We start from the raw sequence: 115,343 nt of genomic DNA, 5'->3' as shown, positions 1-115,343 counted from the left end.
CCGGGCGGGCACCCGCGCCCGACTGGGTGGCGAAGCTTGCCGGCACGCTGGCGGCCGGACGGGGCGTCCGGGTGGGCGAGGCGGCCGTGGTCAGCCGGGGCCTGCACGTGGTGGAGATGCACGATCCGGGCCGGGTCGTGATCATGCAGGGGGTCGACTTCGGGCAGGCCGCCTACGGGCTGCAGGAACCGGGGCAGGTGGTGCACATCGACGTGTTCCACGCCGTCGCCGACGTGGATCACCGGGCCGTGGCTGCGGCGGTGCGGCGCGCCCTGGAGGGGCTCCCGGCCCCGCCGGGCGCCCGGCCCGGGGACGTGCTCGCGGACTACTTTGACCTGGGCACGGCGACGGGCGGGGGCCGGCTGACCAGCGCGATGGACCGCATGGTGAACCGCTCGGCCAAGGCCGCGCACAGGAACCACGTGCACCTGGCCGGGCTGCTGCCGGATCGGGACCTGGCCCTGATCTGGCGCATCGTCGCCGCCGTGGAGGTGGCCATCCTCGGTCAGGGGGTCGAGCTGCGCCGGGTGGAGCGGGTGGCCCACCGCCAGGGCGGCCTCCGGGCCGGTGAGGACTCGGACCTGAGCCGTTACTACGGGGACAACCTGGACTCCTACATCAACCGGGCGCGGGCGGGCGGAGAGCCGGGAAGGGCGCCGGGCGGACAGCCGGGCAGGTCGCCGGGAGGCCCGGCGCAGAGCCTGCGGGCGGGCTTCGGGACCGGCAGTCCGGGCCCCGGGGAGGGGCACCGGAGCCTGGCGGGTCCCGATCCGAGGCGCCCCCTGGAAGGCCGCGGCCGTCTTGGCGATCCCGGGTTGGGCGGGCCGGGAGCGGCGCCGGGGGCAGCACCGGGAGCGCCAGGGTCGGCGCCGGAGGCGGCGCCTGCAGCGCCGGGCGCATCACCGGGATCAGCGCCGGGCGCGGCACCCGGGATGCCGGGCGCGGAGGCAGGCGGCGCCTGGCCGGGCAGTGCCGGGAACGGCGAGGCGGCCCGCGCCCTGCAGGAAGCCAGGGAAGCCCAGCGGATGCTGCAGGTGCTGACGCTCGCCCGCAGGCTGGGCTCGCCGGACGACCTGGCGCGCGTCCTGGAAGACCTGAACCGGGAGCAGGGGTGGGCCGCGCTCTACCAGGGCGGGGGCAACCAGACGCCCTTCATCCTGCGGCAGCTGGAGGAAGCAGGCCTGGTGCGCAAGGAGATCCGGGGCATGCGGCTCACGCCCGAGGGAAAGGAGCTCCTGGCCTTCCTGCGCCGGCGGATGCGGGACGTGAAGCTGCGCTTCCGCAAGCTGATCCGCCGGATCCCCGGCCGCCGCGCCGGCGCGTTTCGCCGCCGGCGCCCGGGCCCGGGCGCCCCTTCGGCCGAGGTGCGGTACGGCGTGGTGCGCGGCGCGGCGCCGGCCGAGCCGGGGGCCTGGGTGGGCGACGTGGCGGTTCCCGAGACCGTCACCGCGGCCATCCGGCGCGCCTATCTGGAGCGGATGCGGCGCCGGTCTGCCGGCCTGCCGGCGGAAGGGCCTGTGCGCATTCTTCTGGAGCGCCGCGACATCCACGTCGTCCTCCGGTCGGCGGAGCAGCCGCTGCACATCTGCCTGCTCATCGACGCCAGCGCCTCCATGGCCGGCCGGCGCATCATGGCGGCGAAGCACCTGGCCCGCCACCTGCTGGTCTCGACGCGCGACCGCATCGCCGTCATCGCCTTCCAGGAGCGGGACGTGCGGGTGTACGTGCCCTTCACCCGCAGTTACACCGTGGTCGAGGAGGGGCTCGCGCGCATACAGCCGATGGGGCTCACGCCGCTGGCGCACGGCCTCACCCGCTCCATGGAGCTGATCCACGGCTCGCGGGTGCGCCGGCCCCTGCTGCTGCTGATCACCGACGGCATTCCCACCGTGCCCAAATGGTCGGTGGATCCCCTGGCCGACGCCCTCGAAGCCGCACGGCGGGTGAAGGCCGGCCGGATTCCGTTCAGCTGCATCGGACTGCAGCCGTCCCGCCGCTACCTGGAACAGCTCGCCCGGCAGGCCGGCGGCACCCTGCACGTGGTGGACGAACTGTCCGAGGAATCGCTGATCCGCATCGCCCACCACGAACGGCAGCGGCTGACGCCCCACGCGCCCTGACCTGGATCGCGGCCCTCGCTGCGGCACCCTGAGCAGGCCGCAGGGCGAGGCGGGCGGGGACGGAAATGGGCGATCGCGCGGCCCCGGTGCAGGGATCACCCGCGGTTTTCTCGAAAGGAGAAAGGTCCGACTCGGGAAAGCGCCCCCCGGCAGCCGCGCGCTGCGGGGGGCGGTACATGGTCTGCGGGGAGTGAGCACGGGTTGGCGCGACCCTATCGACCCAAACGATGGCGGCCTGAGCCGGCGGATCCGGCCGGCGCCCGCCTGCTCTCGCGACAGCTTTCGATCTCGCCCGTCACCGCGCAGGTGCTGATCAACCGCGGGCTCACCACGCCTGAGGCCGCGCACGCGTTCCTGACCCCGGGGCGCGGCCAGATCCACGATCCCTTCCGGCTGAAGGGCATGCGGGAAGCCGTCGACCTGATCCGCGCGCGCCTGCGTGCCGGCGGGCCGATCATGATCTACGGCGACTACGACGCCGACGGGGTGACCGCAACGGCCACGCTGGTACTGGCCCTGCGGGCCCTGGGGGCGGAGGTGGCGTACTACATCCCCGACCGCTTCAGCGAGGGCTACGGCCTGAACGCCGGCGCCCTGCGGGCCATCCGGGAGCGCGGGTACGACTTCGTGGTGACGGTGGACACCGGCGTGGCCGCGGTGGCCGAGGCGCAGCTGGCCCGGGAGCTGGGCATCACGCTGGTGGTCACCGACCACCACGAGCCCGGGCCGGTGCTGCCCGATGTGCCGGCGCTGGTCAATCCCAGGCAGCCGCACTGTCCCTATCCTTTCAAGGGGCTGGCCGGCGCGGGGGTGGCGTTTAAACTGGCGCTCGCCCTGGAGGCGCCCAACGTCTGGGACCTGCTGGACATCGTGACCCTGGGCACCGTGGCCGACCTGATGCCGCTGGTGGACGAAAACCGGTCCATCGTGCGGGAGGGGCTGGCCCTGCTGGGACGGACCCGGCGGCCGGGCCTGCACGCGCTGATGCAGGTGGCGGGCGTTCAGCCGCCGGTCACCGCGGGGCACGTGGGCTTTGCCCTGGGTCCCCGCATCAACGCGCTGGGCCGCATGAGCACGGCGGATGCGGGCGTCGAACTGCTGCTGACCGAAGACCCGGACCGGGCGATGGAACTGGCCCGCCGTCTGGATGCGGAGAACCGGGCCCGGCAGGAGATCGAGGCGGCGATCCTGGAGGAGGCGCTGGCGCAGGCGGCCGCGCTGCCCCCCGAGGAGCGGGAGTACGCCCTCGTCCTGGCCGGGGAGGGCTGGCACCACGGCGTGGTCGGCATCTGTGCCTCCCGCGTGCTGGAGGTCTATCACCGGCCCACCGTTCTGCTCTCCGTGGAGGGCGATGAGGTGCGGGGATCCGCCCGCTCGATTCCCGGGTTTCACATCCAGCGGGCGCTGCTGCAGATGGCCGACCTGTTCACCCGGTTTGGCGGGCACGCGGCGGCCGCCGGCCTCAGCCTGAGAGGGCGGGATCTGGTCCCGGAGCTGCGCCGGCGGCTGAACCGGCTGGCGGCCGAGTGGCTGCAGCCCGAGGACCTGGTGCCCGAGCAGCGGGTGGACGCGTTCGTCCCGCTGGACCAGATCGACGAGCGGCTGATCGCCGAGCTGGCCGATCTGGAGCCGTTCGGCCTGGGAAATCCGGCGCCGGTGCTGGCCACGGAAGGGCTCCGGGTGGTGGAGGGGCGCGCCATCGGCCGGGAGGGGCAGCACCTGAAGCTGTTCCTGCAGCCCGGCGACGGCGGCCTGCCGGCCCCCGTGGAGGCCGTCGGCTGGAACATGGCGCCTGCCATGCCCGAACCGGGGCAGCGGATCGCGGTGGCGTACCAGCCGGAGATCAACACGTACATGGGCCGCAGCCGCATCCAGCTGGTGCTGAAGGACATGAAGGCGGCCGCCGGCGGCAGTCCCCCCCTCCGCCCGCCCCGCCTGACCGAGGCGCACTGCCTCGCCTGGGACCCTGCGCCGTCTGCGCCGGACGGCCCGCTGGCCGCCGCGCCGGCGCAGGTCATCGACGCCCGCGGCAGCCGGCTCGCGGAACGGCTGGCGGCGATGGCCGCACCCGGCGCTGAAGTGGCGGCGGCCGCGGCGGACACGGGGGCGGACACGGAAGACGAGCTGGGCGGCCCCGGCGAGGACGAGGATCCCAAGCTGCTGTACCTCGCGTCCCTGTGCCGTCCGGACGGCGCCCGGGTGCTGGCTCTGGCGGGGAGTCCCTGGGCGGCGGCTGCGCTGGCTGAGCGGCTGGAGCGGCTGGGCCCGGAGATGCGGCAGGCGGTGGCGCTGTGGCTGCCGGGAGAACCGGAGCCGGAGGCCGGGCGGCTGGTGGTGGCCGCCCACGGCCAGGTGGGCCGGGGCGCATACAGCGACGTCGTCCTCTGGCACCCGCCCTACGCGGCGCAGCGCTACCCGGGAGAGCGGGTCCACCTGCTCTGGGACGACGAGGACTGGGCCCGCGCGGAGGAGGCCATCGGCTGGCCCTGCCCGGACCGGGACGTGCTCGTCCACCTCTACCGCCTCCTGCAGGCGGGGGAGGCGAGCGCTCCGGCCCTGGCCCGGCGCCTGGGCGAACTCCCGGGGCCCTGGAACCGGCTGCGGTACGAAAGCGGGATGGCGATCTTCAGGGAAATCGGTCTGGTGGACGGGGCCGGCCGGCTGTCCGCGGCGCCCGGCGTGCGGTTCGATCTGGAAGCGAGCCCCCGCTACCGGCGCGGGCAGGAGATCCGGGCTCAGCTTGCCGCCAGGCGCACGTTCCCGACTTCCGCCGGTGCCTGATTCGCGAATGTTGGCCCGCGGCGAAACAGGCAATATAATGAGATGTGAGGGGGCTAAGATTCATGGATTTCCAGTCCAAGATCCGCACGGTCGAAGATTTCCCCAAGCCCGGGATCTCCTTCAAGGACATCACGACCTTGCTGAAGGACGGCGAGGCCTTCCACGCGGCGATCGAGACCATGGCCGCGCACTTTGAGCCGATGGGGATCGACATGGTGACGGGCCCGGAGGCCCGCGGCTATATTTTCGCGTCGGCGCTGGCGTACCGGCTCCGCGCAGGATTCGTGCCCGTGCGCAAGCCGGGCAAGCTGCCCTGGAAGACCCGCAGCATCTCGTATCAACTGGAGTACGGCGAGGATACGCTGGAGGTACACGAGGACGCCTTCCAGCCGGGCCAGAAGGTGCTGGTGGTCGACGATCTGCTGGCCACGGGCGGCACGATCCGGGCCACCATCGACCTGGTGGAGTCGCTGGGCGCCAAGGTGGTCGGGGTGGCGTTCCTGATCGAGCTGACGGAGCTGGGCGGCAGGAAGCGCCTGGAAGGGCACGAGGTCATTTCGCTGGTGCAGTTCTGAGACCGGCGACAGGCGGGAAAGGGGGGGGTGACAGCCGTGATCGATATCCAACCGCTCATCGACAAGGTGCTCGCGTACAATCCGACCGCGGATGTCGCCCTGATTCAGAACGCCTTCGAATACGCGCGGCAGGCGCACGACGGGCAGTGCCGGCGCTCCGGTGAGCCCTACATCACCCACCCGGTGGCTGTCGCGGAAATCGTGGCCTCGCTGGAACTGGATGCCGAATCCATCGCCGCCGCCCTCCTGCACGACGTGCTCGAGGACTGCGGGGTGAAGTTTGAGGAACTGGAGCAGCGGTTCGGCAAGGAGGTCGCCTCGCTGGTGGACGGCGTCTCCAAACTGGACCGGCTCCAGTTCACATCCAGGGACGAGGCGCAGGTGGAGAACCTGCGCAAGATGTTTCTGGCGATGGCGAAGGACCTGCGGGTCATCCTCATCAAGCTGGCTGACCGTCTCCACAACATGCGCACGCTGAAGCACCAGCCTTCGGACGCGCAGGTGCGCATTGCGCAGGAGACAATGGACATCTATGCCCCGCTGGCCCACCGGCTGGGCCTCAGCGAGATCAAGTGGGAGCTGGAGGACCTGGCCTTCCGCATCCTGGAGCCTGACCGGTACCAGGAGATGGCCTACCTGGTGGCCCGCCGGCGGCAGGAGCGGATGGCGATCACCCAGGACCTGATGGACCAGCTGCGGGAGGTGCTGGAGAAAGAGGGCATTCACGCCGAGATCTCCGGCCGCCCGAAGCACTTCTACTCCATCTACAAGAAGATGTACCGGCAGGGCAAGGACATCTCGCAGATCTACGACCTCATCGCGATCCGCATCATCGTGGAAGAGGTCAAGGACTGCTATGCCGTGCTGGGCATCATCCACAGCCACTGGAAGCCCCTGCCGCTCCGGTTCAAGGACTATATCGCGACGCCGAAGCCCAACATGTACCAGTCGCTGCATACGACGGTCATCGGACCCCACGGCGAGCCCTTCGAGATCCAGATCCGCACCCGCGAGATGCACCGCACCGCCGAGTTCGGCGTGGCGGCCCACTGGTCTTACAAGGAGGGCAAGACCGACAAGGAGTTCGACCGGAAGCTGCAGTGGCTGCGGTCGCTCCTGGAGTGGCACCAGGAGATCCGCGACGCCCGGGAGTTCGTCGAGTCGGTCAAGGTCGACATCTTCTCCGACCAGGTTTTCGTCTTCTCCCCCAAGGGCCACGTGTTCAGCCTGCCTGCGGGCGGCACGCCCCTGGACTTCGCCTTCGCCGTGCACTCCGACATCGGCTACCGCTGCGTCGGGGCCAAGGTGAACGGCAAGATCGCGCCGCTGGACACGGCGCTGAAGAACGGCGACGTGGTGGAGATCCTCACCTCCAAACAGTCGCCGGGGCCCTCCATCGACTGGCTGAAGATCGTCAAGACCGCTTCGGCCAAGAACAAGATCCGCCAGTTCTTCAAGCGGGAGCGCCGGGAGGAGAACCTGGCCCGCGGCAAGGAGATGCTGAAGGGCGAGATTCAGAAGACCGGCATCGAGGCCCACGAGCTGATGCGGGACGAGTGGCTGGCCGAGGTCTGCCGGCGCGTCAGCGTCAAGGACGTCGACGACCTGTACGTGGCCATCGGCATCGGCTCGCTCAACGCCGGCTCCGTCGTCTCCCGGCTGCGGGAGATGTACGAGAAGGAGAAGCGGGCCCAGGAGCCGCCTGCCCCGGTCGAGATCGAGAAGAAGGACTGGTCCGGGTACGGCAAGGCCTCCAACGGCATCCGGGTCAAGGGCGTCTCCAACCTGGTGGTGCGGCTCTCCCGGTGCTGCACGCCGGTGCCCGGCGACCCGATCATCGGCTACGTCACCCGCGGCCGCGGGGTCACGGTGCACCGGCTGGACTGTCCGAACATGGAGGACCTGGCCAAGGACCCGGACCGGCTGATCGAGGTGGCGTGGGAGGAGAACTACCAGACCTCCAGCCCGGTCGCCGTGCAGGTCACGGCGCTGGACCGCTCCGGCCTGCTGGCCGACGTGGTGTCGATCATCGCCGACGCCCGCATCAACATGCTCTCCACCTCCAGCCGGGCCAACAAGTCGAAGATCGCCACGCTGGATCTGGTGCTGGAGATCAAGGACGCCCAGCAGCTGCAGTACGTGATGAACAAGATCGGCAAGGTCCGCGACGTGATGCACGTGGAGCGCGTGGTCCACGAGCGGCGCAGCAAGCGGGTCAAGCAGGCGTGATGGGTCTGCCCGGAGACCCGGCCACAGAGCAACACAACGCCGACGCAGAACGCGCCGGCGTCTTCTCATTGGCTGCCTCCGTCAAAGGACGATCAGGGCCGGACCTGGACTCCCCGGCTGACCGGTCCCTCTGGCCCTGGCCGTTTGCGGCGGAAGCGCCGGAGGCTCCGGCAGGCCCCGGCGGGTATCCGGTCGCTCTGGATGCGCGGGCGGACACCGCCAGGGTGGCGGTCTACTCACCGGCTGCCGGCCACCTGGAGGTGGCACGGGTGACCCTGGGAGGAGCACCGCCGGTTTCCGGCGACAAGATCCCCATCGCCGATCCGCGCAAGCCGGCCGCGGGCATGTCCTTTGTGGATACGCGGACGGGCTGGCTGGTCGTGAGCGACAGCCAGCACAGGCAGACGGCCATCCTCCGCAGCGGCGATGGCGGCAAGTCCTGGGCGGCGACCCTCGGCGACCTGAGGTAAGCGAACGCCGCCCGGGATGCGGGCATGCCGTGCAGCGCCGCAGCCCCGGATGGGCCGCGGCCTGCGGGAAGGGACCCTTCTGCCGCTGTCGAATACAGTTCTTGCCTGTGCACTTGGGAAAGGAAGGAGTAATGTGTCATGCGGCTCCGCCGAAACGAAGTGCCTGTGGAGCAGACCTGGAAGCTGGAAGACCTGTTCCCGTCGCCCGAGGCCTGGGAGGCCGAGCGGAAGGCGATCGAGGCCGACCTGCCGGCGGTGACCCAGTACAAGGGGCGCCTGGCCGAGGGCCCGGCCACGCTCGCCCTGGCGCTGAAGGCGTTCGAAGGGCTGATGGAGCGGGTCGATCGATGGGCGACCTACGCCCAGCTTCGGGTGAGCGAGGACGGCTCCGATCCGCAGTACCAGGGGATGGGGGCCATGGCCTACGCCCTGGCTGCCCAGTTCATGGCGGCGACGTCCTTCCTGAAGTCGGAGATCCTCGCCCTGCCGGAGGGACAGGTGGAGGCGTGGATGGCGGCCGATGCGGAACTCGCGGTCTACCGGCCGTGGCTGGAGAAGATCCTGATCGAGCGCCCGCACAAGCTGCATCCCGAGACCGAGGAGGCGCTGGCGGCGTTGGGCGAGGTTATGGAGGCGCCCTTCGTCACGTACGAGCGGGCCCGGTCGTCGGATATCACCTTCGAGCCGGTTACGGCCCCCGACGGACGCACCCTGCCCGTCTCCTTCTCCCTGTACGAGGATGAGCTGGAGCTCTCGGCCGACACGGCCGTGCGGCGGGCTGCGTTCGACTCCTTCACCCGGGGCCTGAAGGCCTATCAGAACACCCTGGCGGCCACCTTCGGGACCGAGGTCAAGAAGAACGTCGTCCTCGCCCGGCTCAGGGGATACGAGTCGGTCACCCACATGCTGCTGGCCTCGCACCAGATCGACCACGCGGTCTACTACAACCTGCTGGACGTGATCCAGGAGGAGCTGGCCCCGCACATGCGCCGCTACGCCCGGCTGCGCAAGCGGGTGCTCGGCCTCGATGAGATGCGGTACTGCGACATCGAGGCGCCGCTGGACCCCGAGTACAACCCGTCGATCACCTTCGACGAGACCCGCAAGCTGCTGCTGGAGGCCCTGAGCGTGCTCGGGCCGGAGTACCGGGCCATCATGGAGCGGGCCCTCACGGAGCGCTGGATCGACTGGGCCGACAACGTGGGCAAGCAGGCCGGCGCCTTCTGCACGTCGCCCTACGGTGCGCACTCGTACATCCTGCTCACGTTCACCGGCCATATGCGCTCCGCCTTCACCCTGGCGCACGAGCTGGGCCACGCCGGCCACTTCGAACTGGCCAACCGCCACCAGCGGCTCCTCAACGTGGAACCGGCCCTGTTCTTCGTGGAAGCGCCCTCCACGACCAACGAACTGCTGCTGGCGGACCACATCCTGAAGGGCACGGACGACCGGCGGATGCGCCGCTGGGTCATCATGCAGCTCCTGATGACCTACCACCACAACTTCGTCCGCCACCTGCTGGAGGCGGAGCTGCAGCGCCGCATCTACGAGCAGGCCGAGCAGGGCACGCCGGTCACGGCGAAGCTGCTCTCGGAGACGAAGGGCGCCATCCTGGAGCGGTTCTGGGGCGGCGAGGTGGTCATCGACGAGGGGGCCCGGCTCACCTGGATGCGCCAGCCCCACTACTACATGGGGCTCTACCCCTACACGTACTCCGCCGGGCTCACCTGCGGCACCGCCGTGGCGCAGCGCATCAAGGAAGAAGGGAAGCCGGCGGCGGAGCAGTGGGTGGAGGTCCTGAAGCTCGGCGGCAGCCTGCCCCCCATGGAGCTGATGGCCCGGGCGGGCGTCGACCTGACGAAGCCCGATCCCATCCGCAAGGCGGTCGCCTACGTGGGTTCGCTGATCGACGAGCTGGAGGCGTCGTTCTAGGGGCGAAGGGCGGCGGATCCCCGGTTGTGGGGGATCCGCCGCCTTGCGTGCATGCAGCGTGTTCGTGCGGGCTGTGGGTGCGCTTCAGCGGGCACGGCGCCCGAGCTCCGCCCGCGTTGGCGCTTAGGGACTACGGGAGAATGGCACTTTCGCACTACACAGCTTCACGCATGGAAGGGTTATACTACTATGTTGTAATCCATGCGATTGGAGGGTTTTCCTTGGCCAGGCACATCCGCATCCTGTCGGCGCCGCGGCTGCAGACCACGGTGCAGTTCGCGGGCTGTACCGACTGCGCTGTCTCCTGCCAGTCGGCCTGCAAGACCTCCTGCACCGTTGGGAACATCGTCTGCTCCGTCAGCAGTCTGACGAGCCCTGCGGCAGAGCAGGTTCGGATCCTCGAAGCCACCAGGCGGTAGCGTGAGGGGCCGGGCAGAGCGCCCGGCCCTTCTTCTGGGAGGGAGACGACGGTGCAGCACGGTGAGATCCATCGGTTTGAGATGCAGGGCACCAAGCTGGTGCTCGATATCCATAGCGGCAGCCTGCACCAGGTGGACGATCTGGTGTGGGATCTGCTGGCGTTCGGTGCGGAGGGCCCCCCTCAGGCGGAGCTGGACGCCCTGCGGGCGCGCTACGGCGCGGACGAGGTCGCCGAGGCGATGGCGGAGATCGCCGAACTCCGGGCGCAGGGGCTGCTGTTTGCCCCGCTGCCCGACTGGGAGCCGGTCATGCCGAAGCCCGGCGACCCCCTGCGGGCGATCTGCCTGAACGTCGCCCACGCCTGCAACCTGAAGTGCACCTACTGCTTCGCCGACGACGGCACCTACGGCGGCCGGGCACAGCTCATGCCGTTTGAGGTGGCCCGGCGGGCGGTGGACCTGCTGATCCGGCTGAGCGGCTCCCGGCCGGTGTGCGAGATCGACTTCTTCGGCGGCGAACCGCTGCTGAACTGGGGCGTGGTCCGGGAGACGATCGCCTACGCCCGGGAGGCCGGGCGCCGGGCCGGCAAGCGCTTCACCTTCACCCTGACCACCAACGCCACGCTGCTGACGCCCGAGATCCTGGACGAGCTGGACCGGGAGGAGGTCAGCCTGATCCTGAGCCTCGACGGCCGGCCCGAAGTGCACGATGCGAAGCGGTGCGGCTCCAGCCGGCGGGTGGAGGAGGCCATCCGCATGGTGCTGGACCGGCGCGCGCCGGGCGGCCGCCCGGCGTGGGAGTACGGCGCCGCCCAGGGGGCGACGGGCCGGGGGGCCTACGCGGTGCTGCGGGGCACCTACACGGCCGACAACCTCGACTTTGCAGAGGACGCCCTGTACATGGTGGACGAAATGGGCTCGCCCCACTTCTCCCTGGAGCCCGTCATCGCGACGCCCGACGCGCCGTACGCGCTCCGGGAGGAGCACCTGCCCAGGCTCCTGGCCGAGTACGAGCGGCTGGCGGCCGAGGTGGACCGGCGGCGCCGAGAAGGTCGTCCCATCACCTTCCACCACTTCGCGGTGGAGGCGGAGACGGGTCCGTGCCTGCCCCGGCGGGTGCAGGGCTGCGGCGCCGGCGTGCAGTACCTGGCGGTGACGCCCGAGGGGGACCTCTACCCGTGCCACCAGTTCGTCGGCCGGGAACAGTTCCGCATGGGCAACGTGCGCGAGGGCATCGTGGAGAAGGAACTGCAGGCGCGCCTGGCCGGCTGCCACATCTACACCAAGGCGTCCTGCCCGACCTGCTGGGCCCGGTACTACTGCAGCGGCGGCTGCCACGCCAATGCCGACCTGCTGAACGGCGACATCTTCCAACCCGAGTCCGTCGGGTGCGAGCTCACCAAGAAGCGGGTGGAGTGCGGCCTCTGGCTCAAGGCCCAGGCGCTGCTGGATGCAGATTCGCAGGGCGGCTAGGTCCCGTCCGGCGGGGCAACCTACCTACCGGTGATGTCTGATGGCATGGCGGGCATGGCACCGGCGGCATCCGTGGCTGTGCCTGGCGCTGGCGGGGTGGGTGGCGCTGGCGCCGGGCGCAGCGGCGGCTGCCCCGGGATGGCCCTCGGGCTGGCGGACACCGCCGGACGCCCCCGAGGTCGTGCGCAGGATCGAGCAGGTCACCCGGTGGGCCCCCGGGCGGGTCAGCGTCTGGTACTGCGACCTCACCACCCAGGAGTATTTCGGCGTGAACGCGGATGAGGTCCATACGGCGGCCAGCACGGTGAAGGTGCTGATCGCCAACTACCTCTATCACCTGGCCGCAGCGGGCGAACTCTCCCTGGACGAGCCCGTGGCGATCCGCCCGGTGGACTGGAAGGACGGGTCGGGGATCCTCAACGGCGTCCCGGACGGCACCCGGCTGACGCTGCGGGAGGTCGCCCGCCTGATGCTGGTGCACAGCGACAACACGGCGGCCAACGCCTTGCTGCGCCGGCTGGGCGTCCAGCGGATGGTCGCGTACTACCGCAGCCTGGGCATCCGATACGGCAGCCCTGAGATGCACACGCCGCAGCAGCTCTGGCAGCACAACCGCATCGCCCCTGAAGACCTCGGCGTCGTCCTGCGCAACATCTGGGAGGCGTCCCAGCGTTCGCCCGATCCGTGGGCGGAGCTGCTGGCGTTCATGCAGGCGTCGCGGTCCAAGGGCCGGATCCCGGCAGGCCTGCCGCCGGACGTGCCGGTGGCCAACAAGACGGGGTCGAAGGAGACGTCCTTCCACGACGCGGCCATCGTGCTGGACCGGCACCCGTACGTCCTTGTCGTGATGACGCAGGGGATGACGGCGCGGGAGGCCGGATACTACATCGCCAGCGTTTCCCGGGAGGTGTGGGGCTGGCACAGCCGGAGGGCGGCCCTCCGCCCGCCGCCGCACCGACCCAACCAGAAAGCCCGCCGGCGCGGCGGGCTTTCTGGATATCCGAGGGGCGGGTGAGGGCCGGGTCCGGATCTTGCAAGTTTGGGTGCAGTGTCTGCCGGATGTGTGCTGCGGCGTTTGCTGGGTGGGTGCAGTGTCTGCCGGATGTGTGCTGCGGCGTGTGCGGCGGGACTGCGTCGCTGGCCGGACTTGTGCGGTGAAGCGTGCGGAGACGTTTCTGCGTCCGTTCGGGGTGTGCTGCGTCAGGCTTTCTGCGCTGCTGCGTGGCCCTCACCGGGCAGGATGCGTGCAAGTGCCTTGCGGTATACAGGCCGGAAGTAGTAGTCGATGCCGAGGTAGCCGGCGTAGGCGCCGCCGAGGCTGACGAGGATGAACTGCAGGATCAGGTAGTTGGGGTTGCTGCTGATGGTGCCGCTGAGAAGGAAGGCGAAGTTCATGACCATGCCCATCGTTGCTGCGAAGATGGTGGCGAAGCCCAGGATGAGCGCCAGGCCGACGAGGAACTCGCCCCAGGGAATCAGGAAGTTGAACAGACCGACGTTGGGCAGGGCGAACCCTTCGAGGAAGGCTGCCCACCAGGACTGGACGACGGGCTTTGCACCTTCGGCCGCCGGGACCGACTTGGCGATGGCTCCCTTCAGGAAGCCCGTGGCGTCGAATCCGTCGACGATCTTATGCCATCCGGCGACCATCCACTGGTAACCGACGTACAGGCGAATGACGAGCCAAATCCAGCTGCTCTTCGGGCTCTGGAAGAAGTTCGTCATATGGCCATCCCTCCTGTCAGTTTTGGGGTGGCGTGGCGTCTGCGACGTCTGGGTCTCGTCGGCTGTTTCTGGCTTGATAGTACAACGAGAACGATTCTCAACCAATCCGGCGCACGCACCATTGGAGGAGTAGTCTGAACGGTCTACGAACCGGGCGTTTCCCCTGTGCCGGGGTAGGGTGCCGCGTGCGACGGAGGAGGAGTTCTTCGGGCAGGGGGCGTATCCCCCGGGACAGGACATCATCTGAGGAGGCAGTTGTCTTGCGCGCAGTTGTACAGCGGGTCAGCCGCGCTCGGGTCACCGTGGAAGGAGAGGTCGTGGGCCAGATCGGCCCGGGATACGTGGTGCTGCTCGGCGTGTCGCGGGAGGACGACGAGGCCGCGGCCGACTACCTGGCCGACAAGATCGCCGGCCTGCGGGTCTTTGAGGACGAGGCCGGAAAGATGAACCGGTCGATTCAGGAGGCCGGCGGGGCCATCCTGGCGGTCAGCCAGTTCACCCTCTACGGCGACGTGCGCCGCGGGCGCCGTCCGGGGTTCGACCGGGCGGCCCGGCCGGAGCAGGCCGAGCCCCTGTACCGGCGGTTCGTCCAGCGGCTGCGGGAGATGGGGCTGCAGGTGGAGACCGGCCGGTTTCAGGCGCACATGGAGGTGGAGCTGGTCAACGACGGGCCGGTCACGATCCTCATCGACTCGGAGAAGACGTTCTGACCCGGAAGACCAGGCGGACCCGGCACGATGAACCGGCCGCAGGCCCGCCTGGCCCGCCGGCTCACCAGGAGATAAAACGTTAGAGATCCATGGCCTGTCCGGTTCGCCTCCGGTACAATTGGGAAAAGGGTACAGCGGAGGTGAACCGTATGGCATCCTGGACCGACGAACTGTTGTCCCGTGTTCAGGCCCTGGCCGAGTTGACGGACGACCTCCACAACCGACTGACCCGCGTGGAGGCCGGCCTGGAGAGGCAGCGGGCGGAGAGCGCCCGCCTCTGGGCGGCCCATCGGGAGGAGATGGCGGAAATCCGCTCGCTGCTGCTGCCCCTGAAGTCCCGGATCGGCTTCGTGGAGGGGCGGCTGGACGGCAAGAAGGAGACGACCACCCTTCTGATGAGCGCCTTCCTTTCGGCCGTGGCCGTCCTGGTGTCTGCCATCCTGGGCATTCTCAACCTGCAGTGACCGGCACGCCACTGCCCGGCTGAGCCGTGCGGCAAATCGGGCACTCGACTTGCGCCGGGGGCCAATCTGCCTATACTGGGAAGTAGAGACGGCAACACTTGCCGGGACCTCGTCGTCCCGGCCTCTTTATGGAGGCAATCCCATGCGCATCTGGTACCGTGCCCTCGGCGACTTCATGGCCAACTGCTACATCGTCGCCTGCAGCGAAACCCGGCAGGCGCTGGTCATCGATCCCGGCGTCCCCGATCCCTGGATCCAGTCCTGCGTCACCGAGAACGACCTGACGGTCGCCGGAATCGTCCTGACGCACGGCCACCTCGACCACATCGGCGGGGTCGGCTGGGTGAAAGGGTGGACCGGCGCGCCGGTGGCGATCCACGAGGCCGATGCCGACTACCTGACGAGCCCATCCCTCAACGGCAGCCTGTACTTCGGCACGCAGGTGACGGCCCCCCCGGCCGACCGGCTGCTGCAGGACGGCGATGAGATCGAGGCCGGCCGCCTGCGGGTGCGGGTGATCCACACGCCCGGTCACAGCCCCGGCGGCATCTGCCTGTACACCCCGGGACACCTCTTCGCCGGCGACACGCTCTTCGCCGGCTCCATCGGCCGCACCGACCTGCCCGGCGGCGGTCTGCGCACGCTGATCCAGTCGATCAAGGCGCGGCTGCTCGCCCTGCCGCCCGAGACCGTTGTGTACCCGGGGCACGGTCCGAACACCACCATCGGCGATGAGAAGGCCTACAACCCGTTCCTGGCGTAGCGGCGCCGGGGCGGCTGCGGCCGGCACGGCGCGGGGCGCGTTCTTGACAGTCCTTTCCTGCTACCTGTATAATCTGGTCGAATTGAATGTTAACGTCGTAAAGTTCGGGCCCGGAGGTGTCTGAATGGAATCTGGCCGCATCGAAGCCTATCTCCCGAAACTGGAGGCCTCGTTCGACAACATGGTACGTGTGATGACCGCGGCGACCACGGCCTACCAGGAGGTAGCTCCGGGACCGAAGATGTCCATGAGCCAGATGATCGTCCTGAAGGCGCTGCGGAGCCGCGGGCCGCTGCAGGTGACCGAGGTGGCCAATGAGCTGACCGTCACCCTCAGCGCGGCGACCGGCCTGGTCGACCGGCTGGTGAAGGCGGGGCTGGCCGAGCGGGAGCGGGATCAGCGGGACCGGCGGGTGGTCTGGGTCAAAATCACCCCGGACGGCGAGCAGGCGCTGGAGGCGGCGATTCAGCGGCGCAGGGCAGCCTTCCGCGAGATGGTGAAGAACCTCTCGGAGGAAGATCTCGTCAAGCTCTGCGACATCCTCGACCGGATGGGGTAACGGCGGGGAGGACTTGAACAAAAGCAAGTAGTATATATAAGGATCATCGCCTGAACTGTGGGGGGTTCACCTATGATCCTGATTGCGGTGATCGGGGTCGCCCTGCTCGGCGTGGCCCTGATCGTTCCCAACGTGGTTGCCGTTCGGACGGCCTTTGCGGGCGCCGCAGAGCGGGAAGCCGCGCGCGCCCAGGCCCGGGCGCAGGCCCGCGCCGGGGGGCGCAAGGCCGGCGCACCGGCCGCCGCTCGGGTGCGGCGGCGCATCCCGGCGCCCCGCTTCGTGCGCCGGGCGTACCTGTGGAAGGCCCTGAGCCCGCTGCTCTTTGCCTTGTCCATCATGTTCGGCATCGCGATCGGCGGAACGACCGGTTATGTGCTCATGGGCCTGGGGCTGCTCAACCTGCTGCTCGGGCTGTGGGGCTGGGACGAATACGTCCCCGGCCATGCGGGTAAGCGTGAATAGCGGAAGCAAGTGCGAACGGGGGCCGGGCGAGAGCCGCGGCCCCCTTTGAGGTGGTGCGCCATGACAGGGATCCTGCTCCGGGGCAACAGCCCCGTGTTCGTTGATGACCTGACGCAGATGGGCCACGTCTTCTTCCCCGGGGAAGCCTTTGCGGTGTGGGTTCCGGGAAGCCCAGAACCGCCGGCGGATGATCTCCGCTGGCGCGTGGATGTGGCCGCGCTTCCCGAAGGGCGCGACGGGCCCGGCGCGATCGAACTCGGGCCCGCGTCCCGGCGCTGGCGGGTGGCCGTCACGGCCCACGGCCCCGGCGGCGCGCACCGGGCGGAGGGGGAACTGGCCCAGGAGCCCGACGAGAGCCCCCGCACCTTCGAGCACCGGCTGCGCCGGCTGGCCAAGGGGCTCCTGATCGACGCCCTGGCGCCGCTGGCGGGCTTCCGCCCCGCCTGGGGCATCCTCACCGGCGTGCGGCCCACCAAGCTGGTCCACCAGATGCTGGACCGGGGCGAGCCGGATCCCGTGGCCCGCCTGACCGGCGAGTACCGGCTCTCCCGGGAGAAGGCGGAGCTGGTCGCCGGCGTGGCCCGGCTGCAGCGGCCGTTCCTCGGGCGGGACCCCCGGGCGGTGTCGCTCTACATCGGCATCCCGTTCTGCCCGTCCATCTGCTCCTTCTGCTCCTTCTCCATCTACCCCATCCAGCAGCACCGGAGCCAGGTCGGGCCCTTCCTGGAGGCGCTGGGGCGGGAGATGGCGATCATCGGCCAGGCGATCCGTGAGCTGGGGCTCCGGGTGGAGTCGATCTACTTCGGCGGCGGCACGCCGACCAGCCCCCGGGACGAGGACTTCGCCTGGATGCTCCGCACGGCCGAGGAGACCCTGCTCCGGGGCCAGGCCCCCGCGGAGTACACGATGGAGGGCGGCCGGCCCGAGACCTTCAACCGGGCGAAGCTGGACGCCATGGCCGCCGCCGGGGTCAACCGGGTGAGCGTCAACCCCCAGACCACCGTGCAGGCGACGCTCATGCACCTGGGGCGCATCCACACGGTGGAGAAGTTCTACCGGGCCTACGACCTGGTGCGCTCGCACCCCGCGGGCTTCACGGTCAACACCGACATCATCATCGGGCTGCCGGGGGAAGGCCCCGACGAGGTGCACTACACCCTGGCCGACATGCAGCGGCTCAGGCCGGACAACCTCACCGTCCACACCCTGGCCGTCAAGCGGGGTTCCCGCATCCACGCCGAGGGCGCAGCCGGAGAGGTGCTCAGGGCGCTCACCCACGCCGAGGCCGAGGCCCTGGTGCAGGACGCGGCCGAGACCGCCCGGGCCATGGGCCAGCGGCCGTACTACCTGTACCGGCAGAAGTTCATGGTGGGGGCCCTGGAGAACGTGGGCTACGCCCTGCCGGGCAAGGAGTCGCTGTACAACATCCAGATGATGGAGGAGCGGCAGACCGTCATCGGGCTGGGCGGCGGCGCCACGTCCAAGTGGTTCAAGCCCCTGGGGGAGAACCGCGGATGGCTCCTGAAGGCGCCCGCCAACCCCAACGACCCGCTGGCCTACGTGGAGCGGGTGGAGGAGCTGGCCCGGCGCAAGGTCGCACACCTGCGGCTGCTCTACGGCGAGTAGGGGGTGTCGTGCGTGGAGTTCCGGCGCATCGCGGTCATCTACAACCCCGCCTCCGGCCGGCCCCGGGAGCGGATGAGCCTGCTGCAGCGGCTGGCCGCGCCGCTCCGGGCCGCCGGCCGCACGGTGGCCATCTGCCCCACGGAGCGGCCGGGCCACGCGGCCGAGATCGCCCGGGAGATGGCCGCGGAGGGGTACGACCTCATCCTCGCCCACGGCGGCGACGGCACCATGAACGAGGCCCTGCAGGGCGTGATGGGCACGGGCGCGACCTTAGGCTTCTGGCCCGGCGGCACCGCGAACGTCCTGGCCGCCGAGCTGCGGCTGCCCCACCGGCCCGAGGAGATGGCCCGGCGGGTCCTCGCGGGGCGGACGCAGGAGGTGACGGTGGGCCGGGCCAACGACCGCTACTTCCTGCTGATGGCCGGCGTGGGCCTGGATGCCGCCGTGGCCGGTTCGGTGGACCCCGAGCTGAAGCGCCGTTTCGGCAAGGCGGCCTTCTTCGTGGCGGCGATGCAGTTCATCTGGCGGTGGGACCTGTCGCCCTTCCTGGTGCACCTGGAAGGGGAACCGCCGGTGGAGGGCCGCTTCGTGGTGGCGGGCAACGCCCGCGCCTATGGCGGCGGGTTCCAGTTCACGCCCGACGCGTCGCTCACCGATCCGTGCCTGGACATCTGCATTTTCACCGCGGAGGCGGTGGGAGACTATCTGGCGTACGTGTCCGCCGCTTTGGTGGGGCTGCACCGCAACCTGCCCGGGGTGATCTACCGCAAGGCGCGCACCGCCCGGATCACCGCCGCCGGGGAGCACGGACCGCTGACGCAGGTGGACGGCGAGGTGATCGGCAGCCTGCCCGTCACCCTGACTGCAGTTCCCCGCGGACTCCGACTTTTGGTTTAGGGTATTGACACCTCGTGGAAACATCATTAGAATGCAGGATCAAAGGCGATGACGGGGAACGGGGTTCCGCAAAGGCCCCCTGCAGAGAGCCGGCCCTCAGGCTGAAAGGCCGGCGGGAAGGCGGCGGAACCGGACAGCCCCCGAGCTGCGCAGTCGAAGGCCGTGTGGGCGGCGCGGTGCCGTCCGGCGGCGGGACGCCGCCCGGCTGCGTAGGCTGTGCCGGAGACTCCCGCCGTTAGCAGAGGGAGGGGGCCCCACTGCCGTGCGGCCCTGCCGAGGGGATGCCTGCCCCGGGGTGGGCATCAACGTGGGTGGCAACGCGAGCCGCAGCGCTCGTCCCATGCGGGGACGGGCGCTGTTTTTTCACCGGTGAAGGAGGGCGCGAAGATGAAGCAGATTGTGGCGATGGGCGGCGGCGGCTTTTCCATGGAACCCGAGAACCCGCTCCTGGACCGGTACGTGCTGGGCCTCACCGGCAAGACCCGGCCCAAGGTCTGTTTCCTGCCCACCGCCAGCGGCGACGCAGAGGGCTACATCGTCGAGTTCTACCGGGCGATGACGCAGCTTGGGGCGGAGCCCTCGCACCTCTCCCTGCTGCGCCCGACGGTCCGGGACATGGCCGCTCACCTGCTGGTGCAGGACGTGATCTACGTGGGCGGCGGCAACACCAAGAACATGCTGGCCCTCTGGCGGGAGTGGGAACTGGACCAGGTGCTGCGCACCGCCTGGGAGCAGGGCATCATCCTGGCGGGGCTCAGCGCCGGCGCCATCTGCTGGTTTGAGCAGGGCGTGACCGACTCGATCCCCGGCGAACTCACCGCCCTCCGGGGGCTGGGCTTCCTGAAAGGGAGCCACTGCCCGCACTACGACGGCGAGCCCGAGCGGCGGCCGGCCTACCACCGGCTGCGGAAAGCGGGGGTTCTGGCCGACGGCATCGCGGCCGACGACGGCGTGGCCCTGCACTACATCGGCGACCACCTGGTGCGGGTGGTCAGCTCCCGGCCGGGGGCCAGGGCCTACTGGGTCTACATCATGGACGGCGCCGTGCGGGAGGAGCCCATCGATCCGGTCTATCTGGGCGACCCGGCGAACCTTTCAGGATTGGGACGAGGAGTGGATGGAACGTGAGCATGCAGGCACCGCGGGGCTTCAATGACATCCTGCCCGGCGAGCAGTACGGCTGGCGGGACTCGTACCGCTGGCAGCGGCTGGAGGAGGTCTTCCGGGAGGTCGCCCGCCTTTACGGCTACCAGGAGCTCCGGCCGCCGATGGTGGAGTACGTGGATCTCTTCATCCACGGCGTCGGGTCGACCACGGACATCGTGACGAAGGAGATGTTCAACATCACGCCCCGGGGCGATGACCCCGACGCCCGCCGGATGGCGATGCGGCCCGAGTTCACGGCCGGGCTGGTGCGGGCCTACCTGGAAAACGGCCTGTACAACAACCCGCAGCCCACCAAGATCTTCGCCTACGGACCGGCGTTCCGGTACGAGAACGTGCAGAAGGGCCGGTTCCGGGGCTTCCACCAGCTGGACGTGGAGGTCTTCGGCGCCCAGGATCCGGCGGTGGACGCCGAGGTGATCAAGCTGGGGCTGGACGTGGTCGCCCGGCTGGGGCTTACGGGCCTGGTGGTCTCGCTCAACTCCATCGGCTGTCCCCAGTGCCGGCCCCGGTACCGGGAGGCTCTGCAGAAACACTTCCGGCCGCACCTGGCCGAGCTCTGCGAGGACTGCAACACCCGGTTCGAGAAGAACCCGCTCCGGCTGCTGGACTGCAAGCGGGACGCCGGCCACCCGGCGCAGCGGACCGCCCCGGTGACGCTGGACTACCTCTGCGACGACTGCCGCAGCCACTGGGAGGGGCTCCTCGCCCACCTGAAGGCGATGGGGATCCCGTACCAGGTCGACACCCGCATCGTGCGGGGGCTGGACTACTACACCAAGACTGTCTTCGAGGTGCTGCACCCGAAGCTCGGGGCGCAGTCGGCCCTGTGGGGTGGCGGCCGCTACGACGGCCTGATCGAGGTGGTGGGCGGCAGGCCCACGCCGGGCGTCGGGTTCGGCATGGGCATGGAGCGGGTGCTGATGGTCCTGGAGGAGGAGGGGCTGACGGCCCCCTTCGCCGACCGGCCCCGGCTGGATGCCTTCGTGGTCACCCTGGGCGAGGCGGCCCGGCCCGTCGGCCTGCAGCTCCTGTACCGGCTCCGGGAGGCGGGCATCTCGGCGGACATCGACTACCTGGGGCGGAGCCTGAAGGCGCAGATGAAGTACGCGGGCAAGCAGAACGCCCGGCATGTGGTCATCCTGGGCGAGGACGAAGTCCAGCGCGGCGAGGCATCGGTGAAGCACATGGACGAGGGAACACAGGAGCGCGTCCCGCTCGACCAGATTATCTCGCACTTGCGGAGGGCTGACGTATGAGCGAATCGATTCACGGCATGAAGCGGACCGTCTTCTGCGGCGAGGTGGCGGAGCACCTGGTGGGCCAGGAGGTCATCGTCAACGGCTGGGTCCAGCGGCGGCGGGACCACGGCGGCCTGATCTTCGTGGACCTGCGCGACCGGACCGGCATCGTCCAGGTGGTCTTCGACGCGGAGGAGTGCGGCAGCGAGATCTTCGACAAGGCCGAGCAGGTGCGCTCGGAGTACGTGCTGGCCGTGCGCGGCCTGCTGACCCTCCGGGCGCCGGATGCGGTGAACCCCAACATCCCGACGGGCCGGTTCGAGATCCGGGCCCGGGACCTGCGCATCCTCAACCCGGCCAAGACCCCGCCCTTCTATATCCAGGACGACATCGACGTCGACGAGACGGTGCGGCTGAAGTACCGCTACCTCGATCTGCGCCGTCCGGAGATGCAGCGCAACCTGATCCTCCGGCACCGGGTCACCAAGGCGGTGCGGGACTTCTTCGACGAGAACGGCTTCGTGGAGATCGAGACCCCGATGCTCACCAAGTCGACGCCCGAGGGGGCCCGCGACTACCTGGTGCCCTCCCGGGTGAACCCCGGCAAGTTCTACGCCCTGCCCCAGTCGCCGCAGATCTTCAAGCAGCTCTGCATGGTGAGCGGCCTGGAGCGGTACGTGCAGATCGTCCGCTGCTTCCGGGACGAGGACCTGCGGGCGGACCGGCAGCCGGAGTTCACGCAGATCGACGTGGAGATGTCGTTCGTGGAGCGGGACGACGTGCTGTCGATGATGGAGCAGATGGTCGCCCGGGTCTTCCGGGACGCCCTGGGCGTGGAGGTGCCCACCCCCTTCAAGCGGCTCACCTACGCCGAGGCCATGGCCCGGTACGGTTCCGACAAGCCCGACCTGCGCTTCGGCATGGAGCTGGTGGACGTCAGCGATGTGGCGGCCGGCTGCGGCTTCGGCGTCTTCAAGGGCGCCGTGGAGGCCGGCGGTCAGGTGAAGGGCATCAACGCCAAGGGCTGCGGCGGGTACTCCCGCAAGCAGATCGATGAGCTGACCGGCTTCGTGAAGACCTTCAAGGCGAAGGGGCTCGCCTACATCGCCCTGGGTGAGGACGGCGAGGTGCGCTCCTCCTTCACCAAGTTCCTCACCGAGGCGGAGACGCAGGAGATCATCCGCCGGCTGGAGGGCGAGCCCGGCGACCTGCTGCTCTTCGTCGCCGACCAGCCGGCCGTGGTGGCGGCCGCCCTGGGCGCCCTGCGGATCGAGATGGGCAGCCGCCTGGGCCTGCGCAAGCCCGGAGAGTTCAACCTGCTCTGGGTGGTCGACTTCCCGCTGCTGGAGTGGGACGAGGAGGAGAACCGCTTCGTGGCGGTGCACCACCCGTTCACGTCGCCGCACCCCGAGGACCTGGACAAGGTCTTCAAGGAGGGGGCGACCCGGGAGGAGCTGGCGGCGATCCGGGCCAACGCCTACGACCTGGTCCTGAACGGCGTCGAGCTGGGCGGCGGGTCGATCCGAATCCACCAGCGGCCGCTGCAGAACCGGATGTTCGAGCTGCTGGGCTTCACGCCCGAGGAGGCGCTGGCCAAGTTCGGCTTCCTGCTGGACGCCTTCGAGTACGGCGCCCCGCCCCACGGCGGCATCGCCTTCGGCCTCGACCGGTTCGTCATGCTGCTGGCCGGCCGGCAGTCGATCCGGGACGTGATCGCCTTCCCGAAGACGGCCAAGGCCACGTGCCTGATGACCGACGCCCCCAGCGACGTGTCGGAGAAGCAGCTCCGGGAGCTGCACATCCGGACGACGGTCTAGCGGACGAACGGGGCTGTCCCATCAGCGGATTGCGCTGGTGGGACAGCCCCTTCTGTTCGCACTGGCTGTTGGTGGCCTTGTTCAGGCGGGCCGCCGGGCGAACGGTTGGTGGGTTTGAACCGTCTCATAGAGCGGGCAGGCGCGCCCCCGGGCGGTCCCCCGAGATGATCCGGAAGGGAGGAGCCCCGATGGACCCGATCCGCATCCGCATGGCCCGGCCGTCGGACGCAGAGGCGTTCGCGGAGATCATGACCCAGCCACAGGTGTACTATGGTACGTTGCAGCTCCCACACACCACGCCGGAGTCGTGGCGCAAGAGGCTGGAGGCCAACGACCCCCGGTACGATTACGTGCTGGTGGCCGAGGTGGACGGGAAGGTGGTGGGCAACCTGGGGCTGCACAGGAGCCCGAGGCCCCGGACCCTGCATGTCGCCAGCCTGGGGATGTCGGTGCACGACGCCCACCAGGGGAAGGGCGTCGGCCGGGCCCTGATGGCGGCGGCCATCGAGGCCGCCGACCGGTGGCTCAACATCCTCCGGATCGAGCTGGAGGTCTACCCGGACAACGGGCGCGCTATCCGGCTCTACGAGTCCTTTGGTTTCGCCGTCGAGGGGCGCAAGCGGATGGCGGCCTTCCGCGACGGGCAGTACGTGGACGTCCTGGTCATGGGCCGGATTCGCCCGTAAGCCCGGGACCGGCAGCCGCACCCCGGCGTCATGGGGCGGATCCGGCCGAAGGGGAATGCCCCGGCAGGCGCGGCCTGCCGGGGCATTTGACGCGCGCAGTCGGACCGAATGACGGCATGTCTGATCGGCCTTGCGTCGACCCTGTCAGATCCAGAACCAGCCAGGATTGCATCACGGTATAGACCTGCACGCAGATCAGCGCCACCATCTTCGCCCAGAGAAAAAGCATGAGGTGGCGGGAACGGATCATGCGCTTCAGGGCGTTCACGGGTGCTTACCCCAGTTCGGTGCTGTGGCTCTGTCAACGGCTGGCGGCCCGGGGGACTGACGGCGAGACCTCGCTTCCAGGCGGAAGGCGGGGCCACGATGCTGTCAGGAGAGCCGCTCCCACTCCTCCCGGGTCAGCGCGTACTCGACCTCGCCCGCCTCGGCGCCGGGGATCGGGTCGTCCCAGTCCGGGTAGAAGACGCGCACCAGCTTCATGCCGCACTTCTCCATCACCCGCCGGGATGCCCGGTTCACGGCCATGGTCTGGGCGAAGATCCGCCGGACGCCGAGTTCGGTGAAGCCCTTGCGGATGAGCGCGCGGGCCCCCTCGGTCGCGTAGCCCTTTCCCCAGGCGGCGCGGCGCAGCCGGTAGCCCAGCTCGGCCTGGTCGATGCCGGCCCCGTCGGAACTCATCCGGTCCGAGCCGGTCCGGTCGGAGGCCATCGGATCGGAGCCCGTCCCGTCCGTCCTGCCCGTCCGGGGCCGCAGGAGGAACCAGCCCACGAAGGCGCCGCTCGCCTTCTCCACGGCCGCCCAGCAGCCGAAGCCGGGATGGCGGGCGTAGTCGCCGAGGATCCGGGGCAGGGTCACCTGCTCCACCTGTGTACGGGGCGTCGACCTGCCGCCGGTGAGGTAGCGCATCACCTCGGGGTCTGCGTCCAGATCCACCAGGTTGTCTACATCGGCAGGGGTGAACTGCCGCAGGTACAGCCGTTCGGTCTCCAAATAGATCTGCAAACCGTTCGCCTCCTTCGGTCATGGCCCAGCCCGGCCTTCGCTGCCCGGGCCCCCGGCGTTCCAGGACGGATTGGTTTGGTCCACGCGCCCTTCGCGCCCGGCTGTCCGGCCGGTCGCGGGCGGGGCGCATTTTCGATTTAGAATGAGAATAAATCTCAGCAGGATTCGACACCGATGCGCCGAATCGAAAAGAGAGTCGGTCAGTTCCGACTAGCAAGCCATACGGAGGGATGAGCCGTCATGAGCGAAGAGAAGCGCCCTGTCGCCGGCATGGGGCCGACCAACAAGGACTGGTGGCCCAATCAGCTGAACCTGCGGATCCTGCACCAGCACAGCGAGAAGTCCAACCCGATGGGCCAGGACTTCGACTACCGGGAGGAGTTCAAGAAGCTGGACTACTGGGCCCTGAAAGAGGATCTCCGCAAGCTGATGACCGATTCCCAGGACTGGTGGCCCGCCGACTTCGGGCACTACGGACCGCTCTTCATCCGCATGGCCTGGCACAGCGCAGGCACCTACCGCATCCAGGACGGCCGGGGCGGCGCCGAGTCGGGCACCCAGCGCTTTGCGCCGCTGAACAGCTGGCCCGACAACGTCAACCTCGACAAGGCCCGCCGCCTGCTCTGGCCGATCAAGCAGAAGTACGGCCGCCGCATCTCCTGGGCCGACCTCATGATCCTCGCCGGCAACGTCGCCCTGGAGTCGATGGGCCTGAAGACCATCGGCTTCGCTGGGGGGAGGGCCGACGTCTGGGAGCCGGAGGAGGACGTCTACTGGGGCAAGGAGCGGGAATGGCTGGGCGACGAGCGCATCAGCGCGGAGGGCGAGCTGGAGAACCCCCTCGCCGCGACGCAGATGGGCCTGATCTACGTGAACCCGGAAGGGCCAGGCGGTGAGCCCGATCCGCTGAAAGCTGCGGAGCAGATCCGCGAGACCTTCAAGCGCATGGGCATGAACGACGAGGAGACGGTGGCTCTCATCGCCGGCGGGCACACCTTCGGCAAGACCCACGGCGCCGGCCCGACGTCCTACGTGGGACCCGAGCCGGAGGCGGCCCCCATCGAGCAGATGGGCCTGGGCTGGATCAGCTCCTACGGCTCCGGCAAGGGTCCCGATACCATCGGCAGCGGGCTGGAGGTCACCTGGACGTCCAGTCCGACCAAGTGGACGAGCAATTACCTGTGGAACCTCTTCGGCTACGAGTGGGAGCTGACCAAGAGCCCTGCGGGCGCCTGGCAGTGGCGGCCCAAGAACGGCGCCGGGGCCGGCACCGTCCCCGACGCGCACGACCCCGACAAGCGGCATGCCCCCGGCATGCTCACCACCGACATCGCCCTGAAGGTGGACCCGGTCTACGAGAAGATCGCCCGCCGCTTCCTGGAGAACCCCGATGAGTTCGCCCAGGCATTTGCCCGCGCGTGGTTCAAGCTGACCCACCGCGACATGGGCCCGCGCTCCCGCTACCTGGGTCCGGAGGTGCCCGAGGAGGACTTCATCTGGCAGGATCCGCTGCCGGCCCGGGACTACGAGCTGATCGATGAGGCCGACATCGCCGCCCTGAAGCAGCGGATCCTGGCCTCCGGGATGTCGATCCGCGAGATGGTCATGACGGCCTGGGCGTCGGCCTCCACCTTCCGCGGCTCCGACAAGCGGGGCGGCGCCAACGGAGCGCGCATCCGGCTGGCGCCCCAGAAGGACTGGGAGGTGAACGAGCCCGAGCAGCTGCGGCCGGTGCTGGAGACCCTGGAGGGCATCCAGCAGGAGTTCAACCGGTCGCAGACCGGCGGCAAGCGCGTGTCGCTGGCCGACCTGATCGTCCTGGCCGGATGCGTCGGCATCGAGCAGGCGGCCCGGAACGCCGGGTTCGAGATCACCGTGCCCTTCACGCCGGGTCGGGTCGATGCGCGGCAGGATCAGACCGACGTGGAGTCGTTCGCCTACCTGGAGCTGGTGCACGACGGGTTCCGCAACTACCTGAAGACGAAGTTCGCCGTGCCCGCCGAGCACCTCCTGGTGGACCGCGCTCAGCTGCTGACGCTCACCGCGCCGGAGATGACGGTGCTCATCGGCGGCCTGCGGGTGCTGGACTGCAACTGGGGCCGCACGAAGCACGGCGTCCTCACCGACCGGCCGGGGGCCCTCACCAACGACTTCTTCGTCAACCTGCTCGACATGCGCTGGCAGTGGAACGCCACCGACGACGAGAACGTCTTCGAAGGCCGCGACCGCTCCACCGGCGAGCTGAAGTGGACCGCCACCCGGGTCGACCTGATCTTCGGCGCCAACTCGCAGCTGAGGGCGATCGCGGAGGTCTACGCCTCCGCCGACGGCCAGGAGAAGTTCGTCCAGGACTTCGTCAAGGCCTGGACCAAGGTGATGAACCTGGACCGCTTCGACCTGCTGCCGCAGTAATGCCGGTGCCGGCAAGTGCGCCGCCCTGCTGCCGGCCCTGACCGGTGCTGGCGCATCGGGGTCGGGCGACGGGATCGATCCCTGCTGCGACGTCTAACCTTGTGTCCGTGGTCGGTGCGGAGTGCAAGGGAGGTGTGCCCATGGATCGCAGCATCCCGTGGAAGGGTTTCCACCACATCGCCGTCGTCACGCCGGATCTCGACGCCACGGTCCGGTTCTACGGTGAGGTGCTCGGTATGCAGGTTGGCGAGGTCCGGGTCGGCGGGGGTGTGCTGCCGCAGCGACACTGCTTCATCCGCCCCGGTGAGGACGCGGAGACCTGGGGGTTGCATTTCTTCGAGGATCCCTCTGCCCAGATTCCCCGGGTGACCCTGGAAGAACTGCAGCACGGGCGGTTCATTCCCGGTGCGCTGCAGCACATCGCGTTCTCCCTGCCGGACGCGGAGGCGGCCGTGGCCCTGCGCACCCGCCTGGAGCAGCACGGCGTGCAGGCCACCCCGACCGGATCGATCGGGCCGATTCAGAACATGCTGTTCGTCGATCCGAACGGCATCATCCTGGAGGCGACCTGGCCCCGGCTGTAGGCAGGGGCGTGGGTTCCGGCATGGATGCCGCCCCGGGGGAGAGAGGCACCCCCGGGGCGGCATCCGTTCTGTTCGTATTGCGCGTTGGTGAGGGCGCCGGCGGATACCTCTCCGGGTGGTATCTGCTCTGTTCGCACTGCGTGTTGGTGTAAACGAGGAGGCGTACCTCTCGGGGCGGCACAGCGATGGGGGCACCGGCTTGCGCAGCCAACACTGACGGCTTACAGACCGGATGCTTCGGGGCGTGGCCATCCCAGGCGGGGCTGGCCACACGGAGCACGAACAGACCGGAAGCCGCAGGGAAGACCTGCCTGCCGCGGGGGACCCACAGCGAGAGCGAACAGACCGGGTGCTTCGGGGCGTGACCATCCCGGCCGGGGCCGCCCACACGGAGCACGAACAGACCGGAAGCCGCAGGGAAGACCTGCCTGCCGCGGGGGACCCACAGCGAGAGCGAACAGACCGGATGCTTCGGGGCGTGGCCATCCCAGGCGGGGCTGCCCACACCGAGCACGAACAGACCGGAAGCTCGCAGGGAAGACCTGCCTGTCGCGCGGGGACCCACAGCGAGAGCGAACAGACCGAATGCTTCGGGGCGTGACCATCCCGGCCGGGGCTGCCCACACCGAGCATGAACAGACCGGAAGCCGCAGGGAAGAGTTGCCTGCCGCGGGGGACCCACAGCGAGAGCGAACAGACCGAATGCTTCGGGGCGTGACCATCCCAGCCGGGGCCACAATTTATGGTAAGCTATGGCTGTGCATGACTCAGATCGCGGGGCGCACGCAGCATGACCGAGGAGGACCGGCCGATGAAGTTCGCAATCCTCGCCACCGGTACCCGGGGCGATATCCAGCCCTTCGTGGCCCTGGCACAGGGTTTCTCCGCTGCCGGACACGAGGCGGTGCTGGCTGCCCCTCGCGCCTTCGAGTCCTTCGTTCGGAGTTACGGCGTTGACTTCTTCCCCATGGGCAGCGACTTCACAGCCCTACTGGAGTCGCCCGAGGGCAAGGCGGCCCTCCGGGGGAACCCGATCAAGACGATGCAGGCGGTCAGGCAGACCGTCATCCCCATGATGCGCCGCATGCTGGATGACGCCTGGGCGGCGGTGCAGGGGGCGGATGCCATCATCTACCATCCCAAGGCGCTGGCTGGCGTCCACCTGGCCGAGCGGCTGCGGGTGCCCTGCTTCATCGGGGCGCCGGTGCCGGTCGTTGTGCCCACGGCGACGTTCCCGGCACCCGCCTTCGTCAGCCGGGACCTGGGCGGCTTCCTGAACCGGCTCACCTACGCCGCCGTGCGTTCGGGCACCCGCCCGTTCCGGAAGATGATCGACGCGTGGCGCCGGGAAGTGCTGGGCCTGGGGCCGCGCCGTGAGAATGAGTTCACGCAGGGCGGCCAGCCGGTTCCGGTGCTGCACGCCTTCAGCCGCCACGTCGTGCCGCCGCCCGCCGACTGGCCGCCCGAGGCGGTCGTCACGGGCTACTGGTTCGCCAGGCGGGTTCAGGTCTGGGATCCCCCTGAGGCTCTGTCCGCCTTCCTCGAGGCCGGGCCTCCCCCGGTGTACGTCGGGTTCGGGTCGGTCGCGGGCCTGGACCGGGACGAGGGCACCCGGATGGCGCTGGAGGCCCTCAGCCAGGCTGGCGTGCGGGGCATCCTCGCCACGGGAAGCGGCGACGGGCCGAGACTCCTCTCCCCGGACGTCCTCGCCATCCCCGAGGCGCCCCACGACTGGCTCTTCCCGCGGGTAGCCGCGGTGGTCCACCACGGCGGTGCAGGCACGGTCGCGGCCGGTCTGGCCGCGGGCAAGCCGACCCTGGTCTGTCCGGCCACCACGGACCAGCCGTTCTGGGGCCGGGTGGTGCATCAACTGGGCGTCGGCCCCGCGCCGATTCCCCGCAGGCGGCTTACGGCGGAGCGGCTGGCGGCGGCGATTCAGGCGCTGATTGCGGACACCGGGATGCAGCGCAGGGCTGCGGCCCTGGGGGAAGCCATCCGGGCGGAGGACGGGGTCGGCCGGGCCGTTGAGGAGATCCTGCGGCGCATGGCGACCTCGGGTGCGGGCGCGCACCCGTGAGGCCGCGGCGCGGCGTACAGGGGCTCGGCTGCGGGCCGATCGGGCGGATCCCGGAGTGGGCGCGACCGCCCGCATAGGATCCGCGACCGACGAATAGGTTGTTCGTCCGGAATTTCGGCATGAAAAATAACTGTATCTTTAGTAACCGCGCCTCATGCGGTATACGTCTGCGGCCCCCCATACTGGAGACAAACAGGATAGGGGGTCGTTCGCATCATGGCAGTTGAGACGCGCCGCGACTTCATCAAGGCCGCAGGCCTGGTCACGGGCGGCCTGATGGTTCTCGGGCTCGCTGGATGCGCCAGCGGCAGCAGCGAACACGGCAACGATCACGGCAGCTCCTCCCAGACCCCATCGACCACCGACGACGGGCGCATGGACTGGCAGGAGATGGACCGCCACCACAAGGAGGGCATCGAGGCCTTCCCGGCGGCGACGGAGGGCAAGGGGAACCAGCTTCTGCCGTACACCATGGACGGCGACGTGAAGGTCTTCGCGCTCACCTGCACCGAACTCGAGTGGGAGACCCAGCCCGGCAAGAAGGTTCGCGCCATGGCCTACAACGGGATGGTGCCGGGGCCTGTCATCCGGGTGACCGAGGGCGACAAGGTGCGGATTCATGTCAAGAACGAGATGAAGGAGTCCACCGCCGTGCACTGGCACGGCCTGCGGGTGCCCAACCACATGGACGGCGTGCCGTTCATCACGCAGAACCCGATTCCTCCCGGCGGCACCTTTACCTACGAGTTCGTCGCCAAGCCCGCCGGCACCCACATGTACCACTCGCACCACAACTCGACGGAGCAGGTCGGGCTCGGTCTGCTCGGCGCGTTCATCGTCGATCCGAAGGATCCTGGCGTCGAGCCGGCCTACGACCGGGACTACCTGGTCGTGCTCAACGACGGCACCCACGGCTACACTATCAACGGCAAGAGCTTCCCCGCAACGGAGCCGTTCGTGGCGAAGAAGGGCGAGCGGGTGCGCTTCCGGTTCATGAACCAGGGCGTGATGTACCATCCGATGCACCTGCACGGCTTCGCCATGGAGGTCTTTGCCCGGGATGGCTACCTCCTGCCCCAGCCGTACCTGTGCGACACCGTCACGGTCGGCCCGGGCGAGCGGCTGGACGCGATCGTCGTGGCCGACGAGCCCGGCGTGTGGGCCTTCCACTGCCACATCCTGTCTCACGCCGAGGGCCGGATGGGCATGTACGGCATGGTCACCGCCCTGATCGTGGAGGAATAGTGCGGGGCATGACGCCGGCCGCCTGAGCGCCAGATGGGCTCGGGCGGCCGGCTCGCGTTGTCTGATCCGCCCCCGGCCGCAGGAGAAATACCGGATTCGTCGAAATCAGCAGGGCGGGTGATCCGCCATGCCCATGCTGCACCGCATCCAATGGGTTGACGCCCAGATCCGGGCGGGCCGCTGTCCCAACGCCCGCGCGCTGGCCGCCGCTTTCGAGATCTCGCACCGGCAGGCCCTGCGGGACCTGGCGTACATGCGGGACTCGCTGGGTGCGCCGCTGGTCTACTCGGCTCGGCACCGGGGGTTCACCTACAGCGAGCCGGGGTTCGTGCTGCCCGGCCCGTACGTGACCCCGACCCAGCGGGCGGCCCTGGGTCACCTGGCCGACTACTATGCCCAGGTTGCTGAGCGGGACGCGGCTGCCGGCCCGGTCTATGCCGACCTTGCCGGCCTGTTCCGGCGCCTGGCCGGGCGGGGGACCCAGGCCGCCCGTGCTCTGCCGGGTGCGGACCGCCCCCTGCCCCTGGTGCCCTACCGGTCCTGCCTGCGGGGCCCCGCAGGAGTGGGGCGGCGTCTTCCCGACCCGCTCAGGCCTTTCTTCCGCGGCTGGGCGGAGGATGGACAGGCCATCTTTGAGTTCCACGACCCCGAGGCGTTCCTGCGCGCCCTCTGGGAAGCGCCGGACTGGCGCGTAGCGTCGCCGCGCTGGCTGCGGGAGCGCCTGCTCGGGCGGGCAGAGAGAATCGTGAGTTCGAACGCCGGTATGACACGCGATGTCACACCGCCTCCGGTACGCTCGACCCAGGCGCCCGGAATCGTGAGTTCGAACGCCGGTATGACACGCGATGTCACACCGCCTCCGGTACGCTCGACCCAGGCGCCCGGGCCGGACCCGGGCAGCACATCGGAAAGGGGTACGAAGATGGAGAGGAAGCGCAGAGCCATCGACGCCCGGTTTGTGGAGGGATGGATGAGCTACGTCGGGGCGGTGCAGGGGGTCCTGGACGCCGCGGGCATGGGACCGTGGGAGTACTGGCGGCTGATGGGCGGCACCGGCATGGCGTTCCACCTGGTGATGCACGAGACCTGCTGCATCAGCTCGGTGACGATGTACGACTGGAGGTACACCCACCTGGCGGCGCTCGACCAGATCGGCGTCCTCTCGGAGGTCCATCAGGCGCTGCCCGGATCGCCCACCTACGACGCGGCCTGCCGCCGGGCCGTGGTGCGGATCAAGCAGTCGATCGACGAGGGCATCGGCGTGGTGCTCTGGGGCGTGGACACCGGCGAGTTCGGAGTGGTGTACGGCTACGACGACGAGGATGGCGTGCTGCTTACCAGCGGCTGCTACGGCCCCAAGGGGAACCCGATCCTGTACGAGAACGTGGGCCGCTCGTTCCCCGGGGCGCCGATCCTGCACTGCCAGGTCATCCTGGAGCGGGTGCCCGTCGACGAACGGCAGACCGCCCGCAGCAGCCTCCAGTACTACGTGGATCTGATGACGCGGACGAGCCCCATTGCCCCCGGCTACCGGACCGGCCTCGGGGCCTACGACAACTGGATCCAGGGGCTGCAGACCGAGGGGTTCAGCCAGGAGGGCTGCCGTTACGCCACGTTCGTCTACGCCGAAGCCCGTCAGTGCGCGGCCCGGTACGTCGAGCATCTCGCCGAGGCAGACAGCGCCCTGGCCCCGGCGGCGGCGGCCTTCCGGCGCACGGCGGGGATCTACGGGCGCATGATGGAGGTGCTGGGGCAGGATCTGGGTGACCCCTCTACCCTGAACACGCCGGTGAGCGCCGAGCAGGCCGCCGCGCTGGTCCCGCTGCTGCGGCAGGCAAAGGAGAGCGAGGCGGAGACGGTGGCGCTGGTGCAGCATTACCTGAGCAGGTGAGCGCAAAGGCATGGGAGAGCCCTCCGGGATGACCGGAGGGCTCTCGCGGGATGCCCGGCAGGGCAGCCATCCATCACACCTGCGGCCGCTCGCCCGGTCTGGGCACCGGTTGCGGCTCGTACCGCTCCGGCGCCGCCGGAGCCCGGTCCCACGGAGTGCCCAGGGCGGGCAGCAGCCAGCGGTCCACGCCCCAGTAGCCGGCAACCTTCCAGGCCATGAGCAGCAGGATGGCCAGCGTGAAGAGCACCGGGTTCGTGCTGGCGGTTCCGGCCAGCATGAAGTTGAAGTTCATGAACGCCCCGGCGAAGGCGGCGAATCCCGTGAGCAGCCCGAGGATCAGGGCCACGCCCACGAGCACCTCGCCCACCGCGATCAGCTTGCCGAACCAGGTGTAGTGGCCGCCCTCCAGCAGGGCGGTGAGAAACTCCCGGTACCACCCGTAGGTGATGGCCGGCTTGGCCGGCGGCTCGGGAACGGCGACCGCCCGGGTCCAGAATCCCTTGAGCGCCGTGCCCCCGTTCATCCAGGCCGGGTCCGTCACCTTGTGCCAGCCCGCCTGGAGCCACTGCCAACCCAGGTAGAGCCGGGCCAGCAGCCAGATCCAGGCCGACGCCGTGCTGTCGAACAGGAAACGGGCAAAGGGAGGATCCTGAATCGTCCGCGTCGGCATATAAACCCTCCTTGGAACGAAATTCACCTTTCTCAAAATAGAAGTAGACAAAGATCAGTTCTTTGTACGTGTGGCGAGTTCCTGCTGTCGGCGTTCAGGCGCCGTCCTCTCGCATAGGATGGACCAGTGGAGGGGAATGGCATGTACCGGTCAGTGCTGGACCTCATGCTGCGCCGGCCGTGGCCTGCGGAGGAAGACTGGCCCCGGCCCACGCCGCAGTGGGAGGAAGATGCGCACGCGATCACGCTGCGCTTCCGCACCACGGGCCTCGACCCCCGGTCCATCCGGGTGCAGGTCGCGCCCACCGCGGTCTCCGTCGCCGGACACCGGATCCACACCGAGCGGGTGGAGGCGGAGGGGTACTTCCGGGCCAGCTCGTCGCTGCGCGCGGTGCACCGCACCTTCCCGCTTCCCTGCGTGGTCGTGCCCGGCGCCGCGTCGATGCGCTGGCGGGCGCAGGATGAACTGGAGGTGCGGCTGCTGAAAGCGTGAACCCCGGCCAATCGCCGGGGTTTTCCGTTGTCAAGACTTGTGTTGGGGGTCTTGCAGGGGTATCATGAGAATCGGAGAGAGCACACATGCTAAGGGCGCTCCCGACCATGTGCGTGATCGCCGGTACGAAATGACCTAACACATTCAAGAAAGGGAGCCTTTATTCCGGTGTGGCCTGAACGCCCCCCCGGCCTGGTCCGTGGTCAGGGGACTCAGAAAGCATCGGAGCGGGCACCCACCTGCGGGGAGCAGGTTCATTGTTCTACCGGTCACACGGCATGGTGGGGTATGCTGACCATGGGGCGGCGTTCCGATCGGAACGTCGCCCTTTTTGGCGCGCCTGGCCGCGCGGCGCCGACAGCGTGCGGCCGCTCCGGTCCGGATGGGTGAAGTAAGGCCGCCTTTACATCTTACTTCGCTATTGGTTAGAATAGGGACTGTCAGTTGGGTGCATACGTAAAGGAGGATGCAGAAATTGGCCAGCGACAAGGTCGTGACGCTGTCTGGCAGCAACTGGTCTGCGGAGGTGGAGCAGTCTTCGCTGCCGGTTCTGGTGGATTTCTGGGCTGTCTGGTGCGGCCCGTGTCGCATGATCGCGCCTGTGGTCGAGGAGATCGCGGCAGACTATGAAGGCCGGCTGAAGGTCGGGAAGCTGAACGTCGACGAGAACAACGAGCTGGCCGCCCGGTACGGCGTCATGTCGATCCCGACGCTGATCCTGTTCAAGAACGGGCAGCCGGTGGAGCGCATCGTCGGGTTCCAGCCCAAGAAGGAGCTGGCCGCCAAGATCGACCGGGCCCTGGGCTAGGCCTCGAAGACATAGCGGGCGACCCTCGGCGGGTCGCTCGTTTTGCACTGGAAGGGATGGAGCGAGGATCATGCAGTACCTGGACTTTCGCAGCGACACGGTGACGAAGCCGACGCCGGAGATGCGCCGGGCCATGTACGAAGCGGAGGTGGGCGATGACGTCTACCGCGAAGACCCCACGGTCAACCGGCTGGAGGCGCGGGCGGCCGAGATCCTGTGCAAGGAGGCCGCGCTGTTCGTCCCCACCGGCACCATGGGCAACCAGGTCGCGGTGCTCACCCACACCCGGCGGGGGGAGGAGGTCATCGTCGAGGCCGAGAGCCACGTCTTCATGTATGAGGTCGGCGGCATCGCCGCCCTCTCCGCCTGCCAGGTGCGGACTGTGCCCGGCGTGCGCGGGGCCATGGATCCCGCCGCGGTGGAGGCCGCGATCCGGGCCGACAATGTGCACTTCCCCCGCACGGGGCTGGTCTGCGTCGAGAACACCCACAACCGCTCCGGCGGCTGTGTGCTCCCGCCCGAGAATGTGGCCGCGGTGGCCGAGGTCGCGCACCGGCACGGCATCCCCGTGCACATGGACGGCGCCCGCATCTTCAACGCGGCCGTGGCCCTGGGCCGCCCTGCGGCCGAACTGGTCGCCCCGGTTGACTCGGTGATGTTCTGCCTCTCCAAGGGGCTTGCCGCCCCCGTGGGCTCGCTGCTGGTGGGGTCCCGCGACTTCATCGCGGAGGCCCGCCGGTACCGGAAGCTGCTGGGCGGCGGCATGCGCCAGGCCGGCGTGCTGGCGGCCGCCGGGCTCGTGGCGCTGGAGATGATGGTCGACCGGCTGGCCGAGGACCACGCCAACGCCCGCCGGCTGGCGGAGGGGATCGCGGCGATCCCGGGGCTGAAGGTGGACATGGAGACCGTCCAGACCAACATGGTGATGGTGGACATCGCCGACGGGCGCTGGACCGCGGCCGCCCTCGTGCAGGCGCTGAAGCAAGAAGGGGTCCTCTGCAACGACACCGGCCCCCGCCGCATCCGGATGGTGACGCACAAGGACATCACGGCGGCCGACGTGGAGCTGGCCCTGGACGCCATCGCCCGCACGGTCAAGGCGGGGCCGCAGTAGCCCTGACCCGCACCCGTAGGGCGAAGGCGGGGCTGCAGTAGCCCTGACCCGCACCCGTAGGGCGAAGGTGGGGCTGCAGTAGCCCTGACCCGCACCCGTAGGGCGAAGGTGGGGCTGCAGTAGCCCTGACCCGCACCCGTACGGCGAAGGTGGGGCCGCAGCAGCCCCCACCCGGGCCGTACGGTGAAGGCGGAGTCGCAGTAGCCCCGGCCGGCGCCCGCAGCATGGCGGAGGCGCATTCGCAGAAAGGAGCGCACGCATGTCCGACACGCAGCAGCCGGCCGCATCGCCGGCCATTGATGGGAAACTCAGGCTCATCGCCACCGCCCCGATGGGCCTCGAGGCGGTGGTCGCCCGCGAGCTGAAAGGCCTGGGCTACGACCAGCAGACGGTGGAGAACGGGCGGATCCGGTTTCTCGGTGACGAGCGGGCGATCTGCCGGGCCAACCTCTGGCTGCGCACCGCCGACCGGGTGCTGGTGGAGATGGGCTCGTTCCCGGCCACGACGTTCGAGGAGCTGTTCCAGGGCGTACGGGCGATCCCGTGGGAGGAGTGGATCCCTGCTGACGGCCGCTTCATCGTGAACGGCCGCTCGCACCAGTCGCAGCTCTCCAGCGTGCCCGCCTGCCAGAAGGTGGCCGAGAAGGCGGTGGTGGAGCGGCTCCGGCAGCGGTATCCCCTGGAGTGGTTCCCCAAGAGCGGGGCACGGTACAGCATCGATGTCTCGCTGGTCAAGAACGTGGCGACCATCACCCTCGACACCACCGGGCCGGGGCTGCACAAGCGGGGCTACCGGAAGCTGGTGACCGAGGCGCCGATCAAGGAGACGCTGGCGGCGGCCATGGTGCTGCTCTCCCGGTGGCATCCGGACCGGCCGCTCCTGGACCCCTGCTGCGGCTCGGGCACCATCCCCATCGAGGCCGCGCTGATCGGCCACAACCTGGCCCCCGGCCTGCACCGGTCGTTTGACGCGGAGGCCTGGGGGTGCATCCCGGCGCGGCTGTGGGAGGAGGCCCGGGAGGAGGGGTTCGACCTGGCCGACCTCGACCGGAAGCTGGACATCCGCGGCTCCGACATCGACGCAGCGGCCCTGGAGCTGGCACAGCACCACCTGCGGGCGGCGGGCCTCTCCCGGTCGGTGCGGCTGGCGCAGAAGCCCCTGCAGGAGATCGGGCGGGATGCCGCGTACGGCTACCTGATCACCAACCCGCCCTACGGAGAGCGGATGGGGGAGCGGGAAGCGGTGGAGGCGCTTTACCGGGACATCGGCCGCCTGGCTCGCCGGCTGCAGGACTGGACGGTGTTCGTGATCACGGCGCACAAGGGGTTCGAGCGGCACTTCGGCCGCCGGGCCGACCGGAAGCGCAAGCTGTACAACGGCCGCATCGAGTGCGACCTGTACCAGTACGAAGGGCCGTATCACGGCCGTCCGGCCCCGGGGACGGGGGGAGACGGCCCTGCCTCCGGAGAGGCCGATGGCCGGCCTGGCCCCGGGGCTGGCCGTGCGCGCCCGTCTCCCGGCAGCGGACAGGATCGCTGAACAGGAGGTGGTCCCGTGGACCTGTTCTCGTGGGCCGCGGCGCAGCAGGCGGCGCAGAGTGCGCCGCTGGCCGCCCGCATGCGCCCGCAGACCCTGGATGAGTTCGTGGGCCAGGAGCACCTGGTGGGTCCCGGCCGCTTTCTGCGCCGGGCCCTGGAGGCGGGCTACCTGCCCTCCTGCATCCTGTACGGCCCGCCGGGGACCGGCAAGACCACCCTCGCGCGGCTGGCGGCGGGCTGCGTGAAGGCCCACTTTGAGCAGCTGAACGCCGTGACCTCGGGTGTGCAGGACATCCGGCGCATCGTCGACGAGGCCCGGGCCCGCATGGGGCAGCACGGCCAGAAGACCGTGGTCTTCATCGACGAGATCCACCGCTGGCGCAAGGACCAGCAGGACGCCCTGCTCCCCCACGTGGAGGAGGGGCTGATCACGCTGGTGGGGGCGACGACCCAGAACCCGCTGGTCTCGGTGAACGCGCCGCTGGTGAGCCGTACGCGCATCTTCGAGCTGAAGCCGCTCCGGGACGAACACGTCGCCCACCTGCTGGACCGGGCCTTGCGCACGCCGGGGCGTGGTCTGGGCAACTACAACGCCGCGGTGACGCCCGAGGCGATGGAGCACCTGGTGCGCACCGCGGGCGGAGACGCCCGCATGGCGCTGAACGCTCTGGAGCTGGCGGTGCTGCTCACCCCGCCGGACGCGGACGGGCGCCGGGTGGTGACGCTGGAGACGGCCGAGGAGGCCCTCCTGAAGCGGGCGGTGGTCTACGACCACGACGGGGACGAGCACTACCACGTGGCCTCGGCGCTGATCAAGTCCATCCGGGGCTCCGATCCTGACGCCGCGCTGTACTGGCTGGCACGCATGCTATACGCCGGCGAGGATCCCCGGTTCATCGCCCGGCGGCTGGTCATCTCGGCCGCAGAGGACATCGGCCTTGCCGACCCCCAGGCCCTGGTCATCGCCCAGGCGGCGGCGGAGGCGGTCTCGTTCATCGGTATGCCGGAGGGGCGCATCCCCCTGGCCGAGGCGGTGGTGTACCTGGCCTGCGCGCCCAAGTCCAACAGCGCCTACCTGGCCATCGACCGGGCGCTGGGCGTGGTGGAACGGGAGAAGACGCCGCCGGTGCCCAACCACCTGAAGGACACCGGGTACGGCTCGGGCGAGCGGCTGGGCTACGGGAAGGGATACCAGTACCCCCACGACTTCCCCGGCGCCTGGGTGGAGCAGCGCTATCTGCCCGAAGGGGTGGACGGGCCCTTCTGGGAGCCGAAGCCCTACGGCCGGGAGGGGGAGATTGCCCGCCTGCTGCGGGAACGGCGGGGGCGCTGAGCCTTCCCTGTTCCGGCCGCCGGCGACCGGCCGCCTGCTGTGCGGGGACGGGGCGCTGAGCCTTCCCTGCAGCCGCGGGTGTCGGGGGCCCGGGAGATGGCACCGGGTTAGCACCAACGGCGGATATGGCTGTGCGGCCATTTGTGATAGGCTGAAAACAGGTACAACCGCCGGCGACCGCCCGCGAAAGGAGGACTCGCCCGTGTCACAGAGCGTCATGACGGACCGTGTGCGCCTCGAGGAGGCCGTGACCCGGTTCTTCCACATGTGCAACTCCCACTGCCCGGGGAATGTGGCCCCGCTGCTGACGGCCGACGTGGAGCTGATCGACCAGAGTGAGGCCCGGGGCCAGGAGGACGTGCACACCTACCTCGTGTGGCTGTGGCAGGCGTATCCGGACCTGACCTTCCGGGTGGAGCACCTGCTGGTCGACGGAAACATGGCCGCGGCCGAGGTGACGGCCGAGGCGCAGGGCGAGCGCCGGTCCCGGTGCGTGGTCTTCCATTTCCGGGACGGGCTGATCCGCCGGATGAGGTGGTATTAGGCGAAACGAGAAGCCCCCGCTGCACGCACGCAGCGGGGGTTCTTGATTTCAGCGGCTCCTGCGGCGGGGTGTGCACCCGGGCCATGCAGCCCGTGCCGCCGTCGCGCAGCGGGGACTCTTCACGTCTACAGCTCAGCGCATGAGCGCGTGCGCCAGTCGCTGTCTCGCCATGGCGTAGCGCAGCATCGCCGCCAGGGCGGCGCCCACCTCCTCCGGGGACGAGAATGTCATCATGCCGCCCTCCTCCAGCAGCCGGCGGGCGGGCAGCACCTCGCTCCCGCCCAGGAGGACCGGGAAGAGCGGTTTGGCCAGGCTGTTCCGCCGGATCCCGGGGAGCAGGCGCAGGAGGTCCCTTGCCATCTCCTCGGCGGTGTTGAACGGCGTGGGTACAAAGAGCTGCACCACCGCATCCACGCCGGGATCCCGAAGCAGGGCCGCCACGGCCTGGGCCGTCTGGCGGGGCCCGACGCCGGCGCTGGAGTCCACGTAGCCGTCGGGATCGCCGATCACGGCAAACGGCGGCAGCAGCTTCCTGAGGGTGGCGGTGGTCGCGGGGCTGAGGCGGGCGAGGGTGACGCCGCGGGCCGCGAGGGTATCGAGGGCGTACACGCCGCTGCCGCCCGAGTTGGTCAGTACCGCCACCCGGGTGCCCAGCGGCAGGGGGAGGCGGTCGAAGGTCGCGAGGGTGGCGACGAACTCGTCCACCCGCCGGACCGGCAGCAGCCCGTACTGGCGGGCCACGTCGTCGTCGAAGGGCGTGTCGTCGCTGACGGCGCCGGTGTGGCGGAAGGCTGCCCGGTCGCCCACGGGGGTGCGGCCGGACTTCAGCACCACCACCGGCTTCCGGAACGCGGCGCGCCGGGCGGCCTCCAACAGCGGCTTCGGGTCGGAGACCGCCTCCAGGTAGAGGCCGATGGTGCGGGTGGAGGGATCGCGCCCCAGGTAGTCCATGAGCTCGGCCAGGGAGAGGTCGGCCATGTTGCCGACGGAGACGAACTTGTTGAGCCCGACGGGATGGGGCAGCGCCTGGCACTCCCGCGTCACCCAGGCGATCATGGAGCCCGACTGGGAAAGCAGGGAGATGCCGCTGGCCTCCCGGTGGTGGCCGATGAGGAAGGTGGTGTCCAGCCGGTTGCGGGCGTCGACCACGCCGAGGCAGTTGGGGCCCAGCAGGCGCACGCCTGCGGCCCGGCAGGCGGCTGCCAGCCGCTCCTGCATCCTGCGCCCTTCCTCCGTGGCGGACTCCGCGTAGCCGCCGGCGAGGCTCACCACCACGGCCAAATCGCCCCGGGCCCGCTTCCGGCGGACGATGGCATCGGCGATCGCCGGGGTGGCGGCTGCGGGGAGGGCGAGGATCAGCATCTCCACCGTCGTCGGCACCTGTTCGAGATCGGGGTAGGCGGGGATGCCGAGGATGGACTGCGCAAACGGGTGGACCAGCGCGATCTGGCCCGGGTACCCCGCGGCCAGCAGGTTCCGCAGCACCTGGTGACCAGGCTTGGTTGGGTGCCGCGATGCGCCCGCCACGGCGATCCCGCGCGGGCGGAACAGGGACTCGATCACAGTGCTGCCCTCCTCTCGCTGTTCCAGCGCAGAACGGTCAGACGACGCGCAGTCTTGTAAGGGTTATGTAATCAGGGTACTACCGAGTACCGGGTCGGCATATCCTCCTGAAGCGCCATATTTGGTTAGTCCCGTTGGCGAACGGCGCGGCATATGTTACACTATTCACATGTCGTTTCGGGCGATTCGCGGCGCTCTGGCGCGATCCAGTGAGCGGATTGCGTCTCCCCTACTTTGGAGACAGTAGACACAAGTAATGCCTGGGCCTACAATATGAGAAGGGATATTCGATAGGCGAAAGGAGGGGGCGAATGGCACTTCGGATCCTGCTGATTGAGGATGATCCCGACATTCAGCGCATGGTGCAGCTCTCCCTGAGGTTCCAGGGTGGGCACGAGGTCAGCGTCGCCTCCGGGGGGCAGGAAGGTATTGCGAAGGCGGAGCAGGAGAAGCCGGATCTGATCCTGCTGGACGTGATGATGCCGGAGATGGACGGGTACGAGACCTGTCGCCGGCTGAAGGCCAACCCCGCCACTGCCTCCATCCCGATCGTCTTCCTGAGCGCACGGGCGCAGCAGTCGGAGATTCAGAAGGGCCGTGAACTGGGCGCCATCGGCTATCTGGTGAAACCCTTTGATCCGATGACCCTCTCGGACCAGCTGCAGGAGATGCTCCGGTCCTAGTTTCGCCGTCGGCCGGCCGAAAGGAAGCGGTACAGCTTGGACGTGACCCATATTCTGCGGGAAGTGTACTGGCAGAGCCTGGATGGCATCGTCGTGGCGGACAAGGACACGGTGATTCTCGACGTCAACCCCGCCTACGAGGCGCTGACCGGCTACAGCCGCGACGAACTCATCGGTCAGAAAACGAATATCGTGCGCTCGAGCCTGACCCCGCCCGAGGTCTTCCGCGACATGTGGACGCAGTTGGGGAAGCAGGGCAAGTGGGTCGGCGAGGTGATCAACCGGCACAAGAACGGCAACCTCTGGTACTCCTTCCTGTCCATCACCCGCATCGTGGACGAAGGAGGATCGGTGGTTGCCTACGTCGGTATTGCCCGGGACATCACGCAGCGCAAGACCCTGGAGCAGCAGCTCCGGCAGAACCTGGCCGAGATCCAGTCCGCGCGGGAGCTGGCCCAGGCGCAGGCCAACCGGCTCAGGGCCCTGCTGGACTCGGTGGGCGAGTCCATCATCATGTTCGACAACCTCGGCATCTGCGTGGTGGCGAACCACCAGGCCGGCGGCATGCTGGGGCTGCCCGCGGAGCAGATTCTGGGAAAGTCGGTGCACGAACTGCACGCGCTGGCGCTGCAGACTCTGGGCGCCAGCGCATTCCAGTGGCAGCCGGGCCCCGACGGGGGCCCGCCGATTGAGCTGGAGACGAACGTGATCGAGACCCGGGAGCAGCGGCCGCGCGTCTTCCACGAGTTCGCCGCCCCGGTGACCGATCCTGACGGGCGCGTCATCGGCCGGATCTACGTCTACCGGGACATCACCAAGGAGACGGAGCTCGACCGCATGAAGACGGAGTTTATCGCCACCGTCTCCCACGAGCTGCGGACGCCGATGACGGCCATCAAGGGTTCGCTGGGGCTGGTGCTGGGCGGGGCGGCGGGCGAGCTGCCGCAGGAGGCCCGGGAGCTCCTGACGATCGCCCGCAACAACACCGACCGGCTGATCCGGCTGATCAACGACATCTTGGACATCTCCCGCATCGAGGCCGGAAAGATGGAGATCCGGCGGGCGCCGCTCAGCCCCGCCGAGGCGGTGAGCCGGGCCGTGCAGGAGATGAACGCGTTCGCCCGGCAGCGCAGCATCACGCTCAGGACCGAGCTGCCGGAAGGCCTGCCGAAGGTGATGGCTGACGCCGACCGGCTGCACCAGGTTCTCGACAACCTGCTCTCCAACGCGATCAAGTTCTCGCCGCAGGGGAGCGAGGTCCTCATCCGGGCCGCCAGAGCCGGTGATGTGGTCCGGTTCGACGTCATCGACCGCGGCCCGGGCATCCCGCCCGATCAGAAGGAAGCGATCTTCGAACGCTTCTACCGGGTGGACAACGCTGCTTCCCGCAAGACGGGGGGCACCGGCCTCGGGCTCACCATCTGCCGGGCCATCGTGGAGGAGCACGGCGGGGAGATCTGGGTGGAGTCCACGTTGGGCGAGGGCTCCACGTTCTCGTTCACGCTGCCGGTGGAGCCGGCCGAGCCTGGCCCGTCCGTGCCCGTTCACGTCAGCCGCCGGACGGTGCTGGTGGTTGACGACGATCCGGACATCGTGCGGCTCGTCATGCTCTCCCTGGAGCGGGAGGGGTTCCACGCCGTGGGGGCGACCTCGGGCGAGCAGGCGCTGGAGATCGCCCGCACCCGGCACGTCGACGTCATCACCCTCGACCTGATGATGCCGGGCGCCGACGGGTCCCACGTCCTGCAGCAGCTCAAACGGGACCCGGCCACCCGTGACATCCCGGTGGTGGTGGTTTCGGCCTACGCCGGCGGCAAGGAACCGGAGCTGGTGGCCACCGGCGTCTCGGGCATCGTGTCCAAGCCCATCGACGAGAACGAGCTGCTGAGCGCGATCCGCACCGTCCTGGGCGGCTGGCGCGGCGAGCGGCCGCAACCTTCCATCCTGGTGGTCGACGACGACCCGGACGTGCGGCGCATCGTGACCGTGATGCTGGAGCAGGCCGGGTACGCGGTGCGCTCGGCCCACGACGGGCAGGAGGCCTTCCGCATGATCATGGCCGAGCGGCCCGACCTGCTGATCCTCGACCTGATGATGCCGAACCTCGACGGGTTCCAGCTGGTGCGGCTTCTCCGTCAGCGGCGCTGGACCCAGCAGATCCCGCTGCTGGTACTCACCGCCCTGGACCTCACGGAAGGGGAGAAGACCCTGCTGCAGCTGGGGCCGACCCGGCACCTGACCAAGGGGAAGCTGATTCAGGAAGAAATCGTCGCGCGGGTGCGGGAACTGCTGAGCTCGCACTGAGCGAGCCGCCTGCGCAGGGGCTGCGGGGCCCGTGGGGAATGGGGCGGCCGTGCGTATCGAGGCTGCCGGACTGAATGAGGTTGCCATGTTGAACGAAGCTGCCGTGCGGAATAGGGCCGCTGGCTGACCGAGGCGGCCCTAGTGAAAGCGGCCGTCCTGCGCAACGAGGCCGTTGTGCTGAGCGAGGTCGCCGCACTGAATCAGCTCGTCGTACGGAACCAAGCCGCCGAGCGGATCGAGGCTGCCGTACTGAACGAGATCTCCCTGTTGAACGAAGCTGCTGTGCTATAAGCGGCCACCGTACGGTGCGGGAGCGGCTGAAGAGGCTGGCCCTGAAGAGCGTCCGCGCTCTCCAGGGCCAGCCTGCGCGTTCACCGCGACGCGGCGTCGATCTCCTCGACCACCCGGGCCACCAGGTCGGCCAGGACCCGGTCATCCCGCTCCTGCTCGCCGTCGAGCACCATGAGCAGCGCATCTTCGGCCCGGGCCGCCGCCGCGGAGAGCTCCTTGAAGCCGTAGAAGCCCCCCGATCCCCGCAGCTTGTGCACCTCCTGCCGAAGCTGCCGCAGGTCGACGGGACCGCCCTGCCGCAAGGCCGCCACGGCCTCGCGCAGGCGGCCGGAACGCTCAACGACACCTTGCAGGTACTCCTCCCGCAGCGCCGCAAACTCCGCAGAATCAAACATGCTTATTTCAAGACCGCTCCTTTCCGTAGGTCACCAGGAATCTTTCGCTCGTCTTACAGCATCTCCTGCCTTACTGGAAACGTGACAAAGCGCACAGGGCGCCCCCGTACTTCATGTTATACTTTGTTCAAGCGGGGGTGCAATCGCGCATGCAGGTGCAGCTTCAACCCGAACCGGGGTCGCGTACGCAGCGCCGCACTGGATCACGAGGGCTGCTGCGCACGCAGTTCCGACCCGGACCCATCCCACTGCCCCGGGAGCACGGGGCGTGGGCCATGGTCCTCACGCCGGCCGTGGTCGCCGTCCTGGCGCTCGGCCCCCATCCGCTGGGGCTCGTCGCCCTGCTGGGCTGGCTGACGGCCTACACGGCGCGCGGGTCCCTGGAGGTGCTGCTCGGCCGGGGCGCTTCGGGCCGCGCCGGCATGGCCAGCGCTGAGCCGGCGGTGGCCCGGTTCTGGCTGGCGGTCCTCACGCTGACTGCCGCAGCCTTCCTGCTCCCGGTCGTGGCGTACCGTCCTGCCGTGCTCTACCTGCTGGGCGGTGCGCTCCTCCTGGTCTGCGTGGTATTCTGGCTGGCGCAGCGCGGCCTCACGCGGTCGCTGATCTCGGGGTTCCTGTCGGTGACGGGCCTGATGGCCGGGGCCCCGCTGTACGAACTGGTGATGGCGGGCGGGATGACGCCGCGTGGGTGGGCGGTCACCTATGCCTGCTTCGCCTTCTTTGCCGGATCCATCTTCCGGGTCAAGACCATGTCCAGGGAGCGCCGGCACCGCACCTTCCACGGCGTGTCGGTGGCCGTGCACCTGGCCTTCCTGGCCGGGGCGGTTGTGGCCGCGGCGGCGGGCTGGCTGCCCCCGCTCCTGCCCCTGGCCCTGGTGCCCCCGCTGGTCTGGGCCGTCGTGTGCGCCTGGCGCGCCCGACGCCAGGGGGCGGCCCGGCTTGACCGGGTCGGCTGGTCGGAGGTGTACCTGACGGTGCTGTTCGCGATCGTCACGGTGACGGCCATCCGGCTGCACGCGTAGCGAAGACGCCCGCCCGGGCAGAACGGGCGGGCGTCGTGCCGTCCCGGCAGTTGGCGCCCCGGGGGCCGATCGCTCGTGCTTGAATCATCGGCCGCGGCGATGTCGCTGCGGGCGAAAGTGAGGCTAACTTCCACTTCGCTCGCCGGGGAAGTGGAAATCCGTCGCTATTCGGGCCTTTCGTCCGATCGCTCGTGCTTGAACCATCGGCCGCGGCGGTGTCGCTGCAGGCGAAGTGAGGCAAACTTCCATTTCGCTCGCCGGGGAAGTGGAAATCCGTCGCTATTCGGGCCTCGGGCCCGATCGCTCATGCATAAACCATCGGCCGCGGCGATGTCGCTGCGGGCGAAGTGAGGCTAACTTCCACTTCGCTCGCCGGGGAAGTGGAAATCCGTCGCTATTCGGGCCTCGCGTCCGATCGCTCGTGCTTGAACCATCGGCCGCGGCGGTGTCGCTGCGGGCGAAGTGAGGCAAACTTCCACTTCGCTCGCCGGGGAAGTGGAAATCTGTCGCTATTCGTGCCTCGGGCCGGATCCCTCACGCTTAAACCATCGGCCGCGGCGGTGTCGCTGCAGGCGAAGTGAGGCAAACTTCCATTTCGCTCGCCGGGGAAGTGGAAATCCGTCGCTATTCGGGCCTCGGGCCCGATCGCTCACGCATAAACCATCGGCCGCGGCGATGTCGCTGCGGGCGAAGTGAGGCTAACTTCCACTTCGCTCGCCGGGGAAGTGGAAATCCGTCGCTATTCGGGCCTCGGGCCCGATCGCTTACGCTTGAAACATCGGCCGCGGCGATGTCGCTGCGGGCGAAGTGAGGCAAACTTCCACTTCGCACGCCGGGGAAGTGGAAATCCGTCGCTATTCGGGCCTCGGGGGCAACCGCTCATGCTTGAACGATTCGGCGCAGCGGTGTCCCCTCACCTCCCGCTGCTGCCGCCTGCCCCCGGTGCCTCCCGCCCACGCCCCCCGCCGCCGACCACCGACAACCGACCGCCCACCGACCACCGACCGCCCACCGTCGGCCGCCCATCGGCGACGCCCCACCGCCCACCACGTACCACGCGCCGTCCATCATCGGCCGCTCAAGACCGCCACCCACGGCCAAGTACGACCCGCCAACCGTCCACTGCCAACCCCCGACCGCCCACTACCCACCACCCACCGCCCAAACGGGCCGTACCCGCTGTCCCTCCCCAACCGTCACAAAGTGCACAAAGGTAACACGAACGTTGCGGAAAGGGGAGGGGCTCGTTGCATCTCCACATGTTCATGCCCGACTTCCAGGCGATGCGTGAAGAGTTGACCCGGCTGGGCTTCGTCGAGCTTCGCACGGCCGAAGAGGTGCAGGAGAAGCTGCCCAATGCGGAGGGCGTGACGCTGTTGGCCATCAACTCGATGTGCGGCTGTGCCGGCGGCATCGCGCGGCCGGCGGCGGCGCTGGCCCTGCGGGAGGTCCAGCCCGACCACCTGATGACGGTCTTCGCCGGCCAGGACAAGGAGGCGACGGCCGCAGCGCGCGCCCTGTTCCCGGAGTACCCGCCTTCGTCGCCTTCCTTCGCCGTGCTGAAGAACGGCAAGGCGGTCGCCATGATTCCCCGGAGCCAGATCGAAGGTTCCGACCCGCAGACCGTGGCCCGGCGGATTGTCGAGGCGGTCACAGCGGCCCGGGGGTAGACCAACGCTCCGGCGGACCGTCGAGGCGGTCGCAGCGGCCCCGGGGCGTAGACGCAGGCGCCGGAGATAGACTCAGGCGCCGGGGATAGACTCAGGCGCGGGGACGGACGTCGGCGGCTCGGGGGTAGACCGGCGTTCAGAAGAAGCACGGCGGATGCGGGCCAGCCTGGACGGGGGAGAAGGAACCGGAAGCAGCGGACGGTGCCGCCAGGCGCCGTCCGTTCTGCGCGCGCCGGACCAGGCCGCAGACGCCCGGTCCGGCACGAAAAAGCCCGACCCGGGTGCGGCGCATCCAGGTCAGGCGCAGGTTTCTGGGGCCGGTGTACGGAGCCGACGGACGGTGCACAGGCGGATATGCGCAGGTCGATGAGGCGAAGCCGACGGGCGGCACACCCACGGATGTGCGCAGGTTGTCGATAAGGCGGAACCGACGGACGGTGCACAGGCGGATAAGCGCAGGTCGATGAGGCGGAGCCGACGGGCGGCACACCCACGGATGTGCGCAGGTTGTCGATAAGGCGGAACCGACGGACGGTGCACAGGCGGATATGCACAGGTCGATGAGGCGGAGCCGACGGGCGGCACACCCACGGATGTGCGCAGGTCGTCGATGAGGCGGAACCAACGGACGGTGCACAGGCGGATAAGCGCAGGTCGATGAGGCGGAGCCGATCAGCGGCACACGGGCGGATCAGGGCACGATCAGCACGGGACAGGGCGCACGGTGGAGCACGGCCTGGCTCACGCTGCCGAGGAAGAGCTCCTTCAGGTGCGAGAGGCCGCGCCGGCCAAGGACGATGAGGTCGTAGCCCCCCTGACGCGCCTCAGCCAGGATCGCATCGCCGGGCACGCCGATGACGTAGGTTCCCCGGGCCCGTTCGGGCGGCAGGCCCAGTGCGGCCAGCGTCACCGAGAGGGCTCGGTCGGCCTGGGCCTGTGCATAGGTATCGGGCATGAGCGGGCTGGGCATGGGCGCCCCGGCCGCCGCAGGGGTGGTCAGGTCGGGCAGCGGTGCCACATGAAAAACGGTGACGACGATGGACGGATCGCGTTCGGCCATCTTCCGCAGGGTCTGGGCAGCGCGGACGCTGTGGGCGGAACCGTCGGTCGCGAGCAGCACCTTCGTCATTACCCGTCACCCCCTGTTGCCTTGTATCTAATCCATATTTCGGTGGTCGTGCGCAGAACTCCTGCGGGCGCTTGTCCGCAGCAGCCGTAGCCACTGCCTGTCTGCCTCTGGTAGAATAGGGGAATGGAGGCGATAACGGTTGCTGTCTGATCTGGAACAAAGTCTGTACGTCGAGTTCGATGAACTCTTCGCCTTACGGGAGCGGCTGCGCCCGCTGGCCGATCAGGTGCGCAGCCAGCTGGTGGCCGCAGGCCTGCGGGAGCGCCTGGAGGCCCAGGTCTACGATTACGAGCTGGAACTGCGCGGGGGAGAGAAGTCCAACCTCCTGATCCGCCTGGACAGCTTCCGCCTGGAGATCGTCGGCGCCAGGCCCGAGCTGCTCCTGCACAACCTGGCGGGCATCATCCTCGCTCAGGCAGAGGTGTTCCGGCTGAACACCGTTGAGGTAGGCTTTACCGCCTGGATGAAGCCCGGCGAGGGGCGGCCCCTGAACCTGGTGGCGCAGGCTTTCACCCCGGCATGGGGGGCCACGCAGGAGGAGTTGCTCGACCGGCGCTTCGCCATGACCTGGGACTGGGCATCCCCGACGACCGGCTATTCGTTTCACGCCAGCTCAGCCGAGGACCAGGAGCTGATGCTGAGCTTCAAGGCCCGTGAGGGCTACATGACCCTGCCGGAGCTCCAGACCGGCCTCTGGATCCAGCAGCAGCGCCAGCGGTTTGAGATGGGGGCGCGCCTCTTTCTCAGCTTGCTCGGCTGGACCCATTAGTCGGAGGTGACGGCGATGCGGCGGCGCGCCAAGGTTCTCCGGGCCGTGCTCACGGTGGCCCTGCTGTTCTTGATCGGCCGCCTCGGCTGGTTCCACACGATGCAGGCCGAGGAGGTGCTGGCGCGGGAGGAGGCCCGCCGGCTGCAGGAAGCCGCGCTCCGGCCGGTGCGCGGTCCGCTGCTGGACCGCAGCGGGCGTCCCCTGGCGGTCTCCATCCCCCAGCGGAACGTGGTCGCCTCGCCCTACCACATGGAAGCCCGCAACTTCGCCCGGGTGGCGGAGAGCCTCGCCCCCCTCCTGGGCCAGGACGCGGCGGACCTGGAGCAGCTGCTGCACGACAACAAGGACTCGCAGTACCTGGTGCTGGCCCGGGGCGTGGACCTGGAGACGGCCAGGAAGATCGCCGCGCTGGTCCTGCCGGGGATCTCCCTGCAGGAGACCAGCCAGCGGGTCTACCCCCAGGGCGAGGCCGCCAACCAGATCATCGGCTACCTCAACGCGGAGGGCGTGGGCGCCTACGGGCTCGAGGCGCAGTACGAGGAGGCCCTGCGGGGGCGTGACGGCTTCGTGCGGGCCGAGCTCACCTACGACAACGCCCCCATCCCGGGCACGGTGCGCAGCACCATCCCCGCGGAAGACGGCTACACCGTCATCTCGACCATCGACATCTACCTGCAGCGCACCTTCGAAGAGGCCCTGGATGAGGTGATCGAGCGGGAGGACGCCCGCCGGGCGCTGGCCGTGGCGATGGACGTGCACACGGGGGAGATCCTCGCGCTGGCCATGCGGCCGGGCGCGGACCTCAGCGACCGGTCCTCCTGGGTGAAGGAGGATGGCACCCTGGACGTCGAGCGGCTGACCAACTGGGCCGTGATGCCCCTGCCGCCGGGCTCCAGCTTCAAGACGGTCACCACCGCCATCGCCCTGGAGGAAGGGCTCATCGACCTGAACACCCTCATCCCCGACTCCGGGCAGATCGAGATCGACGGCTGGACCATCTGGAACTGGGACCGGGTGGTCCACGTGGAGCCGCAGATGCGGACCATCAGCCAGCTGCTGCAGACCTCCAGCAACGTGGGGCTGATCCACGTGGGCCAGCGCATCCCCCATGAAACCTTTCAGCGGTACCTGCAGGCCTTCGGCTTCACCGAGCCCACCGGGCTGGACTTCCCCCACGAGTCGGCGGCCAACGGCCTGTGGGGCTGGGAGGAGAAGCGGGCGGTGGACTGGGCCAACATGTACATCGGCCAGCACCTGGAGGTGACGCCGATTCAGATGGTTCGGGCCGCGGCGGTGTTCGCCAATGGCGGCAAGCTGGTGCGGCCGCACCTGGTGCGGGAGATCCGCAACGCCGACGGAGAGACGGTGTGGAAGGCCCCCACAGAGCCCCTGCGCACCGTGATCAGCGAGCAGACCGCGGCTGAGATGCGGCAGATCATGGTCGACGTCATCGAAAAGGCCTACACCCAGGCCCGGGTGCCCGGGTACACCGCCGGCGGCAAGACCGGCACGGCGCAGAAGTACGAGGGTGGCCGGGAGAAGGAGCGGGGCCTGGGCGACTTCCTGGGCTTCGCCCCGGCAAGCGACCCGCGGGTGGCGATGTTCATCCTGATCGACGAGCCGAAGCCTCCCGGGTACGGCGGCACCATCGCGGCGCCGCTGTTCGCCAGGCTGATGCCCGAGGCGCTGCGCGCCCTGGGCGTGCCGCCGGACAATCCCGCCCCGGAAGCGGATCCCCAGCCGGCGGCGCCCGCGGAACCGGAGAAGGAGCCGCCCAAGGTGATGGTGCCCGACGCCCGCTTCCTGCCGGCGAACTGGGCCGTTCAGCGGCTGGCCGATGCAGGGCTGCAGCCCCGGCTGTCCGGTGACGGTCCGGTGGTGACGGTGCAGTCGCCGGCGCCGGGCGCCGAGGCCGTCCCGGGCAGCGAGGTCGAGCTGGTGCTCGGCCCGCTGGGCGGGGATACCGTGACCGTGCCGGACTTCAGCGGCCTCACCCTGGCGGACGCGGGCCGGCTGGCCGGCGAGCTGGGCCTTCTGCTGAAGCAGGGCGGCGGCGCCGGTTTCGTGGTCGAACAGAGTCCGGCGCCGGGCGCCGCGGTGCCCGCCGGCAGCGTGGTCACGGTAAAGCTTTCCACCGTGCGCCCCTGAACCCCAAACGCCGTACTTGACAGTCGGGATTGCGGGGGCATAGACTCTAAGGTGATGATCCCGATATTGTTACTCGGAATTGGGGGCGATAGGGGTGAAGCTGTCGACGAAAGGGAAATACGGCGTCAAGGCCTTGTTTGAGCTGGCGATGCACGAGGGTTCGGGGCCCATGTCGCTGCGGACCATCGCGGAGCGGCAGGGGCTTTCGGAGCACTACCTGGAACAGCTGGCCGCGCCCCTGCGCAGGGCGGGGATCATCACCGCGGTGCGGGGGGCGCAGGGCGGCTACATGCTGGCCCGCCCGGCCAGCCAGATCACCGTGGGCGACATCATCCGCGTGCTGGAGGGGCCCATCGGCTACACCGACTGCGCGACCGAAGGCGAGCCCGACCCCGAGTGCGCCAGCAGCTGCCCGGTTCACGGGGTGTGGGAGCGGGTGACGCAGCAGATCATCGCCGTCATCGACTCCATCACGCTGCAGGACCTGGTGGAGCAGGCCCTGGCGGACCGGGGCAACCCGATGTACCACATCTGATTTCCCCCGCGGCAGCCTTCCGGCGGCCGGGGTGATGACGAAGGGGAGCGCGACAGCCATGCGGACGGTGTACTGCGATCACGCTGCGACCACCCGCTGCCATCCGGAGGTCGCCCGGCGCGTCTACGAGTTCCTGACGGAGCACTACGGCAACCCTTCTTCCATCCACGCGGTCGGCCGCCGGGCCCGCAAGGGCGTCGAGGAGGCGCGCGCCCAGGTGGCGGCGCTGATCGGCGCCCAGCCCGCCGAGGTCTTCTTCACCAGCGGCGGCACCGAGGCCGACAACTGGGCCCTGCGCGGCGCCATGGCCGCCAACCGGGCCAAGGGCAACCACCTGATCATCTCGCCTTACGAGCACCACGCCGTGCTGGACACCGCCCTGGCCCTGCAGAAGGAGGGGTACGAGGTCACGCTGCTGGATGTGGAGCCGGAGACCGGCCTCATCCGGCCGGAGGCGCTGCTGGAGGCGATGCGCCCGACCACTGTGCTCATCTCGATCATGGCGGTGAACAACGAGATCGGCACGGTGCTGGATATCGCGGGCCTCTGCGCCGCCGCCAAAGCCAAGGATCCGAACGTCATCTTCCACACCGACGCCGTGCAGGCCGCCGGCTACATCCCGCTGGACGTGAAGGCCCTGGGGGTGGACCTGCTCTCCATCTCCAGCCACAAGATCTACGGCCCGAAGGGCGTGGGGGCCCTGTACGTGCGCAAGGGCTTCCGCTTCGCCCCGGGGCTGACCACCGGCGGCGGACAGGAGCGGAAGATGCGGTCGGGCACGGAGAACGTGCCGGGTATCGTGGGCTTCGGCCTGGCGGCGGAGATCGCGGCGCGGGAACTGGAGCGCCGGGCGGCCCACGCCCGGGAGATGCGGGACCAGTTCCTGCGCGGGGTGCTGGCGATCGAGGGCGTGAAGCTGAACGGCATCGATCCCTTCCGGCACCCGGAGCTGCGCCACCCGGGCAACGCCAACGTCTCGGTGGAGGGCGTCGAGGGCGAGGCGATGCTGCTCCGGCTGGACATGGCCGGGGTGTACGCCTCGTCAGGGTCGGCCTGTACCTCGGGCTCGCTGCAGCCCAGCCACGTGCTGCTCGCCGTGGGCTGCAGCCGGGAGACGGCGCAGTCGTCGCTGCGGTTCTCCTTCGGCGAGGAGAACACGGCCGAGGACGTGGCGTACGCGGTCGAGCAGTTTGCCCAGTCGGTGGCGTTCCTGCGGAAACTGGCGGCGCCGGGTCGCTGACCCGGCGCCTGTGCGGTCCGGACGGCGCCCGGCGCGGGCACGCCCGCGGCGGTGCGGCGTCGGGTCGTGCGTGACCGGGTCTTGCTGACGGGCATGCCTTTTCGGCTACACTATCGGAAGGAAAACGGAAGGGGGTGGGCGACCTTTGGCCAAGCGCGTGCTCATGGCCATGTCCGGCGGCGTCGACTCCTCGGTGGCCGCGGCGCTCCTGGTGGAGCAGGGCTACGAGGTGATCGGCGTCACCATGAACACCTGGACCGACGACATTCCTGAGGACATCCAGATGAACCAGCATTCGGGCTGCTGCTCCCTGGCCGCGGTGGAGGACGCCCGCGCCGTCGCCCACAAGCTCGGCATCCCCTACTACGTCATGAACTTCCAGGGCCAGTTCGCCCGGACGGTGATCGACTACTTCATCGAGGAGTACACGCGGGGTCGCACGCCGAACCCGTGCATCGCCTGCAACCGTTATGTGAAGTTCTCGGCCTTCCTGGAGAAGGCGCGCCAGCTGGAGTGTGACTACGTGGCCACGGGCCACTACGCCGTCATCGGGCGGGACGACCGCTTCCCGGGCCGCTGGCTCCTGGGCAAGTCGGCCGACGCCCGCAAGGACCAGACCTATGTGCTCCACAACCTGACCCAGGAGGCCCTGGCCCACACGCTCTTCCCCATCGGCGGTATGCAGAAGTCGGAGGTGCGGGCCCTGGCGGCCCGGTACGGGTTCGTCACCGCCGACAAGCCCGATTCCCAGGAGATCTGCTTCGTCTACGACAACGACTACGGCCGCTTCCTGAAGGAGCGGGTGCCCGAGGCCATCGTGCCCGGACCGATCCTGAACACCCGGGGCGAGGTGATCGGGCGGCACCAGGGGCTGCCGCTTTATACCGTGGGGCAGCGCAAGGGGCTGGGGCTCACGACCCCCCGCCCGGTCTACGTGACCGAGCTGGACCCGGAGCGCAACGCTGTGATCGTCGGGGAGGACGAGGAGACGTACCGTCCCGGGTTGATTGCCTCGGACCTGAACTGGATCGCCATCCCCGGCCTCAGCGGGCCGCGGCGGTGCCGCGCGAAGATCCGGCGCATGGCGCCGGAGGCGGACTGCACGATCTACCCCGAGGGGGAGGACGCCGTGCGGGTGGTGTTCGACCAGCCGCAGCGGGCGATCACCCCCGGCCAGGCCGTGGTCTTCTACGACGGCACCTGGGTGCTGGGCGGCGGCACCATCGAGCGGGCGCTGAAGTGAAGAGGGACGATGCCCCGGGACCGCTTTCGGGCGGGCCCGGGGTTTTCCCTTATGCGCCGGGGATGTTGTGCGCGGAATGTGCAGTTGCCGGTGGGGACCGTGTGCACATTTTGCGCGCAAGTGCAGTCGAGTCGGGGATGTTGCGCGCGGAATGTACAGTGGCCGGGGGTGGCCGGGTGTACATTTTGCGCGGAAGTGCCGCCCCGGGCGGGGGAATAGGCCCGGGCAAGCGGCTGCCGACGGGGTTACATGTATCCAATCCGAGGACGTGGGGGTTGAGTGCGGGGGATTGCGCGCGGAATGTGCAGTCGCCGGCGGGGACCGGGTGCACATTTTGCGCGCAAGTGCAGTCGAGTCGGGGATGTTGCGCGCGGAATGTACAGTGGCCGGGGGTGGCCGGGTGTACATCTTGCGCGGAAATGCCGCCCCGGGCGGGGAATTAGGCAGGGGCAAGCGGCCGCCGACGGGGTTACATGTACCCAATCCGAGGACGTGGGGGTTGAGTGCGGGGGATTGCGCGCGAAATGTACAGTGGCCGGTGGGGACCGGGTGCACATTTCGCGCGCAAGTGCAGTCTTGGGCGGGGGAATAGGCCCGCGCAAGCGACTGCGATGGGGCTCAGCCGGCGGTTCGATTAACCGGTGTGGTCAGGGGCCGGTTGTCCGTCCAGGACATCCGCCGATTCGTGTTTGTATTTGCGAGCAGCGGGGAAGACTGGCATTGGCAACAGGATGATCCTGAACCACAAGAGCGAGGGATCGATGCAGAAGTGTCCAGGGCCAGGGATCTGATCGGGCTGTCGGTGCTTGTGGGGCCGGACATGCGGCCGGCGGGCCGGGTGCAGGAGGTGCTGGTGAGCCAGGACGGTCTGCGGATCTGCGGACTGGTGCTGGAGACCGGCGGACTGCTCAGCCGCCGCCGGGTGCTGGACTACCGGGCGGTGCGGGCGGTGGGGACCACGTTCGTGCTGGCCGACGAGCGCTACCTGGAGGACGAGGCGGATGCCCGGTGCGGCTCGGACCTGGCCGGCCTGCCTGTGCTGGACGGGTCCGGCGAGGAACTGGGCATGCTGGATGACCTCCACTTCGAACCTGCCACCGGTGAGATCCGGGCGCTGCAGCTCTCCCGCGGCTTTGTGGACGACCTGCTGAGCGGCAAGGCGATCCTGCCCCTTACCGGGCCGGCCGTTCCCGGCGAGGGCGCGATCGTGCTGGATGCCGCCCCGGAGCGCGAAGGGGGGCTGTGGACATGAGGTGCCCGAACTGCGACAGCCGCAGTATTGGCCGGGTCGGGTCAGAGCAATACTACTGCTGGGACTGCTGTGTGGAGTTCAACACGGCCCGGGGCGCGGTGCGCATCTGGCACGTGGACGCGGACGGTGAGCTGGTCGCAGCGGCCGAGCATCCGGCGGAGGCGTCCGTGACCTGCGGGCCGACCAACGAACGTCGTCGATAGGAGATGAACAGGATGCGGTACAACGGAGCGTTCATTTCGGGCGTGCTGGCCGGGGTCGCCCTGGGGGCCATTCTGGTCGTGGCCCTCACGCCCCAGACCCGTCAGCCGGTGATGGAGGGGATGAGCCGGATGGGACGGGGCATGCGGCGGATGTGGAACGACGGGGTCGACGCGGTGGCCGACGCCATGACGGGGGACATGGACTGACCCGTGACCCGTCGGACAAGGCGGCTCATGGCGGCGCTGGTGCTGAGCGGACTGGTCCTCGCCCTGGCCTGGGGGCTCTGGGCCATCCGCCCGGTGCTGGCGCCCTTTCTCCTGGCGGTGGTCCTGGCCTACCTGCTGGCGCCGCTGGTCAACCGGTTGGCCAGATTGGGTCTGCCCCGGGGCTGGGCGATCCTGGCGGTCTACGCCGCGCTGGCGGCCGCGGGGTTCTTGGTGGTGGTCAAGCTCGTCCCCTCGGCCCTGACGGAGGTGCGCCGGCTCACCGAGGCCATACCGCTCTACTCCGCCCGGGCCCGGGACCTGGCCGACGGCCTGCAGCGGTGGGCCAGGGACGCGGGGTTGCCCCCGGAGCTCCGGGAGAGCCTGGACCGGTCCATCACCAACATCGAGGTGCGCTCGGTGGCGGCCCTGCGCCGGCTGGTAGACATCCAGACGCTGGAGGCGGCTGCCGGCTTCCTGGTCAGCGTCTTCCTGGCCCCGTTCCTGGCGTTCTACCTGCTGAAGGACCTGGAATACTTCCGGGATCGGTTCGTGCGTTCGCTTCCCCGCCGCTGGCGACAGGACATCATCCAGCTCCTGCGGGAGCTGGACCGGGTCATCTCCGGCTTCGTAAGGGGGCAGGTGCTGCTGGGCCTCTCCGTGGGCACGCTGGCGGCCGTCGCCTCTGCCCTGTTGGGGCTGCGGTTTGCCGTTCTCCTGGGCATCTGGGCCGGGCTGATGGAGTTCATCCCGTACGTGGGGCCGGTGCTGGGCGCGGTGCCCGCGGTGCTGGCGGGCCTGGCCCAGTCTCCCTGGCGGGGGATGCAGATCGCCCTGGTGTTCCTGATCATCCAGCAGATCGAGAACGCGGTGCTCTCGCCCAAGATCATGGGCGACTCCGTGGGGCTGCATCCGATCGGGGTGCTGTTCGTGGTGCTGGCCGGCGGCTACCTGGCCGGGCCGTGGGGGCTGATCCTGGCCGTGCCCGCCGCCGCGCTGGTGCGGGTGCTGTGGGCGTTCGTGGTCGCCCGCCTGACCGAGGTGCGTCCGCTGCCGGTCCTGCCTGTGCCGGCGGCGCGACCGGAACCGGAGAAGGAACCCGAAAAAGAGAAAGGCCCGGCCGGTTAGGCCGGGTTCGCTATACACGGGTGCTGGCGGGGCGGTCCACTGTGTGGGCCATGGTGTAGCCCAGGGAGAACATCGTGAACGAGATCTCCAGGAGTTCGTGGTAAAGGGCGTCCAACTGCGGAGTCGTGAGCGGCTTGCCTCCGGCCTGCATCGCGGCGGCCACATGGGGCAGCCTCTCCCGGACCAGCAGTTCGATGCCCTCGCGGGATTGTGCCCGGTTCTCGGCCAGCAGTGCATAAGCGCGATCGCGGTAGCCGCGCAGGATCTCTTCCACGATTCGTCCCCCTCATCGTTTACGATAACACCATTATAAGGGTATCCATTGTTAGGGGACAAGCACCGGAATGCTCCAGAGATGAAAGTCGCTGTACTTATTTCGCTCTAATGTGAACTTTGCCCGCGCCCGCTTCGTAGGGATAAGTGACACGACCTGGAGGGAGCGGCCGGTGGACGAGGGCAAGGTGTTCGATGAGTTCCTGGATCTGCCGGATGGGTATCAGGCGCAGCTCATGGTGATGGCCGAGCCCGTGAGCGGCTTCCGGCGGAAGGTGGCGTATCGGAGCCGGGTCTGGCTGGGGCACGAGAGCGAGATGGATCCGTACCTGTACCGTGCACAGGTGCACTGGAACTTGGAGGAAGCGATCCGGGCCTGCTACGCCATGTTGGCGCAGCTTGCGCCGTACTGCTTCCGTTCCCGTGCTGCGGTTGAAGCGGTCAGGGGTGTTGACAGGAGGCTGTCGACCGGATAGAATAACGATGCGTTCTGCGAACGAAATACGGCAAGGCGACGCAGCATGGACCGCTAGCTCAATTGGTAGAGCATCCGACTCTTAATCGGCAGGTTGTAGGTTCGAGTCCTACGCGGTCCACCACGTGTATGCTGATGTAGCTCAGGAGGTAGAGCACGTCCTTGGTAAGGACGAGGTCACCGGTTCGAGCCCGGTCATCAGCTCCATGTTCCGGCCGCTTCCGCATGTGGAAGCGGCCGCATTGTGCGAGGGTAGCTCAGTCGGCAGAGCACACGGCTGATAACCGTGAGGTCCCGAGTTCGAATCTCGGCTCTCGCACCATGCTGCGCCGTCCAGCCTTTTCCGGTGGACGGCGCATGCGTTTTCTGTTACAATGACACTCCAGGTTTTCCGACCACAGTTTCCTAATCGTGAGAGTTCGGTGGATGATCGCGCCGGGCAGATGGGGAGGCGGATGCCGCACGTACCCGGATGGCCCGGTGAGGAACTTCCTGGCACCGCTTCCGGTGAAGTCCGAGTCTGCCTCACGGCAGACGCCTGAGGGCCCGTAGCCGGAAGAAAGTTGGCGCAGAGCGCAAGCTCTGGCGGCGCGAGCCGACGATGGGGAAGGCGGTCTCGCCTGCGTGCGAGTCGCTTGTACCTGTAACGAGCTAGAGAGACGCAGGTCCCCCGGCGACGGGGGAGTGGCACGGGCAATCTCCGCCACGGTGCAAGTCCAAGTAGGCGCCTTTGAGCGCGGGTAGGACGCAGTCCCAGGAGTAATCCGGGACCACGGTCTGGTCGGGCCGTGAGATAAATGATCATCACGCCCGCCGGCAGGCGGGCGGACAGAACCAGGGGTATAGCCGGACTCTCACCAGGAACCCGCATGGCCTTAGGGCTGTGCGGGTTTTTCTGTTGGACGGAAGCGCCAAGGCCCAGCTGCAACCAGGCGGCCGGCGCACATGCGGCGCGCAGCCGATCAGCGACCTGGACTTAGGAGACAGCCTCGCACCGTCCGTTCGGCGGTGTTCACTTCCCCGTTGGTCAGGTCCTTGCCCCGTGCCCTTGGCACATACCCGTGTGGGTATCAGAATTAGAGGGCATGGTTGTCATACGGGGAGGTGGACATCGGTGAGTTCATTGGGTGCGACGCTGAAGATGTACAGGGACTTCTTCAAGGGATTCTGGCGCTACCGGGAACGCCTGAAGAAGGACGACCAGTGGATTCACAAGTACGCCGCAGCCAAGGGGCTACGTGTCAACCCGCACAAGATGTTCTACACGAACCTGAAGATCTGGATCGAGAAGAACCGAGATCTCTACGAAAAGCAGTATTGCCCGTGCTTCGAGCCGTCGGGAGATCCCGCGCTCGACCGCAAGCTGGTCTGCCCCTGCGCCTTTGCCGAGGCCGACATCGCCGAGCACGGCACCTGCCACTGCGTGCTCTTCGGCCGTGCAGATCTCACCGATGAAGAGTTCTCCGCCGCGGAGGCCCTGCTGCAGCAGGAGTACCGCCCGAAGCTCAACCTGATGGGCAACCGGCTGGACACCCGGGGCCAGCCCAAGGCCCCCAAGAGAGGCCTTGACGTGCCCGACGCCATGCATCAGGTGAAGCAGGCCCTGAACCATGTTTCGGGTGACCTCGTCGTGCTGGTAGACCGCGCGGCATCCGTGGAAAATCTGAAGCGGCTGGCCGAGTTCCGGCAGATGGGGTTCAGCAGCCGCGAGCTGGGGAGCCTGGTCTCTTCGAGGTCACACTGCGGCGGTCGTAGAGCGCTGGTCCGCTGCTGCAGATCTCCGGCCTGTTTGGACAGAAGCGCCTCCACCCATCGCGGGTGGAGGCGCTTGCCGTCGGGGCGCCAAAGGCCGGTTCACCACCGGCGGGCTCCGGTGGCGAGGTGCAGGAGGTCGGCCGGGTGCGCCACCGGGTAGTCACAGGGAAGCGTCGGATCCAGCGCACCCCACAGGGCCAGAGCGAAGGGGACCCCCGCCGCCCGGGCGCACTGGCTGTCGTAGAGGGTGTCGCCCACGTACAGCACCTCGCCGGGCCCGAACCCGGTGTCGGCCATGAGCTTCAGGAGCGGGTCGGGGTTCGGCTTGGGCCGTTCGACGTCGTCCGCGCAGACCGCCGCACGGAAGTGCTCCATCAGCCCGAGGGGGACGAAGTCGCGGTCGAACTCGGCCCGGGTCCTGGAGGTCACCAGACCCAGGGTCACGCCCGCGTCCCTCAGGTCGGCCAGGAGTTCCACGATCCCCGGGAAGATGCTGTCGCGATAATCATACTGGCCTGCGTACGTGTCCCACCTGCGGAGGACCGCCTCTACATCCTGAACGCCCAGCCGCTCCAGCGCTGCCGGGCCCGGAATCCCCAGGATCCAGTGCAGCTCCTCCTCCTTGTAGGCGCGGCCCGTTTCCTCCAGCAGGGCCTGTCGGAACGAGGCGACGATGGGCCGCGCGGTGTCGATCAGGGTGCCGTCGATATCAAAGGCCACACACTTGAAGGGCAACGTTCCCGCCTCCATGTCTGCTGTCAGGTCGTGGTCAGTCCCGACCCACCGATTTCGGCTGAGTCGGCAGTCGCCGCGGGTGACGGTTGGGTCAGCCCTGTGTTATTTCTGAGTTAACACAGATAGTCCGCGCTGGCAAGCGGAGGATCCGCCTCCCAAACCAGATGCCAGCCCCCACCACGCAACGTCCCGCAGCCCGGGGTGCGCAAGCCCCCAGAGCGCCAGGGCCATCACGAGCGCTCCCGCGCCGCCGGCGACGGTGTAGGGCGAGAGCGCGGTGCCGAACTGGGACACGGACAGGCCGCAGATCGCCGCGAGGGACGACCGGTTGCGGAACAGACCCGGGCCACGCGGTTCCCGGACGGGTGCGGTGGACGCCGTCCTGTACGCCTCGCTTGCAGGCTTCGCAGGGAGAGGGTACAGAAATCTTCCGAACAAAACTAGACTGTAAATGAATCCGTATGGTAAGCTATGATCACGAGGGCGGGACCCTTGGGGGCCCAGCTTTGCTACTGGTTGAGGCACGGTTGCTGCAGCTCATAGCGCTTGGTGGGAACTGGAGAGTCCCTTGCCGGCCGGGCAGGGGACTTCTTGTATTCGGCGCCGCGCCAGGCGCGAGCCGGTCTGGGCGAAAACCTGGGGAGGTTCGGTCAGGGATGAGCGGGGCGACGGGAGGACGTGGGAAGAACGGAGCTGCGCCGGGAGTGGCGACGACCGGAGCGCCGGCTGGACCGGACGTGAGCGGAGCCCCGGCGGGGTCGGATGTGAGCGGATCTCTGGCGGGGCTGGACGTGAGCGGAGCCCCCATGGAGCCGGAGATGAGCGGAACCCTGGCAGAGCGTTGTGCGCGCTACGCCCGCAACCAGTGGCTCGGGCGGAAACGGCGGAACGGCGGCGTGGTGGCGCTGGCCCGCCACCTGGTCGGGATCCAGAGCCAGCTTCGGACCACGCCCGGGCTTGCGGCACGGGCACGGCTCAGCGGCATCGGGCCGGAGGATGTGCGGCGGGAGCTGGAAGTGTCGCGCCGCCTGGTGCGGACGTGGACGGTGCGGGGAACGCTGCACGTCGTGGCCGCAGAGGAACTGCCGCTGCTCTGGCGGGCCCTCCGCCCCGAGTGGGAGTCCCGGTGGAGCAAGTATCTGGACAAGCACGTCACCCGGCAGCAGCGGACGGACGCGGCGGATGCCTGCCTGCAGGTCCTCGCGCGGGGGCCGGCCACCCGTGCGGAGCTCCTGGCCGGCGTGCAGGACATCCTCGGCTGCCGGGAGGAGTGGCTGACCTATCTGTTCTCCTCCTGGGGCGGCGTGCTGAAGGACCTGGCGTACGCCGGCGAGGTCGTCTACGGCCCCGAGCTGGACGGGGAGGTGCGCTTCGTACGAACGGCCGACTGGCTGGACCTGCCGGTTGCCGACATGGAGCCTGACGACGCCCTCGCCGCCCTCCTGGAGCGGTACCTCACGGCGTACAGCCCCGCCCGGATTCACGACTTCGTCCACTGGAGCGGCGTCACGGTGAAGCGGGCCCGGGAGGCCCTGGCCCGCCTTGGCGGACGGGTGGCTGAGCAGGACGGCTGGCTGGTGCGGGATCAGGAGCCGGTGCGGGACCAGGAGGGGTACCGGCCGGCCGATTCGCCGGTGCAGGTGGCCGGACACGACCTCTCCTCCGACGATGCGCTGGGCGTCCGGCTTCTCCCCAAGTTTGACCCCTATCTGCTGGCGCACGCGGAGAAGTTCTACCTCGACGAAGCACATTACAAGGCGGTTTTCCGTGCGGCCGCCGACGTCGCCGCCGTCATCGTGAAGGGGGGCCGCGTCATCGGGACCTGGAGGAACCAGGGGCACCGGGTCCTTCCGGAACTGTTTGCCCCCGTCACCGATGCGGTCGCTGCCGAACTGGCGGAGGAGATCGAGGCAGTCTCCGCCTGGCTCCGGCAGGCGTGATCCGGGCAGACCCTGGCCCTCCCCTCGGACGGGGCCGCCACCCGCTGCGGGTTTTCCGCAGAAAGGCTCTGGCCGCAGGTTCCGGGCGAACTATACCTTCGCGCCCCGAAGGAACCGGCAGATTCCGCCCGGACCGTGCCTGCGACCTGCCCAATTGGCCCCCACCGCCCTGGCCCAACCGACTGCCGCTGCAGAAGGGCGCGAGCAGGTCATGGCCGGCCACGAGGCGGAGCTTCCTGGCGGGGGCTTGTATCAACCACGGCATCGGGAGGGGAATGCGGAAATGGCGATTACCCACATCGATCACGTCTTGATCGCCGTGAACGACCTGGATGAGGCGGCGAGGGTGTACCGCAACCTGGGATTCTTCATCACCGGGGGCGGGGAGCACCCCGGCCGGGGCACCGCCAACCGGCTGGCGGTGCTGGATCCGGAGTATCTGGAGCTGATCGGTGTGCGTGACCGGAACGAGGCCTGGCCGGATCTGGTGGAGCACCTGGACCGGTTCGGGCCGGGGCTCTACAACTTCGCCCTGGCGAGCGACGACCTGGAGGCCGACCTCGCGGCCTTCCGGAGGCGCGCCGGGGAGGGCGTCACCGCCTTGCGTCCGGAGGAGCCGTGGGACGGGACCCTGGTCACCCCCGGCGGGCGGCGCCGGTCCTGGCGGGCGTTCCGGGTGGCGGGCGGACGGGCCGTCAACCCGTTCATCATCCAGCACGACAGCGAGGGGGAGGAGAAGCGGCAGAAGCTCGCGGGCGACGAGGAGCTGCAGCCCCACCCGCTGCAGTACGGCCGGATCAGCCGGCTCTCATTCGCCTTCCCCACCCTGGAGGAGGGGGTGGCCTACTTCCGGGACGGCTACGGCCTCGTGCCGGAGGGCGGCCCCTCGGTCTGCGTGCGTCGCCAGGCTGACCGGGTCTTCATTCCGCTGAAGCAAGGGATGATCGAGGTGATCGCCCCCCAGCGCGCCGACAGTCCGGTGGCGCCCTTCGTGGCCGAGCGGGGGTACGGCGTGCACAGCATCAGCGTCACCGTGCCCGACGTCGCCCGCACGGCGGATCAGCTCGAAGCCCGCGGGGTGGCCGTCAGCCGGCTGCCGAACGGCACCGTCCTGGTGGACCCCGCCCACACCCTGGGGGTGCGGCTCCAGCTGGTGAAGGAGTAGGCGCAGGTTGCGACCGCACATGAGGACGCCCGCATGGGGGCACAACGGCCCGGCTGCCTGTCTCGCAGCCGGGCTGCTCCGTTTGCCGGACGCCCGGCCGGGGACCCGGGGTGCGCAGTTCGGACGGCTCCATATGGCGCGGGCGCGGGGCCGGCGCAGCAATCCGCGACACCATCCGCTCAATTGGCCGAAGGATTTAACTGTTCAGCGCCGAAATTTGCATCGTCGACAAAGGTACAAGAATGGTGGGGAGAGCCGTGAGCGATCTGCACGCCAGACTGTCCACCGGCATCGACGGCCTCGACAGCGTGCTCGGCGGCGGCCTGTTCCCGGGCAGCAGCGTCCTGGTGCGGGGCGCGCCGGGCACGGGCAAGACCACGCTGGCGATCCAGTTCCTGTGCGAGGGCGCCCGCCGGGGCGAGGGGGGTGCCTACTTCTCCTTCGAAGAGTTCCCCGAGCAGATCTACCGCGACGCGGGGGAGCTGGGGTTCGACCTGCCCGCGCTGGAGCAGGCGGGGAAACTCCAGGTGATCACCATGGAGCCCGGCGCCTTCCTCGAGGAGGCCCTGGAGCCGGGCGGGCTGCTGGAGGAGCTCAGGCGTGACATCGGCTTGCGGCGGGTCGCGGTGGACAGCGTGACGCTCCTGGAGCTGGCGCTCTCCGGGCGCGGCGACAGCCGGCGCACGCTCTACCTCCTGCGGAACGCCCTGCACAGGCTGGGGCTCACGACGCTCCTCATCGAGGAAGGGGCGCCGGCGGAGGGGCCGTCCATGGCCGAGTACATGGTCGACACCGTCCTGCACCTGACCTACGACGACTTCGAGGTGAACCGGCTCCGCCACCTGGAGGTCCGCAAGCACCGGGGGTCGCCCTTCCGGTCCGGGAAACACGTCTTCGTCATCGTCCGGCAGGGGATCCGGGTGCTGCCCGCGCTGGACCGGGTGCCCGACCTCACGGTGGGCCAGGTGGTGCCCACCGGGCTGGATCGGCTGGACGAGTGCCTGGGCGGCGGCATCCCCCGGGGGAGCACCTTTGCCCTCAACGTCAACAGCAAGTGCAACTACCGCTACCTGCTCGGCGCGATCGCCGCCGCGCACCTGCAGCAGGGGGATGGTTACGTGGCCGCGCGGTCCGCCGTGCGCCCGCCGGCCGTGGTGGCGATGGTGCTGGGCCTCTACGGCTTCGACGCCGCCCGTCTGGGCGCGGAGGGGCGATGGCGGTACGTGGAGCAGGTGGGCCGGCCGGTGCCGCCCGAGCTCGAGCCCTACATCATCCGTGTCTCCAACGAGTTCGACCTCTTCGTGGAGCCGGGAAGCCAGACCGCCCTGGCCCACGGGATCGGCGCCCCCGACGGCCCGAGGCACTGGCTCTGGTCGCTGGATCTGAACACGGCGATGCACACCCTGAAGCAGGACGCCGTGGTGAAGGGCTGGGCCGAGGCCATCGCGTACGCCCGGTACCGGGGCGACACCATCCTCGGCATTTGCAACTTCGAGGAGATGGGGCCGGCGATGTCGGCCTTCGTCCAGCGCAACGCGGAGGGCATCCTGCGGACCTGGTTCGACGGCCGGTACCAGTACCTGCAGGTGCAGAAGGCGCCCAACGGCCGCGTATCGGAGCCGATGGTCATCGAGTACACCGACACGCCGCCGTATCTCTTGCTCTGGTAGAGGGGGTGCGCACATGACAGCGGACCTGACGGCCATCCGGCTGGAGGCCACACTGTACTTCCAGCGCAACCCCTTCGCGCGGGAGACGCTGGAGAGCCTGGCGCTCCGCCTGGGCCGTCCCGAGACCCTGGTGGAGCCGGTGCTCGGGCAGCTGGTGGAGTTGCGGATCCTGGAGCGCAGAGGGCGCCTTTACCGGTACTGCAGGCCGTACGTGGCCGCGGCCTGGGACGAATCTCCGTCGGCGAGGTGATCCGGCGTGGCTGCGGGATACGACCGGGACTGGACCGCACGGCTGGCCGGGCTGGCCGCCCGCCTGCGTGAGATCCGCGATGCCCGCGACGCAGCCGGAGCGGCCGCCGAGGCCGCCCGCCCGGGTCCGGTCGCCAGCGCCTTCGTCCTGGCCTCCGGGGGAGGATCATCCGCCACCCTGCTGGCGGCGGAGGGGCCGCATGCGCCGGCGATCCGGGCACAGGCCCCGGGCCATCTGCTCATGTTCCCCCAACTGCTGCTGCAGGCGGGTCAGCCGGCGGTGACGCTGGACCTGGCCGCAGACCCCCGCGCGGCGCCGCTCAGGCGCTGGGGACTGTCCGCGGGCACCCTGACGGTCCTGCCCGTCATGGGCAGCGGCGGGATCCTCGCGCTGCTGGGCGTGGTGCAGCCCGGGCCCGAAGCGGCCGCCGGGTCGGATCTGGCCGGGCTGCAGGCGGTGGCGGGCATGCTGGGCCTGGCCCTGGAGAAGGAACGGCTGCAGGAGTCGGCCGAGGAGCAGGTGCGGCAGCTGCTGGCCCTCGGGCAGGTCACCCGGCTGCTGACCACAGAGTTCGACCCCGAGGCGGTGCTCACGCTGATCATCGACGCGGCGGTGAGCCTGTTCCGCCTGGACCTCTGCTGCCTGCTGATGTACGACGGCCGGGGCGACCTGCGCGTCCGGGCGGCCCGGGGGCTGACCGCGCACGTGGCGGCGGAGCTGGCCTTCTCCGCCGATGAGCCGCCTGACGCGGAGCGCTTCCGCACCCTGGGGTTCGTCTCCGTCGTGATGCACCGGGTGCCGGGCAGCCAGCGGCTGCTGGGCTACCTGGTGGCCGGCACGCGCGCGGCCAGCCCGCTGGATGCGTCCGAGCGCTCGCCGCTGGCGACCTGGGCCAGCCTGGCCGGCGTCGCCCTGGAGAACAGCCGCTGGATGGCAGAGGTGGAGGCCGCCCAGCAGGATACCGTGGAAGCCCTCGTGGCCGTGCTGGAGAGCCGGGAAGGCCGGCGGGCGGTGCCGATCCGCACCTGCGGCGCCTACGCGACGGCGCTCGCCGCGAACATGGGGCTGTCGGAACAGGAGGTGCGCGACCTGTATCTGGCTGCCCTGCTGGCGCACGCGGAGGGCGGCCATCCCCCGGGGGGGCTCCTCGCCGGCGCCGAGTCGCCGCGGCTGCGGCGGGTGCGCCGGGTGCTGGAGACCCTGGACGAGCGCTGGGACGGCGAAGGGCCGCTGGGACTGCACGGCAGCGAGATTCCCCTGGGTGCCCGCATCCTGGCGGTGGTCCGGGCGTTCACCCAGGCCCTGGAAGCCGCCGGGCCCGAGGGCCCCGCCTCCCCCGCGGCGGCCCTGGAGCGGGTGCGGGCGGGCAAGGGCGAACGGTTTGATCCGCTGGTCGTCGCCGCCCTGGAGAGCCAGTTCTGGAGCACCATGCCCTTCGTGCCGCCGGCATCCGGCACCGCACCGGGCGGGGATGCGGACCGCGGGCACCGGCCGCCTGCGGCCGCGTCACCGGCGCCTCAGGCGCCGCCGCCAGAGCGGATGGCATCACCGGATGTTCCGCTGCAGCCTGACCTCACCCTTCTGACCCAGCGGGAGCAGGAGGTGCTGGCCCACGTGGCGCAGGGCCTCAGCAACCGGGAGATCGCCGCACGCCTCTTCCTGAGCGAGGCGACCGTCAAGACCCATGTGAGCCGCATCCTGCAGAAGCTGGGGCTGCCGGACCGCACCAAGGCGGCGGTCTTCATGCTGAAGGTGCAAGAGGAAGCCGATCTGAAGTGAACGGGCCCGGACACCGTCCGGGCCTGTTCAGATATGATACATCCAAAGTTGTATACGCTTATACAGAATACATCTGATGATCATCCTCCGGTCGGACGCCGGACAGCTGGCCCAACGGGTAGGCTGGAGCAGGACCAGCGTTCTGACGTTCGACACGGAGGCGGATTCATGCGAGAACAGCTCACGACCCTGAAGCGCCGCCTGCGCGGCCACGTTGACCCGGAGACCCTGGCCCACAGCGCCCGGGTCGCCACCCTGAGCGCCGCGCTGGGCGAGTGGCTGGGTCTTTCGCGGGAGATGGCCCGCACGCTGTACATCGGCGGACTGCTGCACGACCTCGGCAAGGGCGTGATTCCGGCCGAGGTGCTGCGCAAGCCGGGGAAGCTGCTGCCGGAGGAGCGGCGGCAGGTGGAGGTGCACCCGGCCGCCGGAGAAGCCTTGCTGCACCACGTGGTGCCCGAGGCTGCGCCGGAGGTCGTGGACATCGTCCGCCACCACCACGAGCGGCTGGACGGCAGCGGTTACCCCGACGGACTGCGGGGCGAGGATGTTTCGCCGGCCGTGCGCATCGTCGCCGTGGCCGACGTCTACGATGCCCTGATCAGCCACCGTCCGTACCGGCCGGCCATGCGCCGTGAGGAGGCGCTCCGCATCCTGGAGGAGGAAGCCTTCGCCGGCCGGCTGGACCCGGCCGTGGTGGCGGCCCTGCGCCAGGTGACGGCGGCGGAGCGGCTGCCCCGCGCGGCCGGCGGCCAGGGCTGCGGCTGCGAGCGGTAAGCGGTCAGTCGCACACGGTGCGGCCGGTGACCAGCCGGGCGAACCCGCACTCACCCATCGCCGGGTAGACCACTAGGCGGCTGAGCCGCATCGGGTCGTCCCCCCGGGCCACGCGGCCGGGGGCGACGGTGAAGCCGAGCCGCACCCCGGCGGCCCGCAGAGTCTCCACGGCCTCCTCGTCGTGGGCGCCGAAGGGGTAGGCGTAAGCGGTGACCGGCGGCAGGCCCGCCCTGGCCGCGGCCTCGGTCAGCGTGAACCAGTCGGCCAGGATCTCGTCCGGCGACCAGGCCACCAGCGCGGCTTCCCCGCCGATCTGGCGGTGGCCGTCGTGGGAATGGGCCTGAATCTCGATGACGCCCGACTCTGCCATCGCCCGCATCTCGTCCCATCCCAGGTACTCAAAGCGGCCGATGGTCTGGCCGGCGAAGCCGGTCACCATGAAGATGACCCCGGTGAAGCCGTGCTGCTGCAGCACCGGAAAGGCGTCGGTGTAGTTGGAGCGGTACCCGTCGTCGAACGTGATCATGACCGGCCGCTCCGGCAGGGACTGCCGGCCTTCCAGCCAGTCCAGCAGCTCGGCTGTGGTGATGGTGCGGTAGCCGTTGGCGGCCAGCCAGGCCATCTGGGCGGCAAACTCCTCGGTGCTGAGGATCGCGCCGTTGGCGCCGTCGGCGCCGGGCTCCAGGTGGTGATAGAGCAGCACCGGGACGGTGAGCGGGGGCGGAGGCGCAGGGGCTTCCGCCGGGTCACCCGCCGGGTCCGCATGCGGCTCGGGCGCTTGCGGCTTCGCCAGGACGGGCGCCTCCGGTGCCGCCTGGTCGGGCGTCAGATCCACGGCTTCCTGGCCTCGCCCGCCGGCCTCCGCCGGGGGTGCACCTTCGGCCCCTTCCGGCCGATCGTCGGGCAGCTGGTCCGCAGCGGCCGGGGGGGTGGGGGCGGGCGTCAGGGCGGGCGGGACCGGGGCCGATGCAGCCGGGATCTCGCCGGCGGTCTCCGACGCCGTCGGGGTCGCTGTCGGGGCCGCCGGAGGGGCGGCTGCCGACAGCAGCCACATCACGAGCAGGATCGCGAGGCCGGACAATTTTCCGGTCGCGATGCGCAGCGCAGGCTTGGGCAACACGATTCGCTCCCATAAGGCATAAGTCGCTGTACAAGTAGCGGCCACCACAGCGGTGACGCAGACACCTATTTCGTAGACGAATGAGATGACATATTGTTCCGTATCCGCATTCGACCCCCACAAAATCGCAGCACCATACGAATGAGCCTGGCGCGCAAGCCGCCCTCCGCCTGTCCGCACGCCGCGGATGGGCCGGGGGCGGCTTCCGCGATGCCGGGCGGAGCCGCCCGGGTCGTTCGCGGGGAGGATATTGCGCTCCACGAATAGAAGGATCAATTATAAATAAAGTGAGAGAAAACGGAATGGGAGGAGTTTCCGGTGTCCTGTAAACTGACCAGCAAAGACTGTGACCGCATTCTGGCGGCGGCCGAGGCGCGGGCCCGGGAGATCGGCGTGCCGATGGTGATCGCCATCGTTGACGAGAGCGGCGTGCTGAAGGCGTTCAAGCGGATGGACGGCTCGCTGCTGATCAGCGTGAACGTAGCGCAGGGCAAGGCCTACACCGCAGCGGCCCTGCGCATGAGCACCCGTGAAGTGGGCGAGCGCACCCAGCCCGGGGCCGATATCTACGGCATGCAGTTTGCCGATGTCGGACGCATCATCAGCTTCGGCGGCGGCTTCCCCATCGTCAAGGACGGCGAGGTGGTGGGCGGCATCGGCGTCAGCGGCGGCAGCTGCGAGCAGGACGAGGACGTCGCCCGGGCCGGCATGGCCGCGCTCTAGCCGGGGAGGCGGCAGAGACCAGACGCAGCCGACAGCCTCGTGTTCAGAGGCTGTCGGCTGCGTTTGTCTGCGGAGCCAGGCCGGCCGCGCCCATGAAGCGCTCCAGCTCTGCGGGTGTCAGGGCCTGTTCGCCGTCGCTGAGGGCCCGGGCGGGGTCGGGGTGCACCTCCAGCATCACGCCGTCCAGTCCCGCCGCCAGGGCGGCCAGGGCCATGGCCGGCACCAGCTCCCGGCGCCCGCAGGCGTGGCTGGGGTCCGCGATCACCGGCAGGTGGGTGAGCTGCTTGGCGGCCACCGCCGAGGCCAGGTCCAGGGTGTAGCGCGTGTGCGTCTCGAACGTGCGGATGCCCCGCTCGCAGAGGATGATGGCCTCATTCCCCCGGCTGGCCACGTACTCCGCCGCGTGCAGCCACTCCTCCAGCGTGGCGCCGGGGCCCCGCTTCAGCAGGACGGGCTTGCGGGTCTCGCCCAGGGCCGTGAGCAGCCGGAAGTTCTGCATGTTCCGGGCGCCCACCTGCAGCACGTCCGCGTACCGGGCGACCAGGTCGATTTCGGCGGGATCCATCACTTCGGTGACCACCGGCAGACCGGTGAGCTGCCCGGCCCAGGCCAGGAGCCGGAGCCCCTCCTCGCCCAGGCCCTGGAAGGAGTAGGGGGAGGTGCGCGGCTTGAAGGCGCCGCCGCGCAGAAGGCGTGCGCCCGCGCGGCGCACGGCCTGCGCGGCGGTGCGGATCTGCTCGGGCGTCTCCACGGAGCAGGGCCCGGCGATCACCACCGGCGGTCCGCCGCCCACCGCCAACCCCGGCCGGATGATCACGGGGCGGGTCCGGCCCGGCTCCTCCGTCACCCGAAGCGGTCTGGCCATAGGTAAGTCCCCCCGTGTGAGCTGTCACTCCAGCATCCTATGTCAGACCGGCGGAAGTGGTTCGGGACAGGCGCGGTGGAGGATGACCGTGCAAACCTGCAGGGGTCGGGGTGCGCCAGGGCCGTGTGCGGGGACGGAAATGCGACAGACTTCCACTTGGCCCGCGGGCGAAATGGAAGTCTGTCGCCCGGGGCTGTGTCGGGCCCCGGGTTCAAGGGGGAAACCTCACGTGTGGTGCCCTGCCCGGTTCATCTCGATCTGGCGCGTCAGGTGGAAGCGGTACTGATCGGCGCGGTAGACCGCCCGGGCGAACTCCACGGCCCTGCCGGCAGGGTTGCGGACCAGCGACGAGACGACCAGCACCGGCGCGCCCCGGGGGAGGGCGAGCAGGCGGGCCTCTTCGGGCGAGGCCCCGGCGGCCTCAAAGGTCTGCTCCGCGGTCAGGTGGGACCAGCCGAAGGTCTCGGCCAGCACGTCCACCACCAGGCGGAAGCGGTCCGCGTCGACGTCCGCCTCCAGCTGTTCCAGCACGGCCTCGCCCAGCGAGGCGGGCACGGTGCTCTGGTACGCGGCCATCGGCTCGCCGCTGCCCAGCCCCAGGAGCCGGAACCGCATCACCTCATGGCCGGTGGGCATCCCCAGCATGTGGGCGGTGGCCGGGTCAGCCGGCTGGGTCATGACCTCCAGCAGCCGGGTCCGGGGGACCAGTCCCTGCGCCCGCAGGGCCGCGGCGAAGGGGGTGACCTGCACCAGCGGCTGGTGGATCTTGGGCCTCGCCACAAAGGTGCCCTTGCCGTGCACCCGGTGGAGGAGGCCCCGGTTCACCGCCTCGGCGATGGCAATCCGCACCGTGGTCCGGCTGACGCCGTGCTGCTGGCACAGCTCCCGCTCCGACGGGATGCGGTGGCCGACGGGCCAGCGGCCCTCCTCCACGTTGCGCTGGATCATCTCCACGACCTGCTGCCACAGCGGCGCCGGCCGCGCGTGCGTGGCTGCGCCCCCGGCCATGGTCAGGTCACCTCGATGTCGAAGAGCGGGGCGTACTGCTGCGCGCCGAAGAGGTCGTGCTCGCCGGCGCTGCCGCTGGGCCGCCGCCGCTTCAGGGTGAACTTGATCGCCCGCGCCGGGTCGAAGGTGACGTAGCTGTAGATGCGCGCCTCGGGGATGCGGAACAGCCGGGCGATGCCCTCCCGGGAGAGCGCCGGGCAGGCCTTCGCACGCTCGTACGCCTCCTGGGATGCGAACAGGATGTCGAAGGTGATCAGGTCGGGACCCGCGTTCTTGCTGCGGATGGTGCTGGCCAGGTCCCTGAGCTTCATCTCGACTGCCTCCCTTCTGCGGTACTGTGGATGGGTGGAGCGCAGACCGCTCGCTGCCGTCCTCCTATGGAACGGTGACCAGGTGGAGCCGGAACAGCTCCGCCGGATCCTGGACGGGCAGGACGTGGTTGATGGTCCACTCGTAGGCCGGCCGGGCGTACAGCACCTCGTCCGACATGAGCGCCGCCGTCCCCGCGGTGCCCTTCACCCCGGGCAGCCGGGCGTAGAACATCTGGCGGGCGCCCATGGCGGTGAGCTCCGCCGCCGTCCGCCGGTCGGGGGCCACGCCCTCGACGATGACGCAGAGCTCGTGGGCCAGCCGGTCGGCCACCTCCAGGTCGCCCATCACGCCGTTGCGGCCGTACACGTGGTAGTGCAGCTCGTACCCTTCCCGGCCAAAGCGCGCCTCCACCTTCTCCCGGGCCCAGGCCAGCACCTCGTCGATGCGGGCCACCGTGTCGGGGTCCCGGAACCCCACGATGGCGAGGCAGCGCTCGCCCCGCTTCCCGGCGCCCTCCAGCTTGACCCGGGGCGCGGACCCGGGACGGAAGGAGAAGCCCGTCACCCGGCAGCGGCGGTCGTCCACCGCCTCGTAGCGGCAGCTGCGCATGTCCAGCACGCCCCCGGGCACGTGCTCGAAGAACGGCGTGGCCCGCTCGTACATCGCGTGGCTGGCCACCGAAAGCGGCGTGCACCGCTGGGCCGGGTGCATGGGCTCCACGATCACCTCCCCGGGCCGCACCGTGCCCAGCACCGACTCCTTGCCCATGAAGGGCTCGGCGCAGAACGAGGCGCACTCCAGCACCTTGCCGGCGTAGTAGGCCGTGGCCGGATCCAGCCCTTTCCAGAGCAGCGGCGCGGCGAAGATGGCCGGGTCGGAGGCGCGGCCGCAGATGACCACCTCCGCCCCGGCCTCCAGCGCGGCGACGACCGGTTCGTGCCCCATGACGGCCACGATGCGGTCGGTGCGGTCCAGGTCGGCTTCCGTCAGGTCGGGACGGCCGTCCAGCCCCTCGCACCGGATGCCCGCCCGGAGCCGCCGCCGGATCTCCTCAGGGTCCACCTGGGCGTAGATGTACGCGAGCCGGAAGGGGGGCAGGTTGTGGCGCCGCGCCACCTCCCGGAGGATCTGCACGTAGCGGTCGACGCCCCGGTCCGTGCCGGTGTCGGCCGCGCTGCCGATGATCATCGGCACCCCCTGCCGGCGGCAGGCCACCAGCATGATCTCCAGGTCATGGGTCTGCCACTCCACGGGGCTGCACTGCTCGTCGGCCCCCAGGGGGTGGGGGCCGATGTCCGAACTGCCCGAGTCGGCCACCACGAAGTCGGGGCGCCGGGCCATGCCCCGCCGGAAGCTCTCCGGTTCCAGCATGGTGAAGCCGAGATGACCGGTCGGTGTGAGCAGACGGATCTCCGCCACCTGAGCCACCTCCTGGTCGTACAGGTCATCACTGGTCGTAACCTGTGATACAGAGGATGAGCGTTCAGGGCGGAATATGCCTGTTCGCAGGTGGTTTACGGACAGGTTCGTAGTGCGTAACATTGAGCCGTTGGGAATTCAATGCAGCACGGAGGTCGCAGAAAATGAAGCGGAAGCAGGGTGGGCGGCGCCCCCGGGGATGGGTGGCGATCGCTGCCGTCGTGGTGGTGGCGGCCGCCCTCAGCAGCAGGCTGGAGGGCGGGGACCCGGCGCATGTCCCCCCGGCCGTGACGCCGGAGGCGGCAGCGTCCGAACGCGGGGAGGCGCCGGCGGCCGGTCACAGGGAGGCGCCCGCGCCGGATGGCCGTGCGGCGGCGGAAGCGTTGGCCGGCGGGGACGGCGCAGCGGGTTCGCCGTTTCCGGCGGCGGAGACGGGGTCCTTCGGGGACACTTCGACCGCGGTGAGGGAAGCCCCCGGGGACACCCCGGCGACGGATAACGGGGGCCCCGGGGACACCCCGGTGGATGATGAGTGGGCCGTTCCCGGGCAGACGGTCAGGGCGACCGTGACGCGGGTGGTGGACGGCGACACGGTGGACGTGCAGATCGACGGCCGTACGGAGCGGGTGCGCCTGATCGGCGTCGACACGCCCGAGGTGCACGGCACGGCGGAGCCCTACGGGGCCGAGGCCTCGGCCTTCACCAAGGAGCGGCTGACCGGACAGGAGGTCAGCCTGGAGCTGGACGCGGAGGCGCGGGACCGGTACGGCCGCCTGCTGGCCTACGTCTGGGTCGGGGATGAACTGTTCAACGCGACGCTGGTCCGGGAAGGCTATGCCCAGGTGATGACCGTGCCCCCCAACGTGAAGTACGCCGACCGGTTCGTCGCCCTGCAGCAGCAGGCCCGGGAGGCGGGCGCCGGGCTGTGGGGTCTCCCGGATGCGGGCAGCGGTACGGCGGCCGCGGCCGGGGGCAGCGGCGGGCCGGACGGCCGCGGGGCGCTCCTGCCGGTGAATGGCGACTGCGGCGGCCTGATCAAGGGCAACATCAACGCCAGCGGGGAGAAGATCTACCACGTGCCCGGGGGCCAGTTCTACGACCGGACGTACGCGGAGGCGTGCTTCGCCACGCGGGCCGACGCGGAGGCCGCGGGATACCGGGCGTCCAGAAGATAGGCCAGGCGGCGCCGGAGCGACGGCTGCCGACGTGCCGAAGGCGGGCGGGGACATGGGAACCCCGCCCGGTTTTTTTGCATCTGCCGGCTTGTGAAACCGGGTGCAATCGGCTATGATGAACAATGAATCTATGACCAAATGAGCTTAGCTGGTCAAAAACATGAAAACGGGGGCGCAGGGGAATGGCAGACAAGGTGAGCGGCACGGGCGGAAAGCGGGACCGCCGGCATCGCCGCGCGGAACGGGCTAACCGCATTCTGGATGCCGCCGCGGCTCTGGTGGAGCGGTACGGCTACAGCAAGACCACCCTGGACGACGTCGCCCGGGAGGCCGGGGTGGCCAAGGGCACGCTCTACCTGCACTGGAACACCCGGGAGGAGCTCTTCGGCGCCGTGCTGCGGCGGGAGCGGATCCTGCTCTCCCGCACCGTGCTGGAGCGCATACGGGCGGAGCAGGGGCCCCTCACCCTGCACGCCCTCTTCAAGCAGGTCGCGCTGGGGCTGCTCCAGCGCCCCCTGGTCCGGGCGGTCTTCACCCGGGACGTGGAGGTGGTGGGCAGCCTGCTCCGCCAGGAGCAGCGCGCACACCCGGAGCGGAAGGAGCTGTTCCACGTCCTGCTGGACTTCCTGAACCGGCACAACCTGGCGCGGCGCGACCTGACGCCGCAGACCCAGGCGTTCCTGGTGAGCGCGGTCTTTCTCGGATTCTTCGTCTCGGCGGCGTGGCTGCCGGAACAGGCGGCGATGTCGGATGAGCAGGTCGCCGGCCTGATGGCCGACACCGTCGTCGCCGCACTGGACCTCGGCAGCCGCGCAGCGCCCGGGGAGGTGGCAGAAGCGGCCGAGGATGTGGTGAAGCAGCTGGAGGAGCTGGTCGCCCGGGAAGAGGCGGCCTTCGCGGAGGAGCTCTTCTAGCCCGGCCCTTCGGGGGCGAGAGGTGCATCTCAGCATCCAGCGGGGAATTCCTGCCATGCGAAGGAGGGATCGTTCATGAACCTTGCCGAGACCTATCTGGGCCGCCAAGTTCTGGAGCACGTGGTCGGGATGGTCATGCGCAACCCCGAGGAGAACCTGCCGCGTCTCACTGACTGGGTGACGAAGAACGCCCCCCTGGAGAGCCACCGCGAGATCGCCGCGAAGGTGAAGGCCTTCCTGGACGACGAGGAGAGCAACTGGCACCTGCTGGCCATGCGCCTGCTCACCGAGACCCATCCCAACGTGCGCCGGCGCACCGCGGTCAACTTCTTCATCAACTGCAGCCTGCTGGGCATTCCCAAGCAGCGGGAGGCGGAGAAGCGGCTGGGGGTGAAGGTGCCGTGGGCGATCCTGATGGACCCCACCGCGAAGTGCAACCTGCGTTGCATCGGCTGCTGGGCCGGCGACTACGCGATGCGCCCGGAGCTCAGCCTTGAGACCATGGACCGCATCTGCCGGGAGGCCGGGGAGCTGGGCATTCATTTCTTCGTCATCTCAGGCGGCGAGCCGCTGGTGCGCAAGAACGACCTGCTCGAGCTGGCCCGGCGCCACCCGGACAAGATGTTCCACATCTACACCAACGGCACGCTGATCACCCGGGAGTTCGCCCGAGAGGCGGCCGAGCGGGGGAACATGGTTTTCGCCCTCAGCCTGGAGGGGCTGGAGGCGTCCACGGATGCCCGGCGGGGCAAGGGCGTCTTCCAGAAGATCATGGCGGCCATGGACATCCTGCGCGAGGAAGGGCTCATCTTCGGCTTCTCGGCCACCTACACCCGCAAGAACACCGAGGAGCTGGGCAGCGAGGCGTTCATCGACAAGATGGTGGAGAAGGGCGCCGCCTTCGGCTGGTTCTTCACCTACATCCCCATCGGTCGGGACGTGGACCTGGAGCTCATGGCCACCCCCGAGCAGCGGGCGTACATGTTCGACCGCATCACCGAGTTCCGCCGCACCAAGCCCATCTTCCTGGTGGACTTCTGGAACGACGGCGAGGCGGCGGTGGGTTGCATCGCCGGCGGGCGCAAGTACTTCCACATCAACTCGGCCGGCGACGTGGAACCGTGCGCCTTTGCGCATTACGCGACCTGCAACATCCACGATGTGTCGCTGGAGGAGGCGCTTCAGAACCCGCTGTTCAAGGCTTACCAGAAGCGGCAGCCCTTCTCGGAGAACCTGCGGCGCCCGTGTCCGATCATCGATCACCCCGAAGCGCTGCGGGCGATGGTGAAGGAGTCGGGGGCCCGCGGCACGCAGATGACCAACGAGTCGGTCGACGAGTTCGCCGACAAGCTGGCTGGCTACGCGGCCGCCTGGGGCCGGCTGGCCGATGACATCTGGGAGAAGAAGCATGCGGCCGAGCCCGTCGGGGCGGTCCCCCGGGCGGGGGATGACTAGCGCGGCCGAACCGCCGGGCGAAGCTGCCCGGAGCACGCCGAGAGGGTGTTTGCCTGGGGCGCTGTACGGGGGTGCAGCGCCCCCCATCGCGTCCGCCCCGGTGCAGGAGAGGGCCGGTCTGCCGTAGTAATGACATGGGGAAGCGCAAGTCGCCGCCGGGGAGAGGAGGGTGTGCATGAGGAGAGCGCGTTTTGTGGGTCTGCTCTGCCTCATCGCCCTGCTCGCGGCGGGTCCGCTGCCGTGGCCGCAGGGTGCGGCCCGGGGTCCTGTCCTGGGGTCGTGGGCCGCCGCTGCCGAATCCCCCGACCGCGAGGCGGTGCTCCAGGAGCTGTTCGTCCTCAACCGCCGGTTGGAGGAGGCCCGTGCGGCCCTGGCCGAGGTGGAGGGCCGCCTGGCTGAGGTCGCGGCCCAGGAGGAGGCGGCCCTGGCGGAACTCGCCCGGCTCGAGGAGGAGCTTGCGGCCCGGAAGGAGCAGTACGGCCGCCGCCTGCGGTACTACCGGGAGCAGGGCAACCGCGGCCCCTGGGTGCTGCTCTTCAGCGCCGGGTCGCTGGCCGACTTCCTCTGGCGGCTGGATGCGCTGAAGCAGATCATGGCCTACGATGCCCGCCTGGCCCGCGAGCTCAGCGAGACCCAGAGCGTGGTGGCCGCCCAGGCCGAGCGGCTGACCGAGGCCCGGGCTGAGGCCGACCGGCTGCGCGCCGAACAGCAGGCCCAGGTGGCGGCGCTGGAGGAGGCCATCGCCGCGCGCGAGGCGATCCTGGCGGGCCTGGGCGACCAGCGGCAGGAGGTGGAGGATGCCCTGGCTGCCGTGGAGGCCGACTGGCAGCAGAGCGCCCTGCCGGTGCTGGACGCGCTCGGGCTCGCCCTGCAGGAGCTGGGCACTGCGGGGCTCGAGCCCGACGACATCCGCTTCTCCCTGTTCCCGCCGGGGGCGGTGGCGACCATCTCGGAGGAGCGGCTCAACGCCTACATCGGTGAATACGATCCCCTCACCCGCCTGCGCGTCGACCTGGTGGGGGAGGACGAGGCCTTCGTGCTGTCGGGCGTGTTTGATGACGTGCCGCTGGAGATCAGTGGCGGCTTCCTGGTCACGGCCGAGGGCAAGCTGCGGTTCGAGCCGTCGCTCATGCAGGTGCGCGGGTTCCGGGTGCCTGAGGGCATCATCCGCGAGATCGTGGCGGAAGGCTGGCTGGACATCGACGTGAGCGCCCTGGTCTCTCCGCTCACGCTGACGGGGGTGGAGCTCACCGACGGGCAGATGATCATCCGGGCGGGCCTGCGGTGATCTGCCGTTCGCAGCAGAAAGAGCCGGGTTCCCTGAACGGGAACCCGGCCCTTTTTGACCGGCCCGTCCGGGCCGCCCGTCCGCGCCGTGTCAGACGGTTCTGGTTCGGGCGGTCAACCTACGATCAGCGCAGTAGCCCCCCTCGGGCGTAATCCCAAATTGTTGTCCGGACGGCGGTCCCGAGATTTTCTATCATGCCGCATAATGAGGGCACGAAACTGTGAGGACCGTCACAAAGCGCGCGGTCCTGGCGAAAGGGGGCGATGACCGTGGGTTCAGCCGATCCGGCGCTGTACTGCAGGGTCCGGGCGGAGGTGTACCGCCTGCTGGCCGGTCTCTATCTCGCACCGCCTGACGAAGGTACGCTGGCGGCGCTGCGTCACCCGGACTTCGTGGGTGAATGGCCGCTGGGCAGGGGTCAGGACGATGTGGAGCGGGGGCTCGCGCGCCTGACTGAGGCGCTGCCATCGGTCAGCGCGGAGACGCTCCGGCGGGAGTTCTGGGATCTCTTCGGCACGCTGGGACCGGCGGCCGCGCCGCCGTGGCAATCGGTCTACCTGGACCGGGAGCACACCCTCATGGGCGAGGAGACCCTCCGGGTCAGGGCGCTGTACGCCCGGTTCGGCCTGGTGGCAGAGCGGGCGGTTGGCCTGACGGACGACCACATCGGGTTACAGCTGCAGTTTCTGAGCGAGCTCTCCCGGCGAGCCGCAGACCGGCTCGAGAACGGCGACCCTGCCGGTGCCCGCGAGCTGTTCTCGGGGCAGCGCGCGTGTCTGGAGGAGAACCTGCTCCGCTGGGTCGACGACTTCGCCGGGAAGGTGGAGGCTTACGGGGAGACGGGGTTCTACGCCGGCGTGGCCCGGCTGACGCTGGGCGTGATCCGTTCCGACTGGCAGTTTCTAGAAGAGGCAATCGCGGAACCTGCACTTACCCGAGACTGAAGGAGGTAACCGGATGCTGCCTGAGATTTCCCGCAGAAGCTTTCTCAAGTGGTCAGCGGTGGTGGGCGCCGGCGCTGCCCTTGGCGGCGCGGCTGCTGTCCAGAGTGGCTTGAAGCCACTGGAGCGCACCGCGGAAGCCACTGGCACGCCCGTGCCTGAAAAGGTCGTGTGGCAGCAGTGTACCGTAAACTGCGGCGGCTATTCCTGCGCGCTGAGGCTGCACGTGAGGGACGACGTCATCGTCCGCGTCGACACCGACCAGCTGGACCGGCCCGGATTCCCGGCCATGCGGGCCTGTCTGCGGGGGCGCGCGACCCGGCAGTTTGTCTACAGCCCCGACCGGCTAAAGCAGCCGATGAAGCGGGTCGGCAAGCGCGGCGAGGGGAAGTTTGAGCCCATCACGTGGGACGAGGCCTTCACGCTCATCGCCGAGAATCTGGACCGGATCGTGAAGACCTATGGCAACCAGGCCGTCTGGGTCCACTATGCCTCCGGCACCGACGGAACCAGCCGCACCCCCGTGCAGCGTCTCCTCAACCTGATGGGCGGCTACCTGGGCTACTACAACACGTATTCCTCCGCCTGCTACAACTGGGCGGCGCCGTACACCTTCGGGCGGATCGAGACCAACTCCAGCGACGACCTGGTGAACTCCCGCCTGGTGGTTCTCTTCGCCAACAACTCGGGCGAGACCCAGCCGGGCGGCGGCAACGAGTTCTACTGGCAGATGCAGGCCAAGAAGGCCGGGGCGAAGGTCATTGTCATCGATCCCCGCCTCTCCGACACGGCCAAGGCCCTGGCGGACGAGTGGATCCCGATCCGCCCGACTACGGACAACGCCCTGATCGACGCCATGGCCTACGTGATGATCACCGAGAACCTGCATGATCAGGCGTTCCTCGACAAGTACTGCGTCGGCTTCGACGACGAGCACCTGCCGCCCGGCGCGCCGCCCAAGTCCAGCTACAAGAGCTACGTGCTTGGCGCGGCCGACGGCGTGCCCAAGACCCCTGAGTGGGCCGAGGCAATCACCGGCATCCCGCGGGAGACCATCGTGCGGCTGGCCCGGGAGATCGCCCTGACCAAGCCCTGCGCCCTGATCCAGAACCTGGGCTGGCAGCGGCACGCCTACGGCGAGCAGCCGGTGCGGGGCCTCCCCGTGCTGGCCGCCATGACGGGCAACATCGGCGTGAGCGGCGGCGGCCCCGGCCTCCGGGACGGCCGCAAGAATGCGCCCAGCCCCAGCATCCCCGCCGGCACCAACCCGGTGAAGGCCCAGATCCCGGTCTTCATGTGGACCGAGGCCATCGTCCGGGGTACGGAGCTCACGGTCATCGACGGCCTGCGGGGCGCTGAGAAGCTGGACTCCAACATCAAGTTCATCTGGAACTACGGCGGCAACACGCTGATCAACCAGCACTCCGACACCGGCGCCACGCACCGGATTCTGCAGGACGAGTCGCTGTGCGAGTTCATCGTGGTCCACGACGTGATGATGACTCCTTCGGCCCGCTATGCCGACGTGCTGCTGCCCGACGCGACCAGCTACGAGCGGCTCCACCTGGGCCGGGGCTCGACCAACGTCATGGGCGACCGCTTCTACCTGGGCGTTCCGGCCATCACGCCGCTGTTCGACGTGAAGGGCAACTACGAGGTCTGCGCCGGCGTCGCCGAGAAGCTGGGCATCGCCGACGAGTTCACGGAAGGGAAGACATGGGAGGACTGGTGCCGCGAGGCCATCGACAACCTGCGCGCCAAGAATCCGGATTTCCCGACCTGGGAGCAGCTGCTGGAAGATCCCGTTGTCCGCGGCAAGGACACGAAGCCGGTCATCGCCTACGCCGACTTCATCGCCGACCCCGAGAAGAACCCCCTGCCTACCCCGTCGGGCAAGATCGAGATCTACTCGGAGCAGCTGGCGAAGCTGGCCGAGCAGCGGGGCAACGCGGACGAGCTTCCGGCCATCCCCAAGTACGTCTCGTCCTGGGAAGGCCCGGAGGACCCGCTGCGGGAGAAGTACCCGATCCAGCTCATCGGCCACCACACCAAGCGGCGCGTCCACTCCACCCACGACAACAACCCGTGGATGGAAGAGGTGGAGCCGCAGATGATCACCCTCAACGAGCTCGACGCGGCCGCCCGGGGCATCAAGGACGGCGACATGGTGCGGGTCTGGAACGACCGGGGCGAGATCCACGTGCGGTGCCGGGTCTCCAAGACGATCATGCCCGGCGTGGCCGACCTGCCCCAGGGCGCCTGGTACACGCCCAACGAGAAGGGCGTGGATATCCGGGGCTGCATCAACACCATCGCCAAATATCATCCGACCCCCGGCGCCAAGGGCAACCCGCAGCACACCAACCTGGTTCAGGTGGCCAAGCTCTAAGGAGGTGAGCCGGAATGCAATACGGATTCTTCATCGATGCGAAGTACTGCGCAGGATGCAAGACCTGCCAGATTGCGTGCAAGGACCGGGCGAACCTCGAGGTGGGCCAGCTGTTCCGCAAGGTGAATAACTACGAGGACGGCGGCTGGGTGCAGCGCGGCAACGCCTGGTTTAACAACGTGACGTCCTACTGGCTCTCCATCAGCTGCAACCACTGCGCCAACCCGTCCTGCGTCCACGCCTGTCCCACCGGGGCGATGTACAAGCGGAGCGACAACGGCCTCGTGCTGGTCAACGCCGAGGACTGCGTGGGCTGCCAGAGCTGTGTGTGGGCATGCCCGTACGACGCCCCGCAGTACAACCCCGAGACGGGCCGGGTGCACAAGTGCGACGGCTGCATCGACCGGGTGGAAGCCGGCCTGCGTCCGGTCTGCGTGGACGCCTGTCCGTACCAGCTCATCGATTTCGGCGACATCGAAGAGCTGCGGGCCAAGCACAACGGCACCTCCTGGGTGCGGGGGCTGGCCGACCCGAACCTCACCTCCCCGTCCCTGGTCGTCAACCCGCCGGCCGGAGCCATCAGCTCGCCGATTGGAGGGAGTCGCAAGTGAACATGCACGACTGGTCGCTGATTCTCTACACCCTCTGTCTGCAGTCGGCCGTCGGCATCTACGTGGTCAGCCGGCTGGTGGTGTGGAATGAGGAATCCCGGGAGAAGCGCATGCGCTTCCTGTATGTCGCCCTCGGCCTCGGCATCGTGGGCGTGCTGGCCTCGGTGACCCACCTGGGCTACCCGCTGAACGCCCTGAAGACCATGGGCAACCTGGGAACGTCGTGGCTGAGCCGCGAGATCCTGCTGACGGCGCTCTTCGGCGCGACCGGCATCGCCAGCGTGCTCCTGGAGCGGTCGGAGGTGGGAAGCCCGCAGACCCGCAACGGCTGGGCGGTGCTGACGAGCCTGCTGGGCCTGGCGCTGATCTTCTCCATGTCGATGATCTACCGCACCACGGCGTTCCCCGCGTGGACGCACTTCTCGACGACGCTGGTCTTCTTCGCGACCGCCGGGCTGATCGGCACTTCGGTGGTCTTCGCCGGCCTGTGCTGCCGCACCGAGGGCGAGGAGCCCCGGGGGCTGACGAGCCTGGTGGTGGGCGCCATGGCCATGCTGGCGCTGCAGGTCGTGGCGCTGGCGCTGCACGGCGTCTACCTGGGCACGGCCGGGCCCGAGGCGCAGGCAACCGCCGCCCTGATCATCGACGAGTGGTCCGTGCTCTACTGGGGGCAGATCCTCTGCCTGGCGGCCGGCGCCGGCATCATGATGCCGCTGGTCTGGCGGCGTGTGGTCCAGCAGAAGGTGGCCCAGATGCCGCAGTTCGCCGGCGCCCTGGTGGCGCTGGTGGCCCTGGGCGAGCTGGCCGGGCGCGTGGTCTTCTACGCCACCCGGGTGAAGATCGGGCTCTAGGGCCCTTGCGGCAGACGTCCTGCAACACGCCGGCCCAAGCTGTTCGTCCCGAGCAGTCTGGGCCGGTTTCCGTCTCAGCCGCCCGGGGCCCCGGCGCCGAAGGGATCACGGCGGCATCGACCTGGGGGGAGGGATCCCGTTCCCTTTGGGTCAGAGGAACTCCCTTCCTTTGAACAAGTGAAAGAGAGAACAATCTCAGATATAATAAGGTATGAACCGGCAACTGCCCAGGTCGGCGCTGGGAAGGCTGCGAACCGGCCGCCGATGTCCTCGCCGGGGAAAGGAGAAGGGATATGAACCTGAAAGGCACCAAGACGCTGGAGAACCTCCTGAAGGCCTTCGCGGGGGAAAGCCAGGCCCAGGCCCGGTACATGATGTACGCCACGAAGGCCCGTGAGGAGGGGCTGGAACAGATCGCGGCGATTTTCGAGGAGACCGCGCTGAACGAGGCGGAGCACGGAAAGCGGTTCTTCAACCTGGCGGCGGCCGGGCTGGAGGGCGAGATGCCCGCCGACGTCGAGATCCACGCAGCTTATCCGATTGCCATCGGCAGCACCGCCGACAACCTGAAGGCGGCGGCCGCCGGCGAGCACCACGAGTGGGCGGACATGTATCCCGAGTTCGCGGACGTGGCAGAGGCCGAAGGGTTCAAGGAGATCGCCACCGCCTTCCGGATGATCGCCAAGGCGGAGACCGCGCACGAGACCCGCTTCCGCAAACTGGTGGAGAACCTGGAGAAGGGCGTGGTCTTCAAGCGGGACGGCAAGTACTTCTGGAAGTGCCGGAACTGCGGCTACATCCACGAGGGCACGGCCGCTCCCAAGTCCTGCCCGGCCTGTCAGTATCCGCAGGCGTACTTCGAGATCTTCGTGGAGAACTACTAGACAGACCGATGCGCCGCCCCTGCGCCCGGCTCCGGGCACAGGGGCGGCGCTCTCCATGACCCTCCGCGCTCACGATCGGGTCTCCGACCCCAGCCGCCGGGCATCGGCGACGAAACGGGCCATGGACTGCGACAGCCTGTCCAGCAGCTCCACCCAGTCCTGCAGGTACCGCTCGCCGCTTTCGGTCAGCCGGTAGAGCCGGCGGGCGGGTCCGCTCTCGTCGGTTTCCCAGCGGGAGGTCACGTGCCCGCTGGCCTCGAGCTGCTTCAGGGTCCGGTAGAGCGACGCGCGCTCGATCTCGGCCTCCGTCAGCGCGCAGGCCTGCACGACCCCGGCCAGGTCGTAGCCGTGGCTTTCGCCCTTCAGTTTGAGGGCGTAGAGCACCACGGGCTCGACGAACCGGTACATGTGACCCATACCGCACCTGCGGCCGCGACCGTGGTGGTGACGGCAATGTCCGCGGGGCATGGCGGTCTCACCCCCTAGCTGCGGCCATGGCGGCCCTGGTACCCCCGGTGGTCGCCGGGATCGTGTTCACCGTGGTGACGGTGCTGATTATGGTGACCGTCTTGATGATGGTGACCGCGGCGATCGTGGTGACCGTCGTGATCATGGTGACCGCGGCGATCGTGGTGACCGTCGTGATCATGGTGACCGTGGCGATCGTAGTGACCGTCGTGATCATGGTGACCATGGTAACCGTGTCCATGGCCGTGATGGTGCCCGCAGGTGTTTTCGCCCGTGACCAGGGTGCCGTTCAGGTACTGCGTGACCAGCTCTGCCGGATCGAGGCTGGGCGCGCCCACCACGACTGTCAGGCCGGCGCGCTCGAGGGTGTGGCGCATGCCTGGTCCCATCCCGCCGGCGATCACGACCTCGGTGCCGTTCTCCTCCATGAACCGGGCCAGTCCCGCGTGGTCGTGCGGCGGCGCCGGGAGCGTCTGGCGGCCGGTGATCTGCTTGGCCTCGGGATCGGCATCGATGAACGTGAAGGCCGGGGAGCGGCCGAAGTGGGGGTTGAGGCGACCGTCTGGGCGAACCGGGAGAGCGAAGCGCATGTTGATACCCCTTTCACTGGAGATGATGGTGGCGGGTTGCTTTGGCAGGCTGGAGGAAGCGGCTCACCGCGTGGCGCACCGTACCCGCGGCGCCGTCGCGCACGCGGATGAACCGGTCCTGAAGCGCCCGGTAGGCGGCAGGCCCGTAGGTGCCGGTCAGCAGCACGTCCACCCGGTGACGCTCCAGCAGCTCCGCCGCCGCATCCGCCGGACAGCCGGAGACCTTCCGGACAGGCCGGTTGTCCAGCGCCTGCCAGGTGCCGGTTGCCGTGTCGTAGACGACCAGGTAAGGCGCCCGATCGAGCGCCCGGGCCACGGAGCTGTCCGGACCGGGCTGCAGGGCGGTGACGGCGATGCGCACTGGTTGCACCCCCTTGAGAGCGAACAGCGCGTCTTCATCTAGGTGATAGTTTCACCTATATTATCATTGCCCTCAGCGCCGTTCGTCAAGGGGGAGCGTGCGGTACGAAGCGACCGGACACGAGCGGTCCGGGAAGGACGCGCGTGCGGCCGGCTCCCCCAGGGGGGCCGGCCGCACGGCTGCAGCAGCACTCGGGTGCCGCCGCGAACCGCTTAGTTCTTGCAGGCCGCCGCATCTGCACACCGCTCTTCGGCATGTTCGGCGGCGGCGGCCACAAACGCTTTGAAGAGGTTCAGCATATGCGAGTTGGTTCGGAGGAGCCTTTCCGGGTGGAACTGGACGCCGACGACAAAGGGGTAGGCCGGGCACTCGATGGCCTCGACGACGCCATCTGCCGAGTACCCGGTAATCTGTACGCCCTCGCCCGGCCGCCGGACTGCCTGCACGTGGAAACTGTTGACCATGGTTTCCGTCGTTCCCAGGGACGCCGCCAGCAGGGAGCCGGGCAGCACGCGGAGGGGGTGCCAGGGCTGGTCGGGCGGGGCGGTCTGGGCGTGGCGCTGGCTTTCGGCTTTGGGGAAGATCCTGGGCCACAGGGAACCGCCGAGGATCTCATTCAGCATCTGCATGCCGTGGCAGATGGCGAGCACGGGCATCTTCCGGTCCAGGGCGCCCCGGAGCCAGCGGCTGTCGGAGTCGTAGCGCTCGGGGTTCTGTTCCCTGAGGCCGGGAAGCTGTTCGCGCACGCGCAGGCGTCGGGGCAGGGGAGTCTCGGTGCCGGTGACCAACAGGCCGTCGAGCCCGTCCAGCAGCTCGGCTTCATCGTCCTGGCACATGGGCAGGATCACGGCGTGTCCCCCTGCGGCCCGGATCGCCCGCACGTTCTCCTGGGTCACGTACAGCAGGGGCCTGCCGCTGATGAGGGGGCGCTCGCTTTCGCGGTCGAAGCTGGGCGTGATACCAATGATGGGCTTGCGGGCCAGGCGGCGTTTCGCGGGATTCACCGCACAGAGGGTCACCGTCAACGGTGCCACCTCCACTTGCAGGTCACCACTGGTTGTAACCGGTTGCTATCATGGAATGCCGCAGCCCGCAGAAAGATGCATCCCGTCAGACCCGGTACGTTCGCATCTCCACCGCCGCCTCGGACGCCGGGAAAACGGCCCGCGCCTCCGCTTCGGCCTCGGCGATGGGGGTCGAGGGCAGGAAGTGGGTCAGCAGCAGCCGCCGGACGCCGGCCCGTCGGGCCAGGTCTGCGGCCTCCCCGGCGGTCATGTGCCCCCTGCGGTGTTTGCCGTTGGCGGCGACGAAGGTGGACTCGGCGATCAGCAGATCGGCGCCCCGCGCAAAGGGGGCCAGGTCCGCGCCGGCGCCGGTATCGGCCGTGTACACCAGCGTGCGGCGGCCGTCGGTGATGCGCATGGCCCAGCAGGGATCCGGGTGGTCGGTGCGGGCAAAGGTGACTCGCACCGGGCCGAAGACGATGCCCTCGTCCACCGGGAGGGGGAGCAGCCGCATCCAGGCCTTGCCGAAGCTGGTGGGCTCCAGCCAGTGCCGCTCCGGGCTGCTGAGATCGGGCGCATAGACCGGCAGGGGATCCCGCCCGGGCGCCTGGTCGGCGACCAGGTACTGCAGGCTGTGCAGGTCCGCGATGTGGTCGGGGTGCAGGTGGGAGACCAGCACGGCGCTCAGGTCGGCCGCATCGATCTGCATCTGCAGCCGAGCGACGGTGCCGGGACCGCCGTCCAGCATGAGCGCGACGCCGCCGGCCTGCACCAGGAAGCCGGGGCAGGCGCCGCCCGCAGGCGCGTAAGGGGAGTATCGTCCCAGTACGGTTACGAGCAAATGCGATCACCTCCGGGGATGGAGATGCGAATCTGGTGTCGCGACTACTCTAGCACAAGGTAGGCGGTGAGAGGTGAGCAGTGGGCGGTGAGAGGTAGCGGTGGGCGGTGAGCGGTGGGCAGTGAGCGGTGAGAGAGAGGCGGTGGTCGGCGAGGGTGGGCAGTGGGCCGTGGACGGTGGTCGCGGACGGCGGGAAGCGGCGTTGAGCGGTGGGCGTTGAGCGGTGGGCAGTGAGCAGTGAGAGAGAGGCGGTGGGTGGTGAGCCTGGGAGGCGGGCAGTGGGCCGTGGACGGTGGTCGCGAACGGCGGGAAGCGGCGTTGAGCGGTGGACGGTGAGCGGTGGGCAGTGAGCAGTGAGAGAGAGGCGGTGGTCGGCCAGCGTGCGAGGTGGGCAGTGGGCCGTGGACGGCTGTCGCGAACGGCGGGAAGCGACCGGTGAGAGGTGCCGTGGCTGTTGAGCGGTCGGCGGTGAGAGGTGCGCTGAGCCGTGGACGATGCGTTAACGGCGGTGCATGGAGGGAACGGAAAGGTGGACGGCCGGTGGCGCGGCTTTCGCAGCCCGTCGGCCTGCGGGACACAGTTCGAGACCGGTTGCCCGGCCAGGCGCTCAGCAGTCACGCTCTCGGCCCAGCACTGACCGACTACAGCGGCGCTCGCCGCCACCGCCTTCTTCCGGCACCACGCTCACGGCTTCGCACCGAAGCCATTCTCGCCGCTGTCGCCAGCGACTGCTATTACAGCTCAGGACTCACCACCCACGGTCACGCCCGCCGCTTTCGTCAGGGCTGGGCCCCTCCCGGCTCACGACTCACCGCGCACAGCCGCCGTCCCTGCCCCGCGATCCGCTGTTCTCACGACCCACGCCTCACCGCCCACGGCCACGCCTGCGGCTTCCGTCCCCGCCACCACCCTCCCGGCTCACGACTCACCGCGCACAGCCGCCGCCCCTGCCCCGCGAGCCGCTATTCTCACGACCCACGCCTCACCGCCCACGGCCACGCCTGCGGCTTCCGTCCCCGCCACCATTCTCCTGGCTCACGACTCACCGCGCACAGCCGCCGTCCCTGCCCCGCGAGCCGCTGTTCTCACGACCCACGCCTCACCGCCCACGGCCACGTCGGCGGCTTCCGTCCCCGCTACCATTCCCACGGCTCACGACTCACCGCGCACAGCCGCCGCCCCTGCCCCGCGAGCCGCTATTCTCACGACCCACGCCTCACCGCCCACGGCCACGTCGGCGGCCTCCGTCCCCGCCACCATTCTCCCGGCTCACGACTCACCGCGCACAGCCGCCGTCCCTGCCCCGCGAGCCGCTATTCTCACAGCCCACGACTCACCGCGCACAGCCGCCGTCCCTGCCCCGCGATCCGCTGTTCTCACGACCCACGCCTCACCGCCCACGGCCACGTCGGCGGCTTCCGTCCCCGCCACCATTCTCACAGCCCACGACTCACCACTCACCACCCATAGGCCACTCCCGCCGTCACTTCGGACATACACCCTATGGCGATATGGCACAAAAGCGCCATTGACCCGTGGACGGCCGATACTTGCTCGCCTGCACACAGGCTACTCGTATACACTGAATTCAGTACTAACAGTCAACTTGACAGCAGGGAAGAATCGCACTTGGAAAGAAGTTTCGGGGTGCCAAGCGTCTGGAGGTGAGCCGAGCCGGGTGTGAAGGGGTGATCGCGTTGTCGGCGGACGTGATCAGAGGACTCAGCACACAGGCCTTCGGCGCGTTCCGGCGGGACCTGATCCGCACGCTGGGCGAGGCCCGGGCCAGGGGGCTCCTCCTGCGTTTCGGCTGGGCCTGGGGCCAGGAGGCGGCGAAGGCCCGCGGCGTGAGCATGGGCGAAGGCCGCTCCGAGGTGGACTGGCTGCGGGATGGTCCCCGCCTGCACGCCGCGACCCGCATGGCCGGGGTGGAGGTGCGGCTCCTGCAGATGGACCCGGCAGAGGGCAGGTTCCGCATGGAGGGGACCTGGCGCCATTCCGTGGAAGCCCGGGAGCACCTGCGCCACTTCGGCGCCGCCGACCGGCCCACCTGCTGGGTGATCACCGGTTACGCCGGCGGGTACGCCTCCACGGTGATGGGTAGGCGCATCCTCTTCCGGGAGGTCACCTGCGCGGGCATGGGCGACGAGTCGTGCCAGTTCGTCGGCATGCCCGCGGAGGCGTGGGGGCTGCAGGCCAAGGCGGATGCGCCGCTGTGGGATCTGGCGCCGCTCTCCGAAGAGGCGGAGCAGACGCTGCGCCGCCTCCGCAGCGAACACGACCAGCTTCAGCACGTGATCGCCGTCCATGAACAGCTTACCCACGTGGTCGCCCGGGGAGCCGGGGCCGCCGGCGTCGCCGAGGCCCTGGGCAGGCTCCTGGGCTGCGGGGTGGCCGTGGACGACCGGCACCTGCGCCCGCTGGCCCGGTTCGGCGAGATTGCGCCGCTGGCGGAGCTGGTCGCCGTCCGCCCCGACCTGCGCCGGCAGCTGGCGCGGCTTCAGCGGGACCGCAGACCCCTGGTGCTGCCGGCCGCGGCGGTTCCATGGCCGGGCGGGCGGACGGGCAGCCCCGGCAGCGCGCGCATCGTCGCCCCCGTCCTCCTCGGCGAGGAGCTGCTGGGCTTCCTCAGCATGAGCGCGGTGCAGGGTCTGGCCATCGACCTGGTCAGCCTGGTGGCCGAACGGGCGGCGCTCACCTGCGGGCTGGAGCTCCTGCGGGCCCGGGCGGCCGTCGAGGGCGCCATTCATGCCCGGGGGGAGTTCCTCGATCACCTGCTCGCCTCGGGGGCAGACCCCGGCTTCCTGGAGCGGTGGGCCCATCACCTGGGCCTGAACCTGGCCGGCGCGCCGCACCGGATCATTGTCGTCGAACCCGCCGGGTTGCCGGATGGCATTCCCCAGGGCCGCCTGGCCGCGCTGCACTGGCGGTTTCACGAACTGCTGGAGTCCAGCGGCATCCGCGGCCTTCTGGCCACCCGGACCGACCACCTGGTGGGGCTCGTGGAGTGCTCCGGCCCGGCCGCCGCAGACCTGGCAGATGACCTGTCGGCGTGGGCGGCCGCCGAGCGCCAGCCGGTGCGCGTGGGCGTGAGCCGGACCTTCCAGGGGGCCGCCGAGGCGGCACGGGCTTACCGGGAGTGCCAGACGCTTCTGGCGGCCATGCAGCGGCACGGCCGGAAGGCGCAGGTGGTGCGGGTGGACCAGCTGGGCGCGATGCAGCTGCTGCTGCGCGCCGGCCCGCCCGAGCTGCTGCTCCGCCACGCCGCAGAGCGGCTCGGCCCCCTGATGGACTATGACCGCGAGAACCAGACCGAGCTCCTGCAGACCCTGAGCGTCTACCTGGAGAACGCCTGCAGCCTGCAGGCGGCGGCCGAGAAGCTGAACATCTCGGTCAGCGGGCTGAAGTACCGGCTGCAGCGCATCCGGGAGGTGGGCGGCCTGGACCTGGACGACCCGGAAGTCCGGTTCGACACGCAGGTCAGCCTCCGTCTGCTGAGCCTGACGGACTGGGGCCCCGCGGATTCGGACGGAACAAACGGTTCCTCTCCGTCCGTTTCAACAGTGCACAAATTGGCTACCCAAACATAACATTTTGACTAGGCGCCAATGGGGGGTGTGGTCAGTGAGTGGCAGGCGGGAGCTCACGGTACTCACGAGCGGGTATGCGCAGGCCCCGCGCGGGACGTGCCTCTCTGAGCGGTTCGGAACCGCAGGGGTGGTACTCGAAATCGACCCGGAGACCCACACCATTGTCGATGCAGAGTTCATGCTGACCACCGACCTCGCCCGGCGCTTCTGCCGGGAGCGGGTCGTGGGGTACTGCCTGGCCCAGGGCCTGGATCCCCTGCTGCGGGAGATGGCCAGGTCGCTGGTGATCCCGTCGCAGCAGGCGTTCATCATGGCGATGCGGTCTGCCGTGCAGCGCTACTGGGAACGGTACGGCCGGCCGGCCCGGGTGCCGATCGGCACCGCGGGATAAGGCCACAGGCTGGACAGGCGCAGGCGGTGAGACCGCCAACACCAGACCCGGAACACCGACAGCCCGACAGGGAAAAGCCACCTGTATCCGTACATACACGATGAACCGCATAGAGCCGGAGGTGCAGTCCGCCTGTGCCTCGGCGCCCGGAAAGGCGCGGAGGGAAGCCGGCGGAACCCAGCCCACCGGGACGCCAAGCAGCAGCCGCGTGAAGCGCTGCCTGCCCGCGTCCTGGCTGGGCTTTCATTTTTCTGCGCCCCCACGCGGAGAGGAGGAGTTTTCCATGGCCCTCACGAGTGAGCGCCTCGCGGCGTACGCCGCGGAGCTGGATCAGGCCGAGCGCACGCGCAGGCCCATCGGCCCCCTGACGGAGCGGGAACCGGATCTGACTGCGGACGACGCCTACCGGATCCAGCTGGCCTGGATGGAGATCCGGAAGGCGCGCGGCGAGCGGGTGGTGGGCAAGAAGATCGGCCTCACCTCCCACGCGATGCAGAAGATGCTGGGCGTGTTTGAGCCGGACTACGGCCATGTGCTGGACACGATGGTCGTTCCCCCGGGCGAGCCGGTAGAGCTGGGCGAGCTGCTCCAGCCCAAGGTGGAGGGGGAGCTGGCCTTCATCCTGGCGCGGGACCTGCCCACGCCGTGTACGGTGCTGGATGTGCTGCAGGCCACCCGGCTGATCGTGCCGGCGCTGGAGATCGTCGACAGCCGCATCGCCGACTGGAAGATCAGGCTGCCCGACACGGTGGCCGACAACGCCTCCTCCGGCCGGGTGGTGCTGGCCGAGCGGGGCGTGCGGCCCGACCAGCTGGACCTGACGCTGGTGGGCATGGTCTTCGAGCGCAGCGGCGAGATGCTCTGGTGCGGGGCCGGGGCGGCCGTGCTGGGCAACCCCGCGGCCGCGGTGGCCTGGCTCGCCAACAAGCTGGCGCAGTTCGACATCCGGCTCAGGGCGGGTGAGGTGATCCTCTCCGGCGCGGTCACCGCCGCCGTGGAGGCCAGGCCCGGCGACCTGTTCACCGCCCGCTTCGGCTGCGGGCTGGGCAGCGTCAGCGCACGGTTTGAGTAGGAAGGAGGATGCTTGTGCCCCAGAAGGTGCGCGTGGGGATCATCGGGTCCGGCAACATCGGCACCGACCTGATGTACAAGATTCAGCGCAGCGACGTGCTCGAGCTGGCCATGATGGTCGGCATCGATCCGAACTCCGAAGGCCTGAAGCGCGCGGCACGGCTGGGCTATGAGACCAGCGCCGAGAGCTACGCGTACATCCTCAACCACCCCGACCCGCCGGCCATCGTGTTCGACGCCACCTCCGCCAAGGCCCACCTGGCCCATCACCAGGCGCTGAAGGAGAAGGGCATCCGGGCCATCGACCTCACCCCGGCGGCCGTCGGCCCCTACGTCTGCCCGGCGGTCAACCTGGGCGAGCACCGGGATGCCATGAACATCAACATGATCACCTGCGGCGGGCAGGCCACCATCCCGATGGTCAAGGCCGTCAGCCGGGTGGTGCCCGTGGAGTACGCCGAGATCGTCGCCACCATCGCCAGCCTCTCGGCCGGGCCCGGCACCCGGGCCAACATCGACGAGTTCACCCAGACCACGGCCCGGGGCCTGGAGGTCGTCGGCGGGGCGAAGCGGGGCAAGGCGATCATCATCCTGAACCCGGCGTCGCCGCCCATCATGATGCGCGACACCATCTTCTGCCACACGGCCGAGGCGTACGACCCGGCTCAGATGCGGGCCTCCATCGACGACATGATCCGCACGGTGCAGGCCTATGTGCCGGGCTACCGGCTGCGCTCGGAGCCGATCTTCGAGCCGCGCAGGGTGTCGGTCTTCATCGAGGTGGAGGGCCGGGGCGACTTCCTGCCCAAGTACGCCGGCAACCTGGACATCATGACGGCTGCGGCCGTGCAGGCGGCCGAGGTCACCGCCCGGCACCTGCTCGAGGCCGGGGAGAGGGGGTAAGGAAGCATGCAGAAGCGGTACGTGCGCATCACGGATACCACCCTGCGCGACGGCAGCCACGCGGTCTCCCACCAGTTCACCGAGGAGCAGGTGCGCGCCGTCGTGCGCCGCCTGGACCGGGCCGGCGTGCCTGTGATTGAGGTCGCCCACGGCGACGGGCTGGGGGGCAGCTCCCAGAACTACGGCTTCAGCCGCGTGCCCGAGGAGCAGCTGCTGCGGGCGGCTCGGGAGGAGATGACCCGGGCGAAGCTGGCCGTGCTCATCCTGCCGGGCATCGGCACGGTGGAGGACCTGAAGATGGCCCGGGACGCCGGCGCCACCGTCGCCCGGGTGGCCACCCACTGTACCGAGGCCGACATCTCGGAGGAGCACATCCACTGGGCCAAGCAGAACGGCATGGAAGTCGTCACCTTCCTGATGATGTCTCACATGATCGAGCCCCGGCACCTGCTGGAAGAGGCCCGCAAGATGGAGTCCTACGGCGCCGACTGCGTCTACGTGGTCGACTCCGCCGGCGCGATGCTGCCCGACGACGTGCGGGCGCGGGTCTCGGCGCTGGTGGAGGGGCTGGAGTGCCAGGTGGGCTTCCACGCCCACAACAACCTGGGGCTGGCCATCGGCAATACCCTGGCCGCCCTGGAAGAGGGGGCGAACCAGGTGGACGGCTCCACCTGCGGGCTGGGGGCCGGAGCCGGCAACGCCCAGACCGAGGTGCTGGCGGCCGCGCTCGCCAAGGCGGGCTACGAGACCGGCATCGACCTGTGGAAGCTGCAGGACGCGGCCGAGGAGGTCGTGCGGCCCATCCTGCCGCGGCCGATCATCATCGACAAGGATGCGCTCACCGTCGGCTATGCCGGCGTCTACTCCAGCTTCCTGCTGCACGCCCGGCGGGCGGCGGAGCGGTTCGGGGTTGACGCCCGCGACATCCTGATGGAGATGGGCCGGCGCAAGGCGGTGGGCGGTCAGGAGGATCTGATTCTCGTCGTGGCACAGGACCTGGCAGCAGAAAGGAGCGGGAAGTAGATGGCAGAGGCGGTCATTCCCAGCGCGGTGCGCGAGCGCATGGATGCGTGGCTGCGCAAGGGGCTGAAGCACTTCATCGACGGCAAGTTTGTCGACAGCGCAAGCGGCGAGACGTTCTCGGTGCCCAACCCGGCGACCGGCCAGGAGCTGACCCGGTGCGCGCTCGGCGGCAAGGCGGAGATCGACCTGGCCGCGAAGGCCGCCGTGCGGGCCTTCAAGATCTGGGGCCGCATGGCGCCGGCCGAGCGGGGCAAGCTGCTCCGCCGCTGGGCCCAGCTGATGATCGAGCACAAGGACGAGCTGAACTACCTGGAGTGCATGGATGTCGGCCGGCCCATTCGCGAGGGCATCGCCGGCTACGTCGAGCGCATGGCCCACAACATCACGTTCTTCGCCGACCTGGCTGAGAAGTACTACGACGAGGCGTTCGTGCTGCCCGGCTACACCTTCTACACCAACCGGCAGCCGGTGGGCGTCGCCGGACTCATCACGCCGTGGAACATGCCGCAGATGCTCTCCACCTGGAAGATCGGCCCGGCCCTGGCCGCGGGCAACACCGTCATCCTGAAGCCGGCCGAGCTGACCCCCGTGGGCTGCACCCGGCTCGCCGAGCTCTCGCAGGAGGCGGGCATTCCCGACGGCGTCTTCAACGTGGTGCACGGCTTCGGTCCCGACAGCGCCGGGGCCTACCTCACCACGCACCCCGACGTGAAGCTGATCTCCTTCACCGGCGAGACCACGACCGGCAAGGTCATCATGGCGGCCGGCGCGCCCACCCTGAAGCGGGTCTCCTTCGAGCTGGGCGGCAAGGGCAACAACATCATCTTCGCCGACGCGGACCTGGAGAAGGCCCTGGACGTCACCATGCGGGCCGCCTTCTACAACCAGGGCGAGGTCTGCCTGGCCGGTTCCCGCATCTTTGTGGAGCAGCCCATCTACGACCGGTTCATGGAGATTCTGCTGGAGCGGGTGAAGGCCCTGCGGCCCGGCGACCCGCTGGACATGAACACCACCCTGGGGCCGGTCATCGCCCAGGAGCACTTCGACCGGGTGATGGGCTTCATCGACAGGGCGAAGGCGCAGGGCGTCGAGTGCCTCACGGGCGGCGGGCGCGCCGAAGGGCTGCCGGCGCCGTTCGACGGCGGCTACTTCATCGCCCCCACGGTCTTCGCCGCCCCCGATCCCAGCGTGGAGATCGTGCAGGAAGAGGTCTTCGGCCCCGTGGTCAGCGTCACCCCGTTCACGGATGACGAGTGGGTGCTCGACATCATCAACGCCGGCCGCTACGGCCTCAGCTCGGTGGTGCAGGGCAGGGACATCACCCGGCTGCACCGGATGGCCCAGCGGCTGCAGAGCGGCAACGTCTGGATCAACTCCTGGTTCGTGCGCGATCTGCGGGTGCCCTTCGGCGGCATGAAGGAGTCGGGCATCGGCCGCGAGGGCGGCATGCACAGCCTCGACTTCTACACCGAGCTGCAGACCATCGGCATCCCGACCGCGTAAGAAGCGGGCGCGGATGGCCTGGCCCGACTGACCCGGAGCGCGGCGTGTGCTCAGGGGGCGTGGCCCGCAGGAGCTGGAAGGAGGATTGCGCATATGCCCCTTTCCCGTGACGAGCTGGAGGCGATTGCGGAACACCTGCTGGCGGCCGAGGCCGAGCGGCGGGAGGTGCCTTCGCTGGCCCAGACCCACGGCGAGCTGACGCTGGAGGAAGGCTACCAGGTGCAGGACGAGATCATCGCCCGCAAGCTGGCAGCCGGCGACCGGCTGATCGGCTGGAAGCTGGGCCTCACCAGCAAGGAGAAGCAGAAGGCGATGGGCGTGTTCGAGCCGGTGTACGGCGCCCTCTTCGCCTCCACCCTGCTGCCCGGGTGCGAGGTGAAGACGGCGGAGCTGATTCACCCCCGGGTGGAGCCCGAGATCGCGGTGGTGATGGGGGAGGACCTGGAGGGGCCGGACGTCACGCCGGCGCAGGCCCTGGCCGCCGTGCGCTGGGTGCTCCCCGCCCTGGAGGTCATCGACAGCCGCTACAAGGACTTCAAGTTCACCCTGCCCGACGTGGTGGCGGACAACACGTCCACCGCCCGGGCGGTGACGGGGGCGCGCCCCGTCCCCGCCGAAGGGCTGGATCTGGCCACCGTCGGCGTCGTCTTCGTGAAGAACGGTGAGATTCTCACCACGGCCGCGGGCGCGGCGGTGCTGGGCGACCCTGCCATCGCCCTGGCCCGCCTGGCCAATCACCTGGCCCGCCGCGGCCAGAAGCTGAAGGCCGGGCAGCTGGTCTTCACAGGGGCCCTCACGGCCGCCGCCTTCGTGGCGCCGGGCGACGTGGTCGAAGCCCGGTTCTCCAGCCTGGGCTCAGTGAGCCTGCGGGTGGTCTAGCCCCGGGACGGTGCGGGCCTGCGGCCGGCGAACCCCCGGGCCTCTGCTGGCCGGCGGACGGTGCAGCTCCGGCAGGCCGTGAGCCGGCCCGGGCCCGGCACCGGTGGCGGCGCAGAAAACCAGGACGGAAAGGGGGGAGAGGGAGATGCCGCTGATTCGGGTGGACATGCTGGAGGGCCGCACCCCCGAGCAGAAGCGGGAGCTCATCCGTGAGCTGACGGAGACGACGTCGCGTGTGCTGGGCACCCCCCGGGAGCGCGTCCGCGTGGTGATCTACGAGGTGCCCAAGACCCACTGGGGCATCGGCGGGACGCCCGTGAGCGAGATTCCGGGGCGGTAAGCCGGGCTTGACCCGTGGAAATCCACATGTGGGAGGACTGAGCAATGGGGATCATGCGTCTGGGAGGCGTCCGGATTCGCTGTCTGGACATGCAGGCCTCGATAGACTACTACACCAAGGTCATCGGCTTTGAGGTGACCGGCCAGGACAAGGACGGCAACGTCTACCTGAAGGGCTGGGACGAGTTCGACCACCACAGCCTGACCCTCACCCCCAGCAACCGGGCCGGCCTGGAGTGGATTTCGCTGAAGGTGGAGTCCCCCGACGACCTGGTCTTCTTCCGCAACAAGCTAGAGAGCGCCGGTGTGAAGGTGCAGACCCTGCCCGCCGGCTCCGAGATGGGCATGGGCGAGGCGCTCTGGTTCGAGGATCCCGGCGGCCACTGGGTGAAGCTGTACGCGGAGATGGAGCGGGTCGGCACCAAGGTCGGCTCCCTGAACCCGAACCCCTGGCCGGCCGGCCTGCAGGGCATCGGCGCCCCGCGGCTGGACCACATCCTGCTGGCGGCCGAGGACGCGCAGAAGTCCACCGACTTCTACATGCACCTGCTCGGCTTCTGGATGTCCGAGCGGCTGGTCACCAAGAACGGCGACCTGATCGCGGCCTGGCTGTTCCGGACCAACACGGTGCACGACATTGCGATCATCGCCGGCCCGCAGGGCAAGATGCACCACTTCTCGTTCCTGCTGGACGACTGGAACGAGATCCGCAAGGCGGCGGACGTCATCGCGATGAACGACGTGAAGATCGACGTTGGCCCGACCCGCCACGGGATCAGCCGGGGCCTGACCATCTACTTCTTCGATCCGTCCGGCAACCGGAACGAGACCTTCGCCGGCGGCTACATGCCGTACCCCGACTCGCCGGTGATCACCTGGACGGAGGACGAGATCGGCAGGGGCATCTTCTTCTTCCAGCGTGAGCTGAACGACGCTTTCACGACGGTGTTCACCTAATCGATGAGCTGGAAGGTCCGCGTTCAGGCTGACGGCAGAGTGGTGGAGACCCGGCCGGGCGAGACGTTGTTCGACGCCCTGCGCCGGCTGGACTCCCGCCTGATCCTGCGGGGATGCCGCAACGGCGGCTGCGGCGTCTGCAAGCTGCGGGTCGCCGCGGGCGCGGTGCAGACCGGGCCCAGCTCGGCGGCGGTGCTGCCGCCCGCGGAGCGGGCCGAGGGGATGGTCCTCGCCTGCCGGGCGACGCCGGTGAGCGACGTCGTGGTGGAAGTCCTGCCCCGGCCCACCAATCCCTTCATCCCCCGGTGAGTGGACGGCTGCGCGGCGGCCGGCCTGCCCGCGAGGGCGGCCGGCCCGCCGCGCATTTGTAACTCGTCTGCAACTGCTGTCCTCGACAATGAGCAGGAGAACTGGAAGCGGTCCGCCGATTTTTATATAAGGTAAGGAGGAATCTCACATGCCGAACGTCACGATTGCGAAGGGACTGAACCTCTTCTACCGGAAGAGCGGCTCCGGCGACCGGCACCTCCTGCTGATCCATGGGAACACCGCCTCCTCGCTCTGGTGGGAGAAGGTGATGGGCTTGCTGCCCGAGGGGGTCACGGCGTGGGCGCCCGACCTGCGCGGCTGCGGCGACAGCGACAAGCCCGAGGGCGGCTGGACCATGGCCGATCTGGGGGACGACGTCTTCCAGTTCTGTGAGGCCGTCGGCATCCGGCGGGCGACCGTGGTCGGCCACTCGCTGGGCGGCGCGGTGGCCCAGCAGCTCACGGTGGACCACCCGGAGCTGGTGGAGCGGCTGGTGCTGGTGAACTCGGCGGAGCCCGCCGGCCTGGTGACGGCCCCTGAGCGCTATGCCCAGCTGGAGGTGGCCATCCGGCAGCCCGAGCTGCTGAAGATGGCCCTGGCGGCCATGATGCCCACCGCCCCGAAGGACGAGTTCTACCACCGGCTGCTGGAGGAGTCGGTGACCAAGTCGGCCGGCGCGCTCATCCCCAACGGGCGGGCCCTGGACAACATGAACCTGGTGGAGCAGGTGAAGGGAATCCGCGTGCCGGTGCTGATCCTCTACGGCCAGCAGGACGCGCTGATCACCCTGGAGATGATGCAGCGGGCGAACCAGCAGATTCCGGGCTCCACCCTGGAGGTGTGGCCGGAGGTCGGCCACTCCGCCCCGGTGGAGGATCCCGAGCGGTTTGCCCGCCGGCTGGCGGCGTTCATGGGCCTGTGAGACGCACGGTTCTCGACGGAACGCCGGGGCCCCGGTCAGAGGACCGGGGCCCAAACTTGTGTTATCCGCCAAAAGTCTAACCAGGGGCCTCCGCCGAATAGACGAAGTACTCAACTTGGGCTCATTCCGCCGAGTGAGGACTTTTGGGTAACCCGTCTGTAACTCGTCAGCAACTCCCGGTTCTTAGCATGTGAAGTACAGATCTGTGCAGTCCACCTCGCGTAACGTTCTCGGCGGACCGTAAGATTCAGGCAAGAGAGGTGCATGCGTAATGGCTCAGGATCGGCCTTACATCGGCGTGGTCAGCACAGGGATCTACATCCCCGACCACTGGCACACGGCGGAGTACATCGCAAAGGAGACCGGCATCCCGCAGGACGTCATCGAGAAGAAGTTCGGGTTCTACAAGAAGCCCGTCCCCGGGCCGGACGACCACACCGCCGAGATGGGCGTGCGCGCAGGGCGGATGGCCATCGAGCGGGCGGGCATCGACCCCGGCGAGATCGACCTGGTCATCTACATCGGCGAAGAGTATAAGGAAATGCACCTGTGGACGGCCGGCATCTACAGCGCGCACGCGGTGGGCGCCAAGAACGCCTGGGCGTTCGACTGCCAGCTGCGCTGCGGCACCTGGAGCCTGGGCATGAAGCTGGCCGAGGCCATGGCCGTCTCGGACGACAAGATCAACACCATCATGCTGATCGGCGGCTACCGCAACGGCGACTACATCGACTACAAGAACCCGCGGGTCTCGTTCATGTACGACCTGGGCGCGGCGGGCGCCGCGATGATCCTGAAGAAGAACTACGGCCGCAACCGGGTGATCGGTTCCTCCTTCGTCACCGACGGTTCGCTCTCAGGCGTGGTCGGCGTGAAGGGCGGCGGCACCAAGGCGGGCCTGCGCAACTTCGACCCGAGCCTCTACTACCTGGACGTGTTCGACCGGGAGTTCATGAACCAGCGGCTGGGCGAGGTCTCGCTGCCCAACTTCATCAAGGTGATTCAGGACGTCTGCGCCATGGCCGGCAAGGAGACCAAGGACATCGGGTATCTGGCGATGCTCCACTTCAAGCGCTCGGCGCACATCGACCTGCTGAACCGGCTGGGCGTGCCCCTGGAGCGCTGCATCTACCTGGAAGAGTACGGCCACATGGGCCAGATGGACCAGATCATCTCGATCCACCTTGCCCTGGAGCGGGGCCTCATCAAGGACGGCGACCTGGTGGTGGGCGCCAGCGCCGGCGTGGGCTGGGCCTGGGGCGCCACGGCCATCCAGTGGGGTCCGGTGGAGTAGCACGCGCTGCGAGAGGATAGGAGGCTTGCACCATGACCAATCGCTGGCAGGAGATGTACCGTCAGAAGCTGCTTACGGCAGAGGAGGCCGTGACGAAGATCCGCAGCGGCGACCGGGTCGCCTTCGGCATGTGCGGCGCGGAGCCGCAGGCCTTCCTGCGGCAGCTCCACACCGTCGCCGACAAGGTGGAGAACGTCTCGCTCTTCTTCTCCCTGATGATGGGTGAGTACGAGTGGACGAAGCCCGAGTACGCCCACGCCTTCACGCAGGAGGCCTGGTTCTACGGCAAGACCGCCCGGGAGATGCACAAGCAGGGCAACTGCACCGTGATCCCCAACAACCTGCACCGGGCGGGCCCCGACCGGTACGAGTGCGCCCCGATCAACGTGCTGGTGCACAGCGTCGCACCCATGGACAAGCACGGCTACTTCTCCATGTCGCTCTCCACCGTGTACGAGCGCTGGGTGCTGGAGATGGCCGACCTGGTCATCGTCGAGGTCAACCCGAACATGCCCCGGACCTTCGGCGACACCCTGCTGCACGTCTCGCAGGTGGACTGGATCCTGGAGTGCGACGCCCCGGTCTTCGAGATGCCCAACATCACCCCGGGGCCCGAGGAGGAGGCCATCGCCGGCTACATCGCCGACATGGTGCCGGACGGCGCGACGATCCAGCTGGGCATCGGCGGCATCCCCAACGCCGTGGCGCAGTTCCTGCGGCACAAGAAGGACCTGGGCGTCCACACCGAGATGATCGTCGACTCCATGCTCGACCTCTACGAGGCGGGCGCCATCAACAACAGCAAGAAGAAGCTGGACCGCTACAAGTTCGTGGGCTGCTTCGCCTGCGGCTCCCGCCGGCTGTACGACTGGCTGGACGACAACCCCTCCGTCGAGATCCGCGACGGCCACTACACCAACAACCCCTACATCCTGGCCCAGCAGCCGAAGATGACCTCCATCAACACCGCGATCTCCATCGACCTCACGGGCCAGGTCTGCTCAGAGTCGATCGGGCCGATGCAGTACTCCGGCACCGGCGGCCAGCGCGACACCCACGTCGGCGCCTGGATGAGCGAGGGCGGCAAGGGCATCATCGCCCTGCGGTCGACGGCGAAGAAGGGGACCATTTCGACCATCGTCCCGATGCTGACCGAGGGGTCGATCGTGACCATGACCCGCAACGACATCGACTACGTCGTCACCGAGTACGGCGTGGCGCACCTCAGGGGCCAGTCGGTGTTCGAGCGGGCGAAGCGCCTGATCAGCATCGCACACCCGAAGTTCCGCGACGAGCTGACCGAGCAGGCGCTGAAGTTCGGCTGGCTGCCCCGGCGGCCGATGGTCGTGAAGAGCTAGCTGTTTGCCGCCTGCGCCTGGCCAGGGCTTGCCTGGGCAAGTAGGTCGGCAAGTGGCATACACCAGACAAAGTGGGGAGGTAATACTGTGAAGCGCTTCCTGACGATGGTCCTGAGCCTCACGCTGGTCGCCTCGCTCCTCGCCGGCTGCGGCGGGTCCAAGAGCGGGGAGCAGCCGCCGCAGCAGACGCCTGCGCCCTCGGCCTCGGAGACCCTGACGGCCGAGTGGTCGACGGCCCCTGAGCCCGCCGAGCAGGCCAAGGGCGACACCACGGGTGTGACCGACACCACCGTCCGCGTGGGCGGCTTCGCGGCCCAGTCCGGCGCGGTGGCCCCCATCGGCATCTCGGTGCGCGAGGGCTTCGAGGCGTACATCAAGTTCGTCAACGACAACGGCGGCGTCCACGGCCGCAAGATCGAGATCGTCAACGTCATCGACGAGCAGTTCGACGCGGCCAAGGGGCTCGCGGCCTCCAAGCAGCTGGTCGAGTCGGACAAGGTCTTCGCCCTGGCGCCGGTGCTGGGTACCCCGGGCGTACTGGCCTCCATGGACTACTGGGTGGAGACGGGCGTCCCCGTGATCTACCCGATGACCGGCGTGGAGCAGACCGCCCACCCGCCCAAGAAGAATGTCTTCGCCGTGCAGCCCAACAACCCGGACGAGGCCGCGGTGCTGGCCCAGTACGTGGTGCGGGAGCTGGGCAAGACCAAGCTGGCCGTCTTCTGGCAGAACTCCGACATGGGCAAGCAGGGCCTGAAGGGCATCCAGGACCATGCCCAGAAGCTGGGCGCCCAGGTGGTCTACGACGCGCCGCATGAGGCCGGCTCCGTCGACTTCTCCACGCCGGTCCTGAACGCCCAGGCCCGGGGCGCCGACGCGGTGATCCTCTACACCACCCTGGGTGAGACCATCGCCGCCCTGAAGGCCATGTACGAGCTGGGCTACGACGCGGTGCCCATCACCTCCTACGTCAACGCCGACCCCGAGAACGTGCCCAAGCTGGCCGGTGAGGCCGCGGTCGGCCTGATCGCCGGCGGCTGGGTGCCGGTGGCGGACCCCAACGACCCCGACATCCAGAAGTTCTGGGAGATCGTGGGCACTTACGTCAAGGATGCCGACGGCAACCCGAAGATCCCCAACGCCTACCACACCGCCGGCTTCATCGCCGCCGAGCTGCTGGTCAAGGGCCTGGAGGATGCGGGCCGCGACCTGACCCGGGAGGGGTTCATCCAGGCGCTGGAGAACCTCAAGGACTTCAACGGGATCATGGCCAAGGGCATCTCCTACGGTCCCAATGAGCGGGCGGGCGTGCTCAACTTCTACCTGAACCAGGTCATCAAGGATGAGAACGGCAACATCGTGATGGTGCCCATCAACAAGGAGCCGTATCGACTGGAGCGCTAGTCTGGCCGAGCGGCAGCCGCCACCCGGGGGGGAGACGGAGCGCCTCCCCCCCCCGGCGGCCTCCGGTAGATCCAGACGGGGCTTCCTGCAAAGGAGGTCACACGATTGATCCTTGCCCAGCAGATTATCAGCGGCCTGGCCACCGGTTCACTCTACGCGCTGGCCGCACTCGGGCTGGTGCTCATCTTCAAGACGTCGGACGTCGTGAACTTCGCCCAGGGCGAGATGGCCATGTTCGGCACCTTCATCGCCTTCACCCTGATGATGAAGGGCGGGGTTCCGTACTGGGGCGCCTTTGTCCTCGCACTGGTCTTCGCCGCGGTCTTCGGGATGCTCATCGAGCGCATCGTGATCCGGCCCCTGAGCACGGCGCCGCTGATCTCGGTCCTCATCGCGACGCTGGGCCTGCTCAACATCATCAACGGCGTGGCGGGCTGGATCTGGGGCTACGACCCCAAGCCGTTCCCGACGGGGATCAGCGGCGCCCCCATCCGGGTCGGCGGCCTCGTCTTCACCCTGCCCACCCTGCTCAACCTCGCCGTCGCCCTGGTGCTCATGCTCGCCTTCTTTGCGCTGTTCAAGTACTCGCTGATGGGCATCGCCATGCGGGCGGTCGCGGAGAACCGGCTGGCGGCGCGTCTGGTGGGCGTGCACACCAACCGGGTGCTGGCGATCACGTGGGGGCTGGGCGGCATTCTGGCCGCGACGGCGGGCATCCTGATTGCCCCCGTGACCACCCTCAGCATCAACATGATGGCGGAGATGCAGGTCAAGGCGTTCACGGCCGGCGTGCTCGGGGGATTCACCTCCCTGCCCGGCGCAGTGGTGGGCGGCCTCCTGCTGGGGGTGCTGGAGAACCTCGTCGGCCAGTTCATCCCGCAGCTGAAGACGCCCTTTGCCTTTGCCCTGATCGTGCTGGTGCTCATCTTCCGCCCGGCCGGCTTGCTCGGGACAGTTCAGAGGAAGAAGGTGTAGGCCATGACCAGGAAGCTGCTGTACGTGATCGGCTTCGCCGCGGTCCTGGCGCTGCCTCAGGTCCTGCCCGAGGAGCTGAACTGGCTGATCATGCTGCTGGACCGGGCGCTGATGATCGCCATCGTCGCCATCGGGCTCAACATCCTCACCGGCAACGCCGGCCAGATCTCCCTGGGGCATGCGGCCTTCATGGGATTCGGCGCCTTCGTCTGCTACGGCCTCACCGACATCATCGGCGTTCCCTTCTGGTTCTCCGTGCCCATCGCCGGGTTTGTCGCGGCGATCCTCGGCTGGGGACTGGGCTTTCCGGCCCTGCGTCTCTCCGGCCACTACCTGGCCATCGCCACCCTGGGCTTCGGCTACGCCATTCCCCAGATCCTCAACCTGTTTGAGGGCTGGACCGGCGGCTGGACCGGCGTGAAGCCCTCCGTGCCCACCCTCTTCGGGATCTCCTTCAGCAGCGACCGGGCGTACTTCTACCTCATCCTCGTCACCCTCGTGGTGCTGGTGTGGATCGCCCGGAACATCCAGCGGAGCGCCGTCGGCCGGGCGTTCATCGCCCTCAGGGACTCTGAGGTGGCGGCCCAGGCCATGGGCATCTCGCTGGCCAAGTACAAGACCATGGCGTTTGCCATCTCCGCCTTCTACGCCGGCGTGGCCGGCGGCCTCTGGGCCCACTGGCTCAACTACATCTCGCCGGGCAACTTCGGCTTCGGCATCTCCATCGAGCTGTTCACCATCATCGTGCTCGGCGGCCTGGGTACGGTGAGCGGCGCGATCGTCGGCGCCCTGTTCCTGGGGCTCCTGCCGAAGCTGACGGAGATCATCTCCCTGTCGCTTCAGCGCTCCGGCGCCTTCGCTGACTCGTTCTTCATGCAGAACGTCTTCAAGAACTCCAACCAGGTGCTGACGGGCGTGATCCTCATCCTGGTGGTGCTCTACCTGCCGATGGGCCTGGTGGACCTCTGGCGGAAGGCCAGGGTCTGGTGGGAGACCCGGCGGCAGGCGGCCGGGCGGCAGGCTGTGCCCAGGGGGGTGAAGTAGATGGCCATCCTGGAGCTTTCGGGGGTCACCGTCCGCTTCGGCGGCCTGGTGGCGGTGAACCAGCTGGATATGAAGGTGGAGGCCGGCACGATCCACGGCCTCATCGGCCCCAACGGGGCCGGCAAGTCCACCGTCTTCAACGTGCTGTCCCGGTACTACGAGCCGGCCGAGGGCACGGTGACGTTCGACGGGAAGAACCTGCTGGCGTACCAGCCGTCCCAGGTCATCGGCCTGGGCATCGCCCGCACCTTCCAGAACGTGGAGCTCTTCCGGGGCCTCACCGTCTGGGAGAACCTGATGGTCGGCCAGCATCACAACATCCGCTACGGGTTGTTCGCCGCGGCCCTGGGCGGCCTGCTGCCCCGAGTGCGCCAGGCCGAGCAGGAGGCCCGGGACCGGGCGATGGAGGTGCTGGAGTTCCTGGGGATCGCCCAGTATCGTGACGCCTACGCGCAGTTCCTGCCCTACGGCATTCAGAAGCGGGTGGAGTTTGCCCGGGCTTTGGTGAGCCGGCCCAAGCTGATCCTGCTGGACGAGCCGGCCGCGGGCATGAACCCCGCCGAGACCGAGGAGCTGGCGCAGCTCATCCGCATCATGCGGGACAGGTACGAAACCACCGTGCTCCTGGTGGAGCACGATATGAGCCTGGTCATGTCCATCTGCGAGCGGATTACCGTCATGGATTTCGGCCGGAAGATCGCCGACGGCACGCCGGCCGAGGTGCAGGCCAACCCGGCCGTGATCAAGGCCTATCTCGGCGAGGAGGAGGTGGAGGCGGAGCATGCTTAAACTCACCAACGTCTCTGCCTCTTACGGCCGCATCGAGGCCCTGCACGACATCTCGCTGGAGGTGCCCGAGGGCAAGATCGTGGCCCTGCTGGGGGCCAACGGCGCCGGCAAGACGACGACCCTCCGGGTCATCGCGGGCCTTCTCCACCCCACCCGGGGCAGCGTCACCTTCGACGGCCGGGACATCAGCCGGATGGAGACCGAGGAGATCGTGCCGCTGGGCATCGCCATGAGCCCGGAGGGCCGCCAGATCTTCACCGGCCTCACGGTGGCGGAGAACCTGCGGATGGGTTCCTACACCCGCAAGGACAAGGCGGGCGTGGAGCGGGACCTGGAGTGGGTGCTCTCGCTCTTCCCCCGGCTGAAGGAGCGGCTGAACCAGGTGGGGGCGACGCTCTCGGGCGGCGAGCAGCAGATGCTGGCCATCGCCCGTGCGCTCATGGCGAGGCCCCGGCTGCTGCTCCTGGACGAGCCGTCGCTGGGTTTGGCGCCCATGATCGTGCGCGACATCTTCACCATCATCCGGAAGGTCAACAGCGAGGGGACCGCGGTGCTCCTGGTGGAGCAGAACGCCAACCTCGCCCTGCGCACGGCGGATTACGCCTACATCCTGGAGACCGGCAAGCTGGCGATGCACGGCCCGGCCGCCGAACTGCGCCGGAACCCCGAGGTGAAGCGTATCTACCTGGGCGGCTGAGTCGCCGGATGGGAGGGAACCGGAATGCCCGTGGTGCATGTCAACGGGATCGATATCCGCTACGAGTGGCAGGGCAGGGAAGACGGCCCGGTGCTGGTGCTGATCAACGGCCTGCTCACCGACCTCTCCAGCTGGAACGGCCACCTGGACGCGTACACCGACCACTTCCGCGTGCTCACCTACGACTGCCGGGGTCAGGGGGGCTCCTCGAAGCCCGATGACGGTCCCTACCTGCCTTCGCAGCACACCGCAGACCTCGCCGCACTGCTGGACGCCCTGGGCGTGGAGAAGGCGGCCCTGCTGGGGGTCTCCAACGGCGGGCTCATCGCCATGAGCTTCGCGGCGCTGTACCCGCACCGGGTGACGGCGCTGGTGCTGGCCAACACCTACGGCCGGGCGGACACCTTCATGCAGGCCAAGCTCGAGTCGTGGCAGTCCGCCATGCGGGCCGGCGGCGGCCCGGTGCGGTTCGACGTCTCCATGGTCTGGATCTGGGGGCGCTCCTTTGTGAACCACCACTGGGACGCCCTGCGCCCGTGGCGGGAGAAGGGTTCCGCCATCCCGGTCCATGCCGCCGCCCACCTCATCGAGGGCGCCAAGCACTTCGATATGCTGGAGCAGCTCTCCAACATCACCTGTCCGACCCTCCTCATGACAGGGGACGAGGACGTGCTGACACCGCTGCCCTACATTCACGAAATTCAAAGCCGCATCGCCGGCAGCCGCGTGGTCATGCTGGAGCGGGCGGGGCACTGCATGTTCCTGGAGCGGACCGACCGCTTCAAGGCGGTGGCCTCGGCGTTCCTGCGTGACGCCCTGCAGGGCTGACGGCGGAAGACAGGAGGTTGAACGGCCTGAACCCGTCTCTCATCGCCTCTTTCGTCGTTCGCCTGTACTGCGATCTGGATGGGGGAGGGAACCCCGACCCTTGCTGGCGGGTGGTGGTCCGCCATGTGCAGACCGGGCAGGAAAGGCAGTTCCGCACGCTGGCAGAGGCCTGGGCTTACGTGGAAGACCTGGCCAGGGCCGCAGAGCTGCCTCGCACGGCTTCGAACGACCTTTGATCTCACATAGCCTCAATCTCATCTAGGGGGTATTGCGTAATGGTTAAGGAGCTCCAGGGTAAGCTTGCGCTCGTCACCGGTTCCGCCCGCGGTCTGGGCCGCGCCATCGCGCTCGAACTTGCCGGCAAGGGCGCCGACATCGTGGTCAACGACGTCCCGCAGATGGAGGAGACGGCGCTGAAGACGGTCGAGGAGATCAAGGCGCTGGGCGTGAACGCCCGGTTCTACCCCGCCTTCGTCAACGACGAGGCCCAGGTGAACAAGATGGCCGAGGAGATCGGCCCCGTGGACATCCTGGTCAACAACGCCGGCATCAACCGCGACGGCCACATGCGCAAGGCCAAGAAGGAGGACTGGGACGCGGTCATCGACGTCAACCTGACCGGCCCGTTCATCTGCACCAAGGCCTTCATCCCGGGCATGGTGGCCAAGGGCTGGGGCCGCATCATCAACATCGCCTCGTACGTGGGCCGCACCGGCGTCTTCGGCACCCCGTACTACGCGGCCTCCAAGGGCGGCCTGATCGCCTTCACCAAGGAAGTGGCCATTGAGCTGGCCCGGAAGGGCATCACCGTCAACGCCCTGGCGCCAGGCTACATCCTCACCGACATGATGAAGAACTACCCCAAGGAGTACCTGGACGAGATCACCGCGAAGATCCCCGTGCAGAAGTGGGCGGAGCCCGAGGACATCGCCTACTGGGTGGGCGTGGTCGCCTCGCCGCGGGCGTGGTACATGACCGGCGCCGTCATCGACTGCAACGGCGGCTGGTACATGTAAGAAGGAGGTAACCCACTTGCGTGAAGCGGTAATCGTCTCTGCAGCCCGTACGGCGATCGGCTCCTTCAACGGGACCCTGAGCACCGTGCCGGCCCACGAGCTGGGCGCCGTCGTGATCCGGGCGGTGCTGGAGCGGGCGGGCGTGCAGCCCGAGATGGTGGACGAGGTGCTCATGGGGCAGATCCTGACTGCCGCCCAGGGTCAGAACCCCGCCCGCCAGGCGGCGCTGAAGGCCGGCATCCCGGTGACGGTCCCGGCCACCTCCATCAACAAGGTGTGCGGCTCCGGCCTGAAGACCGTGGCCCTGGCCGCGCAGGCCGTCATGGCCGGCGACGCCGACATCATCGTCGCCGGCGGCCAGGAGAACATGTCGCTGGCCCCGTACGCCCTGACCCAGGCCCGCACGGGCTACCGCATGGGCCACGGCGAGCTGATCGACACGATGATCAAGGACGGCCTCTGGTGCGCCTTCGAGGACTGCCACATGGGCATCACGGCCGAGAACATCGCCGAGCAGTACGGCATCACCCGGGAGGAGCAGGACCAGTTCGCCCTGTCCTCCCAGGCGAAGGCTGAGGCGGCCATCAAGGCCGGCCGGTTCAAGGATGAGATCGTGCCGGTGACGGTGCGCACCCGCAAGAGCGAGATCGTCTTCGACACTGACGAGTTCCCGCGGTTCGGCACGACGCTGGAGGCGCTGGCGAAGCTGCGTCCCGCCTTCAAGAAGGACGGCACCGTGACGGCCGGCAACGCCTCCGGCATCAACGACGGCGCGGCCGCGGTGCTGGTCATGTCCGCCGACAAGGCGAAAGAGCTGGGCCTCACGCCCATGGCCGTGGTCCGCGCCTACGCCTCCGCCGGCGTGGAGCCCCGCATCATGGGCATGGGCCCGGTGCCGGCGACCCGCAAGGCCCTGGCCAGGGCCGGCCTCACCCTCGACCAGATCGACCTGATCGAGGCCAACGAGGCCTTCGCCGCCCAGGCCCTGGGCGTCGCCCGGGAGCTCCAGTTCGACTTTGCGAAGGTCAACGTCAACGGCGGTGCCATCGCCCTGGGCCATCCGGTCGGGGCCTCCGGTACCCGCATCCTGGTCACCCTGCTGTACGAAATGCAGAAGCGGCAGAGCCGGTACGGACTGGCGACTCTCTGCATCGGCGGCGGCCAGGGGATCGCGATGATCGTGGAGCGGCCGTAAGGCCGATGCCCTCCGGGGCGGCGGGGGCGCCCGCCGCCCCGGGGGATCCCCGCAGGGTCCCGGACACCGGCCCCGGATGCGGGGGCCCGGCTGCCGGGCCGTTGACGATGGCCCGTCCTGCACGGGGCCGCCTGAGACCCCGGGCGCCCATCGCCGGAGCCGGAGGGCGATGGCCCGGGTCCGACCGGGGGGTCCGAGGTCGTGGAAGACGGCCCCTGCAGGCCGATTTGTGAATGTGATAACTTTCCCATACCGCAGACGGCATGTGCCGTCGACCGAGGAGGACGCTGGTATGTTCAGACTGACCGAGGAACAGGAACTGATCCGCAAGACCGCCCGTGAGTTCGCCCAGGAGTACTGTGCGCCGATTGCCGTGGAGATCGACGAGGAGGCCCGGTGGCCTGAGGAGTCCGTGGCCGCCATGGCGGAGCTGGGGCTGATGGGAATTCCGTTCCCGGAGGCCTACGGCGGCGCCGGCGCGGACCACCTCAGCTACATCCTGGCCGTGGAGGAGATCTCCCGGGTGTGCGCCTCGACCGGCGTCATCCTCTCCGCCCACACCTCGCTCTGCACCTGGCCCATCTTCAAGTTCGGCTCCGAGGAAGTGAAGCAGCGCTACCTGCCCCGGCTCTGCGCCGGCGAGTGGCTGGGCGCCTTCTGCCTGACCGAGGCCGGGGCCGGCACCGACGCCGCCGCCCAGACGACCACCGCGGTCCGGGACGGCGACCACTACGTGCTGAACGGCTCCAAGGTGTTCATCACCAACGGCGACAAGGCCGACGTCTTCGTGGTCTTCGCCATGACCGACAAGTCGAAGGGCACCCGGGGCATCAGCGCCTTCGTGGTGGAGAAGAGCTTCCCCGGCGTGGCGGTGGGCAAGCACGAGAACAAGATGGGCATCCGCGCCGCCCACACCACCGAGATCCTGCTCCGGGACGTGCGGGTGCCGGCCGGCAACCTGCTGGGCGAGGAGGGCCAGGGCTTCAAGATCGCCATGATGACCCTGGACGGCGGCCGCATCGGCATCGCGGCGCAGGCCCTGGGCATCGCGCAGGCGGCGCTGGATGAGTCGGTCAAGTGGGCGAAGGAGCGGCACCAGTTCGGCCGGCCGATCGCGGCCAACCAGGCCATCCAGTGGATGATCGCCGACATGGCCACCCAGGTCCAGGCGGCCCGGCACCTGGTCTACCACGCCGCCTGGCTGAAGGACCAGGGCGAGCCCCACACCCGGGAGGCCTCGATGGCCAAGCTCTTCGCCGCCGAGACGGCCATGCAGCAGACCATCAAGGCCGTGCAGATCCACGGCGGCATCGGGTACATCAAGGGCACCACCGTCGAGCGGCTGATGCGCGATGCCAAGATTACCGAGATCTACGAGGGCACCTCGGAGGTCCAGCGCATGGTGATCGCCGGCAGCCTGCTCAGGTAGCGGCCCGGCGCGGGGAGGAGGAGCTTGAAATGCCGAACATCGTCGTTTGCTACAAGTGGGTCATCGATGAAGCCGACGTGCGGGTCGAGTCCGGCGGCAGCCTGAACCTGGAGCGGGCCGCCCGCAAGATCAGCGAGTACGACCGCAACGCGATCGAGGCCGCGGCGCAGCTGCACGAGCAGCACGGCGGCGACTGCGTGGCGGTCTCGCTGGGCGGCCCGGAGGTACAGAACTCCGCCAAGGAGGCGCTGGCCCGGGGGCCCGAGCGGGCCGTGCTGGCCGTCGACCCCGCGTTCGAGAACGCCGACGCCCGCATTACCGCCCACGGGCTGGCGGCGGCCATCCGGCAGGCCGGGCCGTTCGACCTGATCCTCTGCGGCGAGGGCTCCGGCGACCAGTACAACCAGCAGGTGGGCCCCCGCATCGCGGCGCTGCTGGATATCCCCTGCATCACCTTCGTGAGCAAGCTGGAGCTGACCGAGGGCGGGGTCCGGGCCGAGCGGAAGCTGGAGGACGGCGTGGAGGTGGTGGAGGCCGCCTTCCCGGTGGTGGTCACCGTCATGCCCGACCTGAACAAGCCCCGCATTCCGGGCCTGAAGCAGGTCATGGGGGCGCGGAAGAAGGAGGTCCGCACCTTCGATGCCGCCGCCCTGGGCCTCGGCGAGGCGCAGCTCGCCGCCCGGGCCGACGTGCGGTCGCTGCGGGCGCCCGCCAGCAACCGCCGGCAGGTGCAGGTGGGCAGCGTGGAAGAGCTGGCGGACGCCATCGCCGCCGCGGTGCGGTAGCCACAACACTGGGAAAGGAAGTGCCGAGCATGGGTGGCATCTGGGTGATCTCCGAGCAGCCTGCGCTGCTGTGTGAACTGATCGGCGGCGGGCGGGACCTGGCCGCCGCCTTCGGCGGAACGCTGACCGCCGTCGCGGTGGGCGACCGGACCGCGGCCGACGAGGCCGCGGCGTGCGGCGCCGACGAGGTGGTCTTCCTGGAGGTGCCGGAGGGGCAGCCGCTGGAGAGCGCGGCGGCGCCGCTGGCGGACCTGCTCCGGGCCGCCGACCCCGACGTGGTGCTGGTCGGCGCCACGCTCAGGGGGAAGGACCTGGCCGCCCGGCTGGCGGCCCGGCTGGACGCGCCGCTGGCGTCGGAGGCGGCGAACATCCGGGTTGAGGGCGGCGACCTCCTGGCCGACCGGCCCGTGTACGGCGGCAGCGGCGTCGCGACGGTGGCCCTGACCGCCCGTCCCCGCATGGCCACTGTGCCCGCCCGGGCCTTCCGGGCGCCGGAGTGCGCCGCCGGCGCTGCGGCGGGCGCCTCCGCCGGGGGGAACGCTGCCGGCGCGGCCGTCGTCCGCACCGTGGCCGTGCCCGCGGACAGCCGCGTGAGGATCGTGGAGCGCCGGCCCAGGCAGGGCAGCGGCGCCGACATCGCCGAGGCCGACGTGGTGGTCGCCGTGGGCCGGGGCCTGCCGGACCGGGCGGACCTGGGCCCGGTGGAGGAGCTGGCGGCGGTCCTGGGCGGCGCCGTGGGCTGCACCCGTCCCGTGGCGGAAGACCTGGGGTGGCTGCCGGAGGACCGCTACATCGGCATCTCCGGCCGGAAGGTGGCTCCTTCGGTCTACATCGCCGTGGCCACGTCCGGCCAGGTGCAGCACATCGCCGGCATGCGGGATTCCCGGCTGGTGGTGGCCATCAACACGGACGAGAACGCCCCCATCTTCCGGGAGGCGGACTACGGGCTGGTGGCCGACGCCCGGGAGGCGGTGCCCGCCCTGACCGCGGCCCTGCGGCAGAGGCTGGGCTAGGGAGGAGGTGCGGCTGTGTCTGAGGATCGGATGGACGCGATCGTCGTGGGCGCGGGGCCGGCCGGATCGGCCGCAGCGCTGCGGCTCGCGCAGGCGGGCCTGGACGTGGCCCTGATTGAGCGGGGCGCGGCCGCGGGCAGCAAGAACATGACCGGCGGCCGGCTGTACACCCACGCGCTGGAGAAGCTGATCCCCCGCTTCTGGGAGCAGGCGCCCGTGGAGCGGCGGGTGACACGGGAGATCCTCGGGTTCATGACCCCCGAGACGCTGGTCAGCTTCGAGGTGCGCTCCTCCCGGTTCGGGCAGAACTCGTACACCGTGCTGCGCGCCCGGTTCGACCCGTGGCTGGCCGAGCAGGCGGAGGCGGCGGGTGCCATGCTGGCCACCGGCGTGAAGGTGGACGAGCTGCTCATCGAGGACGGCCGGGTGGTCGGCGTGCGGGCCGGCGAGGACGAGATGTACGCCGACGTGGTCATCGTCGCCGAGGGGGTCAACTGCCTCCTGCCCCGCAAGGCGGGCCTGCGCACGGAGGAGCTGGATCCCCGCCACGTGGCCACCGGGGTGAAGACCACGATCGAGCTGCCCGAGGGCGTCGTGGCCGACCGGTTCGGCCTGGGGCCTGACGAGGGCGCGGCCATGCTCATGGTCGGCTCCGTCACCGACGGGCTGCCAGGCGGGGGCTTCCTCTATACCAACCGCGACTCGATCTCGCTGGGGCTGGTGATCACCGTCGCGGGCCTGCGGGAGCGGCGTACGGCGCCGGCCGACCTGATGGAGCGGCTGAAGGCGCACCCCGCCATCGCCCCGCTCACCGCCGGGGGAAAGGTGGTGGAGTACTCGGCCCACCTGGTGCCCGAGGGCGGCGCACACATGATGCCCGCGCTTTACGGCGACGGCGTGCTGGTGGCGGGCGACGCGGCCGGCTTCGTGCTCAACCTGGGCTACAGCGTGCGGGGCATGGACTTCGCCATCGCCTCGGGCATGCACGCCGCCGACGCGGTGATCGCCGCGAAGGAGAAGGGCGACTTCAGCAAGGAGGCGCTGGCCGGGTACGAGGCCCGCCTGCGCGATTCCTTCGTGCTGAGGGAGCTGGAGCACTACCGGAATGCGCCGCACTTCATCGGGACGACGCCGCGGCTGTTCTCGACCTACCCCGCCCTCCTGGAGGCCTTTACCACCCGCATGTTCACGGTGGAGGGCACCACCGAGCCGGTCCACCTGCTGCCGATGCTGATGCAGGAGCTGAAGGCCGCCGGGGTCTCGCTCTGGGGGCTGGGGCAGGACGCCTGGAAGGGGATGAACGCGCTGTGAGCCTGACGGCGATGACGATCGAGGAACGCCTGGGACTGAACAAGTTCGTGGTGGACGAGGCGTTCGCGCACATCCGGGTGAACGCCGAGATCTGCCGCACCTGCGAGTCCAAGCCGTGCACCTGGGCCTGCCCGGCGCTGCTGTACACCGTTGTGGACGGGGAGATCCGCTTCGACTACGCCGGCTGCCTGGAGTGCGGCACCTGCCGGGTGATCTGCCCGAAGGAAGGCGCGCTGGTCTGGGAGTACCCGAGGGGCACGATGGGCGTGCAGTTCCGGTACGGGTAGACGTGTGTGTTCGCTGCACCCACGGGCACGGGACGGGTCGACGTCGATGCCATGAGCACGCCCCTCCCGCGGGTGACACTGGATGGGAGGGATCGGAGATGCAGTATGAGATAGGCCAGAAGGCCAGCACGACCAAGACGATCACGGAGACGGATGTGTACCTGTTCGCCGGCATCACCGGGGATCTGAACCCGGCCCACGTGAACGAGGAGTACGCGCGCACCACGCGGTTCGGCGGCCGCATTGCCCACGGCATCCTGTCGGCGGGCCTCATCTCGGCCGTGCTGGGCATGAAGCTGCCGGGCCCGGGGAGCATCTACTTGAGCCAGACCCTGAACTTCACGGCGCCGGTGCGGATCGGCGACACGATCACGGCCACGGCCGAGG

General features: G+C 69.1%; 108 protein-coding genes, 3 tRNA genes, 1 other RNA gene and 1 pseudogene (2 of these 113 running past the window's edge). 94 read left to right on the top strand and 19 right to left on the bottom strand.

The annotated features are described in order from the left end of the window. The 9 genes and pseudogenes from ACZ5UM_RS17220 to ACZ5UM_RS17180 form a co-directional block, all read left to right on the top strand. Positions 1–2,120, top strand: partial view of a VWA domain-containing protein gene (locus tag ACZ5UM_RS17220; RefSeq protein ID WP_464845798.1) — the 3' portion only. It extends 4 nt beyond the left edge of the window; only the last 2,120 of its 2,124 coding nucleotides appear in the window; the start codon falls outside the window, past its left edge; the stop codon is at positions 2,118–2,120. Between the two features lie 201 nt (positions 2,121–2,321). Further along, positions 2,322–4,901: a single-stranded-DNA-specific exonuclease RecJ gene (gene recJ / locus ACZ5UM_RS17215; protein ID WP_464845796.1), complete on the top strand. Its 2,580-nt coding sequence runs from the start codon at positions 2,322–2,324 to the stop codon at positions 4,899–4,901. 62 nt (positions 4,902–4,963) lie between these two features. Continuing rightward, complete coding sequence (locus ACZ5UM_RS17210; protein WP_464845795.1) at positions 4,964–5,476, top strand: adenine phosphoribosyltransferase; 513 nt, start codon at positions 4,964–4,966, stop codon at positions 5,474–5,476. Positions 5,477–5,503: 27 nt separating this feature from the next. Further along, on the top strand, positions 5,504–7,705 hold the full coding sequence (locus ACZ5UM_RS17205; RefSeq protein WP_464845791.1) for a RelA/SpoT family protein: 2,202 nt from the start codon (positions 5,504–5,506) through the stop codon (positions 7,703–7,705). 224 nt (positions 7,706–7,929) lie between these two features. Beyond that, positions 7,930–8,175, top strand: coding sequence for a hypothetical protein (locus ACZ5UM_RS17200; protein WP_464845785.1), 246 nt, complete (start codon positions 7,930–7,932; stop codon positions 8,173–8,175). A gap of 138 nt (positions 8,176–8,313) precedes the next feature. Next, entirely contained in the window at positions 8,314–10,107 is a 1,794-nt protein-coding gene (gene pepF / locus ACZ5UM_RS17195) for an oligoendopeptidase F (protein ID WP_464845783.1), read from the top strand. 221 nt (positions 10,108–10,328) lie between these two features. After that, positions 10,329–10,460: pseudogene (gene scfA / locus ACZ5UM_RS17190) on the top strand (six-cysteine ranthipeptide SCIFF); the annotation flags it as partial. 117 nt (positions 10,461–10,577) lie between these two features. Next, entirely contained in the window at positions 10,578–11,999 is a 1,422-nt protein-coding gene (gene scfB / locus ACZ5UM_RS17185; RefSeq protein ID WP_464845780.1) for a thioether cross-link-forming SCIFF peptide maturase, read from the top strand. 40 nt (positions 12,000–12,039) lie between these two features. Continuing rightward, positions 12,040–13,014, top strand: a complete 975-nt coding sequence (locus tag ACZ5UM_RS17180) for a serine hydrolase (RefSeq protein ID WP_464845777.1) — start codon at positions 12,040–12,042, stop codon at positions 13,012–13,014. A 185-nt stretch (positions 13,015–13,199) separates the two neighbouring features. Here ACZ5UM_RS17180 and ACZ5UM_RS17175 read toward each other — a convergent pair whose 3' ends face one another. Next, entirely contained in the window at positions 13,200–13,724 is a 525-nt protein-coding gene (locus ACZ5UM_RS17175; RefSeq protein WP_464845774.1) for a DoxX family protein, read from the bottom strand. Positions 13,725–13,984: 260 nt separating this feature from the next. Here ACZ5UM_RS17175 and dtd point away from each other — a divergent pair, with 260 nt between their 5' ends. From dtd to ACZ5UM_RS17120, 11 genes are all read left to right on the top strand, one after another. Further along, positions 13,985–14,434 carry a D-aminoacyl-tRNA deacylase gene (gene dtd / locus ACZ5UM_RS17170; RefSeq protein ID WP_464845770.1) on the top strand — a complete coding sequence of 150 codons (450 nt, stop codon included), beginning with the start codon at positions 13,985–13,987 and terminating at the stop codon, positions 14,432–14,434. Between the two features lie 149 nt (positions 14,435–14,583). Next, positions 14,584–14,898, top strand: a complete 315-nt coding sequence (locus ACZ5UM_RS17165) for a hypothetical protein (RefSeq protein ID WP_464845768.1) — start codon at positions 14,584–14,586, stop codon at positions 14,896–14,898. Between the two features lie 142 nt (positions 14,899–15,040). Further along, on the top strand, positions 15,041–15,661 hold the full coding sequence (locus tag ACZ5UM_RS17160; RefSeq protein ID WP_464845767.1) for an MBL fold metallo-hydrolase: 621 nt from the start codon (positions 15,041–15,043) through the stop codon (positions 15,659–15,661). Between the two features lie 124 nt (positions 15,662–15,785). After that, positions 15,786–16,220, top strand: a complete 435-nt coding sequence (locus ACZ5UM_RS17155; protein ID WP_464845766.1) for a MarR family winged helix-turn-helix transcriptional regulator — start codon at positions 15,786–15,788, stop codon at positions 16,218–16,220. A 72-nt stretch (positions 16,221–16,292) separates the two neighbouring features. Then, a complete protein-coding gene (locus ACZ5UM_RS17150; protein WP_464845765.1) occupies positions 16,293–16,682 on the top strand; it encodes a hypothetical protein in 390 nt (129 codons plus the stop codon). Positions 16,683–16,742: 60 nt separating this feature from the next. Continuing rightward, entirely contained in the window at positions 16,743–18,308 is a 1,566-nt protein-coding gene (hemZ, locus tag ACZ5UM_RS17145; RefSeq protein ID WP_464845762.1) for a coproporphyrinogen dehydrogenase HemZ, read from the top strand. 12 nt (positions 18,309–18,320) lie between these two features. Then, complete coding sequence (locus tag ACZ5UM_RS17140) at positions 18,321–19,205, top strand: diacylglycerol/lipid kinase family protein (protein WP_464845760.1); 885 nt, start codon at positions 18,321–18,323, stop codon at positions 19,203–19,205. Positions 19,206–19,592: 387 nt separating this feature from the next. Next, on the top strand, positions 19,593–20,333 hold the full coding sequence (locus ACZ5UM_RS17135; protein WP_464845758.1) for a Type 1 glutamine amidotransferase-like domain-containing protein: 741 nt from the start codon (positions 19,593–19,595) through the stop codon (positions 20,331–20,333). Continuing rightward, positions 20,330–21,628, top strand: coding sequence for a histidine--tRNA ligase (hisS, locus tag ACZ5UM_RS17130; protein ID WP_464845755.1), 1,299 nt, complete (start codon positions 20,330–20,332; stop codon positions 21,626–21,628). Before ACZ5UM_RS17135 ends, hisS begins: the two co-directional genes overlap by 4 nt. Beyond that, entirely contained in the window at positions 21,625–23,427 is a 1,803-nt protein-coding gene (gene aspS / locus ACZ5UM_RS17125; protein ID WP_464845753.1) for an aspartate--tRNA ligase, read from the top strand. The genes hisS and aspS overlap by 4 nt, the downstream gene beginning before the upstream one ends. 188 nt (positions 23,428–23,615) lie before the next feature. Beyond that, on the top strand, positions 23,616–24,113 hold the full coding sequence (locus ACZ5UM_RS17120; RefSeq protein ID WP_464845749.1) for a GNAT family N-acetyltransferase: 498 nt from the start codon (positions 23,616–23,618) through the stop codon (positions 24,111–24,113). 28 nt (positions 24,114–24,141) lie between these two features. Here ACZ5UM_RS17120 and ACZ5UM_RS17115 read toward each other — a convergent pair whose 3' ends face one another. Together ACZ5UM_RS17115 and ACZ5UM_RS17110 are read right to left on the bottom strand one after the other, a co-directional pair. Then, complete coding sequence (locus ACZ5UM_RS17115; protein WP_464845748.1) at positions 24,142–24,381, bottom strand: hypothetical protein; 240 nt, start codon at positions 24,379–24,381, stop codon at positions 24,142–24,144. A 104-nt stretch (positions 24,382–24,485) separates the two neighbouring features. After that, positions 24,486–25,118 (bottom strand): GNAT family N-acetyltransferase, encoded by a 633-nt coding sequence (locus ACZ5UM_RS17110; protein WP_464845747.1) that lies wholly within the window; start codon positions 25,116–25,118, stop codon positions 24,486–24,488. Positions 25,119–25,358: 240 nt separating this feature from the next. On the opposite strand from ACZ5UM_RS17110, the gene katG reads away from it, so the two are divergent. The 5 genes from katG to ACZ5UM_RS17085 all read left to right on the top strand — a co-directional run bounded on the left by katG (position 25,359) and on the right by ACZ5UM_RS17085 (position 33,327). Beyond that, complete coding sequence (gene katG / locus ACZ5UM_RS17105; protein ID WP_464845744.1) at positions 25,359–27,530, top strand: catalase/peroxidase HPI; 2,172 nt, start codon at positions 25,359–25,361, stop codon at positions 27,528–27,530. 140 nt (positions 27,531–27,670) lie between these two features. Next, positions 27,671–28,114, top strand: a complete 444-nt coding sequence (locus ACZ5UM_RS17100) for a VOC family protein (protein WP_464845742.1) — start codon at positions 27,671–27,673, stop codon at positions 28,112–28,114. 811 nt (positions 28,115–28,925) lie between these two features. After that, complete coding sequence (locus ACZ5UM_RS17095; protein ID WP_464845741.1) at positions 28,926–30,191, top strand: glycosyltransferase; 1,266 nt, start codon at positions 28,926–28,928, stop codon at positions 30,189–30,191. 216 nt (positions 30,192–30,407) lie between these two features. Continuing rightward, positions 30,408–31,436 (top strand): multicopper oxidase family protein, encoded by a 1,029-nt coding sequence (locus tag ACZ5UM_RS17090; RefSeq protein ID WP_464845740.1) that lies wholly within the window; start codon positions 30,408–30,410, stop codon positions 31,434–31,436. 127 nt (positions 31,437–31,563) lie between these two features. Then, complete coding sequence (locus ACZ5UM_RS17085) at positions 31,564–33,327, top strand: WYL domain-containing transcriptional factor (protein WP_464845738.1); 1,764 nt, start codon at positions 31,564–31,566, stop codon at positions 33,325–33,327. A gap of 73 nt (positions 33,328–33,400) precedes the next feature. Here ACZ5UM_RS17085 and ACZ5UM_RS17080 read toward each other — a convergent pair whose 3' ends face one another. After that, the gene (locus ACZ5UM_RS17080; protein ID WP_464845736.1) at positions 33,401–33,997 is read right to left on the bottom strand and encodes a DoxX family protein; all 597 of its coding nucleotides are present in this window, start codon (positions 33,995–33,997) and stop codon (positions 33,401–33,403) included. 141 nt (positions 33,998–34,138) lie between these two features. On the opposite strand from ACZ5UM_RS17080, the gene ACZ5UM_RS17075 reads away from it, so the two are divergent. From ACZ5UM_RS17075 to ACZ5UM_RS17045, 7 genes are all read left to right on the top strand, one after another. Further along, positions 34,139–34,489, top strand: a complete 351-nt coding sequence (locus ACZ5UM_RS17075; protein ID WP_464845735.1) for an Hsp20/alpha crystallin family protein — start codon at positions 34,139–34,141, stop codon at positions 34,487–34,489. Positions 34,490–34,585: 96 nt separating this feature from the next. Continuing rightward, a non-coding RNA gene (gene ssrS, locus ACZ5UM_RS17070) (6S RNA) lies at positions 34,586–34,781 on the top strand. Between the two features lie 183 nt (positions 34,782–34,964). Then, positions 34,965–35,297, top strand: a complete 333-nt coding sequence (trxA, locus tag ACZ5UM_RS17065) for a thioredoxin (RefSeq protein ID WP_464845732.1) — start codon at positions 34,965–34,967, stop codon at positions 35,295–35,297. Between the two features lie 70 nt (positions 35,298–35,367). Beyond that, a complete protein-coding gene (ltaE, locus tag ACZ5UM_RS17060; protein ID WP_464845730.1) occupies positions 35,368–36,411 on the top strand; it encodes a low-specificity L-threonine aldolase in 1,044 nt (347 codons plus the stop codon). 259 nt (positions 36,412–36,670) lie between these two features. Continuing rightward, on the top strand, positions 36,671–37,951 hold the full coding sequence (locus tag ACZ5UM_RS17055) for a THUMP domain-containing class I SAM-dependent RNA methyltransferase (protein ID WP_464845728.1): 1,281 nt from the start codon (positions 36,671–36,673) through the stop codon (positions 37,949–37,951). A gap of 15 nt (positions 37,952–37,966) precedes the next feature. Further along, positions 37,967–39,283, top strand: coding sequence for a replication-associated recombination protein A (locus ACZ5UM_RS17050; protein WP_464845726.1), 1,317 nt, complete (start codon positions 37,967–37,969; stop codon positions 39,281–39,283). Between the two features lie 202 nt (positions 39,284–39,485). After that, the gene (locus ACZ5UM_RS17045; RefSeq protein WP_464845724.1) at positions 39,486–39,827 is read left to right on the top strand and encodes a nuclear transport factor 2 family protein; all 342 of its coding nucleotides are present in this window, start codon (positions 39,486–39,488) and stop codon (positions 39,825–39,827) included. Between the two features lie 132 nt (positions 39,828–39,959). Here the strand turns inward: ACZ5UM_RS17045 and ACZ5UM_RS17040 are convergent, their stop codons facing one another. Continuing rightward, positions 39,960–41,390: an acetate--CoA ligase family protein gene (locus ACZ5UM_RS17040; RefSeq protein ID WP_464845723.1), complete on the bottom strand. Its 1,431-nt coding sequence runs from the start codon at positions 41,388–41,390 to the stop codon at positions 39,960–39,962. 311 nt (positions 41,391–41,701) lie between these two features. Here ACZ5UM_RS17040 and ACZ5UM_RS17035 point away from each other — a divergent pair, with 311 nt between their 5' ends. Further along, on the top strand, positions 41,702–42,073 hold the full coding sequence (locus ACZ5UM_RS17035) for a response regulator (RefSeq protein WP_464845721.1): 372 nt from the start codon (positions 41,702–41,704) through the stop codon (positions 42,071–42,073). Positions 42,074–42,115: 42 nt separating this feature from the next. After that, positions 42,116–44,377 carry a response regulator gene (locus tag ACZ5UM_RS17030; protein ID WP_464848413.1) on the top strand — a complete coding sequence of 754 codons (2,262 nt, stop codon included), beginning with the start codon at positions 42,116–42,118 and terminating at the stop codon, positions 44,375–44,377. Positions 44,378–44,748: 371 nt separating this feature from the next. On the opposite strand, the gene ACZ5UM_RS17025 is transcribed toward ACZ5UM_RS17030, so the two are convergent. Next, complete coding sequence (locus ACZ5UM_RS17025; RefSeq protein ID WP_464845719.1) at positions 44,749–45,063, bottom strand: Hpt domain-containing protein; 315 nt, start codon at positions 45,061–45,063, stop codon at positions 44,749–44,751. A 113-nt stretch (positions 45,064–45,176) separates the two neighbouring features. Here ACZ5UM_RS17025 and ACZ5UM_RS17020 point away from each other — a divergent pair, with 113 nt between their 5' ends. Together ACZ5UM_RS17020 and ACZ5UM_RS17015 are read left to right on the top strand one after the other, a co-directional pair. Continuing rightward, entirely contained in the window at positions 45,177–46,085 is a 909-nt protein-coding gene (locus ACZ5UM_RS17020; protein WP_464845716.1) for a YwiC-like family protein, read from the top strand. Between the two features lie 1,247 nt (positions 46,086–47,332). Next, on the top strand, positions 47,333–47,755 hold the full coding sequence (locus tag ACZ5UM_RS17015) for a BrxA/BrxB family bacilliredoxin (protein ID WP_464845713.1): 423 nt from the start codon (positions 47,333–47,335) through the stop codon (positions 47,753–47,755). A 691-nt stretch (positions 47,756–48,446) separates the two neighbouring features. Here the strand turns inward: ACZ5UM_RS17015 and ACZ5UM_RS17010 are convergent. After that, complete coding sequence (locus ACZ5UM_RS17010) at positions 48,447–48,884, bottom strand: universal stress protein (protein WP_464845710.1); 438 nt, start codon at positions 48,882–48,884, stop codon at positions 48,447–48,449. A gap of 139 nt (positions 48,885–49,023) precedes the next feature. On the opposite strand from ACZ5UM_RS17010, the gene ACZ5UM_RS17005 reads away from it, so the two are divergent. From ACZ5UM_RS17005 to ACZ5UM_RS16965, 9 genes are all read left to right on the top strand, one after another. Further along, positions 49,024–49,653 (top strand): hypothetical protein, encoded by a 630-nt coding sequence (locus tag ACZ5UM_RS17005; protein WP_464845707.1) that lies wholly within the window; start codon positions 49,024–49,026, stop codon positions 49,651–49,653. Between the two features lie 15 nt (positions 49,654–49,668). After that, a complete protein-coding gene (locus ACZ5UM_RS17000; RefSeq protein ID WP_464845703.1) occupies positions 49,669–51,801 on the top strand; it encodes a penicillin-binding transpeptidase domain-containing protein in 2,133 nt (710 codons plus the stop codon). 94 nt (positions 51,802–51,895) lie between these two features. Further along, positions 51,896–52,336: an RrF2 family transcriptional regulator gene (locus tag ACZ5UM_RS16995; RefSeq protein ID WP_464845699.1), complete on the top strand. Its 441-nt coding sequence runs from the start codon at positions 51,896–51,898 to the stop codon at positions 52,334–52,336. Between the two features lie 58 nt (positions 52,337–52,394). Further along, a complete protein-coding gene (locus ACZ5UM_RS16990) occupies positions 52,395–53,576 on the top strand; it encodes a cysteine desulfurase family protein (protein WP_464845696.1) in 1,182 nt (393 codons plus the stop codon). A 163-nt stretch (positions 53,577–53,739) separates the two neighbouring features. Next, entirely contained in the window at positions 53,740–54,819 is a 1,080-nt protein-coding gene (gene mnmA, locus ACZ5UM_RS16985; protein WP_464848412.1) for a tRNA 2-thiouridine(34) synthase MnmA, read from the top strand. A 769-nt stretch (positions 54,820–55,588) separates the two neighbouring features. Next, positions 55,589–56,071 carry a PRC-barrel domain-containing protein gene (locus tag ACZ5UM_RS16980; RefSeq protein WP_464845694.1) on the top strand — a complete coding sequence of 161 codons (483 nt, stop codon included), beginning with the start codon at positions 55,589–55,591 and terminating at the stop codon, positions 56,069–56,071. Beyond that, positions 56,068–56,274 carry a hypothetical protein gene (locus ACZ5UM_RS16975; protein WP_464845691.1) on the top strand — a complete coding sequence of 69 codons (207 nt, stop codon included), beginning with the start codon at positions 56,068–56,070 and terminating at the stop codon, positions 56,272–56,274. Before ACZ5UM_RS16980 ends, ACZ5UM_RS16975 begins: the two co-directional genes overlap by 4 nt. A 12-nt stretch (positions 56,275–56,286) precedes the next feature. Next, entirely contained in the window at positions 56,287–56,481 is a 195-nt protein-coding gene (locus tag ACZ5UM_RS16970; RefSeq protein ID WP_464845688.1) for a hypothetical protein, read from the top strand. A 3-nt stretch (positions 56,482–56,484) separates the two neighbouring features. Further along, positions 56,485–57,606: an AI-2E family transporter gene (locus tag ACZ5UM_RS16965; RefSeq protein WP_464845685.1), complete on the top strand. Its 1,122-nt coding sequence runs from the start codon at positions 56,485–56,487 to the stop codon at positions 57,604–57,606. 10 nt (positions 57,607–57,616) lie between these two features. Here the strand turns inward: ACZ5UM_RS16965 and ACZ5UM_RS16960 are convergent, their stop codons facing one another. Beyond that, entirely contained in the window at positions 57,617–57,880 is a 264-nt protein-coding gene (locus tag ACZ5UM_RS16960) for a hypothetical protein (RefSeq protein ID WP_464845682.1), read from the bottom strand. Positions 57,881–58,052: 172 nt separating this feature from the next. On the opposite strand from ACZ5UM_RS16960, the gene ACZ5UM_RS16955 reads away from it, so the two are divergent. The 5 genes from ACZ5UM_RS16955 (at position 58,053) to ACZ5UM_RS16935 (ending at position 60,269) form a co-directional block, all read left to right on the top strand. Next, on the top strand, positions 58,053–58,355 hold the full coding sequence (locus tag ACZ5UM_RS16955; protein WP_464845679.1) for a hypothetical protein: 303 nt from the start codon (positions 58,053–58,055) through the stop codon (positions 58,353–58,355). A 47-nt stretch (positions 58,356–58,402) separates the two neighbouring features. Further along, a tRNA-Lys gene (locus tag ACZ5UM_RS16950) sits at positions 58,403–58,478 on the top strand. Positions 58,479–58,485: 7 nt separating this feature from the next. Then, positions 58,486–58,561 (top strand) — tRNA-Thr (locus ACZ5UM_RS16945). A gap of 39 nt (positions 58,562–58,600) precedes the next feature. Continuing rightward, positions 58,601–58,676, top strand: a tRNA-Ile gene (locus ACZ5UM_RS16940). 792 nt (positions 58,677–59,468) lie between these two features. Further along, positions 59,469–60,269, top strand: a complete 801-nt coding sequence (locus ACZ5UM_RS16935; RefSeq protein WP_464845678.1) for a ferredoxin-thioredoxin reductase catalytic domain-containing protein — start codon at positions 59,469–59,471, stop codon at positions 60,267–60,269. On the opposite strand, the gene ACZ5UM_RS16930 is transcribed toward ACZ5UM_RS16935, so the two are convergent. Then, positions 60,209–60,844 (bottom strand): HAD family hydrolase, encoded by a 636-nt coding sequence (locus tag ACZ5UM_RS16930; RefSeq protein ID WP_464845675.1) that lies wholly within the window; start codon positions 60,842–60,844, stop codon positions 60,209–60,211. The genes ACZ5UM_RS16935 and ACZ5UM_RS16930 overlap by 61 nt on opposite strands. A 764-nt stretch (positions 60,845–61,608) precedes the next feature. On the opposite strand from ACZ5UM_RS16930, the gene ACZ5UM_RS16925 reads away from it, so the two are divergent. The 6 genes from ACZ5UM_RS16925 to ACZ5UM_RS16900 all read left to right on the top strand — a co-directional run bounded on the left by ACZ5UM_RS16925 (position 61,609) and on the right by ACZ5UM_RS16900 (position 68,425). Then, complete coding sequence (locus tag ACZ5UM_RS16925; protein WP_464845672.1) at positions 61,609–62,784, top strand: DNA glycosylase AlkZ-like family protein; 1,176 nt, start codon at positions 61,609–61,611, stop codon at positions 62,782–62,784. Positions 62,785–63,067: 283 nt separating this feature from the next. Further along, on the top strand, positions 63,068–63,949 hold the full coding sequence (locus ACZ5UM_RS16920) for a VOC family protein (protein WP_464845671.1): 882 nt from the start codon (positions 63,068–63,070) through the stop codon (positions 63,947–63,949). Positions 63,950–64,206: 257 nt separating this feature from the next. Continuing rightward, positions 64,207–65,619, top strand: a complete 1,413-nt coding sequence (locus ACZ5UM_RS16915; protein ID WP_464845670.1) for a DUF7125 family protein — start codon at positions 64,207–64,209, stop codon at positions 65,617–65,619. A 13-nt stretch (positions 65,620–65,632) separates the two neighbouring features. Further along, on the top strand, positions 65,633–65,869 hold the full coding sequence (locus ACZ5UM_RS16910; RefSeq protein ID WP_464845667.1) for a hypothetical protein: 237 nt from the start codon (positions 65,633–65,635) through the stop codon (positions 65,867–65,869). Positions 65,870–65,875: 6 nt separating this feature from the next. Beyond that, on the top strand, positions 65,876–67,648 hold the full coding sequence (locus tag ACZ5UM_RS16905; RefSeq protein ID WP_464845665.1) for a LuxR C-terminal-related transcriptional regulator: 1,773 nt from the start codon (positions 65,876–65,878) through the stop codon (positions 67,646–67,648). A gap of 168 nt (positions 67,649–67,816) precedes the next feature. Continuing rightward, positions 67,817–68,425, top strand: a complete 609-nt coding sequence (locus tag ACZ5UM_RS16900; RefSeq protein WP_464845663.1) for an HD-GYP domain-containing protein — start codon at positions 67,817–67,819, stop codon at positions 68,423–68,425. Positions 68,426–68,429: 4 nt separating this feature from the next. On the opposite strand, the gene ACZ5UM_RS16895 is transcribed toward ACZ5UM_RS16900, so the two are convergent. Then, positions 68,430–69,542: a polysaccharide deacetylase family protein gene (locus ACZ5UM_RS16895; protein WP_464845661.1), complete on the bottom strand. Its 1,113-nt coding sequence runs from the start codon at positions 69,540–69,542 to the stop codon at positions 68,430–68,432. 321 nt (positions 69,543–69,863) lie between these two features. Here ACZ5UM_RS16895 and ACZ5UM_RS16890 point away from each other — a divergent pair, with 321 nt between their 5' ends. Beyond that, positions 69,864–70,268 (top strand): GlcG/HbpS family heme-binding protein, encoded by a 405-nt coding sequence (locus ACZ5UM_RS16890; RefSeq protein WP_464845660.1) that lies wholly within the window; start codon positions 69,864–69,866, stop codon positions 70,266–70,268. Positions 70,269–70,311: 43 nt separating this feature from the next. Here the strand turns inward: ACZ5UM_RS16890 and aroF are convergent, their stop codons facing one another. The 4 genes from aroF to ACZ5UM_RS16870 all read right to left on the bottom strand — a co-directional run bounded on the left by aroF (position 70,312) and on the right by ACZ5UM_RS16870 (position 73,872). Continuing rightward, on the bottom strand, positions 70,312–71,133 hold the full coding sequence (aroF, locus tag ACZ5UM_RS16885) for a 3-deoxy-7-phosphoheptulonate synthase (protein ID WP_464845659.1): 822 nt from the start codon (positions 71,131–71,133) through the stop codon (positions 70,312–70,314). A gap of 225 nt (positions 71,134–71,358) precedes the next feature. Further along, the gene (locus ACZ5UM_RS16880) at positions 71,359–72,141 is read right to left on the bottom strand and encodes a GntR family transcriptional regulator (protein WP_464845658.1); all 783 of its coding nucleotides are present in this window, start codon (positions 72,139–72,141) and stop codon (positions 71,359–71,361) included. Positions 72,142–72,143: 2 nt separating this feature from the next. Then, entirely contained in the window at positions 72,144–72,452 is a 309-nt protein-coding gene (locus ACZ5UM_RS16875; protein ID WP_464845655.1) for a DUF4387 domain-containing protein, read from the bottom strand. Positions 72,453–72,516: 64 nt separating this feature from the next. Then, positions 72,517–73,872, bottom strand: a complete 1,356-nt coding sequence (locus ACZ5UM_RS16870; protein ID WP_464845652.1) for an acyclic terpene utilization AtuA family protein — start codon at positions 73,870–73,872, stop codon at positions 72,517–72,519. A 164-nt stretch (positions 73,873–74,036) separates the two neighbouring features. On the opposite strand from ACZ5UM_RS16870, the gene ACZ5UM_RS16865 reads away from it, so the two are divergent. The 9 genes from ACZ5UM_RS16865 to rbr all read left to right on the top strand — a co-directional run bounded on the left by ACZ5UM_RS16865 (position 74,037) and on the right by rbr (position 84,380). Further along, entirely contained in the window at positions 74,037–75,047 is a 1,011-nt protein-coding gene (locus ACZ5UM_RS16865; RefSeq protein ID WP_464845651.1) for a thermonuclease family protein, read from the top strand. 182 nt (positions 75,048–75,229) lie between these two features. Then, positions 75,230–75,961 carry a TetR/AcrR family transcriptional regulator gene (locus tag ACZ5UM_RS16860; RefSeq protein WP_464845649.1) on the top strand — a complete coding sequence of 244 codons (732 nt, stop codon included), beginning with the start codon at positions 75,230–75,232 and terminating at the stop codon, positions 75,959–75,961. A 75-nt stretch (positions 75,962–76,036) separates the two neighbouring features. After that, positions 76,037–77,416: a radical SAM/SPASM domain-containing protein gene (locus tag ACZ5UM_RS16855; RefSeq protein ID WP_464845647.1), complete on the top strand. Its 1,380-nt coding sequence runs from the start codon at positions 76,037–76,039 to the stop codon at positions 77,414–77,416. A 175-nt stretch (positions 77,417–77,591) separates the two neighbouring features. Continuing rightward, complete coding sequence (locus ACZ5UM_RS16850; protein ID WP_464845644.1) at positions 77,592–78,704, top strand: murein hydrolase activator EnvC family protein; 1,113 nt, start codon at positions 77,592–77,594, stop codon at positions 78,702–78,704. Positions 78,705–78,967: 263 nt separating this feature from the next. Next, positions 78,968–79,648 (top strand): TorD/DmsD family molecular chaperone, encoded by a 681-nt coding sequence (locus tag ACZ5UM_RS16845; protein ID WP_464845643.1) that lies wholly within the window; start codon positions 78,968–78,970, stop codon positions 79,646–79,648. Between the two features lie 13 nt (positions 79,649–79,661). Next, positions 79,662–82,034, top strand: a complete 2,373-nt coding sequence (locus ACZ5UM_RS16840; RefSeq protein WP_464845640.1) for a DMSO/selenate family reductase complex A subunit — start codon at positions 79,662–79,664, stop codon at positions 82,032–82,034. Between the two features lie 14 nt (positions 82,035–82,048). After that, a complete protein-coding gene (locus tag ACZ5UM_RS16835; RefSeq protein ID WP_464845639.1) occupies positions 82,049–82,645 on the top strand; it encodes a DMSO/selenate family reductase complex B subunit in 597 nt (198 codons plus the stop codon). A 2-nt stretch (positions 82,646–82,647) separates the two neighbouring features. Then, positions 82,648–83,496 carry a dimethyl sulfoxide reductase anchor subunit family protein gene (locus ACZ5UM_RS16830; RefSeq protein ID WP_464848410.1) on the top strand — a complete coding sequence of 283 codons (849 nt, stop codon included), beginning with the start codon at positions 82,648–82,650 and terminating at the stop codon, positions 83,494–83,496. Between the two features lie 293 nt (positions 83,497–83,789). Beyond that, positions 83,790–84,380, top strand: a complete 591-nt coding sequence (rbr, locus tag ACZ5UM_RS16825; RefSeq protein WP_464845636.1) for a rubrerythrin — start codon at positions 83,790–83,792, stop codon at positions 84,378–84,380. A gap of 69 nt (positions 84,381–84,449) precedes the next feature. Here rbr and ACZ5UM_RS16820 read toward each other — a convergent pair whose 3' ends face one another. From ACZ5UM_RS16820 to ACZ5UM_RS16800, 5 genes are all read right to left on the bottom strand, one after another. Then, positions 84,450–84,788, bottom strand: a complete 339-nt coding sequence (locus ACZ5UM_RS16820; RefSeq protein WP_464845635.1) for a PadR family transcriptional regulator — start codon at positions 84,786–84,788, stop codon at positions 84,450–84,452. Between the two features lie 74 nt (positions 84,789–84,862). Continuing rightward, a complete protein-coding gene (locus ACZ5UM_RS16815) occupies positions 84,863–85,438 on the bottom strand; it encodes a NifB/NifX family molybdenum-iron cluster-binding protein (RefSeq protein WP_464845633.1) in 576 nt (191 codons plus the stop codon). A gap of 13 nt (positions 85,439–85,451) precedes the next feature. Beyond that, complete coding sequence (locus ACZ5UM_RS16810; RefSeq protein WP_464845630.1) at positions 85,452–85,799, bottom strand: NifB/NifX family molybdenum-iron cluster-binding protein; 348 nt, start codon at positions 85,797–85,799, stop codon at positions 85,452–85,454. Between the two features lie 212 nt (positions 85,800–86,011). Next, a complete protein-coding gene (locus tag ACZ5UM_RS16805) occupies positions 86,012–86,818 on the bottom strand; it encodes a gamma-glutamyl-gamma-aminobutyrate hydrolase family protein (RefSeq protein WP_464848408.1) in 807 nt (268 codons plus the stop codon). Between the two features lie 91 nt (positions 86,819–86,909). Beyond that, on the bottom strand, positions 86,910–87,644 hold the full coding sequence (locus ACZ5UM_RS16800; protein WP_464845629.1) for an MBL fold metallo-hydrolase: 735 nt from the start codon (positions 87,642–87,644) through the stop codon (positions 86,910–86,912). A gap of 1,697 nt (positions 87,645–89,341) precedes the next feature. On the opposite strand from ACZ5UM_RS16800, the gene ACZ5UM_RS16795 reads away from it, so the two are divergent. The 28 genes from ACZ5UM_RS16795 to ACZ5UM_RS16660 form a co-directional block, all read left to right on the top strand. Further along, positions 89,342–91,234, top strand: coding sequence for a helix-turn-helix domain-containing protein (locus ACZ5UM_RS16795; protein ID WP_464845627.1), 1,893 nt, complete (start codon positions 89,342–89,344; stop codon positions 91,232–91,234). A gap of 34 nt (positions 91,235–91,268) precedes the next feature. Continuing rightward, the gene (locus ACZ5UM_RS16790) at positions 91,269–91,625 is read left to right on the top strand and encodes a DUF3870 domain-containing protein (RefSeq protein ID WP_464845625.1); all 357 of its coding nucleotides are present in this window, start codon (positions 91,269–91,271) and stop codon (positions 91,623–91,625) included. Between the two features lie 283 nt (positions 91,626–91,908). After that, entirely contained in the window at positions 91,909–92,697 is a 789-nt protein-coding gene (locus ACZ5UM_RS16785; protein WP_464845624.1) for a 2-keto-4-pentenoate hydratase, read from the top strand. 14 nt (positions 92,698–92,711) lie between these two features. Next, entirely contained in the window at positions 92,712–93,599 is an 888-nt protein-coding gene (locus tag ACZ5UM_RS16780) for an acetaldehyde dehydrogenase (acetylating) (protein ID WP_464845623.1), read from the top strand. 6 nt (positions 93,600–93,605) lie between these two features. After that, entirely contained in the window at positions 93,606–94,622 is a 1,017-nt protein-coding gene (dmpG, locus tag ACZ5UM_RS16775) for a 4-hydroxy-2-oxovalerate aldolase (protein WP_464845621.1), read from the top strand. Continuing rightward, entirely contained in the window at positions 94,623–96,125 is a 1,503-nt protein-coding gene (locus tag ACZ5UM_RS16770; RefSeq protein ID WP_464845619.1) for an aldehyde dehydrogenase, read from the top strand. It begins immediately after the preceding gene. Between the two features lie 93 nt (positions 96,126–96,218). Continuing rightward, positions 96,219–97,004 carry a 2-keto-4-pentenoate hydratase gene (locus tag ACZ5UM_RS16765; RefSeq protein ID WP_464845617.1) on the top strand — a complete coding sequence of 262 codons (786 nt, stop codon included), beginning with the start codon at positions 96,219–96,221 and terminating at the stop codon, positions 97,002–97,004. Between the two features lie 145 nt (positions 97,005–97,149). Beyond that, positions 97,150–97,344, top strand: a complete 195-nt coding sequence (locus tag ACZ5UM_RS16760) for a 4-oxalocrotonate tautomerase (RefSeq protein WP_464845615.1) — start codon at positions 97,150–97,152, stop codon at positions 97,342–97,344. 44 nt (positions 97,345–97,388) lie between these two features. Then, positions 97,389–98,300: a catechol 2,3-dioxygenase gene (locus tag ACZ5UM_RS16755; RefSeq protein ID WP_464845613.1), complete on the top strand. Its 912-nt coding sequence runs from the start codon at positions 97,389–97,391 to the stop codon at positions 98,298–98,300. Between the two features lie 3 nt (positions 98,301–98,303). Beyond that, a complete protein-coding gene (locus ACZ5UM_RS16750) occupies positions 98,304–98,609 on the top strand; it encodes a 2Fe-2S iron-sulfur cluster-binding protein (RefSeq protein ID WP_464845612.1) in 306 nt (101 codons plus the stop codon). Between the two features lie 148 nt (positions 98,610–98,757). Continuing rightward, the gene (locus ACZ5UM_RS16745) at positions 98,758–99,531 is read left to right on the top strand and encodes an alpha/beta fold hydrolase (protein ID WP_464845611.1); all 774 of its coding nucleotides are present in this window, start codon (positions 98,758–98,760) and stop codon (positions 99,529–99,531) included. 271 nt (positions 99,532–99,802) lie between these two features. Then, positions 99,803–100,825: a 3-oxoacyl-ACP synthase gene (locus ACZ5UM_RS16740; RefSeq protein WP_464845610.1), complete on the top strand. Its 1,023-nt coding sequence runs from the start codon at positions 99,803–99,805 to the stop codon at positions 100,823–100,825. A 32-nt stretch (positions 100,826–100,857) separates the two neighbouring features. Next, positions 100,858–102,183, top strand: coding sequence for an acetyl-CoA hydrolase/transferase family protein (locus ACZ5UM_RS16735; protein ID WP_464845608.1), 1,326 nt, complete (start codon positions 100,858–100,860; stop codon positions 102,181–102,183). 87 nt (positions 102,184–102,270) lie between these two features. After that, positions 102,271–103,587 (top strand): ABC transporter substrate-binding protein, encoded by a 1,317-nt coding sequence (locus ACZ5UM_RS16730; protein ID WP_464845604.1) that lies wholly within the window; start codon positions 102,271–102,273, stop codon positions 103,585–103,587. Between the two features lie 105 nt (positions 103,588–103,692). Then, positions 103,693–104,562, top strand: a complete 870-nt coding sequence (locus tag ACZ5UM_RS16725) for a branched-chain amino acid ABC transporter permease (RefSeq protein ID WP_464845597.1) — start codon at positions 103,693–103,695, stop codon at positions 104,560–104,562. Between the two features lie 3 nt (positions 104,563–104,565). Then, a complete protein-coding gene (locus tag ACZ5UM_RS16720) occupies positions 104,566–105,606 on the top strand; it encodes a branched-chain amino acid ABC transporter permease (RefSeq protein WP_464845591.1) in 1,041 nt (346 codons plus the stop codon). Then, complete coding sequence (locus tag ACZ5UM_RS16715; RefSeq protein ID WP_464845587.1) at positions 105,607–106,395, top strand: ABC transporter ATP-binding protein; 789 nt, start codon at positions 105,607–105,609, stop codon at positions 106,393–106,395. Further along, a complete protein-coding gene (locus tag ACZ5UM_RS16710; protein ID WP_464845585.1) occupies positions 106,388–107,092 on the top strand; it encodes an ABC transporter ATP-binding protein in 705 nt (234 codons plus the stop codon). Before ACZ5UM_RS16715 ends, ACZ5UM_RS16710 begins: the two co-directional genes overlap by 8 nt. 24 nt (positions 107,093–107,116) lie before the next feature. Next, positions 107,117–107,920, top strand: coding sequence for an alpha/beta fold hydrolase (locus tag ACZ5UM_RS16705; RefSeq protein WP_464845582.1), 804 nt, complete (start codon positions 107,117–107,119; stop codon positions 107,918–107,920). Between the two features lie 17 nt (positions 107,921–107,937). Further along, positions 107,938–108,156 carry a hypothetical protein gene (locus tag ACZ5UM_RS16700; RefSeq protein ID WP_464845581.1) on the top strand — a complete coding sequence of 73 codons (219 nt, stop codon included), beginning with the start codon at positions 107,938–107,940 and terminating at the stop codon, positions 108,154–108,156. A 39-nt stretch (positions 108,157–108,195) separates the two neighbouring features. Then, entirely contained in the window at positions 108,196–108,936 is a 741-nt protein-coding gene (locus ACZ5UM_RS16695; protein WP_464845577.1) for a 3-oxoacyl-ACP reductase family protein, read from the top strand. A gap of 16 nt (positions 108,937–108,952) precedes the next feature. Next, complete coding sequence (locus tag ACZ5UM_RS16690; RefSeq protein ID WP_464845576.1) at positions 108,953–110,131, top strand: acetyl-CoA C-acetyltransferase; 1,179 nt, start codon at positions 108,953–108,955, stop codon at positions 110,129–110,131. Positions 110,132–110,423: 292 nt separating this feature from the next. Next, positions 110,424–111,560 (top strand): acyl-CoA dehydrogenase, encoded by a 1,137-nt coding sequence (locus ACZ5UM_RS16685; RefSeq protein WP_464845574.1) that lies wholly within the window; start codon positions 110,424–110,426, stop codon positions 111,558–111,560. 29 nt (positions 111,561–111,589) lie between these two features. After that, on the top strand, positions 111,590–112,345 hold the full coding sequence (locus ACZ5UM_RS16680; protein ID WP_464845572.1) for an electron transfer flavoprotein subunit beta/FixA family protein: 756 nt from the start codon (positions 111,590–111,592) through the stop codon (positions 112,343–112,345). 29 nt (positions 112,346–112,374) lie between these two features. Further along, positions 112,375–113,358: an electron transfer flavoprotein subunit alpha/FixB family protein gene (locus tag ACZ5UM_RS16675; protein ID WP_464845570.1), complete on the top strand. Its 984-nt coding sequence runs from the start codon at positions 112,375–112,377 to the stop codon at positions 113,356–113,358. 15 nt (positions 113,359–113,373) lie between these two features. Beyond that, positions 113,374–114,669 carry an FAD-dependent oxidoreductase gene (locus ACZ5UM_RS16670; RefSeq protein WP_464845566.1) on the top strand — a complete coding sequence of 432 codons (1,296 nt, stop codon included), beginning with the start codon at positions 113,374–113,376 and terminating at the stop codon, positions 114,667–114,669. A gap of 2 nt (positions 114,670–114,671) precedes the next feature. Next, entirely contained in the window at positions 114,672–114,956 is a 285-nt protein-coding gene (locus ACZ5UM_RS16665) for a ferredoxin family protein (protein ID WP_464848407.1), read from the top strand. A gap of 98 nt (positions 114,957–115,054) precedes the next feature. Then, positions 115,055–115,343 carry the 5' portion of a MaoC family dehydratase gene (locus ACZ5UM_RS16660; RefSeq protein WP_464845563.1) on the top strand. 113 nt of this gene lie beyond the right edge of the window, so the window shows 289 of its 402 coding nt (coding positions 1–289); its start codon is at positions 115,055–115,057; its stop codon lies off the right edge, out of view.

This window comes from Symbiobacterium ostreiconchae (genome assembly GCF_055396975.1).
Note: the sequence above shows the minus strand (reverse complement) of the source record. Positions and strands in the feature narration are given on the sequence as shown.

Bases quoted from the DNA above. Each gene is read 5' to 3' on its own strand.
- ACZ5UM_RS16770 (WP_464845619.1), top strand. From the start codon at position 94,623: ATGGCAGAGGCGGTCATTCCCAGCGCGGTGCGCGAGCGCATGGATGCG.
- ACZ5UM_RS16705 (WP_464845582.1), top strand. From the start codon at position 107,117: ATGCCCGTGGTGCATGTCAACGGGATCGATATCCGCTACGAGTGGCAG.
- ltaE (WP_464845730.1), top strand. From the start codon at position 35,368: ATGCAGTACCTGGACTTTCGCAGCGACACGGTGACGAAGCCGACGCCG.
- ACZ5UM_RS16675 (WP_464845570.1), top strand. From the start codon at position 112,375: ATGGGTGGCATCTGGGTGATCTCCGAGCAGCCTGCGCTGCTGTGTGAA.
- ACZ5UM_RS17135 (WP_464845758.1), top strand. From the start codon at position 19,593: ATGAAGCAGATTGTGGCGATGGGCGGCGGCGGCTTTTCCATGGAACCC.
- aroF (WP_464845659.1), bottom strand. From the start codon at position 71,133: ATGGCCAGACCGCTTCGGGTGACGGAGGAGCCGGGCCGGACCCGCCCC.
- ACZ5UM_RS17025 (WP_464845719.1), bottom strand. From the start codon at position 45,063: ATGTTTGATTCTGCGGAGTTTGCGGCGCTGCGGGAGGAGTACCTGCAA.
- ACZ5UM_RS16820 (WP_464845635.1), bottom strand. From the start codon at position 84,788: ATGTACCGGTTCGTCGAGCCCGTGGTGCTCTACGCCCTCAAACTGAAG.
- ACZ5UM_RS16680 (WP_464845572.1), top strand. From the start codon at position 111,590: ATGCCGAACATCGTCGTTTGCTACAAGTGGGTCATCGATGAAGCCGAC.
- hemZ (WP_464845762.1), top strand. From the start codon at position 16,743: ATGACAGGGATCCTGCTCCGGGGCAACAGCCCCGTGTTCGTTGATGAC.
- ACZ5UM_RS16750 (WP_464845612.1), top strand. From the start codon at position 98,304: ATGAGCTGGAAGGTCCGCGTTCAGGCTGACGGCAGAGTGGTGGAGACC.
- ACZ5UM_RS16755 (WP_464845613.1), top strand. From the start codon at position 97,389: ATGGGGATCATGCGTCTGGGAGGCGTCCGGATTCGCTGTCTGGACATG.
- ACZ5UM_RS17175 (WP_464845774.1), bottom strand. From the start codon at position 13,724: ATGACGAACTTCTTCCAGAGCCCGAAGAGCAGCTGGATTTGGCTCGTC.
- ACZ5UM_RS16900 (WP_464845663.1), top strand. From the start codon at position 67,817: ATGCGAGAACAGCTCACGACCCTGAAGCGCCGCCTGCGCGGCCACGTT.
- pepF (WP_464845783.1), top strand. From the start codon at position 8,314: ATGCGGCTCCGCCGAAACGAAGTGCCTGTGGAGCAGACCTGGAAGCTG.
- ACZ5UM_RS16830 (WP_464848410.1), top strand. From the start codon at position 82,648: ATGCACGACTGGTCGCTGATTCTCTACACCCTCTGTCTGCAGTCGGCC.
- ACZ5UM_RS16865 (WP_464845651.1), top strand. From the start codon at position 74,037: ATGAAGCGGAAGCAGGGTGGGCGGCGCCCCCGGGGATGGGTGGCGATC.
- ACZ5UM_RS17020 (WP_464845716.1), top strand. From the start codon at position 45,177: ATGTTATACTTTGTTCAAGCGGGGGTGCAATCGCGCATGCAGGTGCAG.
- ACZ5UM_RS17120 (WP_464845749.1), top strand. From the start codon at position 23,616: ATGGACCCGATCCGCATCCGCATGGCCCGGCCGTCGGACGCAGAGGCG.
- ACZ5UM_RS16975 (WP_464845691.1), top strand. From the start codon at position 56,068: ATGAGGTGCCCGAACTGCGACAGCCGCAGTATTGGCCGGGTCGGGTCA.
- ACZ5UM_RS16745 (WP_464845611.1), top strand. From the start codon at position 98,758: ATGCCGAACGTCACGATTGCGAAGGGACTGAACCTCTTCTACCGGAAG.
- ACZ5UM_RS16720 (WP_464845591.1), top strand. From the start codon at position 104,566: ATGACCAGGAAGCTGCTGTACGTGATCGGCTTCGCCGCGGTCCTGGCG.
- ACZ5UM_RS16765 (WP_464845617.1), top strand. From the start codon at position 96,219: ATGCCCCTTTCCCGTGACGAGCTGGAGGCGATTGCGGAACACCTGCTG.
- ACZ5UM_RS17000 (WP_464845703.1), top strand. From the start codon at position 49,669: ATGCGGCGGCGCGCCAAGGTTCTCCGGGCCGTGCTCACGGTGGCCCTG.
- ACZ5UM_RS17160 (WP_464845767.1), top strand. From the start codon at position 15,041: ATGCGCATCTGGTACCGTGCCCTCGGCGACTTCATGGCCAACTGCTAC.
- ACZ5UM_RS16785 (WP_464845624.1), top strand. From the start codon at position 91,909: ATGGCCCTCACGAGTGAGCGCCTCGCGGCGTACGCCGCGGAGCTGGAT.
- ACZ5UM_RS16735 (WP_464845608.1), top strand. From the start codon at position 100,858: ATGACCAATCGCTGGCAGGAGATGTACCGTCAGAAGCTGCTTACGGCA.
- ACZ5UM_RS17095 (WP_464845741.1), top strand. From the start codon at position 28,926: ATGAAGTTCGCAATCCTCGCCACCGGTACCCGGGGCGATATCCAGCCC.
- ACZ5UM_RS17150 (WP_464845765.1), top strand. From the start codon at position 16,293: ATGATCCTGATTGCGGTGATCGGGGTCGCCCTGCTCGGCGTGGCCCTG.
- ACZ5UM_RS17165 (WP_464845768.1), top strand. From the start codon at position 14,584: ATGGCATCCTGGACCGACGAACTGTTGTCCCGTGTTCAGGCCCTGGCC.
- ACZ5UM_RS16815 (WP_464845633.1), bottom strand. From the start codon at position 85,438: ATGCGCTTCGCTCTCCCGGTTCGCCCAGACGGTCGCCTCAACCCCCAC.
- ACZ5UM_RS16760 (WP_464845615.1), top strand. From the start codon at position 97,150: ATGCCGCTGATTCGGGTGGACATGCTGGAGGGCCGCACCCCCGAGCAG.
- ACZ5UM_RS16685 (WP_464845574.1), top strand. From the start codon at position 110,424: ATGTTCAGACTGACCGAGGAACAGGAACTGATCCGCAAGACCGCCCGT.
- ACZ5UM_RS16840 (WP_464845640.1), top strand. From the start codon at position 79,662: ATGCTGCCTGAGATTTCCCGCAGAAGCTTTCTCAAGTGGTCAGCGGTG.
- ACZ5UM_RS16880 (WP_464845658.1), bottom strand. From the start codon at position 72,141: ATGGCCGGGGGCGCAGCCACGCACGCGCGGCCGGCGCCGCTGTGGCAG.
- dmpG (WP_464845621.1), top strand. From the start codon at position 93,606: ATGCAGAAGCGGTACGTGCGCATCACGGATACCACCCTGCGCGACGGC.
- ACZ5UM_RS17090 (WP_464845740.1), top strand. From the start codon at position 30,408: ATGGCAGTTGAGACGCGCCGCGACTTCATCAAGGCCGCAGGCCTGGTC.
- ACZ5UM_RS17085 (WP_464845738.1), top strand. From the start codon at position 31,564: ATGCCCATGCTGCACCGCATCCAATGGGTTGACGCCCAGATCCGGGCG.
- ACZ5UM_RS16710 (WP_464845585.1), top strand. From the start codon at position 106,388: ATGCTTAAACTCACCAACGTCTCTGCCTCTTACGGCCGCATCGAGGCC.
- katG (WP_464845744.1), top strand. From the start codon at position 25,359: ATGAGCGAAGAGAAGCGCCCTGTCGCCGGCATGGGGCCGACCAACAAG.
- ACZ5UM_RS16970 (WP_464845688.1), top strand. From the start codon at position 56,287: ATGCGGTACAACGGAGCGTTCATTTCGGGCGTGCTGGCCGGGGTCGCC.
- ACZ5UM_RS17080 (WP_464845736.1), bottom strand. From the start codon at position 33,997: ATGCCGACGCGGACGATTCAGGATCCTCCCTTTGCCCGTTTCCTGTTC.
- mnmA (WP_464848412.1), top strand. From the start codon at position 53,740: ATGGCCATGTCCGGCGGCGTCGACTCCTCGGTGGCCGCGGCGCTCCTG.
- ACZ5UM_RS17035 (WP_464845721.1), top strand. From the start codon at position 41,702: ATGGCACTTCGGATCCTGCTGATTGAGGATGATCCCGACATTCAGCGC.
- ACZ5UM_RS17100 (WP_464845742.1), top strand. From the start codon at position 27,671: ATGGATCGCAGCATCCCGTGGAAGGGTTTCCACCACATCGCCGTCGTC.
- rbr (WP_464845636.1), top strand. From the start codon at position 83,790: ATGAACCTGAAAGGCACCAAGACGCTGGAGAACCTCCTGAAGGCCTTC.
- ACZ5UM_RS16695 (WP_464845577.1), top strand. From the start codon at position 108,196: ATGGTTAAGGAGCTCCAGGGTAAGCTTGCGCTCGTCACCGGTTCCGCC.
- ACZ5UM_RS16855 (WP_464845647.1), top strand. From the start codon at position 76,037: ATGAACCTTGCCGAGACCTATCTGGGCCGCCAAGTTCTGGAGCACGTG.
- ACZ5UM_RS16990 (WP_464845696.1), top strand. From the start codon at position 52,395: ATGCGGACGGTGTACTGCGATCACGCTGCGACCACCCGCTGCCATCCG.
- ACZ5UM_RS16845 (WP_464845643.1), top strand. From the start codon at position 78,968: ATGACCGTGGGTTCAGCCGATCCGGCGCTGTACTGCAGGGTCCGGGCG.
- ACZ5UM_RS16920 (WP_464845671.1), top strand. From the start codon at position 63,068: ATGGCGATTACCCACATCGATCACGTCTTGATCGCCGTGAACGACCTG.
- ACZ5UM_RS17010 (WP_464845710.1), bottom strand. From the start codon at position 48,884: ATGACGAAGGTGCTGCTCGCGACCGACGGTTCCGCCCACAGCGTCCGC.
- ACZ5UM_RS17210 (WP_464845795.1), top strand. From the start codon at position 4,964: ATGGATTTCCAGTCCAAGATCCGCACGGTCGAAGATTTCCCCAAGCCC.
- ACZ5UM_RS16860 (WP_464845649.1), top strand. From the start codon at position 75,230: ATGGCAGACAAGGTGAGCGGCACGGGCGGAAAGCGGGACCGCCGGCAT.
- ACZ5UM_RS16835 (WP_464845639.1), top strand. From the start codon at position 82,049: ATGCAATACGGATTCTTCATCGATGCGAAGTACTGCGCAGGATGCAAG.
- ACZ5UM_RS16910 (WP_464845667.1), top strand. From the start codon at position 65,633: ATGACAGCGGACCTGACGGCCATCCGGCTGGAGGCCACACTGTACTTC.
- ACZ5UM_RS16715 (WP_464845587.1), top strand. From the start codon at position 105,607: ATGGCCATCCTGGAGCTTTCGGGGGTCACCGTCCGCTTCGGCGGCCTG.
- ACZ5UM_RS17055 (WP_464845728.1), top strand. From the start codon at position 36,671: ATGTCCGACACGCAGCAGCCGGCCGCATCGCCGGCCATTGATGGGAAA.
- ACZ5UM_RS16875 (WP_464845655.1), bottom strand. From the start codon at position 72,452: ATGAAGCTCAGGGACCTGGCCAGCACCATCCGCAGCAAGAACGCGGGT.
- aspS (WP_464845753.1), top strand. From the start codon at position 21,625: ATGAGCGAATCGATTCACGGCATGAAGCGGACCGTCTTCTGCGGCGAG.
- ACZ5UM_RS16740 (WP_464845610.1), top strand. From the start codon at position 99,803: ATGGCTCAGGATCGGCCTTACATCGGCGTGGTCAGCACAGGGATCTAC.
- ACZ5UM_RS16850 (WP_464845644.1), top strand. From the start codon at position 77,592: ATGAGGAGAGCGCGTTTTGTGGGTCTGCTCTGCCTCATCGCCCTGCTC.
- ACZ5UM_RS17075 (WP_464845735.1), top strand. From the start codon at position 34,139: ATGTACCGGTCAGTGCTGGACCTCATGCTGCGCCGGCCGTGGCCTGCG.
- ACZ5UM_RS17155 (WP_464845766.1), top strand. From the start codon at position 15,786: ATGGAATCTGGCCGCATCGAAGCCTATCTCCCGAAACTGGAGGCCTCG.
- ACZ5UM_RS17180 (WP_464845777.1), top strand. From the start codon at position 12,040: ATGGCATGGCGGGCATGGCACCGGCGGCATCCGTGGCTGTGCCTGGCG.